At 61.1% G+C, this 115,343-nt stretch carries 105 protein-coding genes, 2 tRNA genes and 3 pseudogenes (2 of these 110 only partly in view); 53 read left to right on the forward strand and 57 right to left on the reverse strand.

Annotation, left to right across the window (positions count from 1 at the left end; translation table 11 throughout):
* From SJY36_RS09230 to SJY36_RS09240, 3 genes are all read right to left on the reverse strand, one after another.
* Positions 1-847 carry the 5' end (the start) of an ABC-F family ATP-binding cassette domain-containing protein gene (locus SJY36_RS09230; protein ID WP_074634825.1) on the reverse strand. The gene continues 965 nt to the left of window position 1, outside the view, so 847 of the gene's 1,812 nt are visible here — the first part of the coding sequence; the start codon lies at positions 845-847; its stop codon lies beyond the left edge, outside the window.
* Positions 848-931: 84 nt separating this feature from the next.
* Positions 932-1,681 carry a GNAT family N-acetyltransferase gene (locus SJY36_RS09235; RefSeq protein ID WP_386174501.1) on the reverse strand — a complete coding sequence of 250 codons (750 nt, stop codon included), beginning with the start codon at positions 1,679-1,681 and terminating at the stop codon, positions 932-934.
* 9 nt (positions 1,682-1,690) lie between these two features.
* Entirely contained in the window at positions 1,691-2,155 is a 465-nt protein-coding gene (locus tag SJY36_RS09240) for an outer membrane protein assembly factor BamE (RefSeq protein WP_005853789.1), read from the reverse strand.
* Between the two features lie 91 nt (positions 2,156-2,246).
* On the opposite strand from SJY36_RS09240, the gene SJY36_RS09245 reads away from it, so the two are divergent.
* The 8 genes from SJY36_RS09245 to SJY36_RS09280 all read left to right on the forward strand — a co-directional run bounded on the left by SJY36_RS09245 (position 2,247) and on the right by SJY36_RS09280 (position 7,995).
* Positions 2,247-2,801: a DUF177 domain-containing protein gene (locus SJY36_RS09245; RefSeq protein ID WP_039912052.1), complete on the forward strand. Its 555-nt coding sequence runs from the start codon at positions 2,247-2,249 to the stop codon at positions 2,799-2,801.
* Positions 2,802-2,996: 195 nt separating this feature from the next.
* Entirely contained in the window at positions 2,997-3,203 is a 207-nt protein-coding gene (gene rpmF / locus SJY36_RS09250; protein WP_005853791.1) for a 50S ribosomal protein L32, read from the forward strand.
* Between the two features lie 42 nt (positions 3,204-3,245).
* On the forward strand, positions 3,246-4,322 hold the full coding sequence (plsX, locus tag SJY36_RS09255) for a phosphate acyltransferase PlsX (RefSeq protein ID WP_037944394.1): 1,077 nt from the start codon (positions 3,246-3,248) through the stop codon (positions 4,320-4,322).
* Positions 4,319-5,290, forward strand: a complete 972-nt coding sequence (locus SJY36_RS09260) for a beta-ketoacyl-ACP synthase III (protein WP_386174506.1) — start codon at positions 4,319-4,321, stop codon at positions 5,288-5,290. Before plsX ends, SJY36_RS09260 begins: the two co-directional genes overlap by 4 nt.
* Before the next feature lie 97 nt (positions 5,291-5,387).
* On the forward strand, positions 5,388-5,690 hold the full coding sequence (ihfA, locus tag SJY36_RS09265; RefSeq protein WP_005853794.1) for an integration host factor subunit alpha: 303 nt from the start codon (positions 5,388-5,390) through the stop codon (positions 5,688-5,690).
* A 4-nt stretch (positions 5,691-5,694) separates the two neighbouring features.
* On the forward strand, positions 5,695-6,705 hold the full coding sequence (locus SJY36_RS09270) for a MerR family transcriptional regulator (RefSeq protein WP_386174509.1): 1,011 nt from the start codon (positions 5,695-5,697) through the stop codon (positions 6,703-6,705).
* A gap of 69 nt (positions 6,706-6,774) precedes the next feature.
* Positions 6,775-6,851, forward strand: a tRNA-Pro gene (locus SJY36_RS09275).
* 64 nt (positions 6,852-6,915) lie between these two features.
* The gene (locus tag SJY36_RS09280; RefSeq protein WP_386174512.1) at positions 6,916-7,995 is read left to right on the forward strand and encodes a 2'-deoxycytidine 5'-triphosphate deaminase; all 1,080 of its coding nucleotides are present in this window, start codon (positions 6,916-6,918) and stop codon (positions 7,993-7,995) included.
* Positions 7,996-8,020: 25 nt separating this feature from the next.
* Here the strand turns inward: SJY36_RS09280 and SJY36_RS09285 are convergent, their stop codons facing one another.
* From SJY36_RS09285 to SJY36_RS09315, 7 genes are all read right to left on the reverse strand, one after another.
* The gene (locus SJY36_RS09285; protein ID WP_386174514.1) at positions 8,021-8,263 is read right to left on the reverse strand and encodes a hypothetical protein; all 243 of its coding nucleotides are present in this window, start codon (positions 8,261-8,263) and stop codon (positions 8,021-8,023) included.
* Positions 8,264-8,346: 83 nt separating this feature from the next.
* On the reverse strand, positions 8,347-9,000 hold the full coding sequence (gene scpB, locus SJY36_RS09290; RefSeq protein ID WP_243250324.1) for an SMC-Scp complex subunit ScpB: 654 nt from the start codon (positions 8,998-9,000) through the stop codon (positions 8,347-8,349).
* A gap of 1 nt (position 9,001) precedes the next feature.
* Entirely contained in the window at positions 9,002-9,787 is a 786-nt protein-coding gene (locus SJY36_RS09295) for a ScpA family protein (RefSeq protein ID WP_005853799.1), read from the reverse strand.
* Entirely contained in the window at positions 9,780-10,784 is a 1,005-nt protein-coding gene (gene nagZ, locus SJY36_RS09300; protein WP_386174518.1) for a beta-N-acetylhexosaminidase, read from the reverse strand. Before nagZ ends, SJY36_RS09295 begins: the two co-directional genes overlap by 8 nt.
* Entirely contained in the window at positions 10,784-11,728 is a 945-nt protein-coding gene (locus SJY36_RS09305; protein ID WP_005853801.1) for an SPOR domain-containing protein, read from the reverse strand. The genes nagZ and SJY36_RS09305 overlap by 1 nt, the downstream gene beginning before the upstream one ends.
* A gap of 135 nt (positions 11,729-11,863) precedes the next feature.
* On the reverse strand, positions 11,864-13,606 hold the full coding sequence (gene argS, locus SJY36_RS09310; RefSeq protein ID WP_386174520.1) for an arginine--tRNA ligase: 1,743 nt from the start codon (positions 13,604-13,606) through the stop codon (positions 11,864-11,866).
* Positions 13,607-13,669: 63 nt separating this feature from the next.
* The gene (locus SJY36_RS09315; RefSeq protein WP_005853804.1) at positions 13,670-14,812 is read right to left on the reverse strand and encodes a deoxyguanosinetriphosphate triphosphohydrolase; all 1,143 of its coding nucleotides are present in this window, start codon (positions 14,810-14,812) and stop codon (positions 13,670-13,672) included.
* An 84-nt stretch (positions 14,813-14,896) separates the two neighbouring features.
* Between SJY36_RS09315 and SJY36_RS09320 the strand changes: the two genes are divergently transcribed.
* Positions 14,897-15,220, forward strand: a complete 324-nt coding sequence (locus SJY36_RS09320; RefSeq protein ID WP_009824761.1) for an iron-sulfur cluster assembly accessory protein — start codon at positions 14,897-14,899, stop codon at positions 15,218-15,220.
* 70 nt (positions 15,221-15,290) lie between these two features.
* Here the strand turns inward: SJY36_RS09320 and SJY36_RS09325 are convergent, their stop codons facing one another.
* Both SJY36_RS09325 and SJY36_RS09330 read right to left on the reverse strand, forming a co-directional pair.
* Positions 15,291-16,382, reverse strand: coding sequence for a DUF6902 family protein (locus tag SJY36_RS09325; RefSeq protein ID WP_386174523.1), 1,092 nt, complete (start codon positions 16,380-16,382; stop codon positions 15,291-15,293).
* 55 nt (positions 16,383-16,437) lie between these two features.
* Complete coding sequence (locus SJY36_RS09330) at positions 16,438-16,668, reverse strand: hypothetical protein (protein WP_386174526.1); 231 nt, start codon at positions 16,666-16,668, stop codon at positions 16,438-16,440.
* A gap of 349 nt (positions 16,669-17,017) precedes the next feature.
* On the opposite strand from SJY36_RS09330, the gene xth reads away from it, so the two are divergent.
* Complete coding sequence (xth, locus tag SJY36_RS09335; protein WP_037944404.1) at positions 17,018-17,800, forward strand: exodeoxyribonuclease III; 783 nt, start codon at positions 17,018-17,020, stop codon at positions 17,798-17,800.
* A 26-nt stretch (positions 17,801-17,826) separates the two neighbouring features.
* Here the strand turns inward: xth and SJY36_RS09340 are convergent, their stop codons facing one another.
* From SJY36_RS09340 to SJY36_RS09355, 4 genes are all read right to left on the reverse strand, one after another.
* Positions 17,827-18,411: an HNH endonuclease gene (locus tag SJY36_RS09340; protein WP_005853809.1), complete on the reverse strand. Its 585-nt coding sequence runs from the start codon at positions 18,409-18,411 to the stop codon at positions 17,827-17,829.
* A gap of 213 nt (positions 18,412-18,624) precedes the next feature.
* The gene (locus SJY36_RS09345; protein ID WP_005853810.1) at positions 18,625-19,290 is read right to left on the reverse strand and encodes an alpha/beta hydrolase; all 666 of its coding nucleotides are present in this window, start codon (positions 19,288-19,290) and stop codon (positions 18,625-18,627) included.
* Positions 19,287-19,919, reverse strand: coding sequence for a DNA-3-methyladenine glycosylase family protein (locus tag SJY36_RS09350; protein WP_386174529.1), 633 nt, complete (start codon positions 19,917-19,919; stop codon positions 19,287-19,289). The genes SJY36_RS09345 and SJY36_RS09350 overlap by 4 nt, the downstream gene beginning before the upstream one ends.
* Positions 19,916-20,674: a precorrin-6A/cobalt-precorrin-6A reductase gene (locus tag SJY36_RS09355; RefSeq protein ID WP_386174532.1), complete on the reverse strand. Its 759-nt coding sequence runs from the start codon at positions 20,672-20,674 to the stop codon at positions 19,916-19,918. The genes SJY36_RS09350 and SJY36_RS09355 overlap by 4 nt, the downstream gene beginning before the upstream one ends.
* Before the next feature lie 75 nt (positions 20,675-20,749).
* Between SJY36_RS09355 and SJY36_RS09360 the strand changes: the two genes are divergently transcribed.
* Positions 20,750-21,973 (forward strand): MFS transporter, encoded by a 1,224-nt coding sequence (locus SJY36_RS09360; RefSeq protein ID WP_386176480.1) that lies wholly within the window; start codon positions 20,750-20,752, stop codon positions 21,971-21,973.
* Positions 21,974-21,975: 2 nt separating this feature from the next.
* On the opposite strand, the gene SJY36_RS09365 is transcribed toward SJY36_RS09360, so the two are convergent.
* The 3 genes from SJY36_RS09365 to cysS form a co-directional block, all read right to left on the reverse strand.
* Positions 21,976-22,743: a squalene/phytoene synthase family protein gene (locus SJY36_RS09365; protein WP_386174535.1), complete on the reverse strand. Its 768-nt coding sequence runs from the start codon at positions 22,741-22,743 to the stop codon at positions 21,976-21,978.
* 5 nt (positions 22,744-22,748) lie between these two features.
* Positions 22,749-24,365, reverse strand: coding sequence for a citramalate synthase (gene cimA, locus SJY36_RS09370; protein WP_386174538.1), 1,617 nt, complete (start codon positions 24,363-24,365; stop codon positions 22,749-22,751).
* Positions 24,366-24,471: 106 nt separating this feature from the next.
* Entirely contained in the window at positions 24,472-25,935 is a 1,464-nt protein-coding gene (gene cysS / locus SJY36_RS09375) for a cysteine--tRNA ligase (protein ID WP_386174541.1), read from the reverse strand.
* A 225-nt stretch (positions 25,936-26,160) separates the two neighbouring features.
* Here cysS and SJY36_RS09380 point away from each other — a divergent pair, with 225 nt between their 5' ends.
* Entirely contained in the window at positions 26,161-27,339 is a 1,179-nt protein-coding gene (locus SJY36_RS09380; protein WP_180827800.1) for a pyridoxal phosphate-dependent aminotransferase, read from the forward strand.
* A gap of 151 nt (positions 27,340-27,490) precedes the next feature.
* Here the strand turns inward: SJY36_RS09380 and SJY36_RS09385 are convergent, their stop codons facing one another.
* Entirely contained in the window at positions 27,491-28,099 is a 609-nt protein-coding gene (locus SJY36_RS09385; protein WP_386174544.1) for an outer membrane protein, read from the reverse strand.
* Between the two features lie 47 nt (positions 28,100-28,146).
* Complete coding sequence (locus SJY36_RS09390) at positions 28,147-28,494, reverse strand: hypothetical protein (protein WP_386174547.1); 348 nt, start codon at positions 28,492-28,494, stop codon at positions 28,147-28,149.
* Here SJY36_RS09390 and SJY36_RS09395 point away from each other — a divergent pair.
* The gene (locus SJY36_RS09395; RefSeq protein ID WP_386174550.1) at positions 28,486-29,835 is read left to right on the forward strand and encodes a phosphatidylserine/phosphatidylglycerophosphate/cardiolipin synthase family protein; all 1,350 of its coding nucleotides are present in this window, start codon (positions 28,486-28,488) and stop codon (positions 29,833-29,835) included. The genes SJY36_RS09390 and SJY36_RS09395 overlap by 9 nt on opposite strands.
* Positions 29,832-30,539 (forward strand): endonuclease/exonuclease/phosphatase family protein, encoded by a 708-nt coding sequence (locus tag SJY36_RS09400; protein ID WP_386174553.1) that lies wholly within the window; start codon positions 29,832-29,834, stop codon positions 30,537-30,539. The genes SJY36_RS09395 and SJY36_RS09400 overlap by 4 nt, the downstream gene beginning before the upstream one ends.
* Positions 30,540-30,638: 99 nt before the next feature.
* On the opposite strand, the gene SJY36_RS09405 is transcribed toward SJY36_RS09400, so the two are convergent.
* Positions 30,639-34,055, reverse strand: a complete 3,417-nt coding sequence (locus SJY36_RS09405) for an indolepyruvate ferredoxin oxidoreductase family protein (protein ID WP_386174555.1) — start codon at positions 34,053-34,055, stop codon at positions 30,639-30,641.
* A gap of 118 nt (positions 34,056-34,173) precedes the next feature.
* Between SJY36_RS09405 and SJY36_RS09410 the strand changes: the two genes are divergently transcribed.
* The gene (locus tag SJY36_RS09410) at positions 34,174-34,644 is read left to right on the forward strand and encodes an Lrp/AsnC family transcriptional regulator (protein ID WP_005853822.1); all 471 of its coding nucleotides are present in this window, start codon (positions 34,174-34,176) and stop codon (positions 34,642-34,644) included.
* Positions 34,645-34,808: 164 nt separating this feature from the next.
* Here SJY36_RS09410 and SJY36_RS09415 read toward each other — a convergent pair whose 3' ends face one another.
* The 5 genes from SJY36_RS09415 to pdxH form a co-directional block, all read right to left on the reverse strand.
* Entirely contained in the window at positions 34,809-38,462 is a 3,654-nt protein-coding gene (locus SJY36_RS09415; RefSeq protein ID WP_386174558.1) for a vitamin B12-dependent ribonucleotide reductase, read from the reverse strand.
* Between the two features lie 640 nt (positions 38,463-39,102).
* Positions 39,103-39,179 (reverse strand) — tRNA-Pro (locus tag SJY36_RS09420).
* Between the two features lie 74 nt (positions 39,180-39,253).
* Positions 39,254-39,682: a DUF192 domain-containing protein gene (locus SJY36_RS09425; RefSeq protein WP_304950834.1), complete on the reverse strand. Its 429-nt coding sequence runs from the start codon at positions 39,680-39,682 to the stop codon at positions 39,254-39,256.
* A 35-nt stretch (positions 39,683-39,717) separates the two neighbouring features.
* A complete protein-coding gene (locus SJY36_RS09430; RefSeq protein WP_174226609.1) occupies positions 39,718-40,266 on the reverse strand; it encodes a cold-shock protein in 549 nt (182 codons plus the stop codon).
* Positions 40,267-40,338: 72 nt separating this feature from the next.
* Positions 40,339-40,944 (reverse strand): pyridoxamine 5'-phosphate oxidase, encoded by a 606-nt coding sequence (pdxH, locus tag SJY36_RS09435; RefSeq protein WP_386176482.1) that lies wholly within the window; start codon positions 40,942-40,944, stop codon positions 40,339-40,341.
* 219 nt (positions 40,945-41,163) lie between these two features.
* Here pdxH and fabI point away from each other — a divergent pair, with 219 nt between their 5' ends.
* The 6 genes from fabI (at position 41,164) to SJY36_RS09465 (ending at position 48,269) form a co-directional block, all read left to right on the forward strand.
* Entirely contained in the window at positions 41,164-41,970 is an 807-nt protein-coding gene (fabI, locus tag SJY36_RS09440) for an enoyl-ACP reductase FabI (protein ID WP_367581049.1), read from the forward strand.
* 4 nt (positions 41,971-41,974) lie between these two features.
* On the forward strand, positions 41,975-42,487 hold the full coding sequence (gene gpt, locus SJY36_RS09445; RefSeq protein WP_005853828.1) for a xanthine phosphoribosyltransferase: 513 nt from the start codon (positions 41,975-41,977) through the stop codon (positions 42,485-42,487).
* 136 nt (positions 42,488-42,623) lie between these two features.
* Positions 42,624-43,790, forward strand: a complete 1,167-nt coding sequence (locus SJY36_RS09450; protein ID WP_386174562.1) for an aminotransferase — start codon at positions 42,624-42,626, stop codon at positions 43,788-43,790.
* Positions 43,791-43,857: 67 nt separating this feature from the next.
* Positions 43,858-45,702 (forward strand): peptidyl-prolyl cis-trans isomerase, encoded by a 1,845-nt coding sequence (locus SJY36_RS09455; RefSeq protein WP_386174565.1) that lies wholly within the window; start codon positions 43,858-43,860, stop codon positions 45,700-45,702.
* Positions 45,703-45,714: 12 nt separating this feature from the next.
* Positions 45,715-47,226 carry an anthranilate synthase component I gene (gene trpE / locus SJY36_RS09460; protein ID WP_386174568.1) on the forward strand — a complete coding sequence of 504 codons (1,512 nt, stop codon included), beginning with the start codon at positions 45,715-45,717 and terminating at the stop codon, positions 47,224-47,226.
* Between the two features lie 2 nt (positions 47,227-47,228).
* Complete coding sequence (locus SJY36_RS09465; RefSeq protein WP_037944417.1) at positions 47,229-48,269, forward strand: succinylglutamate desuccinylase/aspartoacylase family protein; 1,041 nt, start codon at positions 47,229-47,231, stop codon at positions 48,267-48,269.
* A gap of 65 nt (positions 48,270-48,334) precedes the next feature.
* On the opposite strand, the gene SJY36_RS09470 is transcribed toward SJY36_RS09465, so the two are convergent.
* Positions 48,335-49,945 (reverse strand): divergent polysaccharide deacetylase family protein, encoded by a 1,611-nt coding sequence (locus SJY36_RS09470; protein ID WP_386174571.1) that lies wholly within the window; start codon positions 49,943-49,945, stop codon positions 48,335-48,337.
* A gap of 158 nt (positions 49,946-50,103) precedes the next feature.
* Between SJY36_RS09470 and SJY36_RS09475 the strand changes: the two genes are divergently transcribed.
* The 7 genes from SJY36_RS09475 to lexA all read left to right on the forward strand — a co-directional run bounded on the left by SJY36_RS09475 (position 50,104) and on the right by lexA (position 55,590).
* A complete protein-coding gene (locus SJY36_RS09475; protein ID WP_005853838.1) occupies positions 50,104-50,685 on the forward strand; it encodes an aminodeoxychorismate/anthranilate synthase component II in 582 nt (193 codons plus the stop codon).
* Positions 50,682-51,701: an anthranilate phosphoribosyltransferase gene (trpD, locus tag SJY36_RS09480; RefSeq protein WP_386174573.1), complete on the forward strand. Its 1,020-nt coding sequence runs from the start codon at positions 50,682-50,684 to the stop codon at positions 51,699-51,701. The genes SJY36_RS09475 and trpD overlap by 4 nt, the downstream gene beginning before the upstream one ends.
* A complete protein-coding gene (locus SJY36_RS09485; protein WP_386174575.1) occupies positions 51,698-52,366 on the forward strand; it encodes a uracil-DNA glycosylase in 669 nt (222 codons plus the stop codon). The genes trpD and SJY36_RS09485 overlap by 4 nt, the downstream gene beginning before the upstream one ends.
* Positions 52,363-53,187 (forward strand): indole-3-glycerol phosphate synthase TrpC, encoded by an 825-nt coding sequence (gene trpC, locus SJY36_RS09490; protein ID WP_386174578.1) that lies wholly within the window; start codon positions 52,363-52,365, stop codon positions 53,185-53,187. The genes SJY36_RS09485 and trpC overlap by 4 nt, the downstream gene beginning before the upstream one ends.
* Positions 53,187-53,660, forward strand: coding sequence for a cyclic pyranopterin monophosphate synthase MoaC (gene moaC, locus SJY36_RS09495; protein WP_037944424.1), 474 nt, complete (start codon positions 53,187-53,189; stop codon positions 53,658-53,660). Before trpC ends, moaC begins: the two co-directional genes overlap by 1 nt.
* Positions 53,657-54,829 carry a gephyrin-like molybdotransferase Glp gene (glp, locus tag SJY36_RS09500; RefSeq protein ID WP_386174581.1) on the forward strand — a complete coding sequence of 391 codons (1,173 nt, stop codon included), beginning with the start codon at positions 53,657-53,659 and terminating at the stop codon, positions 54,827-54,829. Before moaC ends, glp begins: the two co-directional genes overlap by 4 nt.
* Positions 54,830-54,891: 62 nt before the next feature.
* The gene (gene lexA / locus SJY36_RS09505; protein ID WP_005853849.1) at positions 54,892-55,590 is read left to right on the forward strand and encodes a transcriptional repressor LexA; all 699 of its coding nucleotides are present in this window, start codon (positions 54,892-54,894) and stop codon (positions 55,588-55,590) included.
* A gap of 6 nt (positions 55,591-55,596) precedes the next feature.
* Here lexA and SJY36_RS09510 read toward each other — a convergent pair.
* A pseudogene (locus tag SJY36_RS09510) lies at positions 55,597-57,645 on the reverse strand (ComEC/Rec2 family competence protein).
* A gap of 126 nt (positions 57,646-57,771) precedes the next feature.
* On the opposite strand from SJY36_RS09510, the gene gltX reads away from it, so the two are divergent.
* The 3 genes from gltX (at position 57,772) to SJY36_RS09525 (ending at position 61,238) form a co-directional block, all read left to right on the forward strand.
* Complete coding sequence (gene gltX / locus SJY36_RS09515) at positions 57,772-59,172, forward strand: glutamate--tRNA ligase (RefSeq protein WP_009824811.1); 1,401 nt, start codon at positions 57,772-57,774, stop codon at positions 59,170-59,172.
* A gap of 114 nt (positions 59,173-59,286) precedes the next feature.
* Positions 59,287-60,582, forward strand: a complete 1,296-nt coding sequence (locus tag SJY36_RS09520) for a citrate synthase (RefSeq protein ID WP_386174584.1) — start codon at positions 59,287-59,289, stop codon at positions 60,580-60,582.
* A gap of 362 nt (positions 60,583-60,944) precedes the next feature.
* Complete coding sequence (locus SJY36_RS09525) at positions 60,945-61,238, forward strand: hypothetical protein (protein WP_005853859.1); 294 nt, start codon at positions 60,945-60,947, stop codon at positions 61,236-61,238.
* A gap of 5 nt (positions 61,239-61,243) precedes the next feature.
* On the opposite strand, the gene SJY36_RS09530 is transcribed toward SJY36_RS09525, so the two are convergent.
* From SJY36_RS09530 to SJY36_RS09575, 10 genes are all read right to left on the reverse strand, one after another.
* Positions 61,244-62,020: an enoyl-CoA hydratase-related protein gene (locus tag SJY36_RS09530; RefSeq protein ID WP_386174587.1), complete on the reverse strand. Its 777-nt coding sequence runs from the start codon at positions 62,018-62,020 to the stop codon at positions 61,244-61,246.
* Positions 62,021-62,092: 72 nt separating this feature from the next.
* The gene (locus SJY36_RS09535; protein WP_243250358.1) at positions 62,093-62,563 is read right to left on the reverse strand and encodes a cytochrome c-type biogenesis protein; all 471 of its coding nucleotides are present in this window, start codon (positions 62,561-62,563) and stop codon (positions 62,093-62,095) included.
* Positions 62,560-64,521, reverse strand: a complete 1,962-nt coding sequence (locus tag SJY36_RS09540) for a heme lyase CcmF/NrfE family subunit (protein WP_286760109.1) — start codon at positions 64,519-64,521, stop codon at positions 62,560-62,562. The genes SJY36_RS09535 and SJY36_RS09540 overlap by 4 nt, the downstream gene beginning before the upstream one ends.
* A gap of 91 nt (positions 64,522-64,612) precedes the next feature.
* On the reverse strand, positions 64,613-65,188 hold the full coding sequence (locus SJY36_RS09545) for a holin family protein (RefSeq protein ID WP_386174592.1): 576 nt from the start codon (positions 65,186-65,188) through the stop codon (positions 64,613-64,615).
* A complete protein-coding gene (locus tag SJY36_RS09550; RefSeq protein WP_386174594.1) occupies positions 65,179-65,790 on the reverse strand; it encodes a holin-associated N-acetylmuramidase in 612 nt (203 codons plus the stop codon). Before SJY36_RS09550 ends, SJY36_RS09545 begins: the two co-directional genes overlap by 10 nt.
* A gap of 80 nt (positions 65,791-65,870) precedes the next feature.
* Entirely contained in the window at positions 65,871-66,314 is a 444-nt protein-coding gene (gene ccmE / locus SJY36_RS09555) for a cytochrome c maturation protein CcmE (RefSeq protein WP_005853870.1), read from the reverse strand.
* 6 nt (positions 66,315-66,320) lie between these two features.
* The gene (gene argC, locus SJY36_RS09560; protein ID WP_288960060.1) at positions 66,321-67,349 is read right to left on the reverse strand and encodes an N-acetyl-gamma-glutamyl-phosphate reductase; all 1,029 of its coding nucleotides are present in this window, start codon (positions 67,347-67,349) and stop codon (positions 66,321-66,323) included.
* 36 nt (positions 67,350-67,385) lie between these two features.
* Complete coding sequence (locus SJY36_RS09565; RefSeq protein WP_005853874.1) at positions 67,386-68,195, reverse strand: glutamate racemase; 810 nt, start codon at positions 68,193-68,195, stop codon at positions 67,386-67,388.
* 12 nt (positions 68,196-68,207) lie between these two features.
* Positions 68,208-69,107 carry a lysophospholipid acyltransferase family protein gene (locus SJY36_RS09570; protein WP_386174599.1) on the reverse strand — a complete coding sequence of 300 codons (900 nt, stop codon included), beginning with the start codon at positions 69,105-69,107 and terminating at the stop codon, positions 68,208-68,210.
* An 88-nt stretch (positions 69,108-69,195) separates the two neighbouring features.
* The gene (locus SJY36_RS09575) at positions 69,196-72,612 is read right to left on the reverse strand and encodes an indolepyruvate ferredoxin oxidoreductase family protein (protein WP_386174602.1); all 3,417 of its coding nucleotides are present in this window, start codon (positions 72,610-72,612) and stop codon (positions 69,196-69,198) included.
* Positions 72,613-72,873: 261 nt separating this feature from the next.
* Between SJY36_RS09575 and SJY36_RS09580 the strand changes: the two genes are divergently transcribed.
* Positions 72,874-73,779 (forward strand): LysR family transcriptional regulator, encoded by a 906-nt coding sequence (locus tag SJY36_RS09580; protein ID WP_367581058.1) that lies wholly within the window; start codon positions 72,874-72,876, stop codon positions 73,777-73,779.
* A gap of 252 nt (positions 73,780-74,031) precedes the next feature.
* Positions 74,032-76,191: a phosphoribosylformylglycinamidine synthase subunit PurL gene (purL, locus tag SJY36_RS09585; RefSeq protein WP_005853882.1), complete on the forward strand. Its 2,160-nt coding sequence runs from the start codon at positions 74,032-74,034 to the stop codon at positions 76,189-76,191.
* On the opposite strand, the gene SJY36_RS09590 is transcribed toward purL, so the two are convergent.
* Both SJY36_RS09590 and SJY36_RS09595 read right to left on the reverse strand, forming a co-directional pair.
* Positions 76,188-77,450 (reverse strand): VWA domain-containing protein, encoded by a 1,263-nt coding sequence (locus tag SJY36_RS09590; RefSeq protein ID WP_386174605.1) that lies wholly within the window; start codon positions 77,448-77,450, stop codon positions 76,188-76,190. The two genes, purL and SJY36_RS09590, sit on opposite strands and share 4 nt — an antisense overlap.
* Positions 77,451-77,526: 76 nt before the next feature.
* A complete protein-coding gene (locus tag SJY36_RS09595) occupies positions 77,527-78,438 on the reverse strand; it encodes a MoxR family ATPase (RefSeq protein WP_037944437.1) in 912 nt (303 codons plus the stop codon).
* Positions 78,439-78,652: 214 nt separating this feature from the next.
* Here SJY36_RS09595 and SJY36_RS09600 point away from each other — a divergent pair, with 214 nt between their 5' ends.
* The 4 genes from SJY36_RS09600 to SJY36_RS09615 all read left to right on the forward strand — a co-directional run bounded on the left by SJY36_RS09600 (position 78,653) and on the right by SJY36_RS09615 (position 83,194).
* On the forward strand, positions 78,653-79,654 hold the full coding sequence (locus SJY36_RS09600; protein ID WP_386174607.1) for a phosphoadenosine phosphosulfate reductase: 1,002 nt from the start codon (positions 78,653-78,655) through the stop codon (positions 79,652-79,654).
* 69 nt (positions 79,655-79,723) lie between these two features.
* A complete protein-coding gene (gene pyrC / locus SJY36_RS09605) occupies positions 79,724-80,761 on the forward strand; it encodes a dihydroorotase (protein WP_386174610.1) in 1,038 nt (345 codons plus the stop codon).
* Positions 80,762-80,853: 92 nt separating this feature from the next.
* Positions 80,854-81,534, forward strand: coding sequence for an orotate phosphoribosyltransferase (locus SJY36_RS09610; protein WP_005853893.1), 681 nt, complete (start codon positions 80,854-80,856; stop codon positions 81,532-81,534).
* A 157-nt stretch (positions 81,535-81,691) separates the two neighbouring features.
* Positions 81,692-83,194 carry a replicative DNA helicase gene (locus SJY36_RS09615; RefSeq protein WP_005853895.1) on the forward strand — a complete coding sequence of 501 codons (1,503 nt, stop codon included), beginning with the start codon at positions 81,692-81,694 and terminating at the stop codon, positions 83,192-83,194.
* 45 nt (positions 83,195-83,239) lie between these two features.
* On the opposite strand, the gene SJY36_RS09620 is transcribed toward SJY36_RS09615, so the two are convergent.
* Positions 83,240-83,965 (reverse strand): sterol desaturase family protein, encoded by a 726-nt coding sequence (locus tag SJY36_RS09620; RefSeq protein WP_037944440.1) that lies wholly within the window; start codon positions 83,963-83,965, stop codon positions 83,240-83,242.
* 12 nt (positions 83,966-83,977) lie between these two features.
* On the reverse strand, positions 83,978-85,294 hold the full coding sequence (locus SJY36_RS09625) for an alpha/beta hydrolase family protein (RefSeq protein WP_386176485.1): 1,317 nt from the start codon (positions 85,292-85,294) through the stop codon (positions 83,978-83,980).
* A 237-nt stretch (positions 85,295-85,531) separates the two neighbouring features.
* Here SJY36_RS09625 and alr point away from each other — a divergent pair, with 237 nt between their 5' ends.
* The 11 genes and pseudogenes from alr to SJY36_RS09680 all read left to right on the forward strand — a co-directional run bounded on the left by alr (position 85,532) and on the right by SJY36_RS09680 (position 95,700).
* Positions 85,532-86,566, forward strand: a complete 1,035-nt coding sequence (gene alr / locus SJY36_RS09630) for an alanine racemase (RefSeq protein WP_278374630.1) — start codon at positions 85,532-85,534, stop codon at positions 86,564-86,566.
* Positions 86,556-87,029 carry a paraquat-inducible protein A gene (locus tag SJY36_RS09635; RefSeq protein WP_386176487.1) on the forward strand — a complete coding sequence of 158 codons (474 nt, stop codon included), beginning with the start codon at positions 86,556-86,558 and terminating at the stop codon, positions 87,027-87,029. The genes alr and SJY36_RS09635 overlap by 11 nt, the downstream gene beginning before the upstream one ends.
* A gap of 165 nt (positions 87,030-87,194) precedes the next feature.
* Entirely contained in the window at positions 87,195-87,962 is a 768-nt protein-coding gene (locus tag SJY36_RS09640; protein ID WP_386174615.1) for a DNA repair protein, read from the forward strand.
* Between the two features lie 60 nt (positions 87,963-88,022).
* Positions 88,023-89,390, forward strand: coding sequence for a DNA repair protein RadA (gene radA, locus SJY36_RS09645; protein ID WP_386174618.1), 1,368 nt, complete (start codon positions 88,023-88,025; stop codon positions 89,388-89,390).
* 28 nt (positions 89,391-89,418) lie between these two features.
* Positions 89,419-89,973, forward strand: a complete 555-nt coding sequence (locus tag SJY36_RS09650; RefSeq protein ID WP_005853908.1) for a CvpA family protein — start codon at positions 89,419-89,421, stop codon at positions 89,971-89,973.
* A 186-nt stretch (positions 89,974-90,159) separates the two neighbouring features.
* Positions 90,160-91,645: pseudogene (gene purF, locus SJY36_RS09655) on the forward strand (amidophosphoribosyltransferase).
* A gap of 219 nt (positions 91,646-91,864) precedes the next feature.
* Positions 91,865-92,131 carry a hypothetical protein gene (locus SJY36_RS09660; protein ID WP_005853915.1) on the forward strand — a complete coding sequence of 89 codons (267 nt, stop codon included), beginning with the start codon at positions 91,865-91,867 and terminating at the stop codon, positions 92,129-92,131.
* A gap of 72 nt (positions 92,132-92,203) precedes the next feature.
* A complete protein-coding gene (locus SJY36_RS09665) occupies positions 92,204-92,854 on the forward strand; it encodes an SDR family oxidoreductase (protein ID WP_009824837.1) in 651 nt (216 codons plus the stop codon).
* Between the two features lie 72 nt (positions 92,855-92,926).
* Positions 92,927-93,712 (forward strand): 5'/3'-nucleotidase SurE, encoded by a 786-nt coding sequence (surE, locus tag SJY36_RS09670; RefSeq protein WP_037944447.1) that lies wholly within the window; start codon positions 92,927-92,929, stop codon positions 93,710-93,712.
* Complete coding sequence (locus SJY36_RS09675) at positions 93,709-94,368, forward strand: protein-L-isoaspartate(D-aspartate) O-methyltransferase (protein ID WP_005853921.1); 660 nt, start codon at positions 93,709-93,711, stop codon at positions 94,366-94,368. Before surE ends, SJY36_RS09675 begins: the two co-directional genes overlap by 4 nt.
* Positions 94,369-94,443: 75 nt before the next feature.
* A complete protein-coding gene (locus tag SJY36_RS09680) occupies positions 94,444-95,700 on the forward strand; it encodes a LysM peptidoglycan-binding domain-containing protein (RefSeq protein WP_005853923.1) in 1,257 nt (418 codons plus the stop codon).
* 77 nt (positions 95,701-95,777) lie between these two features.
* Here the strand turns inward: SJY36_RS09680 and SJY36_RS09685 are convergent, their stop codons facing one another.
* Genes SJY36_RS09685 through SJY36_RS09700 form a run of 4 tightly spaced genes read right to left on the reverse strand, consistent with a single transcriptional unit; the run spans position 95,778 to position 98,376 of the window.
* Positions 95,778-96,617, reverse strand: a complete 840-nt coding sequence (locus SJY36_RS09685) for an ATP-binding protein (RefSeq protein ID WP_386174623.1) — start codon at positions 96,615-96,617, stop codon at positions 95,778-95,780.
* Positions 96,614-97,498 (reverse strand): twin-arginine translocase subunit TatC, encoded by an 885-nt coding sequence (gene tatC / locus SJY36_RS09690; RefSeq protein WP_005853927.1) that lies wholly within the window; start codon positions 97,496-97,498, stop codon positions 96,614-96,616. Before tatC ends, SJY36_RS09685 begins: the two co-directional genes overlap by 4 nt.
* Positions 97,495-98,133 carry a Sec-independent protein translocase protein TatB gene (gene tatB / locus SJY36_RS09695; protein ID WP_386174626.1) on the reverse strand — a complete coding sequence of 213 codons (639 nt, stop codon included), beginning with the start codon at positions 98,131-98,133 and terminating at the stop codon, positions 97,495-97,497. Before tatB ends, tatC begins: the two co-directional genes overlap by 4 nt.
* 6 nt (positions 98,134-98,139) lie before the next feature.
* Complete coding sequence (locus SJY36_RS09700) at positions 98,140-98,376, reverse strand: twin-arginine translocase TatA/TatE family subunit (protein WP_005853930.1); 237 nt, start codon at positions 98,374-98,376, stop codon at positions 98,140-98,142.
* Positions 98,377-98,595: 219 nt separating this feature from the next.
* Between SJY36_RS09700 and SJY36_RS09705 the strand changes: the two genes are divergently transcribed.
* Positions 98,596-99,249 (forward strand): HTH domain-containing protein, encoded by a 654-nt coding sequence (locus SJY36_RS09705; protein ID WP_168591959.1) that lies wholly within the window; start codon positions 98,596-98,598, stop codon positions 99,247-99,249.
* A gap of 49 nt (positions 99,250-99,298) precedes the next feature.
* On the opposite strand, the pseudogene SJY36_RS09710 reads toward SJY36_RS09705, so the two are convergent.
* The 3 genes and pseudogenes from SJY36_RS09710 to SJY36_RS09720 form a co-directional block, all read right to left on the reverse strand.
* Positions 99,299-100,403 (reverse strand): annotated as a pseudogene (locus SJY36_RS09710) (ABC transporter ATP-binding protein).
* 43 nt (positions 100,404-100,446) lie between these two features.
* Complete coding sequence (locus SJY36_RS09715; RefSeq protein WP_037964191.1) at positions 100,447-101,805, reverse strand: sodium:proline symporter; 1,359 nt, start codon at positions 101,803-101,805, stop codon at positions 100,447-100,449.
* 157 nt (positions 101,806-101,962) lie between these two features.
* Positions 101,963-102,742: an SDR family oxidoreductase gene (locus SJY36_RS09720; RefSeq protein WP_386174630.1), complete on the reverse strand. Its 780-nt coding sequence runs from the start codon at positions 102,740-102,742 to the stop codon at positions 101,963-101,965.
* A gap of 183 nt (positions 102,743-102,925) precedes the next feature.
* Between SJY36_RS09720 and SJY36_RS09725 the strand changes: the two genes are divergently transcribed.
* Positions 102,926-103,939, forward strand: coding sequence for a Hint domain-containing protein (locus tag SJY36_RS09725; protein WP_005853939.1), 1,014 nt, complete (start codon positions 102,926-102,928; stop codon positions 103,937-103,939).
* On the opposite strand, the gene SJY36_RS09730 is transcribed toward SJY36_RS09725, so the two are convergent.
* A complete protein-coding gene (locus tag SJY36_RS09730; protein WP_386174633.1) occupies positions 103,940-104,299 on the reverse strand; it encodes a SnoaL-like domain-containing protein in 360 nt (119 codons plus the stop codon).
* Positions 104,300-104,429: 130 nt separating this feature from the next.
* Here SJY36_RS09730 and SJY36_RS09735 point away from each other — a divergent pair, with 130 nt between their 5' ends.
* The 3 genes from SJY36_RS09735 (at position 104,430) to SJY36_RS09745 (ending at position 108,793) form a co-directional block, all read left to right on the forward strand.
* Entirely contained in the window at positions 104,430-106,049 is a 1,620-nt protein-coding gene (locus SJY36_RS09735) for a peptide chain release factor 3 (protein WP_005853943.1), read from the forward strand.
* A 42-nt stretch (positions 106,050-106,091) separates the two neighbouring features.
* Entirely contained in the window at positions 106,092-107,036 is a 945-nt protein-coding gene (locus tag SJY36_RS09740) for a glycosyltransferase family 2 protein (RefSeq protein ID WP_386174636.1), read from the forward strand.
* Positions 107,037-107,173: 137 nt separating this feature from the next.
* Positions 107,174-108,793: a DEAD/DEAH box helicase gene (locus tag SJY36_RS09745; protein WP_288960914.1), complete on the forward strand. Its 1,620-nt coding sequence runs from the start codon at positions 107,174-107,176 to the stop codon at positions 108,791-108,793.
* A gap of 173 nt (positions 108,794-108,966) precedes the next feature.
* Here the strand turns inward: SJY36_RS09745 and SJY36_RS09750 are convergent, their stop codons facing one another.
* The 6 genes in view from SJY36_RS09750 to nuoL are tightly spaced (at most 21 nt apart) and all read right to left on the reverse strand, a layout consistent with a single transcriptional unit that may run on beyond the window.
* Positions 108,967-110,634, reverse strand: coding sequence for a ribonuclease J (locus tag SJY36_RS09750; protein ID WP_064215545.1), 1,668 nt, complete (start codon positions 110,632-110,634; stop codon positions 108,967-108,969).
* 4 nt (positions 110,635-110,638) lie between these two features.
* Positions 110,639-111,412, reverse strand: coding sequence for a type III pantothenate kinase (locus tag SJY36_RS09755; RefSeq protein ID WP_009824851.1), 774 nt, complete (start codon positions 111,410-111,412; stop codon positions 110,639-110,641).
* A 21-nt stretch (positions 111,413-111,433) separates the two neighbouring features.
* On the reverse strand, positions 111,434-112,225 hold the full coding sequence (locus SJY36_RS09760; RefSeq protein WP_386174641.1) for a biotin--[acetyl-CoA-carboxylase] ligase: 792 nt from the start codon (positions 112,223-112,225) through the stop codon (positions 111,434-111,436).
* Positions 112,226-112,232: 7 nt separating this feature from the next.
* Positions 112,233-113,678 (reverse strand): NADH-quinone oxidoreductase subunit NuoN, encoded by a 1,446-nt coding sequence (gene nuoN / locus SJY36_RS09765; protein WP_005853955.1) that lies wholly within the window; start codon positions 113,676-113,678, stop codon positions 112,233-112,235.
* 11 nt (positions 113,679-113,689) lie between these two features.
* On the reverse strand, positions 113,690-115,246 hold the full coding sequence (locus SJY36_RS09770; protein ID WP_009824853.1) for an NADH-quinone oxidoreductase subunit M: 1,557 nt from the start codon (positions 115,244-115,246) through the stop codon (positions 113,690-113,692).
* On the reverse strand, positions 115,246-115,343 hold the final stretch of the coding sequence (gene nuoL / locus SJY36_RS09775) for an NADH-quinone oxidoreductase subunit L (protein WP_386174646.1). The gene runs 2,014 nt beyond the window's last position; only the last 98 of its 2,112 coding nucleotides appear in the window; the start codon falls outside the window, past its right edge; the stop codon is at positions 115,246-115,248. Before nuoL ends, SJY36_RS09770 begins: the two co-directional genes overlap by 1 nt.

Below are 115,343 nucleotides of genomic sequence, written 5' to 3' on the forward strand. Positions count from 1 at the left end.
CCACCTTGCGGCCCGACTTCGGACCCGCTTCCAGCGCCATGGCGGCGGTGCCCTGACGTTTGATCTGGCTGGCGCGTTCGGCTCGCAGGTCTTGCAGGGCGCGCACACGGCCCTGGTTGCGCTTGCGCCGCGCCGAAATACCTTCGACAGCCCACCGTGCCTCCGCCTTGATCTTGCGGTTCAGCTTGTGGCGCTGCATATCCTCTTCTTCCCACATCTGGTCGCGCCAGGCTTCAAACCCGCCAAAGCCGATGTCCTGCCGGCGCACAACACCGCGGTCGACCCACAGCGTCGCCCGTGTCAATTCGCGCAGGAACGCCCTATCGTGAGAGATAATCACAAAAGCGGCCCGCGTCGCTTTCAGCTCGTCTTCAAGCCAGCGGATCGCTTCGATATCCAGGTGGTTCGTCGGCTCGTCCAGCAGCATCAACTCAGGCTCGGAGGCCATCAGACGCGCCAATGCCGCGCGGCGACGTTCCCCCCCGGATGCGGTGCTGACTGGGCGCGCGGGGTCGAATTTCAACCCTTCGCCGGCGCGTTCGACCTTGTACATCTCTGACGGGTCCAGGCCATGGGCCGCGAAGTCGCCCAAAGTCTCGAATCCGGTCAGATCCGGGTCTTGCTCCATATAGCCCACCGAAACGCCGGGCCCGACGATCACGTCGCCACTGTCGGCCTCGACCAATCCGGCCATGACCTTCATTAAAGTGGATTTACCTGACCCGTTCCGGCCCACCAGCGCCAGACGGTCGCCGGATTGAACCACAAGGGACATATCTTCGAATACGGGATCTCCGCCGAATGTCAGCGAGATCTCGTTAACTTGTAAAAGGGGTGCGCGTGCCATGACAGCCAGCTAGCGCCGCGCCGCGTCAGCGTCAATGACCCCTCTTCCAAATGGGCTAAAATCCTCGCCGAAGGCATGAAACTCTTAGGCGGCACCGCGCAGCAGGCGCTTACGCCCCTCGGGGATCGCCGCGATTTCAAGGCCGGTAAACACATGCAGCGTGTTCATCTGATGGTCGATCACCGCATGATCGCTCACCCAGCCCCCCATCATCAGATAGCTTCGCAGCAGCGGCGGCAGCATTTGTAGCGCGGCTTTCTCGGCCGGCTTATCCAACGTCCGTTCCACAAAGCCCACCGTATCGGGGGCCTTGACCAGCGGCTGCCAGTGCAGTGGCGCAAGGTGGCGGCTGTGCAAAAGCGCCATGACATGGCTATAGGGTGCCGGATCGGTACCCTTGAAGGAGGTGCACCCAAAGAGCAACGCGACCCTATGGGCGTCCACAAACTGCGCCAACGCGGCCCAGGCCATGCGCACGACATCCGGGTCTGTGACCCCCGGGGCCAAACAGAACCGCCCCAGTTCCATCATCGCGCCGGGGAAATATGCAAGCTTGGTCAGATCGTAGAATTGCGCGGCATAGCTTTGATCCAGCGACGCGCCCTCCATCAGCCCGATCCGGTAGCAGCACAGCAGGTCACCGCTGCCTTGATGCCGTACGAGGATATGATGTTTTTGCGCATCAAACCCGTCGATATCGCGCGGCTGAACCAGCCCGAAGGCCCGCGCGCGCAAGGCTTGCGCGGCGTCGACATCCTCAGGCGTGGTGGCACAATAGGCGCGGTACGGACCGCGTAAAAGCGGCTTGATCACAGCACCCTGTGGCACCGTCACGGGCCTGCCCTAGCCAGCCAGCGCCGCAGGGTTGAAGCGGCCAATGTTGCCCAGAAGCTGCCGAATAAAGGATTTATCCGAGATCGGCGAACTAGTGACGCGGCGGTCAAGGGTGACGACATTGCCACGCTCCAGCCCGAAACGTTCGACGTTCTGCACAACCCCGTTGCTGTCAAAGCTGACAGCGACAACTTCGCGCTCTGTCTCGCGCGGGGCCATGAACCACATCGCCTGACGGCGCGACCGGACATAGTAATACCCCGAATTGGTCAGCAACCCTGCCGACGCGGGCACGCCCACGGTTTCGGCCACGGTGTCACGTGTGTCCTGGCCCACGGTAATCTTCTCAAGATCCTCTTGCGGCGGGATATAGCCGTGGTTGGAGTATTGCGGGGAGCAGGCCCCAAGCGTCAGACCAGCAGCGAGAACTGTGGCGGTCAGCAGTGTCTTTTTGACATGGCGGTCGATACGCATTCTTGGTGCCCTCTTGCCCTTGGGGATCATGGCTTTTATCTCGCATACACTAAGCACGCCCCATGGTTCAAGAAACGAAAGTACCCCTAACATGTCTCGCACGCCCCCAAGCCCTACAGCATTGCGCGTCGCAGAGCTGTCGCAGAATGCGCAAACCCCTTTCTCCCTGCGTCCCGACGCCGACAGCTTGCGGATGATCGCAGAAGAACTTGATCTTTCAGCCTTACGTAAACTTTCATTCGAAGGGCACCTCAAAGCGCTTGGTCGCAGTGATTGGGAGCTCAAGGCGCGTCTGGGGGCCACTGTGGTACAGCCCTGCGTGGTGACGCTGGAGCCGGTCCAGACTCGGATCGACGTCGATGTCACACGGCTTTTCGTGCAGGATTACGAAGAACCCGAGGAAGCCGAGATCGAGATGCCCGAGGATGATCGCACCGAACCGCTTGGCGCGTGGATTGATCCCGCGGCCATCATGATCGAAGCGCTGGCGCTTGAGATTCCCGAATACCCCCGCGCCGACGGGGCCGAACTGGGGCAAGCGGTCTATACCAAACCCGGCGACACCCCGATGACCGACGAAGACGCCCGCCCCTTTGCGGGGCTGGCCGGCCTCAAGAACCAGCTTAAGGACGATACCACCGAATAACCCTGCCGGTTTGGGTGAAAAAAGGGTTGCTTCGGCGGGTTTTCGCAGTATTTTGCGCCCTTCACCCCAATTAAGGTTGGACATCGGATAGGCTTCGGCCTAAACGCACGTCACGCCCAAACCGGGAGTTGATCTGAAACACGGTCGTCTTTGGCAGGAAGCCGATGAACGACCCCGAAGGCAAAGGCACCAGACATGGCTGTCCAACAGAATAAAGTTTCCAAATCGCGTCGCAACAACCGCCGCGCACACGATTCGCTGACTGCAGCGAACCCGAACGAATGCTCCAACTGTGGTGAGCTGAAGCGCCCGCACCACGTTTGCGCAGCATGCGGTCACTATGACGACAACGAAGTTGTTTCTCTGAACGAAGAGATCGACCTCGACGAAGACGCGGCGTAAGCTCGTCACGTCAACCGCAGTTCATAAGAGGCATCGCACCAGATGACGGCCACGTCCGATCAGCCTAGCGCGAGAACTCAGCGCACCCTTATCTCAGTTGATGCGATGGGGGGCGATCAGGGCCCGGCAATCGTTGTTGCCGGGTGCTCTGCGTCCGCGCTAAAGAATCCCGATATCAGCTTTATCCTGCACGGCCCTGCCGAAACGCTGGAACCGCTGGTGGCAAAGCGGCCCGAACTGAAAGGGCGCTGCACCATTCGGGATGCCCAAGGGGTTGTCACAATGGATGACAAGCCCAGTAATGTCGTGCGCAATGGCAAGGACACATCGATGTGGTCCGCCATCGAATCCGTGCGCGACAACGAAGCCTCGGTCGCGGTCAGCTGCGGGAACACCGGCGCGCTGATGGCGCTGTCGATGATCCGCCTGAAAAAGCTGCCGGGTGTGAACCGCCCTGCCATCGCCGTGCTCTATCCCTCCACCAACCCTCAGGGCTTTAACGTTCTGCTGGATGTGGGTGCGGATGTGCGTGCGGATGCCGATGACCTGCTGCGCTATGCGCTGATGGGCAAATCCTACGCCCGCAACGGCATGGACATCGAACGCCCGCGCATCGGGTTGCTGAATGTCGGCACCGAAGAACACAAAGGCCGGACCGAGCTGAAAGAAGCCCACGAGTTGATTCGCGACGCCGCGGATGATGCGGGCTTTGAATTCGTCGGTTTCGTCGAAGGCGGCGATATCTCGGGTGATGTCGCAGATGTGATCGTCACCGATGGATTTACAGGTAATATTGCGATTAAGACCGGTGAAGGCACCGCGACGCTGATCGGCAATGGCCTGCGCCAAGCGTTCAAGAATTCGATCTGGTCCCGCGCGGCATCGCTGCTGGCCTATACCTCGCTGCGCCGCGTCAGCAAACGGTTTGACCCGCGCCGTGTGAACGGCGGTGTGTTTTTGGGGTTGAACGGCACGGTCGTTAAATCCCACGGTGCCGCTGACGCGACGGGGGTTTCCTCGGCGATCAAACTGGCCGCGCGATTAGCGGAAAGTGAATTTACAAATCGGTTGGCTGCGCGTGTTGCCGCAGCAAAGCCGACGAAAGAGACCGAAGAATGACAAAAAGAGCCGTCGTAATTGGTGCCGGACACTACCTTCCGGAACGCATTGTCGAAAACGCAGAGTTTGAAGGCAAGATCGACACCAGTGACGAATGGATCCGGTCACGCTCTGGCATTGAACGGCGTCACTTTGTTGGCGAAGGCGAAACCACGTCGACCATGGCCACAGCTGCCGCCAAGGCCGCACTGGCCGACGCGGGCAAGACAGCCGCCGATGTGGATGCCGTGATTGTCGCCACCTCTACCCCCGATCTGACTTTCCCCTTTGCCGCAACGATGGTGCAGGCGCAGCTTGAGATGGAGCGCGGCTTTGCCTTTGATGTACAGGCTGTGTGCGCGGGCTTTGTCTATGCGCTGGCCAATGCCAACGCGCTGATCGTCTCGGGCCAGGCTGACCGCGTGCTGGTTATCGGCTCCGAGACGTTCTCGAAAATCATGGACTGGACCGACCGCAGCACCAGCGTGTTGTTCGGTGACGGTGCGGGCGCGATCCTGCTTGAAGCGCAAGACGGCGACGGCACCGCAGCCGACCGCGGTATCCTCTCCACCGATCTGAATTCGGACGGGCGCTACAAAGACTTGCTCTATGTCGACGGTGGCATCAGCACGGGCACGACCGGCTATCTGCGCATGCAGGGGAATCAGGTCTTCCGCCACGCGGTTGAAAAGCTCGCCGCGTCGGCAAACACAGCGATGGACCGTGCCGGCGTCAGCGCAGAGGACGTCGACTGGATCGTCCCGCATCAGGCGAATATCCGTATTATTCAAGGCACTGCCAAAAAGCTGAACCTGTCGATGGATAACGTCGTCGTGACGGTTCAGGACCACGGCAACACCTCTGCAGCGTCGATTCCGCTGGCGCTTTCCGTCGGGCAAGAGCGCGGCCAGATCAAGAAAGGCGACCTGCTGGTCACCGAGGCGATCGGCGGCGGGCTGGCCTGGGGCGCGATCGTTCTGCGCTGGTAAGCGGCTTTTCTTCGCGCGAACAGCACGTTACGTCCCATAGTTGTTGACTTGCGGAAAAATCACAGCCTATGCTGCTTAAAACACATGGGGGGAAGATATGGCCGACAAAACGTTGACCCGGATGGATTTGAGCGAAGCAGTCTTTCGTGAAGTAGGTCTTTCCCGCAATGAAAGCGCACAGCTGGTCGAAGCGGTGCTTGAACATATGTCCGATGCGCTGGTCAAAGGCGAACAGGTCAAGATTTCATCTTTCGGCACTTTCTCGGTGCGCGACAAGTCGGCCCGCGTTGGCCGGAACCCCAAAACCGGCGAAGAGGTCCCGATTAACCCGCGCCGCGTGCTCACATTCCGCCCGTCCCATCTGATGAAGGACCGGGTTGCAGACGGGAACAAGCGATAACCTAATGCCCAAGTCTCCGGACGCATTCAGAACCATCTCCGAAGTTGCAGAATGGCTTGAAATTCAGGCGCATGTCCTGCGTTTCTGGGAAAGCAAGTTCACGCAAGTCAAACCGATCAAACGCGCGGGCGGGCGGCGATATTATCGCCCCAACGATATGCTGCTGCTTGGCGGTATCAAACGCTTGCTGCATGAAGACGGGCTGACGATCAAAGGCGTCCAGAAGGTATTGCGCGAAGAAGGCATGGGCCATGTCGCGGCCCTGTCTGCGCCTCTTGACGGGGTCACGCAGGATGATCCGGATGCCGGTGGCGACACGATCGACATGACCCCCGCGCCGATGCACGAGGACGCAGAACAGACCCACGAGGGTGTTGTTCTCCCGTTCGAGCAACGCGGGAGCAAAGCGGCTAAGCCAGCCCCTGTCGAAGCGCCCGAAACACACGCAGAAGCCACTTCGAAGCCCGAGGTGTCGGCCGAGGATACCACGCCCCTGCCTGCCGACGAACCGACCCTCGTCGCGACAGAGGCGGAGCCGGAGGAGACAACCGTCGCCCCCGCCGATACCTCTGCGGAGGACGGTGCCACCCTGCCCGGCTTCCTGCGCCACCCGATGACCGATGCACCGGTGCCGCCAAGCGATAACACACCGGACGACGCCCCTGCCGCAGCGCAAACACGCGCTCCGGATCAGGACGCGCCCGCGCCGACCATCGACAGCACGCCAGAGTCAGCGCCGGAAGACAGCATAGCCGAAACGCGGGACGTCGAAGCCCCAGAGATCAGCGAGGCACCGGAAGCCCCTATTGTTGCAGGTCCCAAGCCGCGTATCATCGATCTGCCGCCTCTGACGGCAGAAGAAGACTTCCCCGCCAAACCCTCTGTGCTTTCTGCTGCATTGCTGTGCCGCGATCTGCCCGAGGATTCGGCCCGCGATATCGCGCCTTTGCTGAGCCGTTTGGGCGAACTGCGCGATTCCATTCGGGCCGATGTGATCCGCGGCACAAAAGTCTAAGCCGCGCGTGCGATTTGCGACAATTCCCCCTTGCACGCACGGTTTTATCAGGTATGAAACGCCTCATGTCGGGCTATGGCGCAGCCTGGTAGCGCGTCCGTCTGGGGGACGGAAGGTCGCAGGTTCGAGTCCTGCTAGCCCGACCAACCGACATAAAACAAACGCCCGTACCCTAATGGGTGCGGGTGTTTGCATTTGAAAGGCCCGGATATGATCGGCGTAGTTCCCAACCAGCATATCACCGACATGATCGCTTCGGGTCAGATCATCGGCACACCACCTGTCGACAGCGCCCAGATCCAGCCTGCGAGCCTTGATCTTCGTCTAGGAACAGTGGCTTACCGCGTGCGCGCGTCTTTTCTAGCGGGGCATGGGGCCAAGGTCGCCGACCGTCTGGAAGAGTTCGAGATGCACCGCGTCGACCTGACGAATGGGGCGGTGCTGGAAAAGGGCTGCGTCTACGTTGTCCCGCTGATGGAGAGCCTCGCCCTGCCCCAAGGCACCTCTGCGGCGGCCAATGCCAAAAGCTCCACCGGGCGGCTGGACCTGCTCACGCGCACCATCACCGACGGCGGGACCGAGTTTGATCGCATCGCGTCGGGCTATACCGGCCCGCTTTACGCAGAGATTTGTCCGCGCTCTTTTTCGGTGCTCGTACGTCCGGGCATGCGGCTGAACCAGATCCGTTTTTCCACCGGTGCCGCCACGCTTGACGATGCCGCGCTGCGTGCATTGCACGCCGACAGCCCGCTGGTGGACGGCGAGGCCGTGATCGATGATGGTCTGGGATTCTCGGTTGATCTGCGCTTGCCTGACACCACGCTGGTCGGCTACCGCGCCAAACCGCATACGGGTGTTATCGATCTGGACAAGATCGGCCATTATGACCCCGCGCAATACTGGGAAGAGGTCCACAGCGACAACGGTCAGATCATCCTCGACCCCGGTGCGTTCTACATCCTGGTCAGCCGCGAAGCCGTGACCATCCCGCCCGAATACGCCGCAGAAATGGCCCCTTATCTGGCGATGGTGGGCGAATTCCGCGTGCATTACGCGGGCTTCTTTGACCCCGGTTTCGGCCATGCCTCCGCAGGGGGTGCGGGATCACGGGGCGTACTTGAAGTGCGCTGCCACGAGGCCCCTTTCGTGCTGGAGCATGGTCAGGTCGTCGGACGGTTGGTCTATGAGAAAATGACCGACGTACCGACCCAGCTTTACGGGTCGGGCATCGCGTCGAACTATCAGGGTCAGGGTCTCAAGCTCAGCAAGCATTTCAGCGCGCCGTGCTAAGCTTCGCAGCGCCTGATCACGCGGGTTAGAAACGCGTCAACTTGCGCATGTTCTTGACCATATTGCGCGCCTGTTTGCCCTGCTCGCGGCTGCTTTTGTCACGACGGGCCATTTCCTCGGCGCTTGGTTGGACAGGATTGCCGTCACGGTCCACCGACGCCCGACGCCCCTTGCCCAGCTTTGATGCCTGATCAAAGCCGATATCAACGCCTTTGTTGATCAAACGCCCCATCACGCGACGCATAATCATATTAACTATCTGGTTCATGTCCTGACCTCTTTACCGCGCGTTAAACTGTGTCTGAGGCCAATATAGCACCTATTGCGGCGATTTTCAGGCCACCTGCGGGATTAATCCTCGAACAGCTCGCTCTGGCCCTCGGTCGCTTCTGGCTCTTCTTCGCTGTCGACACCCGGCATCTCGCCAAAGGCGGGGCGGCTTTCCAGCAATCCGGCAGAGCGAAGCTCTTTCAACCCCGGCAGATCGCGGGGGCTTTCCAGACCGAAGTGGGCCAGAAATTCCTGTGTCACGACAAAGGTCACCGGACGACCGGGGGTCATCTTGCGGCGGCCAAAGCGAATCCAGTCCAGCTCAAGCAGCTGATCCAGCGTGCCGCGCGATACCGATACGCCGCGGATCTCTTCGATCTCGGCGCGGGTGGCGGGCTGGTGGTAGGCGATGATCGCCAAGGTCTCGATCGCGGCGCGCGACAGCTTGCGCGTCTCGACCGTTTCGTGCTGCATGAGATACCCCAGATCCGCCGCCGTGCGCATGGCGTAGGCATCCCCGATGCGACACAGCACGACACCGCGGCCGGTGTAGCGTTTGCGCAGATGCACCATCGCTTCGGCAGGGTCACAGCCGTGCGGCAGACGCGCCGCGATCTCGCGCAGGGTCATCGGCTCTGCGGTGGCGAAAAGGATCGCTTCGATCATGCGCTCCTGTTCGGCCAACGGCGGGGCCTCGAACAGGCTTTCTTCTGTTTGTTCAACGGGTTCGGCCACGTCAGATATCCTTCTTGCGCAACTGGATCGGCGCAAACACGCCCTCTTGGCGAATTTCCAGATGCCCTTCCTTTACCAATTCAAGCGATGCCGCAAACGTCGATGCCGTGGCCGAGCGGCGCATTGCCGGTTCTTCGCCCCATCCGTCGGGCATGTAGCTGGTCAGGTCAGACCAGTCGCCAGAAAAGCCAATCAAGCCGCGCATCCGTTCCAGCGCCTGCTCCATCGTAAAGACCTTGTCACGGTCCATCACAAAGGGGCGGAAATCGTCACGGGTGCGGATACGCGCGTAGCCCTGCATCAGGTCCAGCAAGGTCGCGGTATAGGTCACGCGGCGGGTCTGGCGCATTTCCTGGGTCTGGCCGCGGGCAAAGAAGTCGCGCCCCAACTGGTCACGGGCCATCAGCTGGGCCGCCACGTCGCGCATCGCTTGCAGACGTTCCAGCTGGAACGCCAGATGCGCGGCCAGTTCCTCGCCCGAGGGGCCATCGTCCTGCGGATCAGGCGGCAGCAGCAGGCGGGATTTCAAAAACGCGAGCCACGCAGCCATGACCAGATAATCCGCCGCAAGCTCAAGCCGCAGCGCCTTGGCCTTGTCCACGAACATCAGATATTGGCGTGCCAGTTGCAGCACCGAGATTTTGCGCAGGTCGACCTTCTGGGTGCGGCTGAGGGTCAACAACAGGTCCAACGGGCCCTCGAACCCGTCGACATCCACGATCAGCGCCTCGGCCGCGAGCCGTTCAGCAACTTTCGTTTGCCCGTCTTCCAACTGCGTTTCAGCCATATACCGTCCCGCCCAAAAGCCTGTCGAGCTTTGCAGTCAGGGCAGGAATGTCAACATCATCAGGGGTCCGGCGCATGGCAAGGGCGCGCACGGCCCGTGTTTGCGCAGCGTCGGACATCTCTCCGGCAGCATCGGCAACCCGGGTGCGATCCTCAAGTGTGGCGTTGCAGTACAACACCACATCACAGCCTGCGGCCAACGCTCCGGCGGCGATGACATCCACCTCGCCCGTCAATGCTTTCATCGAGATGTCATCCGTCATGATCAGGTTATCAAAGCCGATATCCTCGCGGATCAACCGCATCATCACGGGCGACAGCGTGGCAGGGCGCGGATCAATCGCGTCATAGACCAGATGCGCCGTCATCCCCATCGGCAGGTCGTTCAACACCTTGAACGGGGCGAAATCATGCGTGTCCAACGCGGCGCGCGGTGCATCAACCTGCGGCAGGTCAAAATGACTATCCATCGTGGCACGCCCATGTCCGGGCATATGTTTGACCACGGGCAAGACGCCCCCCGCCAGCATGCCGTCAGCCGCCGCACGGCCCAAAGCCGCCACCGCATCGGGCGTCGTGCCGTAACAGCGGTTGCGTAGAAATGCGTGGGTTTGCGCCCCGGCGACATCGACCATCGGCGCGCAATTGCTGTCGATGCCCACGCGGTGCAGCTCGTCCGCGATCAGTCGAAAGCGCAGATACATTGCCTCGGCCGCGTTGGGGCCTGCCGCCTGCACGAAGTCCAGCGGTGCCGTCCAGTCGCGCCAATGTGGTGCGCGCAAACGCTGCACCCGCCCGCCTTCTTGATCCACGGTGATAACAGCCTCGTGGCCCGCCGCCTCGCGCAGCTCGTCACACAGCGCGCGGACCTGATCCGGCGTGTCGATATTGCGCGCAAAGAGAATGAACCCAAAGGGCTTTACGGCGCGAAACAACGCCTTTTCCTGCGCCGTCAGCCGAAGCCCCGACGCGTCCAGTATCGTCGCCCCGTAACGCATCAGCGTGTAACGACGGGAATGCAGTCGGTGTTTTCAGCAACCAGCGCCGAACAGAAGCGTCGCGCATCCGCGATGTCCGAGAACCCATGCGCACGCAGACGGTAGAAGGTGCGCCCGCCGCTGCTGGCCTCTTGGATGATGCGGTCCTTGCCTTCCATATAGGCCCCGAAACGCGCGTTCAGACGGACCCATTGCGCCCGTGCGATCTGCGGTGAATCGAATGCGCCAAGCTGCACCAGACGCGTACCTGTGGGCAGGCTGTCGGGCGAAAGCTCTTTCACTTCGGCGGCGGCAACCGGTGCGGGTTCAAACGACGCTTTGGTTGCGACGGCACGGCCACCGGGGCGCGTTTGAGGACGCAAGGATGCGCGCACGCCCGGCTCTTCGCCCATGGCAACGGCCACCGCGTTCGACACCGCCATCTCAAGCGGATCGACATCCATCGTGGCACTTGCGTTCATCGGCTCTGGCAGGGCGGTGCCGTCTTCTTCGTCTTCCAGTGGTTCCACCCCATCGGTGAGAGAGGCGACAAGATCGTCCACATCGCCGTTTTTCAACGCCTCTGCCACGTCAGCCGCAGGCGATGATTGCGTTGGTGCCTGTTGCGCAGGTGCAACCATCGCGACGGGAATGGGCTGGTCTTCTTCTTCCAGATCCAGTGGCTTCGGGGCCAAAATCAGCTGTTCCGCGAATTGGTTCGCCGTCCCTTCAGAGGCCACAGCATTGACCGACAACCCTTGATTGTCCGCCAGTTGGCCGCCCGGATTTTCGGGCCGCACGCGCATATCGCCCTGGGCCGCACGCACCACCGGAATGCCGGTAACATCGCGCACCAGCAGCTTGTAGCCCCAGACCCCGATGCCGACGATCAAGGTGATGGAAAGCGCCGCGCCCGCGAAATTTGCAAACTTAGTCAAGGGCTTGGCCGCAACTTGCGGTGCCATCCCTGCGTCATGTTCAAAGGAGTACCCCCCACCCTGGGAGGAGGACGTGTAATCTGCCATTTCTGCCTCACTGCCCGCGTCAGATATCACCCGCGCGGGTCTGTTTTTTGAACCTGCCTGACCAGCAATGGTGCGTTATCGCATCTCTTCCGCTGGCTTGACCCCAAGAATACCAAGACCTGACGCAATTACAATCGCCGCGGCTTGGGCCAGCGCGATTTTTGACTGGGACAGGGCCGCATCATCCTGCAGGAAACGCAGTTCAGGCACGTCGTTGCCGCGGTTCCACAGCCCATGGAAATCGCCCGCCAGCTCGTAGAGATAAAAGGCGATCCGGTGCGGTTCGTTGCTGCGCGCAGCGGTCTCTACCATCCGGGGCCATTCGGCCAGCTTTTGCGCCAGTTTCAGCTCTGCTTCGTGGTCAAGCTGGCTCAGGTCGGCACGCTGCAAGGTTTCCATATCCGTGTCGACACCAGCCTCTGCCGCCTTGCGCAGGACAGAATGCACACGCGCATGGGCATATTGCACGTAGAACACCGGATTCTCGCGCGACTGTTCCAGCACCTTGGCAAAGTCAAAGTCCAGCATCGCGTCATTCTTGCGGGTCAACATGACAAAACGCGTCACATCAGGGCCCACCTGATCAACCACATCGCGCAGGGTGACGAATGTCCCTGCCCGTTTGGACATCTTGAATTCCTTGCCGTTCTTGAACAGCTTGACCAGCTGCGTCAGCTTGATGTCGAGCGTCACCGCCCCCTCGGACAGCGCCGAGACAGCGGCTTTCATCCGTTTGACATAGCCGCCGTGATCCGCGCCAAAGACATCGATCAGCATGTCAAAGCCACGCTGCACCTTGTCGTAATGATACGCGATATCGGGCGCGAAATAGGTCCAGCCGCCGTCGGACTTCATCACCGGACGGTCAACGTCATCGCCATGGGCGGTGGATTTGAACAGGGTCTGCTCGCGCGGCTCCCAGTCCTCGGGCTTCTTGCCTTTTGGCGGCTCAAGCACGCCCTCATAGATCAGCCCTTTGGCTTTCAGGTCATCAATCGCGGATTCGATCCGGCCCGTGCCATAAAGCGACTTTTCGGAATAAAACACATCCATCTCCACCCCGAGAGAGGCGAGATCATCGCGGATCAGCTTCATCATCTCGTCGGTGGCAAAGTTGCGCACCTCTTCAAGCCAGACGGATTCATCGGCGTCGATATAGGCGTCGCCCACCTTGTCTTTCAGCGCGGCCCCCACATCGATCAGATAGTCGCCGGGGTAGGTGCCTTCGGGAAAGGCGACCTCTTGGCCATGCGCCTCGAGATAGCGCAGATAGACAGAGCGCGCCAAAACATCGACCTGCGCGCCGCCGTCGTTAATGTAATATTCACGCGTGACATCGAAGCCGGCGAAATCCAGCAAGGACGCCAGCGCATCGCCAAAGACCGCACCGCGGGTGTGCCCCACATGCAGCGGCCCCGTCGGGTTGGCCGAGACATATTCGACGTTGACCCGTTTGCCCTGCCCCAGATCGCCGCGGCCATAGTCTGTGCCCTGCCCCAGAACGGCACCGACAACGCCCTGCCAGACCGCAGCACTCAGCCGCAGGTTCAAGAACCCCGGGCCCGCCACATCAGCCGCCGTGATCCGTGGATCCTCGGCCAGCTTTTCGGCCAGTTTCTCGGCGATATCGCGCGGTTTCATACGGGCCGGTTTCGCCAGCACCATCGCGGCATTGGTCGCCATATCCCCATGCGCCGCATCGCGCGGCGGCTCTACGGTGATGGCGTCAAAGCTCAGCCCCTCGGGCAGAAACCCGTCGGCAACCAGCGTATCAAGGGTGGACAGCACGAGGCTGCGGATATCGGCAAATAGGTTCATAACGGGGTTCCTTCGACTTGGCCCCGTGTATCACCTGAATATGCGCCCATAATCAAGGGCGGTTCAGCCTTTAACGATCAACCGCTCATGTTCCTGCAAAGCAAAGCGATCTGTCATCCCCGAGATATAGTCGCTGACGATCCGCGCAAGCGCCGTATCGCCGTCTGCATCCTCTACATCCTTGCGCCATTGCTTGGGCAATTGGTCCGTATGCGCGCAGAAATAGGGGAACAGATCCTCGACCACCTGCGTCACCTGCTTGCGCATGATCACCACGGATGGCGCGCGATACATGCGGTCGAACAGAAAGGCGCGGATGACCTTGAGATCCTGGAAAACCGGATCGGAGAACTGGATCAACGTGCGCCCGGCCATGCGAATATCGGTGGCGGTTTCTGGCTTCATCTCGGCCAGACGGTGCCGCGCGACGCTGATCACGTCCTCCACCAGCACGCCAAAGAAACGGCGCAGTGCCTCGTGACGGCGGCGATAGTAGTTCAGACCGGGATACAGCCTGTCAACTTCGGCGAAATTCTGCTTCAGGATCGGCAGTTCGGCCAGCTCGTCCGTCGAGAACAGCTCGGCCCGCAAACCGTCATGCAGGTCGTGGTGGTTATAGGCCACATCATCGGCAATCGCCGCTACCTGCGCCTCGGCACTGGCGAATGTCTCCAGCTCAAGGTCATGCTGACGCTCATAGGCCGCAAGTGCCCACGGCAGCTCTCCCGTCACCGGCCCGTTATGTTTGGCCAGCCCCTCCAGCGTGTCCCAAGTCAGGTTCAGCCCGTCGAAATCCGCGTAATGCCGCTCCAGATGGGTGACGATGCGGATGGCTTGGGCGTTGTGGTCAAACCCGCCATAGGGGGCCATCAAGGCTTCCAGCGCGTCCTCGCCCGTGTGACCAAAGGGCGGATGCCCCAGATCATGGGCCAGGGCGACCGCCTCTGTCAGCTCGGCATTCAGACCCAACGCACCGGCGATCGTACGCGCCACCTGCGCCACCTCGATCGAATGGGTCAGCCGCGTGCGATAGTAATCGCCCTCATGTTCGATAAAGACCTGCGTCTTGTGCTTGAGCCGCCGGAAGGCGCTGGCGTGGATGATCCGGTCGCGGTCCCGCTGAAAGCAGGAACGAAAGGTGCTTTCCTCTTCCGGTATCAACCGTCCCCGGGTCAACGCCGGATCAGAGGCAAAAGAAGCGCGCATAGTCGGTGGTCCTTGTGGCCTGTCCTGCGGGTTTCTATATTGTAAGACAACACAGATGGAAACCGATCACACCGGAGCCCGAAAATGAACCTGCCCCCCCAAGTTACCCCGCGCGCCTTTGACCGCCTTGCCGAAATCGGTGCCGCCGCAGAGGGCAAAGCCCTGCGCGTCGCCGTAGAGGGCGGCGGCTGCTCCGGCTTTCAGTACGACATCGCGCTGGATGATCCCAAAGACGATGACCTGATCCTTGAAGGGGCCGGCCAGAAAGTTGTGGTCGACAGCATCTCCCTGCCCTTTCTTGCCAATGCCGTCATCGACTTTTCCGAGGAATTGATCGGCGCGCGGTTCGTGATCGAAAACCCCAATGCCACCAGCGCCTGCGGCTGCGGCACGTCTTTCTCGATGTAACAGACACCCGCTTCATTTTGCCAAAGTAAACTCCCGCCGGAGGCTGGCCTCATGCCCGCATGAGGCCATTCTAGCGCCGCAGCTGCACCGCGGAGGGCATGGCCGGGATCGGTGCCCGCGCGAACCGCGCGAAAAACGCTTCAAATTGCGGGCAGGACGCCTCTGCCTCGGCCAGTACCTCTTGCGCCTCAGGGTCCAGCGCTCTCATGACCCGTCCACGCATAAGCGACCACTGCGCTTGCCGCGTCTCTCCCATGTCAAAAAGCGCCGCCGATAGCGCCTGCAGCGCACCGTTTGGCGGGGTATAGCGGATGGCCACAGCCCCTTGTGGCACCGGTTGGCAAAATGCCGCCCCTCCGGACATGTGCGCGGCCCAGCCGGTCACCAGATAGGCGTGATACCCGTCCACCGGTCCGCCCCCCTGCTGCGGTACGATCCGGCAGGCACGCGCAGCGGACTGAACCGCATCCTCCCACAGTGCAGGTGCCGCAGCGCCTGCAAACCGTAGCGCGGCACAAATCTCGGCCAGCAGATCCATATCCTGATCAAGATACGCCAGAATACCGGCAAAATTCAGGCTTCTGATCGCTGTCGCCGGCAGTTGGGGGTCGCTCTGGCCGTAGTCTGACAGATAGAAAACGATATGTGCCAGCTCATAGGATGCTTTCTTGTTAGGCAGCGCAAAGGTTTCGGATCGCGTGAAAAACCGGCGCAAGCGTGATTGCAGAGCGTCGTCGCGCGGCACGGACATCCGACGCGCCAGCAGGCGCTGCGCTTCGGCGCGTTGCAGGTCAGACAGTTCCCCATCCGCCAGCCGCATACGGGCGACCCGATGCACCAACCGCTCCCCCGCGTCGCCGGGCAAACCCAGATCCTCAAGGTCCAGCGCGAGAGACAGGAAAAATCGGTAGTACTGCGGAAAGAAGCGGATCGTCTCTTCGATGCGGTCATAGAAGGACGCATAGGGCACCAGAGCGTCTGGCGCGACAGGCATGTCCGCGCTTGCCAGAATTCCCAGCCATTCCGCGTTTTCCTTCAACCAGAACACATCCCCCGCACGGCGTCGCTGTACCGCAAACATACGGCTGATCGCGGCGCTATCGGCGTGTTTGCGACCGCTATTGCGCGCACGTACGGATGAAAGCGGTATAACATTCGACATAGGCCCCCCTTGGCAAGAAACCCCTGCGCCGGTTCCAGCGCAGGGTGTGTTTGGATTAGCAGCCGGTGGTAAACAAACCGGTAAGCATCCCAGTCGCCATGCCGCCTGCCTGCGGTCCCGACTGTAGCCCTGTGGTGAACAGCCCGGTGCCGTGGCCGCAATGGGGGTCTTGCCCTGCACGGATACAGCCGGTGGTATAAAGCCCTGTCCCCGCCCCCTGATGGAGCGATGCCGCCCCGGCGTGAACATTCGGGAAAGCAGTTTCGACGTAAGCAATAGCGGTCATGAGTTTTCCTTTTTGACGTGATTTTGAAATCGGCAACTAAACCTCAAGCTGCACTCCCTTCATCAATCACCACCTCAGGGCTTTGACCTAGGCGACAAAAAGATCGCATTTTAACGATGTAAATCATCCACATGCGCTGCGTCTTTGATCCGGTTGAAACCACGCGGCGATGCCGTGTTCTCCACAATAGCGACAATTGTAACGGAACGCTGGCAAAGCGCCCCGCGGCGGCGCACGCACTGTCGGCTCACCTTCGAATCGCGGGCGAAACATGCCCAAACCGGTGCAGCCCCCTTGCCCCATATTGCGGTATGCGCGATAGCTGCGGGGACCAATGCAGGGGGCCGCCATGAAAATCGCCACGTTCAACATTAACGGGATCAAAGCGCGGATCGACGCCCTGCCCCAATGGCTCGACGAAGCGCAGCCCGACGTCGCCATTCTGCAAGAGATCAAATCCGTCGACGAAGGCTTCCCGCGCGAGCTGTTCGAGGATCGCGGCTATAACGTGGAGACCCACGGGCAGAAATCCTTTAACGGCGTCGCGATCCTGTCAAAGCTCCCGCTTGAGGATGTGACCCGTGGCCTGCCCGGGGACGACAGCGACGAACAGGCGCGCTATATCGAGGCAACGGTCGTGGGTGATCATTCATCTGTGCGGCTTTGTGGGTTGTATCTGCCCAACGGCAACCCCGCGCCGGGCCCGAAGTACGATTACAAACTGGCGTGGATGCAGCGTCTTGAAGACCGTGCGCGCGCACTCTTGGCCGAGGAAACACCGTTTCTGCTGACGGGCGACTTCAACATCATCCCCCAGGCCGAAGACGCGGCAACGCCGGATGCCTGGCGGGAAGATGCGTTGTTTCGCCCGGAATCCCGCGCCGCCTGGCGACGCCTGCTGGCCCTTGGCCTGACAGAGGCGTTCCGCGCACGGACCCAAGGGCCGGGGCATTACAGCTTTTGGGATTATCAAGCAGGCGCGTGGAACCGCAACAACGGCATCCGTATCGACCATTTCCTGCTGAGCCCTGCCATCGCCGACAGCCTGCGCGACTGCCAGATCGACAAGGATGTACGCGGACGCGAGAAACCCTCCGATCACGTGCCCGTCTGGGTGGAGCTTGACCTCTAACGCGGACGCACAAGCGCGGCCCTAGATCACGCCTGAAGCTCGGCATCCCAATAAAGAAAATCCATCCAGCTATCATGCAGGTAGTTGGGCGGGAATTTCCGGCCCATATTGCGCAGGTCCTCGGCTTGCGGCTGGCGTGGTGGTTTGCGCAGCTGGAATCCGGTCTGGTGCAGCGCCTTGGACCCTTTTTTCAGATTGCACGGGCTACACGCCGCAACAACGTTCTGCCAGCTTGTGATACCGCCCGCCGCACGGGGCACCACGTGGTCAAAGGTCAGATCCCCCCGTGCACCGCAGTACTGGCAGCAGAATTCGTCCCTCAGAAATAAATTAAAGCGCGTGAAGGCCACGCGCTTTTGAGGTTTGACATAATCTTTGAGAACGACCACCGACGGGATGCGAATTTGCATCGACGGGCTGTGAACATAGTCGTCATATTCAGCGACGATATCCACCCGATCCAGCCATTTGGCCTTCACCGCTTCCTGCCAGGGCCACAGCGACAGCGGATAGTAGGACAAGGGCCTGTAATCCGCGTTCAGCACAAGGGCCGGTTTGTTTTTCAGCCCTGCCGGGCTTCGGGTGAATTCAGTTCTAAAGTCGCCGTCCATTGTTCGATAGCCCCTTGCCGTTCCGCGTCCGGTCCAGCGGGACAGCCCCGCTGATGCTTTCGACTATATCTCGTGGTTTGCGTCTGACAAGTCGCAAACGGGTACAAGATGTCGCAGAATGCGTAAGCTGATTACGTAACAGGCATGTGACGGAAACGGCCAATCCGGCCGGGGCCTTCCTGCGGGTCGCGCATGCGCCCGCAGGGGATGGGATCAAAGACCCAGTTTGTCGCGCATAAAGGCCAGCGCCACGCTCAGCCCGTCGGGGGCGATTCCGTGGCCTGTCCCCTTCATGATATGGGCGAAAACGTCCGTCCATCCGGCCTCTTGCAAGGTTTCGGCGGCCTGCGGCAGGGATTGCGGCGGGACAACATCATCGGCGTCGCCGTGCACCAGCAAGACCGGAGGGCGCACGACCGCTTCGTCTTTCAGGCTCTCGGGCGACAGCAAGCGCCCCGAAAACGCGACAACACCGGCCACAGCATCTTCGCGGCGCGGCGCGACATGCAGCGCCATCATCGTACCTTGGGAAAAGCCAAACAGCACGACCTGTTCGGGCAGCAGATCTTCGTCCACCATCAGCGCATCGAGAAAGGCGTTCAGGTCATCGACCGCCTGCATCATCCCGCGTTCGGCTTCTTCCTCAGAGGAATTATCGATCCAGGGGATCGGGAACCACTGGAACCCCATGGGCGCACCGGCACAGGCTTCGGGCGCATCGGGGGCCACGAACAGCGTGTCGGGCAGATGTTCCCCCAACGGGTCGGCAAGCCCCAGCAGATCGGCACCATTCGCGCCATAGCCATGCAGGAACACGACGGCAGACCGCGTTTCCCCCGAGACCGGTTCGCGGCGCTCTGCGTTTAGTACTCGTGTCATGAAATCCCTTCCCGTTGTTTTGCCACGCGGTAGTACGAAAACAGGATGCGGGCTGCAACCGATCGCCAGGGCGACCAGTCCTGCGCCATCTCCGCAAGCTGCTTTGGCTTTGGTCGCTGGGGCAGATCAAACAGGATTTTCGCGGCCTCTTGCAAGGCCAGATCGCCCTGCGGCAGGATATCGGCGCGGCCTAGCGAAAACATCGCATAGATCTGCGCCGTCCACAGCCCGACACCGGGCACCGCGGTCAGCGTCTCGATCACCACGGCATCAGGCGCGTCCCGCAACGCGGTATAGTCGATCCCGGCCTCGGCCAACGCCAACGCATAGCGGATTTTCTGGCGGCTCAGCCCCGCCGCGCGCAGACCTTCCTCGCCCGCGGCGAGTATCGCCGTCTCATGGGTCAGTCCCGCCGCATCCATCTTGGCACGCATGGCATTTGCCGACGCGACAGAGACTTGCTGGCTGATGATCGCCCCGATCAGCGCGTCAAACCCGTCCGCACGTAACCGCAGAGGCAAAGGGCCAGTAGCGGCCAAGGCGGTAGCAAACTGCGGCACATGCGCAGCGAGCCAATCCGCCCCTTCGGCGACATCCGCGTCGCCAGTGATAATCCGTCCGATGCTCATTCGGTGGTGCCCCCCGTTGTCAGCGTCTCGACCCAGTTGATCGCCGCATCCGGCGCGGCGACAACCTGCGCGCCGACGGGGGCCGCCGGCCGGTCAATGGCAATCACCCGCAGCCCCATCGCGCGCGCTGCGTCCAGTTTGGGGCGGCTTGGCACGCCACCGACGTTGCGCAGGACCAGCGTATCGATCTGCAAGGCGCGAAACAACGCCTCCTCCGCCGCCTGAGTGAAGGGGGGCTGGCCATAGACGGCTTCGGCAAAGGGGGGCAGCTTGGTTCGGGCCTGCGCGTTGGTCTGCCGCAGATAAAGCCGCGCGCCTGCGAAGGGGGCGTAATCCTCCACCGTCCCGCGCCCCGTCGCGGCAAAGACCCGTACTTTGGGTCGGATCATCCGTGCCGCTGCCGCGACCGACGCGGCCCGTTCAACCGGTGCCGAGATGTCCCACATGGGCCGCAGGACACGCAGATAAGGCAGCCCCAACCGCGCGGTGGCGTCAAAAGCGATCTGCGAAATATCCGCGTCAAACCCGTGTCCTGCGTCCAGCACCGCGGTAAACTCATGGGCGCGCAGGTAAGCTGCCATCTCATCCAGGTTGCCCGGCGACCAGATCTCGGACGGTACGGCCAGCGGGCCAAAGCTCCGCTCCGCCCGCCTTAACACCGCCCTTGCAGAGACGTCAGAGGCCGACATCGCAGCGGCGATCTCATGCGCTTCGGCGCTGCCAGCGATCAGCAGAATATGGGGGCCCTGGTTCATGGCGCGACCATCGTTGACCCCGCCGCCGGACGCAAGGCCCTTGCAGCCCCCCAAAGCCCGGTCTACGCATTCACCATGACAGTGATTGATGACACCCGCGCCAAGCGCAACGTCGCCGTGCTGGTGACCGCGCAGGCCTTTCTTGGCAGCCAGATGCCGATGTATTTTGTGGTCGGCGGATTGGCGGGGCAACAACTGTCGCCCAACGTCTGCCTCGCGACGCTACCGATCTCTATGATCGTCTTCGGGTCGATGACCACGGCCCCGTGGCTGTCGACGGTGATGCAACGCTTTGGCCGTCGCGCGGGCTTTGTGGCAGGCGCATTTGGCGGGATGATGGGGGCCGTGCTTTGTGCCTATGCCTTGACGATCCAGAGTTTCATGACCTTCCTGCTGGGCAGCTATCTGATCGGCATCTACATGTGCTCGCAAGGGTTTTTCCGCTTTGCAGCGACGGACACCGCATCTGACGCGTTCCGGCCAAAGGCGATTTCCTATGTCATGGCGGGCGGGCTGATCTCGGCCATCATCGGGCCGCAGCTGGTGGGGTTTCTGACCGGAGCAAACGGCGATGCGACGATGATGCGGTTTTTCCCGGTCTACCTCGCCGCGATTGCGCTGAACGCTGTGGGCATGGTGCTTTTCGCCTTCCTCAACATCCCCAAGCCGCCCGTGCCGGCAGTAGATGCCCCCAAGGGCCGCAGCCGGATGGAGCTTTTGAAGACCCCGCGCATCGCCGTCGCTGTGATCTGCGGCATGGTATCCTATGCGCTGATGAACCTTGTCATGACCTCGACCCCGCTGGCGGTTGTGGGCTGCGGCTATGACATCGTGGATGCGTCCCATGTGGTCACAGGCCATGTTCTGGCGATGTACGCGCCGTCGTTTTTCACCGGCCACCTGATCGCGAAATTCGGGGTCGAAAAGATCCTCGGCCTTGGCATCGCGATCCTTGCGGGGGCCGGTGTGGTCGCGCTGCAGGGGGTGGAGCTGAACAACTTCTACATCGCGCTGATCCTGCTGGGGATCGGCTGGAACTTCGGCTTTATCGGCGCGACATCCATGCTGGCCGGGGCCCATGAACCGCACGAGCGTGGCCGCATGCAAGGTCTGAACGATCTGCTGGTCTTTGGCGGGGTGACCTTTGCGTCGCTGTCAAGCGGCGGGCTGATGAACTGCTCGGGCGGCAACCCCGTCGAAGGCTGGGCCGCCGTCAATATCGCGATGATCCCGTTTCTGGTGCTGGCAGGCGGGTCGCTGATCTGGCTAATGCTGCGGCAACGTAGCGCGCGGGTCTAGCGCTACCAACGCCCCGACAAAGCCCGCCACGACAGGGCGAAATCATTCATCGGCGGCAGTTCTGCGGCGCTGACACGCCCGGGGGCGGCGATGGCCGCGCTCAGCACCTTGTCTGCCGCGCCGACGCTATACATCGCCGGTCGCGCGGCTTTCGAGATCTTGCCACGGTTGGCCCGCGCCTGTCGTAACCGCGCCCGTGCCTTTTGGGCCAGCGCCACAACGCCAGCGTCGGTGCCGTCCAACAACGGGACGCGCCCCTGCTCTACCAGCTGCGGGATCGCGTGCAGCCAAGCCGCCACCCCCGCCCCATAGGCCGCATCGCGCACCGTGGCCTCCTCCGCCGGTCCCAAAGACCGCGCGGCCACCCACATCAGATGGCCCGCGGTCTGGTCGATATAGGCGTCGAAATGGGCGGCATCTTCAAAGGCGTCGCGGTAGATATCCCACCGCCGCGCGGCGGCCAGCGTGTCCAGCAACACCGCGTCTTCGGGCGAGATAGCCAGTGCAAGGGGTGTCGCAACCTCGTGCCGCCGCACAACGCCACGGTTCGCGATCTCGACACAGACATCGCGCCACCACTGCAAACGCATCTCCGCGATCATGGTTTCCTGCGTCACCCAGGGCGCGCGCGCCACCTCGATATTAAAGGCATAAAGCGGGAACAACACACGGCGTGCGGGCACAAGGGCGGCCATGCTGGCGCGAAAGCGCAGCGGATCGGCACGCTCTATAATAGCCGCGCAGGCGCTTAGATCGGCATCAAATTCCATCGGTCCTATCCCTTGCGGTCGCGGATCAGCTTCCAGCGGATCGCGTCCAACAGCGCTTCGAAAGACGCATCGACGATGTTGGCCGACACACCCACAGTAGACCAGCGCCGCCCCTGCCCGTCTTCGCTGTCGATGATCACCCGCGTCACCGCCTCTGTGCCACCTTGCGTGATCCGCACCTTGAAATCCACCAGATGCATATCCTCCAGCAGCGCCGAGTACTGCCCCAGATCCTTGACCAGCGCCTTGCTGAGCGCGTTCACCGGCCCGCGGTCGCAGCCTTCGGCATCCATGCTCTCGCTCACCGACAGACGTTTCTCGCCATCAACTTTCACGACGACAACCGCTTCTGACAGGCTGACCATCTGGTCGTATTTGTTTTTGCGCCGCTCGACGGTCACACGATAGCGTTTTACCTCGAAGAGATCCGGCATCTGCCCCAGAGCCTTCCGCGCCAGCAGCTCAAAGCTGGCCTGAGCGGTGTCGTAGCTATAGCCTTCGGCCTCGCGCGCCTTCACCTCGTCAAGGATCTGCCCCAAGGCCGGATCCCCCTTGGCGATGGTCAAGCCCGCACTTTCCAGCCGCCGGCGCAAGTTTGACTGACCCGCCTGGTTCGACATGGGGATGATACGCGTGTTGCCGACCAGCGCGGGGTCGATGTGTTCATAGGTGGACGGGTCTTTCAGGATCGCGCTGGCATGCAGCCCCGCCTTATGCGCAAAGGCCGACGACCCGACAAAGGCCGCCTGTTTGGTCGGCACCCGGTTCAAGATCTCGTCCAGCGCACGGCTGATCTGGGTGAGGTTCGCCAGACCGTCTAGCGGGATTCCCGTGTCGAAACGGCCGGCGTAGGGTTCTTTCAGCAGCAGGATCGGGATCAGCGTGGTCAGGTTCGCATTGCCGCAACGTTCGCCCAAGCCGTTCAACGTGCCCTGTATCTGCCGCGCGCCCGCATCAATGGCGGCCAGCGAACAGGCGACCGCGTTTTCGGTGTCGTTATGGGTATGGATGCCCAGATGATCGCCGGGGATGCCTGCGGCGATAACCTCGGCTGTGATGCGCCCGATCTCGGCGGGCATGGTGCCGCCATTGGTATCACAAAGCACGATCCACCGCGCGCCAGCCTCATAGGCCGCCTTGATCGCGGTCAGCGCATAATCGGGATTGGCGCGGTAGCCGTCAAAGAAATGCTCTGCATCGAACAGCGCCTCGCGGCCCTGCGCCACCAGATGCGCGATGGATTTCGCGATATTATCCGTGTTCTCGTCCAGCGTAATCCCGAGCGCTGCCGAGACGTGAAAATCATGGGTCTTTCCCACCAAGCAGACCGTCCGCGTGCCCGCATTCATCACCGCCGCCAGCACATCATCGTTCTGCGCCGACATGCCGTTGCGCTTGGTCATGCCAAAGGCCGTCATCTTCGCCCGCGTGATCGGTGCCGCTTCGAAAAAGGCACTATCCGTCGGGTTCGCGCCGGGCCAGCCGCCCTCGATGTAATCCACCCCAAGCGTATCGAGCGCGGTCGCAATCGTGACCTTTTCCGCGGTCGAGAATTGCACCCCTTGGGTCTGCTGCCCGTCGCGCAAAGTCGTGTCATAGAGATAAAGGCGTTCGCGGGTCATCGCAGCGATCCCTCCTTCATTTTGCCAGATAAACTCCGGGGAGCGTGAGGGGCTGGCCCCTCACCCCCGCACGTCACACAAGCACCAGCGCTGGAGGCGACGCACATCACTTCAACACATCCAGCTTGGCAGGGTCGAAGTCTGGCCCCGGCATAATTTCTACGCCTTGTTTACTCATTCTCACTTCGGCTCCAGCATCTAGCAAAGCAGCCTTGAACGCATCGACCTGAGAAAAATCCTTGCTCTCCATGGCCTTCTGCCGCAGCTCGTCGAGTTGATTAGCCAAAGAGGCCAAAACCTCAGAGCCACCACTCCCGAAACTTGTCGTGTAGGCGGCACGTGCTTTCGCATCATCCTCCCGCGATTTGTCGCTAAGAAACCCTAGCCATCGCGCATGATCGAGCAGTTTTTGCGGCTGCGCGGTCAGAGCGTTCAAATAGGTCAGCGCGAGATGCGTATTCAGGTCGTCGGCAAGCGCGTCGATCAGTTTCTGATCGGGCTTAAAGGCGGCAGGGTCGCAAGGCTCTAAGTCTCGCGTCAGGTCCATCCACTTCCTCAACGTCTTCTCTGCCTCGTCCCGTTTCTTCTCGGTCCAGTCCATCGGCTTGCGGTAATGCGTGCTGAGCATGACGAAACGGATCACCTCTCCCGGAACGCCTTGATCCAGCAGATCGCGTACGGTGAAGAAGTTGCCAAGCGATTTGGACATCTTCTTGCCCTCGACCTGAAGCATCTCGTTATGCAGCCAGTAGCGCGCCATCTCGTCGGTGCCATTGGCGCAGCAGCTTTGGGCAATCTCGTCCTCGTGGTGCGGGAACTGCAGGTCCAGACCGCCGCCGTGGATGTCAAAGACGTGAGGTGCGCTCTTCGCCTCATCAGACAGACGGTCCTGACGCAGGGGCTCTTTCCACAGCAGCTCGTCCGCCATGGCGGAGCATTCGATGTGCCAGCCAGGGCGGCCTCGGCCCCAGGGGCTGTCCCACCCCGGCGTCGCGTCGTCCGACGGCTTCCAAAGCACGAAATCCATCGGGTTACGCTTGTAGGGCGCAACCTCGACCCGCGCGCCGGCGATCATATCGTCGATCGACCGGCCCGATAGCGCGCCATAGGCTTTGTAGCTTTCGACAGAGAACAGCACATGCCTCTCGGCGGCATAGGCGTGGCCCTTTGCAATCAGGTCTTCAATCATAGCCACCATCTGCGGAATATAAGCGGTGGCGCGTGGCATGTGGTCGGGCTCAAGCGCGCCGACTTCGGCCATATCGTCCAGAAACCACTGGGTTGTCTCGGCGGTAATCTCTCCGATAGACCGCCCGCTTTGCGCTGCGCGCGCGTTGATCTTGTCATCCACATCCGTGAAGTTGCGCACATAGGTCACATGGGCGTCGCCATAGACATGGCGCAGCAACCGGTTGAGCACGTCAAACACGATGACGGGGCGCGCATTGCCCAGATGGGCGCGGTCGTACACCGTCGGCCCACAGACATACATCCGCACGTTTTTATCATCAATCGGGGTGAAATCCTCGCGTTTGCGGGTTTTCGTGTTGTGCAGCTTGATCGTGGTCATGGCGCGTCCTTACGCAAGGATTGCGCGGGCATGGCACAGAAATCTCGGGAAGAAAACGATGTGAGCAAGCCCGCCGGAAGGTCTTAGCAGGTAATACAGCAAATAATGAGTGGCATCATCTTCATGCCGTCTGCGTAGCCCGACCCGCCACTGGCGGTCAAGCCTGATTGACAAATCAACCATGCTCTGCGCCCCTGCGTCTTCAAGTTACGAGGGAGAGACGGCATGCAACTATCATCGCGCATCACAGGGCTGCTTGGCGGCGGATCAGACGGCTGGGGCGTTTTCCTGCGCGCCCGCCAGATGATTGAACAGGGTACGCAGGTGACAGAGCTGACGATTGGCGAACATGACATCCGCACCGCCGCACCGATCCTGCAAGATATGCACCGCGCCGCTTTGGCCGGTCACACCGGATATGCGGCCATCCCCGGCACCACGGGTCTGCGCGATGCCGTGGCCGCGCGATTGCAAGAACGTACCGGCGTGCCGACAACGCGCGACAATGTGCTGATCACGCCGGGTGGTCAAAGCGCGCTGTTTGCAGCGCATATGGCGACCTGCAACCCCGGCGATACAGCGCTTTATATCGATCCCTATTACGCCACCTACCCCGGCACGATCCGCGGTGTCAGCGCCCTGCCCCATGCGATCGCCGCCCGTGCGGAGGATGCGTTCCAGCCCCGTGCGGACGTGATTGCCGCCGCTGCGAAACAGACCAACGCGGCGTCGCTGCTGGTGAATTCGCCCAACAACCCCACCGGCGTTGTCTATTCCCGCAAGACGCTTGAAGGCATCGCGCAGGTCTGCCGCGATCACGACATGTGGCTGATCTCAGACGAGGTTTATGACACGCAGGTCTGGGAGGGCGCGCACCTCTCGCCGCGCGCGCTGGACGGGATGGCAGAGCATACTCTGGTCGTAGGGTCGATGTCGAAAAGCCACGCGATGACCGGCTCGCGCTGCGGCTGGATCGTCGGGCCCGTGGATGCGATCGAGCATCTGACCAATCTGGCGACCCACACGACCTATGGCGTGCCCGGGTACATTCAGGACGCGGCGCTGTTCGCGCTGAACCAAGGCACCGGTTTCGAGACAGAGATCGCCGCGCCTTTCCAGCGCCGCCGTCTGCTGGCGCAAGACATTCTTGCGCGACAGAACGCCGTCAGCCTCGTACCCGCCCAAGGCGCGATGTATCTGATGCTGGATGTGCGCAGCACCGGCATGAGCGGCGAGGATTTCGCCTATGCGCTGCTGGAAAAACACCACATCGCGGTGATGCCCGGCGAAAGCTTCGGGACGGCAGCGGCAGGCCATATCCGCGTCGCGATGACCATCGAGGACACCCGCTTTGCCCAAGCGCTGGCGACAGTATGCGACTTCGCAGAAAGCCTCGCCGCCTGACGAAAGCGTCGCGCGACCGCGGCTACCAACATACGAAAAAGGCCGGAGGATGATCCTCCGGCCTTTTTGACTGGCACATTATTATTTCCTGCCGAGAGCACCGTTATGCGACGCCCTCGGCAGATACACCGCCAGTTGTCAGCGTGTCAGCTTAGAAGCGGTAGGAACCACGGATGTTGAATGTGGTTACGTCCGCGTCGTCACCGGAAACACCGTTTACGTCGTCAAACTTGTGCTCAAGCAGTTCTGCGCCAACGCTGTATTGCTCGGTGATTTTGTAATCCATGCCGATACCGTAGAAGGCACCGTCTTCGTCACCCAAGGATGTGTCGGCACGAGCGTAACCGCCGGTTGCGTAGATCAACGTGCTACCCAAGTCGTAGCCACCTTTGATTTTCGCACGAGCAACGGAGTCGATGGAACCCGCGTCTGCGCCCAGACCGTCTTCCAAGTCGATGTCGGTTTTGTCGTAGTCAAGCTCACCGCCCAATACGAAGCGACCGAAGTCGTAGTTGTAACCTGCGTGGAAACCGTAGGAACCGTTGTCGCCGTCGATATCACCATCGATTTCAGCGTCGGAATAGCCCAGTTGCAGACCGGTGTAGAAGCCGGTCCAGTCGCCACCCAGATCGGGTGCAGGAACGGGTGCGGTCATCACGGGCTCAACCACTGGCTCTGCCAGGCTGCCGGCGTATGTTGCGCCAGCGAATGCTGTGGATGCCAGAACGGCTGCGGATGCAAGTTTCATAGTGCGTTTCATAATCGTAACTCCTCGATCAGTTTGTACCGGAGCGGGCGCTTCCCGCTTCATCGACACAACACGGCAGCTAAGATCTGGTTTCGGGATTTCCCAATCACGGGTTGGTGATCGGAAAATTGTTGCTCAAATGCACGGCGTCTCGGCGGCCCGTCGCCGCTATTAACCCTTTTTACCAAGGCCAAAACGCGGTTCCGCGGAGATGCGCCAAAATCACCCGAAATTAAATTTTCAACAAGATGGAACAATCTGCCCGCAGGCTGCAGCAGGAATCCCGCGAAAATGCTGCAAAAAGTGGCGTTTACCCCCCTATGTGCTAGGTAGCGATGCGGCGCGGATGACAGCATGTCCGGCATAATCGAGGCGAAACGACCATGATCGAATTCTTCATGACCCATATAGAGGTCGTTGGCGTCATCCTTTTGACCCTCGGCGTGGCCTTCATCCTGCTTCAGCAGCGCCGCAGCCCACAATCAACTGCCGCCTGGATCCTGTTTCTGGTGGTGATGCCCTATGTCGCCGCGCCCTTGTTCTTGGCGCTTGGCTTTCGCAAACAGGGTAAACGCTACGAGCCAATCATCTTTACCCAGAAAGAAGACCCGCAAACGCCCGTGCATGCGCTGGACGAGATGTTCCAGAGCTTCAACCTGCCCCCCGCGCTGGAAGCACAGCGACTGAACCTGCATGATACACCGCAAACCGCCTATGCCGCCGCGATGGAGGTGATCGAGAGCGCGACACAGACGATTGATGTGCTGTTCTACATCATCTCGGACGATGACACCGGCAATCACGTGGTCGACGCCCTGACCGAAAAAGCCCGCAACGGCGTCAAGGTGCGCCTGCTGATGGACCGGCTTGGCACCTTGCGCGGCCCCTCCAAGGCGGTCAAGGCGCTGCGCAAGGCCGGCGGCGAGGTGCTGTTCTTTTCGCCGATCCTGCAACTGCCCAGCAGTGGCCACCTGAACCTGCGCAACCATCGCAAGATGATCATCGCCGATCATGCCCGTGTCTTTTCGGGCGGGATGAACATTGGCGAACACTATATGTCAGACCACCCGCAGAGCGATCATTGGGTCGATCTGGCCTTCACCCTTGAGGGGCAATCGGTACAGACCTTCTGCGATGTCTTCCGTTCGGACTGGGAAGTCGCCTGTGGTGAAGACGTGGACCATATCACAACGCCGGCCCCCACCACCGCGGGCAATGCGACGGTGCAGTTGATCCCCTCGGGCCCTGATATTGTCGAAGACCCGCTGCACGACGGGATCATTCGCGCGCTGCATCTGGCGAAAACCCGTATCTGGATCGCCACCCCCTATTTCGTCCCGACCGAGCCGCTGGCCAATGCGCTGCGCATCGCGGCGCTGCGCGGGGTGGATGTGCGTATTCTGGTGCCGCAGAAGTCGAACCAGCATATCGCCGACTTCGCCCGTGGCGGCTATCTGCGCGATGCGCATACCGCAGGGGCCAAGGTCAAATACTTTGAACCCGCGATGATCCACGCGAAGGCCGCGCTGATTGATGATGTGGGGCTTGTGGGCACGGCGAATTTCGACGTGCGCAGTATGCTTTTGAACTTTGAGGCGATGTTGTTCGTTTATGATGCACGCAGCGTGTCAACCCTGTCGGACTGGTTCACGGCCCGCGAGGCAGACTGCCACGAGGATATGCCAAGCCCGCATTTGCCCCGCCGTCTGGCCGAGGGCGTCTTTCGCATAGGAGCACCGATCTTGTGACCCAAGCCCCCCTTCGCATCGCCAGCTATAACATGCGCAAGGCCATGGGCACTGACCGCAAACGCGATCCCGCCCGCATCCTGCGCGTGATCCAGACGCTCGCGGCGGATATCGTCGTACTGCAAGAGGCCGACATGCGCCTTGGCCCCCGCCCCTCGGCGCTGCCCATGGATCAGGTGACGGCGCAGACCGGTTTGATCGCGGTGCCCGTCCCAAGTGAGGTCAGCATCGGCTGGCATGGCAACGCCGTCTTGCTGCGCCCCGAGGCAGAGCTGATCGAGGTCAAACACCTGAACCTGCCGGGGATGGAGCCGCGCGGCGCGATGGTGGTGGATTTCGACCTGCGCGATATCCCGCTGCGCATCATCGCCACCCATCTGGGGCTGATGCGCCGGTCGCGGCGCGCTCAGCTTTCCGCGCTCATCGCCCATCTGGATGCGCAGTCCAAACGTCCGACGTTGATCGCGGGCGATATGAATGAATGGTCGCTGAACGTCGGGCTTGGGCGTCTGGCGCATCACTTTGACATTTACGCACCGGGTAAAAGCTATCACGCGCGCCTGCCGTTGGCCGCATTGGATCGCATCGCGGTGGATGACGCGCTGCATGTGATTGACGGTGGCGTCTGCGAGACTGACGATGCGCGCCGCGCCTCGGACCACCTGCCCATCTGGCTGGATTTCGCGCGTTCTGCAGGTCAGTAGAGCACGCGGATTCAGCTAATTTATCGGGTGAGATTAACATCATAACCTACTGATAGTTAAAATATAAACGCCATACTTAAACCAATTTCTGAAGTGCCGTCAGAGCAATTTCCGCAGCCGCGCCTCCTCTGCGCGCGCCTGTTCGATAGCGGCGTGCTTCACCGGACCATAGCCCCGAATATCCATCGGCAGCGCCAGCAGCTTTTGCACCGTCTCGACCGTTGTCTCACAGGTCTTGGCGGGCAGCTCTGCCAGCAAGGCTTCATACCAGCGGATCAACGCCACTTCTTCGCGACGTTCCTGAGTGTAGGAAAACACATCCAGCGCCGTGCCCCGTAGCGGACGCAGCTTTGACAGCGTGGCCAGCACCGGCGTGAACCATGCACCGAACGCGCGCTTGACGGGCCGCCCCCGCGCGTCCTTGCGCAAAGACACGATCGGCGGAGCCATATGGTAGTTGATCTTGAACCCCGGCTCGAACTCCTGCGCCAACATCTCGGCAAAGGCAGGATCGCGGTGCAGCCGCGCGACCTCGTATTCATCCTTGAACGCCATCAGTTTGAACAGGGCCTTGGCCGCGACCTCTGTCAGCGCGTCGGCATGGGCGGCGGGCACGGCGGCGCAGAACTGCGCAAGCCTGTCGCGGTAGCGCTGCGCGTAGCTGTCGTTTTGATAGGCCCGCAACCGGTCGGCCCGATCCGCGATCAACGCGGCGCTGTCCAAGTCTGGCTGTTCGCTCGACGGCAAGGCCAGCGCGTCAGGCGTTTCCGCCATCACGCGGCCCAGATCAAAGGCGCGATGATTCTTGTCGATAGCCACGCCGTTCAGCACGACCGCCTGCCGCAGCGCGCCGTGGGACACGGGCACCAACCCTTTCTGCCATGCGAAGCCCAGCATGATCATATTGGCGAAAACCGTATCGCCCAGAAACCGTTCTGCCATCGCATTGGCATCGAAACCGGCAAGGTTTTCATCCCCCACGGTATCACGGATCACACTCTCGCGCTGGTCAGTGTGCAGCTGCGCGTCGCGGTGCAACACCAGATCGCCCGTGGGCATTTCCGCAAGGTTCAGCACCACCTTGGTCGCGGGCCCGTAGTAGACCGACGCCTGCGCGGCAGAGGAAACGACGATATCGCAGCCAATCACCGCATCCGCCGCCCCGTGATCAATGCGCACCTGATGGATCGCATCAGGGCGCGCCCCGATCCGGATAAAGCTAAGCACCGTGCCGAACTTCTGCGCGAAGCCGGTGAAATCCAGCACGCTGGCCCCCTTGCCCTCCAGATGCGCGGCCATGGTGATCAGCGCGCCGACCGTGATCACGCCGGTGCCGCCCACGCCTGTGACCAACAGATCAAAGGGCGCATCAAGGCTGGGTAGTTCGGGACGCGAGATACCCGCCAGCAGCGCGTCCACATCGACCTCTGCCCCGGTTTTCTTGCGCCGCACCGCCCCTTCAAGGGTGACGAAGCTGGGGCAGAACCCGTTCAGACACGAGAAATCCTTGTTGCAGCTCGACAGGTTGATCTTGCGCTTGCGGCCCAGATCCGTCTCTAGCGGCTCGATGCTCAGACAGTTGCTTTCAAGCGAGCAATCGCCGCAGCCCTCGCATACAGCGGGGTTGATGAAGGCAAATCGTTTGGGGTCCTCCATCTGCCCGCGCTTACGGCGGCGGCGTTTCTCGGTGGCGCAGGTCTGTTCGTAGATCAGCACCGACACGCCTTTGACCTCGCGCAGTTCGCGCTGCACGGTGTCCATCTCTTCACGCGGGTGAAAGCTGGTGCCTTGGGGGAAATCGCCGCGGTCGAATTTGTCGATCACATCCGACACCAAGGCGATGCGCTGGACCCCTTCGGCACGACAGGCCTGCGCGATTCCGGTTACGCTGATCGGCCCGTCCACCGGCTGCCCGCCGGTCATGGCCACCGCGTCGTTATAGAGGATTTTATAGGTGATATTCGTCCCCGCCGCGACAGCCTGCCGAATGGCGAGCGACCCTGAATGGTACCACGTGCCCTCGCCCAAATTCTGGAACAGGTGTTTGCCGCCGTTGAACTTGGAAGCCACCACATGCGGCACGCCCTCGCCGCCCATCTGCGCATAGCCACCGGTTTCGCGGTCCATCCACCCCGCCATGACGTGGCAACCGATGCCCGATGCGGCTTGCGACCCCTCGGGCAGCTTGGTCGAGGTGTTATGCGGGCAGCCCGAACAGAAATATGGCGTGCGTTTTGCCCCCGGCACATTCAGTAGCACAGGCGGCTTTTCAGTCAGCGCGCGCGCCTTTTGCGGCAGGTTTTCATCGGGGAAGAACGCGTCCAACCGCTCGGCCACCACGGGCACCAGCGCCAGCGGGCTTAACTCGCCGGTCCAGGGCAGCAGCGGATCACCTGCCGCGCGGTGTTTACCGACCATGCGACCGGGCTTGTGCCCCGGCCAGTCGTAGAAATATTCCTTCAGCTGGCTTTCGATGATGCCGCGCTTTTCCTCGATCACCAGCACTTCTTCCGTGTCGGCAACAAAGGCCAGCGCATCACGCCGCGCCAGGGGCCAGACCATGCCGACTTTGTAGATATCGATGCCAAGACGGCGGCAGGTGGCTTCGTCCAGCCCCAGCAGACGCAGCGCCTCCATCAGATCCAGATGGCCCTTGCCGGTGGTGACGATGCCAAAGGTGGCATTGTCCAGATTGTAGATACGCCTGTCGATCGGGTTGGCCTCGACAAAGGCTTCGACGGCGCTGAGCTTATGCTGCAACCGGGTCTCGATCTCGGGGCTTGGCATGTCAGAGCGGCGCACATGCAGCCCGCCGGGCGGTGGCGTGATCTGGGGCAGCGTAAACGCGCGGTCAGGCTGCAACGCTACCGATTGCCCGCTTTCCACCGTCTCGGAAATCGCTTTGAACCCAACCCATGTGCCGGAAAAACGGCTTAGCGCGAGCCCATAGGCCCCGAACTCCAGAAACTCTCCTACATTCGCGGGGTTCAGCGTCGGCATCATCCAGGTCATAAAGGCGACATCCGATTGATGCGGCATGGACGACGACACACAGCCGTGGTCATCCCCCGCCACAACCAGCACGCCCCCCTTGGGCGAAGAGCCATAGGCGTTACCGTGGCGTAGCGCGTCCCCCGACCGGTCCACCCCCGGCCCCTTGCCGTACCACATGGAGAACACACCCTCGACCTCGCAATGGGGATCGAGCACAGCCTGCTGCGCCCCCAGAACCGCCGTGGCCCCAAGGTCTTCGTTCACCGCGGGCATAAAGGTGATGTTGTTATCATTGGTCACATCCCGTGCGCGCCACAGCTCAAGATCGACCGCGCCCAAGGGCGACCCGCGATACCCCGAGATAAACCCAGCGGTGTTCAGCCCCTGCTGCTTATCGCGCCGCGCCTGATCCAACATGATCCGCACCAGCGCTTGGGTGCCGGTCAGAAACACCGTTCCTTCTGTGCGCGTGTAGCGGTCGGATAAGGCATAGGGGTAAAAATCGTGGGTTTCTTTGGTCATGATGGCAATCCTTGGCTGTCTTGACCATCAAACCACGTTTTCGTGAAATATCTGCCCCCTCTTGCACCCACATGCGGAATAAACGAATGTTTTATTCAGCAGATAGGGGATTGATGAAATGTCTGACCAAATGCGCTTTGACGACCGCGACCGCAAGATACTGGAGCTGCTGCAGCGCGACTGCCGCATCTCGAACGCCGATCTGGCAGAGCGGGCCGGCATGTCCGCCTCCGCCTGCTGGCGACGGGTGAAAGCGTTCGAGGACGCCGGCGTGATCGAACGCTACCGCGCGGATGTGTCCCCGACCAAGGCGGGCAACAGCTTTCAGGCGCTGGTGCAGGTGCAGCTTGCGCGTCACAATCAGGAAAAGCTGGCAGAGTTCATCAAAGCCATCGCGCACCGCGCCGAGGTGCTGGAATGCTATGCCACCACGGGACAAGCCGACTACCAAATGCGCGTCCTCTGCCGCGACATCGCCGCCTATAATCGCTTTCTCGAAGATTTCCTGTTCCGCCTCCCCGCCGTCGAAAGCGCCCAAACCAACGTGGTCCTGCGCGAGATCAAACGCAATACGAGCATTCCGATGTAGCCCCCCAAACGAAGAAAGGGTGCCCGATGGGGCACCCTGAGTTTCGCCTGACCTTGCTCATCGTTCACCGCTCGTTTGTTTTATGCCTGCGGCAAGGCCAGCGTCAGGGGCAAGCGCACCTGCCCCATGTAGAAAGCCCCGACCGCAAGGCCGGGGCGTTTGTCTTAGCTGCAGCCCGACGTTCCGCCGCAGGTGTTGCACTTCATGCAGGTGCCGTTGCGGACCAGCGTGTAGTTGCCGCATTCTCCGCAGGCTTCGCCCTCGTAGCCCTGCATCTTTGCTTTGGTACGGGCGTCCATGCTGACCGCGCCGCTGGACACCGCTGTGGTCGACCCCATGCTGGCCGCGACCGAGGCTTGGCCTGCCTGCGGCATCACGCGGTCAAGCGTCTGCGTGTCGCCCTGCCCCTGCCCGCCTTGCAGCAGCACCAGATCCTGCGGCAAACGGTTGCGCAGATACCCGGTTGAGCTGATCTGCTTGAGCACCTCGAGCGAGCGGTTGGCGGCGGTTTCGGAGATTTCCGCCACATTGGCAACGCTTTCCTGATCGCCACGGCCGAGGCTGTCAAAGCTGGCCCCTTCGGGTTGAACATGCGCCAGATCGGTACGGTCCAGATAGGACACGGCGAGCTCGCGGAACACATAGTCAAGGATCGAGGTCGCGTTCTTGATGCTGTCGTTGCCCTGTACCATGCCAGCGGGCTCGAACTTGGTGAAGGTGAAGGCGTCGACGAATTCCTCAAGCGGGACGCCGTATTGCAGACCCACGGACACGGCGATGGCAAAGTTGTTCATCATCGCACGGAAGCCCGCGCCTTCCTTGTGCATGTCGATAAAGATCTCGCCCAAGGAGCCGTCTTCGTATTCACCGGTGCGCAAATAGACCTTGTGCCCGCCCACATTGGCCTTTTGGGTATACCCCTTGCGGCGCTGAGGCATCTTTTCGCGGTGCGATTTGATGATCTCTTTGACGATGACCTTCTCGACAATCTTTTCGGCCAACACGGCAGCTTTCTCGTGGGTGGTGCCGCTTTCCAGCGTTTCGGCGGCCTCGTCATCATCCTCGACCAGCGCAGAAGCCAGAGGCTGCGACAGTTTTGATCCGTCGCGGTACAGCGCGTTGGCTTTGACGCCAAGCGACCACGACAGCTCGTATGCGTTCTGGCAATCCTCGATGGTGGCGCCATTCGGCATGTTGATCGTCTTCGAGATCGCGCCAGAGATGAAGCTTTGCGCCGCCGCCATCATGTAGATGTGGCTGTTGACGGACAGGTAGCGCTTGCCCTTCTTGCCGCAGGGGTTGGCGCAGTCGAAGATGCCGTAGTGTTCGGGCTTGAGGTGCGGCGCGCCTTCCAGCGTCATCGTACCGCAAACATGGTCGTTGGCCGCTTCGATGTCTTTCTTGGAAAAGCCTAGGGATTTCAGCAGGTCAAACGTCGGGTCGTTCAGCTTTTCGGCAGGGATGCCAAGGACTTGCGTGCAGAACTCCTCGCCCAATGTCCATTGATTGAAGACAAAGCGGATGTCGAAGGCCTGTGCCAGCGCCGCGTCGATCTTGGCCAGCTCGTTAGGGCCAAAACCGTGACCGACCAGCGTGGTGTGGTTGATCGCAGGCGCGTTCCCGATAGTGCCGTGACCGACGGCATAGCCGACGATCTCTTCGATCTGGGCCGAGCCGTAGCCAAGCTTTTCAAGCGCTGCGGGCACCGACTGGTTGATGATCTTGAAATAGCCACCGCCCGCGAGCTTCTTGAATTTCACAAGCGCAAAGTCAGGCTCGATCCCGGTGGTGTCGCAATCCATCACCAGACCGATGGTGCCCGTCGGCGCAATCACAGAGGTTTGCGCGTTGCGGTACCCGTGCTTTTCGCCAAGACGCAGGGCTTCGTCCCAGGTCGCGGTGGCGATGTCGATCAGGTTGGCTTGCGGGCAGTTTGCGTGATCCAGTGGCACGGGCTTGACCGATAGCGCCTCGTAGCCATCGGTCTTGCCGTGGGCCGCATTGCGGTGGTTGCGGATGACGCGCAGCATGTGGTCGGCGTTCTTGGCGTGGCCGGGGAAGGCCCCCAACTCGCCCGCCATCTCGGCGGAGGTGGCATAGGAAACGCCTGTCATGATCGCGGTCAGCGCCCCGCAAAGCGCACGGCCTTCGTCGCTGTCGTAGCTAAAGCCCATGTTCATCAGCAGACCGCCGATGTTAGCATAGCCCAGTCCCAGCGTGCGGAAATCATAGGACCGCTGCGCGATTTCCTTGGACGGGAACTGCGCCATCATCACCGAGATTTCGAGCGTAACGGTCCACAGACGGGAGGCGTGCATATAGTCTTCGACCATGAACTTCCCGTCTTGCAGGAAGGTCAGCAAGTTCATCGACGCAAGGTTACAGGCCGTGTCGTCGAGGAACATGTATTCGGAGCACGGGTTAGACCCGCGGATCGCGCCGTCTTCGGGGCATGTGTGCCAGTCGTTTACCGTATCGTGATACTGGATGCCGGGATCGGCGCAGGCCCAAGCCGCGTGGCCGACTTGCTCCCACAGGTCACGGGCGCGGATGGTTTTCGACACGCGCCCCGTGGTGCGGTCCAGCAGCTCCCAATCGGCGTCTTTTTCGACGGCGTGCAGGAAGGCGTTGGTCACCCGGATCGAGTTGTTGGAGTTCTGGCCCGAGACGGAGGAATAGGCTTCGGAATCCCAGTCGGTGTCATAGGTCGGGAATTCGATCGAGGTATGACCCTGCTTAGCATAATCCAGCACGCGCTTGACGTATGTCTCTGGGATCGCGCATTTTTTCGCGCTGCGGATCGCGGCCTTCAGCTGGTCGTTCTTGGCGGGGTCATAGGCGTCGGCCTCTGCGCCGTCCCATGCTTTGATCGCCGCAAACAGCTTGTTCAGCTCGCGTTCATGCATCTTCGAGCCAGCGACGATGCTCGCCACCTTTTGCTCTTCGATGACCTTCCAGTTGATGAAATCCTCGATATCGGGGTGGTCTGCATCAACGATCACCATCTTGGCCGCGCGCCGTGTGGTGCCACCCGATTTGATCGCGCCTGCCGCGCGGTCACCGATTTTCAAAAAGCCCATCAAGCCAGAGGATTTCCCCCCGCCCGACAGTTTCTCGCCCGCCGCCCGCAGGCTCGAGAAGTTGGTGCCGGTGCCGGAACCGTATTTGAACAGACGCGCCTCGCGGACCCATAGGTCCATAATGCCGCCGTCGCCTACCAGATCGTCAGCGACAGACTGGATGAAACAAGCGTGGGGCTGCGGATGCTCGTAAGACGATGTCGACCGCGTCAGCTTACCGGATTTATAATCGACATAGTAATGCCCCTGCGCGGGACCATCGATGCCGTAGGCCCAATGCAGACCGGTGTTGAACCATTGCGGGCTGTTGGGTGCGCCGCGCTGGCTGGCCAGGATGTGGCGCATCTCGTCATAATAGGCTTGGGCGTCTTCTTCGCTGGTGAAATAGCCACCTTTCCAACCCCAATAGGCCCAAGCGCCGGCCAAACGGTCGAACACTTGCTTCGACGACGTCTCGCCGCCCATGGTCGCGTCATCGGTCGGCACCGAGCGCCAGAGAAATTCTGGCACGCCCTTTTCCTTGACCTTCTTGGTCTCGGACGGGACGCCTGCCTTGCGGAAATATTTCTGGGCGATCACATCAGAGGCGACCTGGCTCCAGCTGGAGGGCACTTCGACGTTATCGAGGCGAAAGACCACCGACCCGTCAGGATTGCGGATTTCGGAGGCTGTGCTCACAAAGTCCAGTTCTGCGTAGGCATCCTGACCGGATCGCGTGAATTTTCTCTCGATTTTCATAAGTGCTGCCCCAAATTTTCAAACTCTCAACCAGCGGCATGATCGGGCCGCCAAACCTATCGCCGGTGTGCATCGTCCCCCGCACCCGCATCAGGTTGGTCTTGGATCAAGCCGTTTAACCGGCGCAAATGTGCGAAACCCAATTTCACCCGATCAGCACGCCACCCCGATCAATCACCAGATGTAGTGGCCCGCCCGTCGATTTACACAAACTGGCGTATGCAGCCCTATTGGGTCAACGGCTTTATTATCGAAATAAGGGAAGTTGCATCTTGACCGGATCGGCATTTTTTGAAGCTTCGGTCGGCGCGGTGATTCAGCGAAATGATATGCACAGACAGCGGATCACGAGGGTGATTTTCCACACCGCGGATAAAGTTAATAAACGCTAAGGTTTAGCGCGGCTGGCTCATGTATCGCTTGAGTTATCCACAAAATCCCCGACAGCGGGCTGGGGATAAACATGGCGGAACTGTGGATGATAAAAATTTATGCAGCCACCAGATATAGGTTCAAAAACCCGGCCATCTCACCAGATTTAGAGCGTGCATCTGTGGCAAAAAAGAACGACTGCACACAAATACAGCGTTCTGATCTGCATGAAGCAGATCAGGAACACTATATGTGGTGGTTCTTAAAGTGGTCGGGGCGAGAAGATTCGAACTTCCGACCCCCTGTACCCAAAACAGGTGCGCTACCAGGCTGCGCCACGCCCCGACTGCGGCCTACTTAGCCCCAAGCAATCGGATTGAAAAGCCCTAAGTTCACAGAAAATGATAGTTTCTGACGAACTAACAGGGCCATGCCGGATTGCGCCCTGCAAACGCGGGATGGCGCAGCTCTGTCCCCGGTGTGATGCCCATCCGCGCGCTTAATCCGCCGTTGATTTCCAGCACCGCCAGCAGCGCATCACTGCCCCCCTCAAGCGGAGATTCGTCGAGCGGAATCGCATTATGGTGGATGTGCTGCACCACACCGTGGGAATCGATGAACAATAGGTCGAGGGGAATCAACGTGTTGCGCATCCAAAAGCTAAGCGGCTGCGGTTCTTCATAGATAAAGAGCATACCCGCGCTGCCCGCCAGTGAGGTGCGATGCATCAGTCCTTGGGCACGTTCACCGGCATCATCGGCAATCTCGACGCTAAAGCGCGCCTGCCCCCAGTCGCCGCGCAACGTCACGCTGGTGTCGCTGCATTTGGCAGCGGCCGCCCCCGCCATCGCCAGAGAGGCAAAGGCTAATAGACCCGCGCGGATCAGCTTTGCGCGGTGCCAGATGAATCGAGTCGTACCGTTTCCCATGCATGTACCTCTGCCGCCATCTGGCCGCGTTCCCCGTTAATGACCCGCAGCGCCAATGCCTCGCCCGGTTGCAAATCCGACAGGCCCGACTGGCGCAACACTTCTATATGTAGAAAGATGTCATCGCTTTTGCCAAACACATTCGCGAAACCAAAGCCTTTGGATTTATCGAACCATTTGACCCGCGCGGGTTCCAGCGGTGCGGCGGCCACCAGTGCGGGATCAATGCCCACAATATCCGACAACGCCATCGCCTGAGCTGCAGCGGGCGGGTGTACCGCATGAACCTGGGTCGCCTGCACACCGCGTTCGGTCTTTTGCACCGTCAGATCAATGCGCGCACCGTCCGCGACAGAGCTTTGTCCGTAATTACGCAACACATTGACGTGCAACAGGATATCAGGCCCGCCAGCGTCTGAGACAACGAAACCGAACCCCTTCGCGGGGTCGAACCATTTCACCACGCCGGAAATGGCAGAGCTATTGCTGGATACTTCTGACACAAATGTCCTTTGGTCTTCTCTAGGTCAGGCAACAGCGTGCCCGCGTACAAAATATCAGCGGCAAAAGCCGCCTTATGGGTTCAATCTCGTTACGCTCCAATCACCGTTTTGTTCGGCATGTCGCCAGACAAAACGGTCATGCAATCTATACTCTCCGTCGGCCCAGAACTCGATTTCGACCGGGGTGATCCGGTAGCCCCCCCAAAAAGGTGGACGGTCTGGGTTTGGCCCCTTTTTGGCGGTGACTTTTGCCACTTCGGCGACCAATGACGCACGGCTGGCTAAAGGGGACGATTGGTCAGAGGCCCAGGCCCCCAACCGGCTTTTGAGCGAACGCGACTTGTAATATGCGTCCGCCTGCGGGCCTTCTTCTTTGGAAACCACGCCGCGCACCCGTATCTGGCGGCGCAGGGATTTCCAATGCATCACGAAAGCAGCCTTGCCCGCGTGATCCAGTTCTTGCGCCTTGGCGCTGGTGTAGTTTGTGTAAAAGACGAATGCCGCGTCTTCGATTTCTTTTAGCAACACCATGCGCGCATTGGGCAGACCGTCGGCATCCACGGTCGATAGCGCGATGGCATTTGGGTCGTTGACCTCTGTCTGCGTTGCCTCATCCAGCCAGCGGCGCGCAATCACAAAGGGATCGTCACCGGCAAAAATGCCTCTGCGCACTTCCATGATCATGATCCCCTTCCTTGCGCATCGACGCAAACTTGCGACAATGCCTTACATCAAATGACATACTAGAACAACTAAACACACTGTCGCGCCTAAAAACCGCCAGGGCGGTCTATCACGGCGTCCTCTCAAGTGCCGCGATCACCGTGCAGCCTTGATGCCAAACTATCAATAGCATAAACCGGATAAAAGTTCAGTGACATAGTCGAAGGAAGTACAATGGCAAATGACCTGATGGCAGGCAAACGTGGGCTTATCATGGGCCTCGCCAATGACAAGTCGATTGCCTGGGGCATCGCACGCACCCTCGCGGATGCCGGTGCAGAGCTGGCATTCTCGTATCAAGGCGACGCGCTGAAAAAGCGGGTCGATCCACTGGCGGCGCAACTGGGTAGCGATCTGGTCCTGCCCTGCGATGTCGGGTCGGAAGAGTTGATTGACGCGCTGTTTACCGCTTTGGGCGAACGTTGGGACGGGATCGACTTTATCGTCCACGCGATCGGGTTCTCTGACAAGAACGAATTGCGCGGGCGCTATGTCGACACCAGCCGCGCCAATTTCGCGATGTCGATGGATATCTCTGTCTACTCCTTCACCGCTGTGATGCAGCGCGCGGAAAAGATGATGAAGTCCGGCGGCAGCGCGGTCACGCTCACCTATTACGGTGCCGAAAAAGTGATGCCGCATTATAATGTGATGGGCGTCGCCAAGGCCGCTCTGGAAGCATCGGTCAAATATCTGGCCGAGGATCTGGGCAAGGACGGCATCCGCGTCAACGCGATCAGCGCCGGCCCGATCAAGACATTGGCCGCATCCGGCATCGGCGACTTCCGCTATATCATGAAGTGGAACGAGTATAACTCGCCCCTGCGTCGCAACGTGACCATCGACGATGTGGGTAAATCCGCGCTGTTCCTGCTGAGCGATCTTGGCTCGGGCACGACGGGCGAGAACCTGCATGTGGATGCGGGCTATCACGTGGTAGGCATGAAAGCCGTCGACGCTCCAGACATGGCAAAGGAATAACGACATGAGCAAGGATGCCTCGCGCCTGCCCCATGAAAAAGGGTTTCACATCAGCTGGGACCAGATCCACCGTGACAGCCGTGCGCTGGCGTGGCGTCTGGACGGCATGGGCCCCGATGACGGCGGCTGGCGTGCTGTGGTTGCGATCACCCGTGGCGGGATGGCCCCCGCGATGATCGCCGCCCGCGAGCTGGATATCCGCACCGTCGACACGATTTCGATCAAGTCCTATGACCATCAGGATCAATCGGACGCGGTCGTGCTCAAGGCCCCCGATGCAGAGCTGATGGGCGACGGCACCGGTATCCTGATCATCGACGATCTGGTAGATTCCGGTAAAACCCTTGAAGTCGTGCGCCAGCTTTACCCCAATGCGCATCTGGCCACCGTCTATGCCAAGCCCAAGGGCCGCCCGCAGGTGGATACCTTCATTACCGAAGTCAGCCAGGATACGTGGATTTTCTTCCCTTGGGATATGGCGCTGCAATATGTAGAGCCCTACCGCGGCAAAGACTAAGCGCCCCCCCCCGCAGATACCTGCCTTCGGCGAGGATTTAGGACCATTTGGAAGCAGCGGCCCCGCGCCGTGTCAGACTTTGCGCTGGTCCGCTCGCCGAAGCGCCCCCTCCCTCGCCCAGTCAGGAGCATTGACCATGACCCCGCGTACCGCCGCGACTTTCTCTCCTCCGGTGATGGAGGCGCGCCGCTGGTTGACGGGCGTCCACTTTGACGCCGACCGGCCCCTGATCAACGTGAGCCAAGCCGCCCCTGTCGATCCGCCACCGCAGGCCATGCGGCAGGCCATGGCTGATGTCGCGCTGAACAACGATGATGCGCATCTTTATGGGCCGGTGCTTGGTCTGCCTGAATTGCGCGACGAGCTGGCCGCGCAGGTCAGCGCCCATTACGCTGGCGCGGTAGAGCCCGCGCAAGCGGCGATTACATCGGGCTGCAATCAGGCCTTTGCTGCTGCGATTGCCACGCTCTGTGCCGAGGGGAACGAGGTGATCCTGCCGGTGCCGTGGTACTTCAACCACAAGATGTGGCTGGATATGTCGGGTGTCGCCGCCGTGCCGCTGCCGGTGGGGGATGCACTTTTGCCCGACCCGGAACAGGCTGCCGCCCTGATCACCGACCGCACCCGTGCCATCGCCTTGGTCACGCCCAACAACCCCGGCGGCGTTGAATACCCCGAAGAGCTGGTGCAGGCGTTTTTCGATCTGGCCCGTGCGCGCGGTATCGCCCTGATCCTTGACGAGACCTATCGCGACTTTGACAGTCGTTCCGGCCCGCCGCACCGCCTGTTTCAGGACCCCGACTGGCACGATACGTTGATCCATTTGTATTCGTTTTCAAAGGCCTACCGTCTGACAGGTCACCGAGTGGGCGCGATTGTCGCCTCCCAGACGCGTCTTGCCGAGGTTGAGAAGTTCCTGGATACCGTTGCCATTTGTCCCGGCCAGATCGGCCAACATGCCGCCCTTTGGGGGATGCAGAACCTTGACACATGGCTGGCCGGCGAGCGGCGCGAGATCCTGGCGCGGCGACAGGCGATTGCCGACAGTATGCACCGTTTGGACGCGAAAGGCTGGAAGCTTTTGGGGCTTGGCGGCTATTTCGCCTATCTCTCGCATCCCTTTGACGAAAGCTCTGCCACATTGGCCCCGCGGCTGGTGCGCGAGGCGGCCGTGCTGACCCTGCCCGGCACCATGTTCCATCCGGCAGAGGATATCACCGGCGGGCGACATCTGCGCATCGCTTTTGCCAATCTGGATGTCGCAGGCATCGAGGTGCTGTTTGACCGTCTGACACAGGTCTAACGCGGCTCTTGCCCCCCTGCCGCGCACCGCATAGACAGGGCAAAACGTGCGTTTAAGGGATGACACCATGAAAGCCAAAGGCAACAGCTTTACGAAAACCGCAGTATGGGGGCTGATGGGTCTTTTGATCCTGGGTCTGGGCGGTTTTGGCGCGGTCAATCTGAACGGCAGCGCACGCACCGTCGGCGAAGTGGGCGACAAGTCAATCTCGGTCGACGATTACGCCCGCGAGCTGCAGCAGCAGATCCGCGCCATCGAAAGCCAGTCCGGCGAACAGCTTAGCTTTCAGGAAGCCCAAGCCATCGGGCTGGACCGTGCCGTGCTGCAACGTCTGGTCCGTTTGCGCGCGCTCGACAATGAGGCCGACGAGATGGGCCTGTCCATCGGCGACGCAAACCTGCGCGAACGCGTTGTGGAAATCCCGTCGTTTCAAGGCGTTGACGGGAATTTTGACCGCGAGGGCTATCGCTTTGCGCTGCAGCAGGCCGGTCTGAACGAGAATGAATTCGAACAATCGCTGCGCGAGGAAGCGGGCCGCACCCTGTTGCAGGAAGCGATCACCGGCGGGGTTGCGATGCCCGACGCCTATGCCGACACGCTTGTATCCTATGTGGGCGAGCAGCGCAGCTTTACCTGGGCCAAACTGACGCAAGATGATCTGGATGCGCCCCTGCTCGACGCCACCGATGCGCAGCTGCAGGCCTATTACGACGAGAACGCCGACCAGTTCATTCTGCCCGCCAGCAAGACCATCAGCTATATCACCATGGGCCCGCAGGATCTGCTGGACGAAGTAGAGCTGACCGACGAAGAGCTGCAGGCCGCCTATGACGACCGCGCGGATGAATACATCCAGCCCGAACGCCGCTTGGTCGAACGTCTGGTCTTCCGCGATCAGGAGGCCGCCGATCAGGCTGCCGCCGCGCTCGAGGTTGATGGCAATACATTTGAGGGGCTGGTCGCGGACCGTGGGCTTTCCCTGTCGGATGTGGATCTTGGCGATCTGAGCCAGCAACAGCTGGGTGCCGCAGGGGACGCCGTGTTTGCTGCCGAAGTGGGTGATATTGTCGGCCCGCTGCCCAGCAACCTCGGGCCTGCATTGTTCCGTGTGAACGGTGTGCTGCCGTCGCTGAATACCACCTTCGAAGAAGCCCGCCCGACGCTCGTGCAAGACCTTGCCGCGGACCGCGCGGCCCGTCTGGTAGAGGTCCGCGCCCAGGATCTGGACGACCAATTGGCCGGTGGTGCCACGCTGGAACAGATCGCCGAGGAAAGCAAAATGACCCTCAGCACCATCGAATGGACGCAGGACAGCAGCGAAAGCATCGCCGCCTATGCCGGTTTCCGCGAGGCCGCGACACGTCTGACCGAAGGCGACTTCCCCCAGATCCAGCAGCTGGATGACGGCAGCGTTTTTGCCATGCGTCTTGATGGCACCAAAGAGGAACGCCCCAACCCGTTTGACGCCGCCCGTGCAGACGTGGCCGAGGCGTGGCAGAACGAACAATTGATCACCGCCCTGCGTGCCAAGGCCGAGACCCTGCAGGCCGAGCTTGCCGATGGCGCTGATTTTGCCGAGCTGGGGCTGGAGCCCAAGACCGGGACCGACCAGACCCGCGACGCCGTGGTCAGCGCCGCACCGCAGGGGTTCATCGCCGCTGTGTTTGACGCAGCCCCCGGCGAGGTGGAACTGCTGGAAGGTGCCGATGAGGTCGCGCTTGTCCGTCTTGATAGCATCAAGGACGCGGGCGAAAATGACCGGATGACGCAGGTCAAAACCCAGATCGCCACCCAGCTGGATGACCAGCTGTCGCAAGCGCTTTTCGCCGCTTTCTCTGACGACGTGATCCGCCGCACGGCACCGCGTGTCGATCAGCAGGCGATCAACGCCGTCCACGTGAACTTCCCCTAAGTTAGGTCTCCCATGTCGTTGACACCCGATTATGACAGCTTTGCCGCAGGCTATGCGGCGGGCAAGAACCAGATCGTTTACACCCGTCTGGCTGCCGATCTGGACACGCCCGTTTCGCTGATGCTCAAGCTCACCGGTGCGGCACAGAACGCCTTTGTGCTGGAATCTGTGACCGGCGGCGAGGTCCGCGGGCGCTATTCGATTATCGGGATGAAGCCCGATCTGATCTGGCGCTGTCAGGGCACCACATCGGCCATCAACCGTTCGGCACGCTATGACGCAGATGCCTTCGACGATGTCGCGGGGGATCCGCTGGATACATTGCGTGCGGTGATCGCGGAGTTGAAGATCGACCTGCCCGATGACCTGCCGCAAGCCGCCGCCGGGCTGTTCGGCTATCTGGGGTATGACATGATACGGCTGGTGGAGCATCTGCCGAATGTGAACCCCGATCCCATGGGGCTGCCCGATGCGATGATGGTGCGCCCCTCGGTGATTGCCGTGCTTGACGGGGTCAAGGGCGAGGTCACGATCGTATCGCCAGCTTGGGTGTCTGACGGGCAATCGGCCAAGGCCGCTTATGCCCAAGCCGCCGAACGCGTGATGGATGCGGTGCGTGATCTGGAACGGTCGATGCCCGGCACCAGCCGTGATCTGGGCGACGCCCACGAAGAATCCGCCCCCGTCAGCAATTTCACCCGCGAAGGCTATAAATCCGCCGTTGAAAAAGCGCGCGAATACATCGTGGCGGGCGACATCTTTCAGGTGGTGCCGTCGCAACGGTGGGCGCAGGGTTTCTCGCAGCCGCCCTTTGCGCTGTATCGCAGTTTGCGCCGGACCAACCCGTCGCCCTTCATGTTCTATTTCAACTTCGGTGATTTCCACGTCGTCGGGGCCTCGCCCGAGATCCTTGTGCGCGTCTTCGGCAACGAGATCACGATCCGCCCCGTTGCAGGTACCCGTCGTCGCGGGGCCACACCGGAAGAAGACCGCGCGCTGGAGGCTGATCTGCTGGCCGACCAGAAAGAGCTGGCTGAACATCTGATGCTGCTTGATCTGGGCCGCAATGACGTAGGCCGGGTTGCCAAGATCGGCACCGTGCGCCCGACCGAGGAATTCATCGTCGAACGCTACAGCCACGTGATGCATATCGTGTCCAATGTCGTGGGCGAGCTGCGCGAAGACCGCGATGCGCTGGATGCCTTCTTTGCGGGAATGCCTGCGGGCACCGTATCAGGCGCGCCCAAGGTCCGCGCGATGGAGATTATCGACGAGCTGGAGCCCGAGAAACGCGGGCTGTACGGCGGCGGTGTTGGCTACTTTAGCGCGGGCGGCGACATGGACATGTGCATCGCCCTGCGCACGGCAGTCATCAAGGATAAAACCCTGTATATTCAGGCCGGTGGCGGTGTCGTCTATGACAGCGACGCAGAGGCGGAGTATATGGAGACGGTGCATAAATCCGACGCGATCCGCCGTGCGGCGGCCGATGCAGCACGCTTCGCAGGTCAAGGGAACAGCTGAGGATGCCGACCCAAGCCCCGTTCGAGATTGCGGGTCAACACGTGGCACCCGGCTCTCGGGCACAGATCGACTTGCCGATCTCGATCCTGCCGGACCACACGCCTGTCGGGCTCTCGCTTGAAGTGATCCACGGCAAGCGCCCCGGGCCCACCATGTTTGTCAGCGCCGCTGTTCACGGGGACGAGCTGATCGGGGTCGAGATCGTGCGCCGTCTGCTGCGCGCACCGCAGTTAAAATCCCTGCGGGGAACGCTGCTGGTGATCCCGGTGGTGAACTCTTTCGGTTTCCTGAACCGGTCACGCTACCTGCCGGACCGGCGCGATCTGAACCGTTGTTTTCCGGGGCACCCGTCTGGGTCTTTGGGGTCACGGCTGGCGCATATCTTTTTGAACGACGTGGTGCTGCGCTGTGATTTCGGTATCGATCTGCATTCAGCCGCGATCCACCGGACCAACCTGCCGCAGGTGCGTATCTCTCCTTCAGATGCGGTGACGCGGCGCATGGCCGCCAGCTTTGCCGCACCGGTGGTGCTGACCTCGCCCCTGCGCGACGGATCGCTGCGCGCGGTCGCCGCCGCCAAGGGCACCCCGGTGCTGCTGTATGAGGCGGGCGAAGGGCTGCGCTTTGACGAAATGGCCGTGCGCGCAGGCGTTGCAGGTATCTTGCGGGTCATGCATGCCGAAGACATGCTGCCGGCCAAGGGCATCGCCCCCTCGCGCAGGCAGTCCCATGTCTGCTCAAGCTCGACCTGGCTGCGCGCGCCCGTGGGTGGGCTGCTGCGCACCTTCAGGGCCGAGGGGGAGACCGTGAAACAGGGCGACGCACTGGCGACAGTCTCTGACCCGTTCGGCAAGACCGAAGAGGATATTATCGCCCCCCACGACGGTATTCTGATCGGCCGCGCGATCCTGCCCGTGGTGAACGAGGGCGACGCGGTCTTCCACTTGGCAAAGCTGCTGCCCAAGGCGGTGGCAGACACGGTCGAGGATATGATCACGCAGCTCGAAAGCGACCCACTGTTCGACGAAGACGAGATTATCTAGGCAGATCACATCCAAGCACGCCGAAACCCGCGCAACGCGCAGGTTTCGATGGCTTTACCGGTAGATCATTCAGGCGTGGCGTTTTTCAGCACGGCGGAAACAGGAGCGAGTGCAACTTGGCTGGCACGGTCCTGCAACCCCCAGACCAACAGCGCCGAGATCGTCTCGGGCCGCATCCGCCCCATCATGATCACCGACCCTTCGATCCCCGCCTTGAACGCGGCCTGATCAAGGAACCGCCGGATCACGGTGGGCGTCTGCCCCTTGCTATCAAAGTCGCGGAACACGGGTGCAGCGGGCACGCCCTCTTTCACTGCAAGCTTGGGCATCGTGTTCAGCCCTTTGTCCTGGGTCACAAGGCCATAGCCCCCCTGCCCAAGGATCGCAGTCACCTGATCTGCTGTCGCGCGGTCGGGTTGCAGCCCGGCACCCTGCCCTTCAAGCACGCCGATCACTTCGGGCATGCGCGAGAAGGCGACCGCCAGCGTGGTCTCTGCATCGCTTGGCTGCGCACCCTGAGGCAGGTCGACCATCGCCAGCACCTCGAACCCTTCGTTGCGGTAGGTCTGCATGCGCTCTGCCGCGTCGGGCAGGCTGACGTCGACGGCAAAGCTCAGCGGATAGGGAAAGCTGCGCAGCGCGGCGATACCGACCTCGCCGCCTTGCAGGTCACTGCCCACGTCCATCAACAGGACGCTCATCAGCGGTTTGTCATCAGGATTCGCGAAAGGCTGGCCATACCGGGTGATGGCGGGGCTTTCTGCGGTGGCTTGCGCCTCGGGGGCGGTCTGTTCGCCCGATTGGGCGGTCGGCAGGCGGTTGATCGTCACGCCCGTATCCCGCTCAGAGGTGATCGCCGCAGGGGTACCGATTGTGGGACGCCCGTCTGTGCGTTGCTCGGGCGCGCCAAAGACAACATCGGCAGGGGCTTCTTCGGGTTGCGCGTCGGGCGCGCTTGGCGCGGTGGCGACATCGGTGTCCGGCGTGGGCGACACTGGCGTGTCGACGCTTTCATCGGCGGTGACGGGCGGTGCTGTCTGGGTCTCGATGCCAAGCGCATCCGGCTCGGTCGGTTCCATTGGCGCAAGCGCCATCGGATTGGGCAAGACAGGATCATCAAGCGTGATCTTCGGTGCAGCCGCATCGGGCACGGTCACGGAGGCTGTCGCGTCGATATCCTGCGCGATCTGCGGCGCGGGTTGCGGCGTTGGGGCGACCTCTGGCTCGGGCTTTGGTTCAAGCTGTGGTTCAGGCTCTACGATCTCAGGCGCTGCCGCGACGTCCGGCGCGTCCTCTGAAGGTGTGTCTGACACAGCCTCTTGCGTGACCGGTGCTTCTACTTCTGGTGCGACCTCGGCTCGCGGCACAGTCTCGGGCTCTTGTTCAACGGTGGGCTCCTCGACGACAGGCTCGTCGACAACTGGCTCCGGCTCTGGCGTGATCACATCCTCGTTAGTGTCCTCAGCCGCCGTCAGGGGCGTTTCATCAGCCGCTACCACCGGCGGTTCCACAATATCGGGCGCGTTGGTCGCGCGCTCTGCGTCAGGCGCGTCACTTGGCACAGGCGTGTCTTGCAAGGGCGCGGGCCCCATGGGCACCATGAAGGACGCGACACCGGCGACGCCGACACTGAATACCGCACCAATAAGGATGCCGCCAATAAACCCGCGTGACATAGATGATCGCTCCTGTTTTTGTTCCGGTTCGCGCGGCTCTCCGGCCTGCTGCCCTTGACGATAGGTCTTAACCCTGAACATGTATCAGCGGACATTATACCGTGGTTTTGCACGGTTCCTCTAGCCCTAAACCCTGCCCCAATACAAAGAATTGCCGCATGCTGCTCTTGATAGATAACTACGATAGCTTCACCTACAACCTCGTACACTATCTGGGTGACCTCGGGGCCGAAGTCGAAATCCGCCGCAACGACCAGATCGACGTGCAGGCCGCGATGGCGATGAACCCCGCGGGGATCATCCTGTCGCCCGGCCCCTGCGACCCGGATCAAGCGGGCATCTGCCTTGCGCTGACGGCAGCCGCCGCCGAAACAAGCACGCCGCTATTGGGTGTGTGCCTTGGCCATCAGACGCTGGGTCAGGCGTTCGGCGGCAAGGTCGTGCGCGCGGGCGAAATCGTGCACGGCAAGATGGGCATGATGCACCACAAGGGTCAGGGCGTCTTTGCGGGGCTGCCATCGCCCTTTGCCGCGACACGCTATCATTCGCTGATCGTTGACCGCGCCACCCTGCCCGACTGCCTTGAGATCACGGCAGAGCTTGAGGACGGCACGATCATGGGCCTGCAGCACCGCGACCTGCCGCTGCATGGCGTGCAGTTCCACCCGGAATCGATCCGTTCGGATCACGGTCACCAGATGCTGCAAAACTTCCTGAACAACGTAAAGGTGCCCGCATGAGCGATGCTCTGAAACCTCTGATCGATGCGGCCGCCAATGGCCCGCTGACCCGCGATCAGGCCGAGACCGCGTTCCAGATCCTGTTCGAGGGCGAAGCGACCCCCAGCCAGATCGGTGGCTTCCTGATGGCCCTGCGCACCCGTGGCGAGACGGTGGATGAATATGCTGCCGCCGCCCATGTCATGCGCGCCAAATGCAATCCCGTCACCGCCCCCGAGGGCGCGATGGACATCGTGGGCACCGGCGGCGATGGCAAGGGCACGCTGAATATTTCTACCGCGACGGCCTTTGTCGTTGCCGGCGCGGGCGTCGTGGTGGCGAAACATGGCAACCGCAACCTGTCGTCCAAATCCGGCGCGGCGGATGCGCTGACGCAGATGGGGCTCAAGGTGATGGTCGGGCCCAAGGTGGTCGAGGCCGCCCTGCGCGATGCGGGCATCGGCTTTATGATGGCCCCAATGCACCATCCCGCGATTGCCCATGTCATGCCCACACGGTCCGAACTGGGCACACGCACGATCTTCAACATCCTCGGCCCGCTGACCAACCCTGCGGGCGTCAAACGGCAGCTGACCGGGGCCTATCGCCGCGATCTGATCCGCCCGATGGCCGAAACACTTGGCGCGCTTGGCTCTGAAAAAGCGTGGCTTGTGCATGGCTCCGACGGGACGGACGAGCTGACGATCACCGGCACCAGCTGGATCGCCGCGCTGAACCCTGATGGCACCATTTCCGAATTCGAGATCACGCCCGAAGACGCGGGCCTTCCGGTCCATCCGTTCGAGGATATCGTCGGCGGCTCACCCGAAGAAAACGCACGTGATTTCAACGCACTGCTGGACGGAACCCCCTCGGCCTACCGCGATGCGGTCTTGCTCAATTCGGCTGCGGCGCTGGTCGTGGCCGATGCCGCGCCCGATCTGAAAGCGGGGGTAGAGATGGCACGCCACAGCATCGACAGCGGTGCGGCCCGTGACAGGATCACCCAAGTCGCGCGGATCACCCAGACCGCATGAGCCGTTTTGACTTGTCGCGCCTCGGAGCCTGGCGCGACCTTGCATTCTTTGACGATACCCTGCCCGGCATCGCCGCAGCGCTGGCCGCGGACCCGCGCGAGACGCTGCCGCACCGACCGCAGGTTTTCGCCGCGCTGGAACATACCCAGCCCGACGCGGTGCGCGTGGTGATCCTGGGGCAAGACCCCTATCCCACCCCCGGCCACGCCCACGGCTTTGCCTTTTCCGCCAGCGCCGATACCAAACCGCTGCCCCGTTCGCTGTCCAATATCTATAAGGAAATGGTGGATGACATCGGCGCGTGCCCACCGGATGCCGATCTGCGGTTCTGGGCGGATCAGGGCGTGCTGTTGTTGAATACCACATTGACCGTGCCTGCGCGGGACGCAGGCGGCCATGGGAAACTGGGCTGGCAGCAGCTGACCACGCAAATTCTTGGCCGCTTGGCCGACCGTCCCCGCGCCTATTTGCTGTGGGGTGCGCATGCCCAAAAAGCCGCGCGGGATGTGGACGGGGGACCGAACTTCAAACTTGAAACCCCGCACCCGTCGCCCCTGTCCGCGCGGCGTGGGTTTTTCGGGTCACGCCCCTTCTCGCGCTGCAATGACTGGTTGCACGCCCAAGGCCAAGCGGCCATAAACTGGGCAACACCGGAGACATCATGACCGATACCAACACTGGCACCATCCTAGACAAGATCAAAGCCTACAAGCTGGAAGAGATCGCCGCCGACAAGGCCGCCAAACCGCTTGAGGCCGTAGAGGCAGAGGCGCGCGCCGCCTCGCCCGTGCGCCCCTTTTCCGACGCGTTGTTCGACGCCTCGCGCGAGGGGTACGGGCTGATTGCCGAGGTCAAAAAGGCAAGCCCGTCAAAAGGGTTGATCCGCGCCGATTTTGACCCCGCCACACTGGCCGCTGCCTATGCCGCCGGTGGCGCGACCTGCCTGTCGGTGCTGACAGACACGCCCAGCTTTCAGGGGGCCAAGGAATATCTTGTCGCCGCCCGCGAGGCCTGCACCCTGCCCGTGCTGCGCAAGGATTTCATGTACGACCCCTATCAGGTCGCCGAAGCCCGCGCGCTTGGGGCTGACTGTATCCTGATCATCATGGCCTCTGTCAGCGATGCCCAAGCGATCGAGCTTGAGGACGCCGCCGCCCAATGGGGCATGGACGCGCTGATCGAGGTGCATGACAAGGAAGAGCTGGACCGCGCCGCCGTGCTGAAAAGCCGCATGATGGGGATCAACAACCGCAACCTCAAAACCTTCGAGACGACGCTTGATACCACGCGCCGCCTGTCGAAACATGTGGATGTGGAAAAGATGATCGTATCGGAAAGCGGGCTGAACACGCCCGAAGATCTGGCCGATATGGCGAAATACGGATCGCGGGTATTCCTGATCGGGGAAAGCCTGATGCGTCAGGACGATGTAGAGGTCGCAACCCGCAACTTGCTGGCCACACCGCTGCGGCCGGGGGGCATGTAATGGCGCTCACGCATTTTGACGGTAAGGGTGACGCGCATATGGTCGACGTGTCGGACAAACCCGTGACGTCGCGGGTGGCCGTTGCGGAAACCCACATCAAGATGTTGCGCGAAACCTTTGATATCATTACCGAAGGACGCGCCAAAAAGGGTGATGTCATGGGGGTAGCCCGTTTGGCGGGGATCATGGCTGCAAAACGCACCGCCGATCTGATTCCGCTGTGCCACCCTCTGCCGATCACCAAAGTGTCGGTTGAACTGACACCCGATGCCGACCTGCCCGGTCTGCGCATCGCCGCGACCGTCAAGACCACCGGACAGACCGGCGTCGAGATGGAGGCGCTGACCGCCGCCTCTGTCACCGCGCTGACTGTCTATGACATGGCCAAGGCCGTGGACAAAGGTATGGAAATCGGCGGCCTGCGGGTCGTGCTGAAAGACGGCGGCAAATCGGGCCGATACGAGGCAGAATGATCTCTGTCAGCGACGCCCTGTCGCATCTCTTTGATCTCGTCACCGCCACCGAAGTGGAAGCGGTCCCGCTGCGTCAGGCCGCGGGCCGTGTGCTGGCGCGCGATGTTGTTGCCATCCGCACCCAGCCACCTTTCGCGGCCTCCTCTATGGATGGCTATGCCCTGCGCCAGACAGAGGTCGAGCCCGACGCAATGTTCAAGGTCATCGGCGAAGCGGCGGCGGGCCATCGGTTTGACGGTGTGGTCAAGGCCGGTCAGGCCGTGCGCATCTTTACCGGTGCCCCTGTCCCCGAAGGCGCTGATTTCGTTGTGATCCAAGAGGATACGACCCGTCGTGGCGATCTGATCATGCTGGGCCATGACATCGGCCCCAAGACCAATATCCGCCCCGCCGGTGGGGATTTCCATGCAGGCGACACGATGGATGCGCCGCGTCTGCTGCGCCCTGCCGATATCGCGCTGCTGGCGTCGATGAATGTGGCGACGGTGCCGGTCTATGCCAAACCACGCGTCGCAATCATCGCCACGGGGGACGAGCTGGTGCAACCCGGCGAGGTGCCGAACCCCGACCAGATCATCGCCTCCAACACCTATGGACTGGCCGCCCTGCTCGAACAACATGGCGCGCAGTGCCGCATGATCCCGATTGCCCGCGACACGGTGCCCTCGCTGACCCAAGCCTTCACCATGGCGCAGGATGCCGATCTGATCATCACCATCGGCGGTGCCTCTGTCGGAGACCACGATCTGGTCGCCCCCGTCGCTGCCCAAATGGGGATGGACCAGTCTTTCTACAAAGTCGCGATGCGCCCCGGCAAACCTCTTATGGCGGGGCGGCTGCGTGATGTCCCAATGATCGGCCTGCCCGGCAATCCGGTGTCGGCCATGGTCTGCGGGACGGTCTTTGTCGTGCCGGTGCTGCGCAAGATGCTAGGCCTGCCCGCCGCGCCCGCCGCACGGATCGATCTGCCGCTTGGCGTCGATCTGCCCGCCAATGGGCCACGCGAACATTATATGCGTGCGATGCTCCGTGACGGTGCCGTCCTGCCCGAAGACAATCAGGACAGTTCGCTGCTGGGTATCCTGTCGCGCGCCGATGTCCTGATGGTCCGCCCGCCCCAAGATGGGGCCCGCACAGCCGGAGAGATCATAGGCTGTATTCCCCTCTGACGGTTGACACAAAACAGGAACATCCCTAGAACAAACCCCAAATAGAAACGGGGAATGTCCGGATGCTGACCAAGAAACAACTCGATCTGCTGGCCTTTATTCACAAACGTGTGCAGCGCGACGGCGTGCCGCCCAGCTTTGACGAGATGAAAGAAGCGCTTGATCTGCGGTCCAAATCCGGCATCCATCGTCTGATCACAGCGCTGGAGGAACGCGGATTCATCCGCCGCCTGGCGCATCGCGCCCGCGCGATAGAGGTGGTGAAACTGCCCGATAGCTTGGGCAGCCTTTCCGGTGCGGGCTTTACCCCGCGCGTGATTGACGGCGACCGCCCCGATGGTCCGCCCCCTTCTGCCGCGCAGCCGGTCAGCGCGTCGTCCTTTGATGTGCCGATGATGGGCCGGATCGCCGCCGGTGTCCCGATCGAGGCGATCAGCACCATGACCCAATCCGTCGCCGTCCCCGGCGGGATGATCAGCGGCAGCGGCGAACATTACGCTTTGGAGGTGCAGGGTGATTCCATGATCGACGCAGGGATCAACGATGGCGACGTGGTGATCATCCGCGAAACCTCTGTCGCGGATGATGGGGATATCGTGGTTGCGCTGGTCGAAGACCACGAGGCGACGCTCAAGAAATTCCGCCGTCACGGCAGCTCTGTCGCGTTGGAAGCCGCTAACCCCGCCTATGAAACGCGGGTTCTGCCATCGGATAAGGTCAAGGTGCAGGGACGTCTGGTCGGGTTGATCCGCACCTACTGATGCTTGCTACCGCGGCGGCCTGTCCTTGGGCCATGCCGTCCACAACCGCGTGCCCGCCTTTTGGCGGGCCGTTTGCATTGTGACCCGCCCGTTGTCGAGGGTGAGTGCGACTGCCCCCGAGGATCGCAACCGGTCGGGGTCAAACACATCGCAGCCGCCCATCAGCGGCGGATCGGGCACAACTGACAGCACGATGATCTGATCCGCACGGCACGCCCCGAACGCCGCCCGCGCGCGCTTGCCGGACAGGTGGACCACCTCCTGTCCCCCGATCTTTGACCTTGTGGGCCAACGCGCTGCGGCCTGGACCTGATCGGCGCCGTCGCCGTCATTCTCCAGCCAGTTGAGCGCGACAAAGCCTGCGCCTTTTGCCTTGCTCAGCGCACGGCCCGTGGGGGTCATCACCCCCACCAGACTGCCGGTGTCCGAGATCAGCACCGTCGGACGCTCTGCCCCGTGCCACAATACCCCCGCCGCAATCACGGCCCCCAGACCGGCAAACCGCAACCAGCCCTGCCACAGCAACAGCCACAAAAACCCGAGCGCCAGCAGCGGCAGCACCCAGGGGCCGGGGGCGGCCACATGCCCCTGCACACCGTCGATCTCTGCCACGCCCTGCGCGACCAGCAAGATCCAGCGCAACCCTGCGCCCATGATCTGCAGGGGGATCCACTCTAGCCCCAGCGGTGCCATGACCAAGGCCGCCACCGCAGCCGGCATCACCAAGACCCCCATCAGCGGGACCGAGAGCAGGTTCGCGACCAAGCCATATTGCGCGATCGTATTGAAATGGGCCGCCCCGATGGGCGCGGTAAAGCCCCCCGCCACAGCCGAGGAGATCACCGTCGCCACAGCCGGTGCCAGCCACTTCGGCCCAAGTGAGACCTCGGCGTTGCGCAACCAGCCAAAGATCGCAACCAACCCCGTGGTAGCGGCAAAGGACATCTGGAACCCCGGCCCCGTCAATGCCTCTGGCCGAAGGACCAATACGACCGTGGCTGCAATCGCCACGGCCCGCAGGGTCAGCGCCCGTCGCCCGATGATCAATGCGCCAAGGGCCACGGCGACCATGATGAACGCGCGTTCGGTTGCGATGTTACCCCCCGACAACAGCAGATAGCCACTGGCCGCCACCAGCGCCCCAGCGGCTGCGATACTGCGCGTGGGCCAGCGCAGCGCGATCCACGGCACCAACGTCAGCACGATCCGCAACGCGCCAAAGACCACCGCGCTCAGCAACCCCATGTGCAAACCCGAGATCGCCAGTAGATGCGCAAGGTTGCTGGCACGCAGATCCTCCAGCGCGTCCTGGCTGATGGCGCTGCGGTCGCCGGTGGTGATCGCCGTGGCAAACCCGCCGATATCACCCGGCAAGATCCGCTAAATCCGGGCCGAGGCCGCCATGCGCGCCCGAAAGACCGCCAGCCCGCTATGCCCCGCCTCAGCCGGTGTCGCCGCCAGTAAAGGGGTGCGACTGTACCCCACAGCGCCCAAGCCCGCGAACCATGCATGCCGTTGGAAATCAAAGCCCTCAGGCTCGACCGGACCGCTTGGCGGCGACAGATGCCCCGTGGTCATCACCCCCAACCCCGGCGTGATATCCGCGTCAAAGCGTCTGTCGCCGTGCAAGGACACGCGCACATGCAGCGGCGTCCGAGGCGCAGAGACCCGTTCCAGCACAACCCGATCCAGCGTCAGCCGCAAGGCGTCGGACTGGCTGCGATCCACCGCCACGACGCGCCCCGCGATCGGGCCGTAATAGCGCCACCCCAGCACCGGCCCGCCGACAGCATGGGCCCGCCACGCCGCCAGATCAAAACCGAGCAACACCAAGGCCGCGCCCAACAAAACAGGCCCCGCGACCTCGCCCGCCAGAAAGGCCGCAGCCCCCAGCAGCGCCGCCCCGCCCGCGACCCAAAGCAGAACGGTCAGCGAAGGCTCAACCCGCAGCGCAAAATAGCTGCCGATCCCCACGGCCAGACACACCGGCACCCAGCCGATCAGATGCCCCCGCTGTGCGCGCATGCTCTGCGCCATATAGGACAACAGCCCCATACTTGCCCCCGTTCTCTGCACTGGGTAGATAGTCGGGGACGCTATCTCCAAAGGAGTTAGCAAATGATAAACGGCACCCCGAACGGGCGTTTTCCGTGAACTTCTGCTGCAAAGGATCCTCCGCCCATGACAACGCCTGTCGTTACCCGTTTCGCCCCGTCTCCTACCGGTTATCTGCACATCGGCGGCGCGCGGACGGCGCTGTTCAGCTGGCTGTATGCACGCGGTCGGGGCGGTAAATTCCTGCTGCGTATCGAAGACACCGACCGCCAGCGCCACACCCCCGAGGCAACCGAAGCAATTCTGCAGGGCATGGCGTGGCTGGGTCTGGATCACGACGGTGACGTGGTCAGCCAGTTCGAAAACGCCCCCCGCCACGCCGAGGTGGCGCTACAACTTCTTGCCGAAGGAAAGGCCTATAAGTGCTTTGCCTCGCAAGAAGAAATCGCCGCGTTCCGGGATCAAGCCAAGGCCGAGGGGCGCAGCACCCTGTACCAATCACCCTGGCGTGACGCCGCGCCCGAAACGCACCCCGACGCCCCCTATGTCGTACGGATCAAGGCCCCGCTGACGGGCGAAACCGTCATCCGCGACGCGGTGCAGGGCGACGTGGTGATCGGGAACGACCAGCTTGATGACATGGTGCTGTTACGTTCCGATGGTACGCCCGTCTATATGCTGGCCGTTGTTGTTGATGACCATGACATGGGCGTGACCCATGTGATCCGCGGGGATGATCACCTCAACAATGCCGCGCGCCAGATGATGATTTACAACGCCATGGGCTGGGACGTACCGGTCTGGGCGCATATTCCGCTGATCCACGGCGCGGATGGCAAGAAACTGTCGAAACGTCACGGCGCTTTGGGCGCGCAGGAATATCAGGCCATGGGCTTTCCCGCGGCCGGTATGCGCAACTACCTCGCCCGTCTGGGGTGGAGCCATGGGGACGACGAATTCTTCACCGACGCCCAAGCGCAAGAATGGTTCGATCTGGACGGTATCCGCAAAAGCCCCGCGCAATTCGACCTCAAGAAGCTGGAAAACATCTGCGGGCAGCACATCGCCGCGGCGGATGATGCTGCATTGCGGCACGAGATCGAGGCCTATTTGACCGCAGCCGGTCTGCCCGCGCTCACAAATGCGCAAGCTGACGGGCTGGAGCGGGCGATGTATTGCTTAAAGGATCGCGCGAAGAAATTCCCTGATCTTCTTGAAAAAGCTGAGTTTATCCTCGCCGAACGCCCCATCCAACCGGACGAGAAGGCAGACAAGCACTTGGACAATGTATCCCGTGGTATGCTGACTGAATTGACGCCGCAGTTGCAGAATGTTACTTGGGACAGAGAAACGCTGGAGGAGGCGCTGAACGGCTTTGCCGCCGCTCGGGACACCAAATTCGGCAAACTGGCGGGGCCGCTGCGCGCAGCACTCGCCGGGCGGGCAGCAACCCCATCAGTTTTCGATATGATGCTGGTACTTGGGCGTGACGAAAGCCTTGCCCGTTTAAACGATGCGGCTATCTAAGATATGCAAAAGCATATTCCTGATATGCTCAACAATAACTGAGGGGCGGACCGTTTCGGTATCTCCCCAGTCGACGGCATAACGCACGTCGATAAAACGATAGGAAGGGACTTCATGGCCGAAAGTACAAAATCCGCAACGTTGACCATCGACGGGAACAGCTTTGAACTGCCGATCTATTCCCCGTCGGCGGGCCCGGATGTCATGGACATCCGCAAGCTGTTCTCTCAGGCGAATGTGTTCACATATGACCCTGGCTTCACCTCGACAGCGGCCTGTGACAGCACGATCACCTTCATTGACGGTGACGAAGGCGTGTTGCTGCACCGTGGGTATCCGATCGACCAACTGGCCAGCGAATTTCACTACCTCGAAGTGTGCTACCTGCTGCTGTATGGCGAACTGCCCTCTGCCGCGCAGCTGGAAGAGTTCGAAAATCTGGTGACCAACCACACCATGATCCACGAACAGATGATCAACTTCTTCCGTGGTTTCCGCCGTGATGCACACCCGATGGCGATCATGGTCGGCGTTGTGGGCGCGATGTCTGCCTTCTACCACGACAGCACCGACATCAACGACGCGCACCAGCGCGAAGTGGCAACGATCCGTCTGATCGCCAAGATGCCGACGATTGCCGCGATGGCCTATAAGTACACCATCGGTCAGCCGTTCATCTATCCGCGCAACGACGTAGACTATGCCGGTAACTTCCTGCGCATGTGTTTCGCCGTCCCTGCCGAGGATTATGTCGTCGACCCGATCCTTGCCCGCGCGATGGACCGCATCTTTACGCTGCACGCGGACCACGAACAGAACGCATCGACGTCGACCGTGCGTCTGGCGTCCTCTTCTGGGGCGAACCCCTTTGCCTGTATCGCTGCTGGCATCGCCTGCCTTTGGGGGCCGGCGCATGGTGGGGCGAACCAGGCATGTCTGGAAATGCTGAAAGAGATCGGCACACCGGACCGCATCCCTGAGTTCATCGCCCGCGCCAAGGACAAGAACGACCCGTTCCGCCTGATGGGCTTTGGTCACCGCGTCTACAAGAACCACGACCCACGCGCGACCGTGATGAAAGAAAGCGCGGACGAAGTGCTTGAGCTGCTGGGTGTCGAAAACAACCCGATCCTGCAGGTCGCGAAAGAGCTTGAAAAACAGGCGCTGGAAGATCCGTATTTCGCAGAGAAAAAGCTGTTCCCGAACGTCGATTTCTACTCGGGCATCATCCTCGAAGCGATGGGTTTCCCCACGTCGATGTTCACGCCGATCTTTGCGCTGGCACGGACCGTTGGCTGGATCTCGCAGTGGAAAGAGCAGATCAGCGATCCTCAGCTGAAAATCGGGCGTCCCCGTCAGCTGTATCTTGGCGAAACACCACGCGACTATGTGGATATCGAAAAGCGCTGAATGTCAGTACATTAGTCAAAACGCCCCGCCCTCACGGCGGGGCGTTTTGCGTTTCAGGGTGGGCTGCTGCTGCTTGGAACGCAGGACAAAGAGAATCACCTGAAACACCGCCCACAAGCGCCCCGTGATCAAAGCGCCTCTTTCCAGCTCACTGTTTCAACTCACTTTTCCCCATTTCGAAACCATAGGGTCCGAAATATGGCAGTTTTGTGTTGTTGTTTCCGAGCTGGGCATAATGGCCAAAATTGATTGACCAACCGCCCCGATCATCCCAAATTCATCGTCAATTCAGGGCAGGTTTACCCTGTGCAATGCACAGCAGCCCCAATACGCCCGCTGCCCCCCGCGGAAAGGATGACCGGATGAACGACCCTCGGCCTCGCCTGCAATGGGATAACGCGACCAGTCTAAGCTGCAAGACCGCACGGCATCACCCCGCGCCGCAGGGATCGTTCGTACATGATATCGAACAGAAATGTGACCAGATCGCGGTGGTCTATGACAAGGGCCAGACACCACCGCGGATCACGGTAAAGCAAGTGTCAGGCAGCGTTCACACGGTGCTCGCAGACGGGATAGCGGTGGCCGTGGTTGCCAGCGCCTCGCGTCCGACCCTCAACCCCGATGATGTGTTGCTGGTCGAACGCTCGGTCTAGCGGGATTAGCGGCCCTCGAAGCTCGCGGGGCGTTTCTGCATAAAGGCCATCACGCCCTCTTTGAAATCACGTGATTGCCCGCATTTCCCTTGTTCCTGCGCCTCTAGCGACAGCTGATCCTCCAGCGTGTTGTCCCAGCTTGCGCGAATGGCGTTCTTGGCAGCAGCATAGGCTGCGGTCGGACCTTGCGCCAGATGCGCCGCCTTGGCACGCCAATGGGCGTCAAACTCGGCATCGGCCACCGCTTCCCAGATCATCCCCCAGTCATCCGCCTGACGGGCAGAGATTTTATCCGCGAACACGGCCGCGCCCATAGCCTTGGCCGTGCCCATCTGGCGGGGCAACGTATAGGTGCCGCCCGCATCGGGCATCAGACCAATGCGCGTAAATGCTTGCAGAAAATAGGAAGATTCCGTCGCAAAGACCACATCCGTCGCCAGCGCAAGGTTCGCCCCTGCCCCCGCCGCAGGACCATTGACCGCGGCGATCGTTGGCACAGGGCAGTTGGTGATCGCCCGCAGCATGGGGCCATATTCCTCGCGCAGGGTGCGTTCCAGATCCAGCGAGCCCTTGCTGCTGCTGTCGCTAAGATCCTGACCGGTGCAAAACGCACGACCGGCACCGGTGATGACCACACAACGCGCGTCTTTGCCCGCTTGGGTAAACGCGTGCTCGATCTCTGCCCGCATCTGCGTGGTCAATGCGTTCATCTTGTCGGGGCGGTTCATGGTGACCACGGCCAGCCCGTCGGTCAGTTCATAGGTAAGGGTTTGATAGTCCATGGCGCGGGTTCCTCATCTAGATTTTCCCCGCACCTTACCCATACGACAGGCCACCGCCAGTGAAACCCCGCGTTATCGCTTCAGAATGTCGTCCAGCCGCGCCTGTTCTTGCGCGCTGAGCGGGGCCTGTTCCGCGGACGGTGCTTTCGCACGACCGCGCAGGTAGCCAAACCCGACCCCCGCCGCGATCAACAGCATGAGTGGCCCTGCCGCCCATAACACCCAGGTCGATCCCCGCGCAGGCGGGTTCAGCAGGACATATTCACCATAGCGGTCGACGATATAAGCGACCGCCTCTTCGTCGCTATCGCCAGCCACCAGACGTTCGCGCAGCAGGATACGCAGGTCGCGCGCAAGGCTGGCGTTGCTTTCGTCGATGCTTTCGTTGCGGCACACAAGGCAACGCAACCCTTTCGACAAGCTCCGCGCGCGTTGTTCAAGCGCAGGATCCGAGAGCACCTCGTCCGGCTGCACGGCCCAGGTCGGCGCAACCGATAGCACAGGTGCTACAAGCAACATCAGGGCGAGGATGAGCGCCCTCATTCTGCAGGCACCGGTTTTGATTTCGCCGCCCCTGCCGCAACGCGGTAGCGCCGGTCCGAAAGACTTAACACGCCACCAAGGGCCATCAGCGCACAGCCGATCCAAATCCAGTTGGTCAGCGGTTTGACATAGGTGCGCACCACCCAGCCACCATTTGCCTGTTCATCCCCGATCACGACATAGACATCGCGCAGCAGATTATAGTCGATCGCCGCTTCGGTCGTGGGCATCTGCGCCACGGGATAGAAGCGTTTCTCCGGTCGCAACTGCGCAATCTCTTCCCCGTCGTGGAACAATGTCACGCTGCCGGTCGTCGCCGTATAGTTCGGACCTTGGCCCTGGGTGACATCGTCCAGCTGCACGGTATAGCGCCCCACATCGTAGGATTCCCCCAGTGGAACGGCGCGGATGTCATCAATCGACCACGCTGTCAGGCCAGCCACCCCCGCCATGGTCACCCCAAGGCCGGCGTGGGCCACCATCTTGCCCCAATCCGCACGCGGCAACCGCCCAAGCCGGCGCAGCCGGTTGCTACCGCGCCCCGTGCGCCCCCACAGGTCAACCACGGTGCCCATCACGATCCACGCGCCCAAGAACAACCCGAGCGGACCCAGCAAGCTGCGCCCCGACTGCATCGCGTAGGCCAGCCCCCCAATCGCAATCGCCAATACAAAGGCGTAGCGTAGCGGCTTTAGCGCCCGCGAAATCACCGCACGCTTCCAAGGCATCGCGGACCCGATCGGTAGGATCAGCCCCAGCATAATCATGAAAGGCGTAAAGGCGGCGTTAAAAAACGGGGGGCCAACGCTCAATTTTCTGTCGAAGAACATTTCGGCCAGCAGCGGCCACATCGTGCCAATGAACACCACGAAACAGGCAACGGCGAGCAGTACGTTATTTACCAGCAAAGCCGACTCTCGGCTGACCATGCTGAACACGCCTTTCGCCTCTAGCGCGCTAGCGCGCGCCGCGAACAGAACCAGCGCACCGCCCATGAAAAACGCCATGATCATCAGGATAAACACGCCGCGTTCGGGGTCATTCGCAAAGGCGTGGACCGAGGTTAGCAACCCGGACCTGACGATAAACGTCCCGATCAGCGAGAAGCCAAAAGCCAGGATCGCAAGCAGGATCGTCCAGCTTTTCAGGCTTTCGCGTTTTTCCACAACGATGGCGGAATGAAGCAGCGCCGCCGCCAGAAGCCAGGGCATAAAGCTAGCATTTTCAACGGGATCCCAGAACCAGAACCCGCCCCAGCCAAGTTCGTAATAGGCCCACCAGGACCCGAGAGCGATGCCGATCGTCAAAAACACCCACGCCGCCAAGGTCCAAGGGCGCACCCACCGGCCCCAAGCAGCATCAATCCGCCCTTCGATCAAGGCGGCAACGGCAAAGCTAAAGGTCATCGAAAGGCCGACATACCCCAAATACAAAAACGGAGGGTGGAAGGCGAGCCCGGGGTCCTGCAGAAGCGGGTTCAGATCCTGCCCGTCAAAAGGTGGCGTCGCCAGCCGCAAGAACGGGTTGGATGTGAACAGGATGAAGGCAAAAAACGCCACACCGATTGCGGCTTGCACAGAAAGAACCCGCGCCCGCAAAGTCGGCGGCAGATTACCCCCGAACCACGCGGCCATCGCCCCGAATAGCGAGACAATGAGCACCCACAGCAGCATTGAGCCTTCGTGATTGCCCCAAGTACCGCTGATTTTATACAAAAGCGGCTTCATCGAGTGGCTGTTCAACACCACCAATCGCAGCGAGAAATCAGAGGTGACAAAGGCCCACATCAACGCCCCAAACGCCAGCAATGTCAGGGCGAATTGCGCCCCGGCGGCGGGCTCTGCCACGGCCATCCAACCCGGCCAGCGTTTATGGGCACCAATCAGGGGCACGACCATCTGAACGATGGCAACGCCGAAGGCGAGGATAAGGGCGAAATGTCCGAGCTCTGTAATCATACCCCGATCATAGAGCGGTGCTCCGCCCCATACCATGCCGATTCACCGCGAAATCACACGACTGTGCGCAGCAAAGCGTCGCAGGCCCCCCTTACCCTGCAACCCTGCGCCAGTCCGCAAGCGCCGCGTTGTCCGATCTGTCGCGCACTGCGCTAGATACGCCTTCCAGATCCCGCAGGGCCCCTTCTTCAACACCATCAACACGCAGCGTTTCCAGCTCTTTGATATGTCGCATCACCGTTGGTGTCTGCGCAATGGTGCGCGCGATAGAGCGTTGGAACTCTTGTGTTTTTAACTGATGCCGCGCGCCAAAGTAGAAGGACACGACAACCCCCAGAAGCCACCATAACGGCTCTGGCACCAGCGACACGCCCTGCATCCGGCTGGCAAACCAGACCGGGTCAACCATCGCCGTGATGAACAAGCCCAAGGTCCCAAGCGCCAGCGCTGGACGCGGAAGCCGGTTCAGCCCGTCCATGAAACGGTCAAACCGTCCCTTGCGGGGCACAGCGAATTCCGCCCCAAATTGCACCATAGCCTGTTCCCGCGCGGTCGCATCACGGCCGGCCGTCTTTTCCGCATTGGCGCGAAATACCTCGACCGTGTCGCGCACCACATTGCGGCCGTCACCAAAGACCAACGCAAGCGCGGTATCAATCATCCCCATGCCGCGACCCTTTCGTTAAAGTCACGGATGCTCAGATGGTACCGCGGCGACATAAATTCCTCTGCCCGTTTGATCCATCCTCCTTTCTTTCCGGCCCTCGTGCGGGCGTATTTGCGACTTGCGGGGCGCTGATCCGCCAGCCCAAAGTAATAGTTGCGCCGCGCCACGGCGTAGGCGTCCACCATCTGCGCAGGTGCAGCGGCATAGGCGCGCCCCGTAGCGCCAAGCGTTTGCGGTCCAAGGACCCCGTCCACAGCCACATCAAACCCCATATCTCTTAACAATCGCTGAAGAATCTTCACCGCATTCGCCCCCGCATTCACGTACATGTCGAAAACGGAGGGCTGGAGCGGACTGGGCAGCTGCGCGATCTTGGGTTTGTGGAAGTAGTGGGTGATGAATATCTCGGTCGCTTGATCTTGAGTAAGCTCTTGAACATCGGCGAGATTTACGGCGCCGTCACGGTTCACATCCAGCCCCAGCCGACGCAGCGTGTGGATGGTGACGCCGTGGTTCGTTGCCCCGCCCGGATCATCGGGGTCATTCACGAAGCCCCCCTCACGCGCGACGATGGACTTTGCAATTTCCTCAACAGTTTGCATCAAATTGGCCCTTCTTGCAGGTTGCACTGCTGCAAGAATGACGTCTCAGATGTTAACGAAACCCGGCAGGCCCGTACGCATCACCCCTCGGGGGCAACATAAACGCCTTGCTCTTTCAGGGCGTCGACGACCTCTTTCGGCATGTAGGTCTCGTCATGTTTGGCAAGGATTTCAGTCGCTTCGAAGGTGCCGTTTATGTAACGCCCTGTCCCAACCATGCCTTGATTTTCCTCGAACAGATCGGGCAATACACCGCTGTAGGTCACAGGCACAGCCGCGCCGCCATCGGTCACGGAAAAGCGGATCGTCAGACCATCCCCGCGCACAAGGCTGCCTTCTTCAACCAGGCCACCGATGCGGAAAACCTCTGTCGGGCCGGGGGGTTCGGCGATCACCTGACTGGGCGCGCGGAAAAAGTTGATCCCGTCGCGCATGGCATATCCAATCAGCGCCGTGGACAGCACAAGCGCCACGACCGCGACGCCGATGATCTGGATACGCCGTTGCTTTTTAAGACTTTTCATGCGCCCTCAGGGAAATAGCGGAGCCATCATCAGCCCCTCGACCTCGTCAATACCTAACATCAGGTTGGCGTTTTGCAACGCCTGCCCGCTGGAGCCTTTGGTCAAATTATCGAGCGCGGCAACCACAATGGCGCGGCCGTCGATCCGGTCTGCCACCACGCCGATATGACAGAAGTTCGACCCGCGAATATGGCGCGTGCTCGGGGCCTCCCCCATGGGCAGCACCTCGATAAAGGGCTCTGCATCATAGGCCGCGGCAAGGGTTTTGTGGATCACCTCGGCGTCGCCTTTGACATAGACGGTCGCCAAAATCCCGCGGTTGGCGGGCACCAGATGAGGGGTGAACTGCACCTTGACCGGACGGCCGGCAATGGCGGAAAACTCTTGGTCAAACTCACCCAGATGGCGGTGCGTTCCGCCAAGGGAATAGGCATGATACCCCTCGGACAGTTCTGCATGCAGCAGGTTTTCCTTCAACGACCGCCCCGCACCGGACACGGCGCATTTGAGGTCAAGGATGATGTCGTCCAGATCAATCACGCCTTTTTCGATCAAGGGGCGCAGGGCGAACTGGCCGGTGGCGGCGTTACAGCCCGTACCGGCCACAAGACGCGCGGATTTGATCTCTTCGCGGTAGAATTCGGTGAGGCCATAGACCGCCTCTTTCTGCTGCTCCAGCGCGGCATGGGGGTTGCCGTACCACTTGGCGTAGGCCTCGGGGTCGCGCAGCCGGAAATCTGCCGAAAGATCGACGATTTTCAGGTCTTTAGGCAGGTTCGCGATGACCTCTTGGCTGGTCTTATGGGGCAAGGCGCAAAAGCACAGGTCAATCTCCGAGAAATCGATCTCTTCAATGGTGACCAATGTGGGCAGGTCGAGATGGCGCAGATGTGGAAACACCTCTGCGATGGTTTGCCCCGCCTTGGAGTTTGCCCCCAAAGCTTTGATCTGCATAGAAGAATGGCCAGCGATCAGCCGGATCAGCTCGGCTCCGGTATAGCCGGAGGCACCAAGAATGGCGATATTATGGGTCATGTCGGGTTCCGTTCGGAAAGTGTTAGCAAATACGTGTTAGGCCGCTTGAAAGGTCAACGGTCGTCGCAAGAATTGCGTCGCACGGCTGCTGACCTTTTTAGGGTCGCCCGTGGTCAGGAAAGCCGCCTCGCCCGTGCCCAGCATATTGGGGTGACGCTTTAGATAGTCACTCAGACTATGGGCGACCAGATTGGCCTGGCTGAACACTTTGACATCGGGGCCAAGCGCGTCCTGAAAGGTTTCCTGCATCAGCGGGTAATGGGTGCAGCCCAGAATGGCCGCTTCGGGCGCGGGCATCTTGCGTTTCAGCGCGTCCACATGGCTGCGCACCAGCGCTTCGGCGAGGATGAAATCACCGTCCTCGATCGCATCGACGACACCCCCACAGGCCTGCGCTTCGACATCGACCCCGATCGCCCGAAAGGCCAGTTCACGCTGGAACGCACGGCTTGCCACCGTTGCGGGCGTCGCAAACAGCGCCACGTGCTTGAGATCCACCTCGCGCGGGGGGGAATTGTCGCCCCATTGGCGTTCTGTCATCGCCTCGATCAGCGGCACAAAGACGCCCAACACGCGCTTGTCCGACGGGATCCACCCTTCCTGCATCCGGCGAAGCGCCGCGGCAGAGGCCGTGTTGCACGCCAAGATCACCAGATCGCAGCCCGCATCGAACAGACGCTGGGTTGCAGCAGTGGTCAGGTTATAAATGTCATCCGCATTACGCACACCGTAGGGCGCATGGGCGCTATCGGCCAAATACACGAAATCCACATCCGGTAGCTGTGCCTGCACGGCATCCCAAACGGTCAGCCCGCCTAGCCCAGAATCGAAAATACCAACTGCCATAACACCTTGCCGTCACCTGTCGGCACGATGCCGATCTTCAAATTCAAACCCCAGATCAAAGGATTTTGCCGGGTCTGGTGACAACTCATACGTCGCTTTGCGCAGGAAATCCATCATAGCTTTTGCGTCTTTTGCCATGGGGTCCAGCACGTTTCTGCCGATGGGGTCGCCGATGACCACGCGCACGGGCGTGTCGACGCGTTTGCGGAATTCCTTGATCAGCAGCCCCATGCGCAGGGTGTGATGCAGATGGCTGGCAATCTGGAACAGACGGCTGGTGTGGCCGTCAAAGTAGATCGGCACGACGCTGGCATCCGATTTCGCGATCATGCGGGCGGTAAAGCTGCGCCAGCCCGGGTCCATGGGGCGCGAAAACGGCCGTGCGCTGGTGCTGACGGTGCCCCCCGGAAAGATACCAACCGCGCCACCCTGCCCCAGATACTCCAGCGCGGTCTTGCGCGTGCGCAGGTTCAGCGCCAGCGCGGCCTTGTCCTCGTCAAAACTGATCGGTAGCAGATGGCGGTTCAGGTCGGGTGCGCGGTTAAAGACCGAATGGGCCATGATCTTGAATCCGTCCCGGCGGCGCGCCAACATATGCCCCAGCATCAACCCGTCCAGAATACCGTAAGGATGGTTCGCCAGCGCGATGACAGGCCCTGTTTCGGGGATATTCGCCAGACTGCCGCCCACGACATCAAGCGTCAGCCCATAGCGCTGCACCATCACGTCAAAGAACCCCATCCCGCGCGCCATGTCGTCTTCATAGCCGGTTGCGCGTTTCATCAGCCCTAACCGCCCTGTGCTATTCTCCATCAGGCGGATGAAGGCACGCGCGGGCCGCGATTTGGCGGAATAGGCATAGCTGATGTCACGCGCTGTCAGGGGCCGAAGATCGGGCTGCAAGAGGGTCAAGGTCGGTTCCTTTTCACGGGCTTTGCCTTGCCCTCTAGCAGTGGATCATGACAGTCGCGTGACAGACAGCCTATTCAGCCTATTCTGCCTATTCAGCCGCGCGCGAGTTTTGCGTGCCGCCTGACCGGATGACGGCCAGCAGCTCTTCGCGCCGCTTTGCGGCCTTGGCTTCATTCGACTGTTTCACCGGACCAAAGCCGCGGATCTGCAAGGGAAGCTCTGCCAAGGCGACAATCGCGTCATGGGTTGCGTCGGTCAGCTTGGGCAGAACATCCTTCATGTCGGCCTCGTATTGCGTGATCAAGGACCGCTCCATCCGGCGTTCTTCGGTGCGGCCAAAGGGATCGAACGGCGTGCCGCGCAGGAACTTCATCCGCGCCAGCATGTTGAACGGCCCCTCCATCCACGCGCCAAAGGTCCGTTTCATCGGACGGCCATCCGCGCCGGTTTTCGACAGGATCGGTGGCGCAAGGTTGAAGGTGAGCTTGGGATCCCCCTCAAAGGCCTCTGCCACTTTGGCGCGGGTGGATTTCAACAGGCGCGCGACCTCGTATTCATCCTTATAGGACAAGAGCTTGTGGTAGCCCAAGGCCACGGCCTCTTTCAGGCGCGCGTCGGTAATGCCGTCCACCATGGTGCCATAACGCTTCGCCAGCCGCTTGCCCTGATAGGCGATCAGGTGGTCCTTGCGGAAGGCGATCCGTTCATCCAGCGTTTTCGGCAGGGCGACAACATTGGGTGTCATCACGCGCTTGGCATCTTCGGGGTGCAGCACGGCCCAACGGCCCAGTTCAAACGCACGCAGGTTCCGCTCGACCGCGGCACCGTTCAAGGTGATCGCCTGTTGCAAGCTGTCCAGCGACAGCGGGATCAACCCCTGCTGCCACGCCGCGCCGAAGATCATCATGTTCGAATAGATCGAATCCCCCAGCGTCGCCTTCGCCAGATCAGAGGCATCAAACAGCGCGACGTCATCCTTGAGCCGCGCCTCAAGCGCGAGGGTCAGCCGGTCGTAGGGCATCTGGAACTCGGTATCGCGGGTAAACTCGCCCGTGATGATCTGGTGCGAGTTCACAACCGCCCCCGTCCGCCCAGCGCGCGTCAGGCCAAGCGTCTTGGTCCCGGCAGAGACAACAAGATCGCCCCCGATCAACGCATCCGCTTCACCCGTTGCCACGCGAATGGCGCTGATATCTTCGGGACGGTTCGCAAGACGGCAATGGATATGTACGGCACCGCCCTTTTGGGCAAGGCCTGCCATCTCCATCATCCCAGCGCCCTTGCCGTCAATCTGCGCGGCTTGCGCCAGCACGGCACCGATGGTCACAACGCCGGTCCCACCAACACCGGTGATCACCACGTTATGCGTGCCATTGATCGCAGGCAGGGTCGGCATGGGCAGGTCGGGGATCTTGACCTCTGTCGTGGGATCCTTGCGGATCTTCGCCCCTTCCAGCGTCACGAAGGACGGGCAGAACCCTTTAACGCACGAGAAATCCTTGTTGCACGAGGATTGATCAATCGCCCGTTTGCGCCCCAGTTCTGTTTCTTCGGGCACGATCGAGACGCAGTTGGACTGCACACCACAATCCCCGCAGCCTTCGCAGACATCGGTATTGATGAACACGCGCTTGTCGGGATCAGGGAACAGCCCCCGTTTGCGACGGCGACGTTTCTCGGCGGCACAGGTCTGGATATAGACGATGACGCTGACGCCTTTGTGTTTGGCGAAATTCTCTTGCACGGTCTGCAGGTCTGCACGCTCGTACATCGGCACGTCGCCAAAGGCTTTTTCGTCTACATCTTCTTTCTCGTCATAGACCACGGCGATATTCTTGACGCCCATGGCCTTCACCTTTGCCACGATACGCGGCGCGTCCAGATCGCCTTCGTTGTGCTGGCCACCGGTCATGGCGACGGCATCGTTATAAAGGATCTTGTAGGTGATGTTCGTCTTGGCCGCGATGGCCGCACGGATCGCCAGATTGCCCGAATGGTTGTATGTCCCGTCCCCGAGGTTCTGGAACACATGGTCGCGTGTCGAGAATTTGGATTCACCGATCCAGTTCGCGCCTTCCCCTCCCATATGGGTAAAGCCGGTTGTCTCGCGATCCATCCATTGCACCATATAGTGGCACCCGATCCCGGCGTAGGCGCGGCTCCCCTCTGGTAGCTTGGTTGATGAGTTATGCGGACAGCCCGAACAGAAGTAGGGCACACGCGCGGCGATGTCTTCGGCGTTATCGGCACGTCGCGCGGTATCCAGCGCTTCCATACCCGCCTTGATGCCATCGGTGGTGCGGCCTTCCTCGATAAAGATACCGCCCAGCTTTTCGGCAATCCAGATCGGGTCCAGTGCGCCACGGGTGGGGAACAGCTCTTCGCCATGCTCCATCCCGGCACCACCGCCTTTGTGCCAGCCATAGACGCGGCGATGCGTATCCGAGAACAATGCCTCTTTGATCTGCACCTCGATCAGCTTGCGCTTCTCTTCCACGACGATCACCAGATCGAGCCCTTCGGCCCAGGAATGGAACCCCTTCATATCCAGCGGGAAGGTCTGCCCGATCTTATAGAGCGTGATCCCCAGACGTTCGGCTTCGTTCTCGTCGATGTTAAGCAAGCTCATGGCGTGGATCACATCCAGCCAGTTCTTGCCGGCTGCCGCGATGCCGATCTTGGCCCCGCGCTTGCCCCACATGCGTTTGTCCATCTTGTTGGCGTGGCTAAACGCCTCTGCGGCAAAGCGCTTATAATCGATCATCCGCGCTTCTTGCAGATGCGGCGTGTCTTGCAGACGAATGTTCAGCCCGCCGTCGGGCATATCGAACTGCGGGGTGACCAGCTTCATTCGATTCGGGTCACCATTCACGACCGATGTTGCCTCTACGGTGTCCTTCATCGTCTTGAGCCCGACCCACAGCCCGCTGAAACGGCTTAGCGCCCAGCCATAGATACCGTAGTCCAGGATCTCCTGCACACCGGCGGGGCTGACGACGGGCATATAGGCATCCACCATCGCCCATTCGGACTGGTGCAACACGGTAGAGGATTCACCCGTGTGGTCATCCCCCATGGCCATCAGAACACCACCGTTCACGGAAGATCCCGCCATATTCGCGTGGCGCATCACGTCACCAGAGCGGTCAACACCCGGGCCCTTGCCGTACCACAGGCCAAACACACCGTCGTACTTCCCCTCACCGCGCAATTCTGCCTGCTGGCTGCCCCATAGGGCCGTAGCGGCAAGATCTTCGTTCAGGCCCGGCTCGAACACGACGTTATGTGCGGCCAGCGTCTTGGCGGCGCGGTCCATCTGAAGGTCAACGGCCCCCAGTGGCGATCCACGATATCCGGTCACGTATCCGGCGGTATTCAACCCTGCCGCCTTGTCCCGTGCCGCCTGCATCATCGTCAGGCGCACCAACGCCTGTGTGCCGTTCAGCAACACGGGCGATTTCTCGAGGTCATACCGGTCAGTTAGTGAAATTTTTTGCGTACCCATAGCGCGTCCTCCCCTACGTGCAATCAATAGCTATGGCTTCACACTAGGTCACAAAAGCTGACCTGTCTAGCGTTGTGTCTGACCCTAGGTCATAAAGCGCCAAGGCGCGGGGCTTGATCTTTTGCACCCTCGCCCGATCTATCCGTGATAAGATAACCGCACCTATACCGATGCGCCGCGTCGGAGGGTTGTTTTTAAACTGAAAAACGCGCAAAGATGACCGTTCTTGCGAACACTGCGCTCATTATAAAGGTAGTCCTCATGGATTGGGACAAGCTCAGAATATTTCACGCCGTGGCGGATGCGGGCAGCTTGACCCATGCGGGCGACAAGCTGAATTTGTCCCAATCTGCCGTCAGCCGCCAGATCCGCGGACTGGAAGAGCAGCTGAACACCAACCTGTTCCACCGCCATGCACGCGGCTTGATCCTGACCGAACAAGGCGAGCTGCTGTTCGACGCCACCGTCGCCATGTCCAAACGGCTTGATACCGCCGCTGCGCGCATCCGCGACAGCGAGGAAGAAGTCTTTGGCGAATTGCGTGTCACCACGACCACGGGCTTTGGCACCCTATGGCTGGCCCCGCGTCTGCCGAAGCTCTACGAGAAATACCCCGACCTCAAGGTCGACCTGATGCTCGAAGAACGCGTCCTTGACCTGCCCATGCGCGAAGCCGATGTCGCCATCCGCATGAAAGAGCCGTCGCAAGCCGATCTGGTCCGCAAGAAGCTGATGATGATCAAGATGTGCATGTATGCCTCGCCCGCCTATCTTGCGGCGAACGGCACGCCCCAGCGGCTTGAGGATATGTCGGACCACCGTCTGATCTGCCAGAACACCGACAGCAACCAGGTGCATGCGGGTCTGAACCTGATCCAGCAGCTTATGATGCATGACGTGCGGTCGATGCTGACGGTGAACAACTACTTTGGCGTATTGCAAGCGGTGATCAACAACCTCGGGATCGGCGTGCTACCCGACTACCTCATCCAAGACTTCCCCGATCTGGTGCAAGTTCTGCCAGAGACCGAGTTGGCGGATGTGCCCGTATTCCTTGCCTACCCCGAAGAATTGCGCGCCTCCAAGCGGGTCGCGGCCTTTAAAGACTTCGTGCAGGACGAGATCATTACCCACCGCAAACTGCTGCGCGAGAAAGAGTCCCACTAGCTATGCGAAAACCGCATATCGGACATGTCATAGATTAACGATTCCATCCTTGAACCGTGCACGAACGCCACTTAATTGGGCGGTATGAAGACGGGCGGCTCCGCGCCGCTACTTCATACCTCCCTGTTGGACTCGGCCGAGCTTCGTGCTCGGCCTTTTTTTTGGCTATGGCCCTTCACGAGCCTTAGGTCTTTTCCCCGCGCTGCGCTTGATCTAAGAGGTGTGGCATATTGCTAGGGGAAAACGCGCACCATGACCGAACCAGCCATCACCCAAGACCTGATTTCCAGCCACGGCATCAATGCCGAAGAATATCAGCGTATTCTGGATATCATCGGGCGCGAACCCACCTTTACCGAACTGGGCATCTTTTCGGCCATGTGGAACGAACACTGTTCCTACAAATCGTCGAAGAAATGGCTGCGTACCCTACCGACCGAAGGCCCACAGGTGATCTGCGGACCGGGCGAGAATGCGGGCATCGTTGATATCGGCGATGGCCAAGCGCTGGTCTTCAAAATGGAAAGCCACAACCACCCGTCCTACATCGAACCCTATCAGGGTGCGGCGACCGGCGTGGGCGGCATCCTGCGGGACGTCTTCACGATGGGCGCGCGTCCGATCGCGGCGATGAACTCTCTTAGCTTCGGGTCGCCCGACCACCGCAAGACACGCCAGCTGGTGCATGGCGTGGTCGCGGGTGTGGGCGGCTACGGTAACTGCTTTGGCGTGCCCACGGTGGGCGGCGAAGTGCGCTTTGACACCGCCTATGACGGCAACTGCCTTGTGAATGCCTTTGCCGCGGGTTTGGCCGACACCGACAAGATCTTCTATTCCGCCGCTTCCGGCGTCGGCATGCCAGTCGTTTACCTTGGCGCGAAAACCGGCCGCGACGGCGTGGGCGGCGCGACGATGGCCTCGGCCGAGTTCGACGACACCATCGAAGACAAACGTCCCACCGTTCAGGTCGGCGACCCCTTCACCGAAAAACGCCTGATGGAAGCCACGCTCGAACTGATGGCGACCGGTGCCGTGATTTCGATCCAGGATATGGGCGCTGCAGGCCTGACCTGTTCGGCCGTGGAAATGGGCGACAAGGGCAACCTTGGTGTGCGTCTGGACCTCGAAAAGGTCCCGACCCGCGAACACGCCATGACCGCCTACGAGATGATGCTGTCGGAATCCCAGGAACGGATGCTGATGGTGCTGCGCCCCGAACTCGAAGCCGAGGCGAAAGCCGTCTTTGACAAATGGGACCTCGATTTCGCCATCGTAGGCGAAACAATCGCCGAGGACCGTTTCCTGATCGTGCACAATGGCGAGGTCAAAGCCGACCTGCCGCTTAAAGCGCTGTCAGGCAACGCGCCCGAATACGACCGCCCCTATGTCGAGACACCCGCAGCCGAACCGCTGTCGGATGTCCCCGGCATCGACCCCATCGACGGGTTGAGCGCGCTGATCTCCAGCCCGAACTACGCGTCCAAAGCATGGGTGTTTGAACAATACGACACGATGGTCATGGGCGACAGCGCCCGCACCCCCGGTCTGGGATCGGGCATCGTGCGCGTGCATGGCACCGACAAGGCGATCGCCTTTACCTCGGATGTGACGCCCCGCTACGTCAAGGCGAACCCTGTCGAAGGCGGCAAACAGGCCGTGGCCGAAGCCTACCGCAACCTCTGTGCCGTAGGGGCACTGCCGCTGGCGACCACGGACAACCTCAACTTCGGCAACCCCGAAAAGCCCGAGATCATGGGCCAGTTCGTTGGCGCGCTGAAAGGCATCGGCGAAGCGGTTGCCGCGCTGGACATGCCGATCGTATCGGGCAACGTGTCGCTGTATAACGAAACCGACGGCAAAGGCATTCTGCCCACCCCCACCATTGGCGCGGTCGGCCTGCTTAAACATACGGACGAGATCATCGGCAAAGAGGTCCGCGAGGGTCATGTCGCTTTGGTTCTTGGGGCCACCGAAGGGCACATCGGACAATCCGCCCTGCTGCTTGAAGTGTTCAACCGCCGCGATGGCGACGCCCCCCATGTCGATCTGGCGCTGGAGAAGGCCCACGGTGAATTCATCCGTGCCAACCGCGCGTTGATCAAAGCCTGCACCGACCTGTCGGACGGCGGTCTGGCGCTGGCAGCCTTTGAACTGGCGGACGAGGCCGGCGTCGGCGTGACCCTGGATTCTGCCGATACGCAGGTTCTGTTTGGCGAGGATCAAGCCCGCTATCTGATCGCCTGTAACTTCGATCAGGCCGAAGCCCTGATGATCGCCGCGCAAAACGCCGGCCTGCATCTGGAAAGCGTCGGCAAGTTCGGCGGGGATCAAGTCAACTTCGGCGGCGTCAAAGCGCCTTTGGCTGACCTGTCGGCGACCTATCGCGGGGCTTTTGCCGAAACTTTCGCCTAAGGGGTCGCCCCCATCATCTGCATCAATCGCGTTTTCTCGCCCCGGTCATCGGGGCGGGAGATCACCTCTGCCAGTTCTTGCAACGACGCAATCGAGTGACCGGCCCGAAAGCTGTCGGTAAAGGGCAACATCGCACGGATACCCGCCGCTTTGGGCGCGAACCCGTCCCACCGCAGCAGCGGATTTAGCCAGATCAGCCGACGTGCGGACAGATGCAACCGCTGCATCTGTCGCGCCAGATCATCGGGCGCATCGCGGTCCAGCCCGTCAGTGATCAACAGTACAACCGCACCCTGCCCCATGACCCGCCGCGACCAATCGCGGTTGAACGCCTCTATACAGGCCCCGATGCGCGTGCCGCCCTCCCAATCCTGCGCCTCTGCCCCCGCCGCCTTGAGCGCTGCATCCACGTCGCGTGTCGCCAGATGGCGGGTGATATTGGTCAGCCGCGTGCCAAAGGTAAACGCATGCACCTGCGCCCACCCCGCGCCCTTGGCATTGCTCACCGCGTGCAGGAAATGCAGCACCATGCGGGAATATTGGCTCATGGAACCGGAGATATCACAAAGCACCACCAGATTGGGATAGCGTGGGCGCGGGGTTTTCAGCACCAGCTTGTCCATCTCGCCGCCCCGGCGCAACGCAGCCCGCAGGCTGCGCCCCGCGTCGATCCGCCCCCTCGGGGACGTCATGGCACGGCGTGACGGCATGGGTTTGACCGGCAAGCGCAACCGCGCCAGCATCTTCTTGGCCTCCGCCACCTCCGCGAGGCTCATCAGTTCGAAATCAAGACTGCGCAGCCGTTCTTGCGAGGACATGGTCAGGCTGGCATCGACCTCGATCTCTGTCTCGCCTTCGTCTTGCGGTTCTTCGCGGTCGCGTTCCGGCGCTTCGGCACCGTCCAGCAGCGCCTCTGCCGCGCGTTTCTCGGCGGCTTGGGCGGGGCGGTCTTCTTGCACGCCACGGATCGCGGGCAGCATCGCGGCCATCATATGCTCCAGATACCGCGGGTCGCGCCAATAAAGCCGGAAGAGCTGCGCAAAGATGGTCCGGTGTTCAGGACGGTTCACAAAGCAGGCGTGCAGGGTCCAGTAGAAATCGGTTTTGTCGGTGAACCCCGCCACCTCTACCGCGCGGATCGCGTCGATCACGCGGCCGGGACCAATGGGCATGCCGGCGCGGCGCAGGGCACGGGCGAAATGGGTGATATTGCCGGCGAGTTTGGGGTTATCGGGCAGATCCAGGGGCAGATGTTCCATCAGGTCGCCTGCCGCCGGGGGCTGTCGGCCCCCGGACCCCCGAGGATTTTAGACCATTTGGAAGCGGCAGTATCAGTCAAGGGGTCGCGTCCAGCGTGGCTTTGGCTTGATCGAGGATGCGTTTCGCCTCTGATCCTTGCAGTTTAGCGATATCATCCTGGTATTTCAGGATCGCCCCAAGCGTATCCGCAATGGTTTCGGGGCTGAGGTTGATCACATCCAGCGCCAGCAGACATTTTGCCCAATCAATGGTTTCGGCCACGCCGGGCTTCTTGAACAGGTCCTCGGTCCGAAGGTGCTGGACAAAGGCCACGACCTCGCGGCTGAGCGCGGCTGAGGCTTCGGGGGCGCGGGCGGCCAGAATCTCCATCTCGCGGGGGAAATCGGGATAATCGACCCAGTGATAAAGACAGCGGCGTTTGAGCGCGTCATGCACCTCGCGCGTGCGGTTCGAGGTCAGGATCACGATGGGCGGCTCGGGGGCCTTTATCGTGCCAAGTTCGGGGATCGTGACCTGAAAATCGCTGAGCGCCTCAAGCAGGAAGGCTTCGAACGGGGCGTCCGTGCGGTCAAGCTCGTCGATCAACAGGATGGGGGCGCCGCGTCCGTCAGGGCGCATCGCTTCAAGCAAGGGGCGTTCGATTAGAAAGTCGTCGCTAAAGAGTTCTGTTGTGAGCTGCTGTCGCGAGCGATCGCCCGTGGCCTCGGCCGTGCGGATTGCCACCATCTGGGCAGGGAAGTTCCATTCGTAGACCGCCGTGGCGGCGTCCAGCCCTTCATAGCATTGCAACCGGATCAACTTGCGGTCCAAGGCCAGCGCCAATGCTTTGGCGATCTCTGTCTTGCCGACGCCTGCCTCTCCCTCGAGGAACAGCGGCCGGCCCAAGGTCAGGCTCAGGAACACCACCGTGGCCAAAGGCCGCCCGCAGACATATCCCTGCCCCGCAAGCAGCTCTTGCACGGCGTCGATCGAAGGGGGCAGTTGCATGGCATTCTCCGGTTGTGATTGGGACGAGTGGTGCATTCTGATCCCGCGCGGTCAAGGGGTCTGCACGGGGTTCAGCAAACTCTATGCCTTGGAGCGACCACAGAATGTGCTATAAATGTGCTTCAAATCTCCGCATTTTCGCCTTAATGCGCCGATACCTCAGACCAAAAGCCAGGGGGTTTCCTGTGCCCAGATACGATTGAGGAAGTTTACCATGATCGATACCGCCGTAACGCTCGACACGTCTTTTGAGGACTATTCCAAAACCGAGTGGATGGATGCTGTGAAGCAGGTCGCGCAGAATGGCGGGTTCTATGAAGCGCTCGGGTCAAGGCACCATGCGATGTTTCTGGAAAAATCCTCTACCCTGCTGGTCAGCTTTGAAACCATCAACGGGATGCGCGCCTTGTCATCGATGGCGCACCCCTTGGGCTGGGAAATGGTGCGCAGCGAAGGCTGGTCGCATCTTTGTCTGGCGTCAGAAGGGGATACATGGTTCCGGGACGCGCCCGTTTACGCGTTTTTCGACCGGCTGATCGACGATGGCTTTTTCGACGGCTTTGACCGCGTGGTCTTTTATGGCGCGGGTCCGGGCGGCTATGCGGCTGCGGCATTCTCTGTCGCGGCACCGGGGGCGAAGGTCGTTGCCATCCAGCCGCAAGCGACGCTGGACCCCAGCGTGACCGAATGGGACGATCGCTTTGTCGAGATGCGGCGCACGGATTTCACCTCCCGGTTCGGATATGCCCCCGATATGCTGGACGCGGCCGAGGCCGCTTTTGTGATCTATGACCCGACTGTGCCGCTGGACGCGATGCATGCCAGCCTCTTTACCCGCCCCAATGCGACCAAACTTCGGATGCGGCGCATGGGCACGGCGCTGCAATCGAAACTGCTGGAGCTTGACCAGTTCGAAAACCTGCTGACCCTTGCAGCCGATGGCGAGCTAACAATCGCGAGCTTTGCACGCATCGCCCGGGCGCGCCGCGATCACCGCCCCTATCTGAAAGGCCTGCTTGCCGCGCTGGAACGCGAGCAGCGCGATCCGTTGACGCTCACGCTTTGCAATTTCGTGACAGGGCATATGTCGGCCCCTCGGTTTGTCCGGCGCAAAAAGCAGTTAGAGGCCGAACTGGCCCTGCGTGTCGCACAGGAAAACGGGACTGCAGAGGAACCGGATACGCCATCTCAGGATGCAGCCAAAACCACCGGCTGACGGTTGCTGCGGTCCCTTTGACCAACCCGAGACTAGCGCGCCCGCACGCCCTGTGCTAGCGGGGAGCCCATGACACAGACCCTCACGCTTCGACGCCCCGATGATTGGCACCTGCACCTGCGCGACGGCGCGATGCTGGACGCCGTGTTGCCCCATACCGCCGCGCATTTTGCCCGCGCCATCATCATGCCCAATCTGGTGCCCCCGGTGGTGCGCGGTGCCGATGCAGCCGCCTACCGCGATCGTATCCTCGCGGCACTGCCCGAGGGCGCGAATTTCAGGCCGCTGATGACCCTGTATCTGACCGAGGATACCGATCCCGACGATGTGGCCGCCGCCCATGCCAGCGGGTTGATCACCGCGGTCAAGCTCTACCCCGCCGGTGCGACGACAAATTCGGCCAGCGGCGTGTCGAACTTTGACAATGTTGCGCCCGTGCTGGAACGCATGGCCGAGATCGGCCTGCCCCTGTGCACCCACGGCGAGGTCACCGACCCCGAGATCGACATTTTCGACCGCGAGGCCGTGTTCATCGACCGCGTGCTTGACCCGATCCGCACCCGTCATGCGGGGCTGAAAGTCGTGATGGAGCATATTACCACCGCCGACGCCGCCCAGTATGTCACGGAAAGCACCGGGAATCTGGGCGCGACCATCACCACGCACCATCTGGTGATCAACCGCAACCATATCCTCGCCGGTGGGATCAAACCGCATTACTACTGCCTGCCCGTCGCCAAACGCGAGAGCCACCGTCTGGCCCTGCGTGCTGCCGCGACTTCGGGCGACGCGCGTTTCTTTCTGGGCACGGATTCCGCGCCTCACACGGACGCGAACAAGCTGCTGCCCTGCGGCTGTGCCGGCTGCTTTACCGCGCCCAACACCATGTCGATCCTGGCCGAGGTCTTTGAACAGGAAGACGCGCTCGACCAATTGGAACGGTTTACCTCGCTGAACGGGCCGGATTTCTACGGGTTGGTCCCGAACGAGGCGACGATGACGCTGACCCGCACACCGGCGACCTACCCCGATCACATCGACACGCCCGACGGGCCGGTCACCGTGTTCGATCCGATGATGCCGCTGAACTGGTCCGTCACCGACTGACGCCCCCCCACCAAAGACAGTTTGCCGGTCGCAGCAGGATGAGACCGGCCACCACCGCCCTCAACGCCAAGGCCCCAAAAGGAACGCATGACATGATCCCCACCAGCTACCCCGACTCTACCGAAATGGCGCGCTTGACCGCGCGGATGTTGCTGGAGATCAAGGCCGTTCATTTCAACGCGGCAGAGCCCTTTACCCTCGCCTCTGGTCTGCCAAGCCCGACCTATATCGATTGCCGCAAGCTGATCAGCTATCCGCGCATCCGCGCCACCTTGATGGACTTCCTGACCGTCACAGTGATGCGCGAAGCGGGGTTCGAGGCGTTTGACAATATCGCGGGCGGTGAAACCGCGGGCATCCCCTTTGCCGCGATGGTGGCCGAGCGCATGGCGCTGCCCATGACCTATGTGCGCAAGAAGCCCAAAGGCTATGGCCGCAACGCCCGCATCGAAGGTGAAATGACCGAAGGCCAACGGGTTTTGCTGGTCGAGGATCTAACCACCGATGGCGGCTCAAAGATCAGCTTTGTCGACGCGATTCGCGATACTGGTGCAACCTGCGCGCATACGGCAGTGATCTTTTACTACGGTATTTTTCCGCAGACAGAAAAGACCTTGGGCGATCACGGGGTTACGTTGCACAGCCTGTGCACCTGGTGGGATGTGCTGGCCGAGGCCAAAGCGCAGAACGCGTTTGACACAGAAACCCTGACCGAAGTCGAAGCCTTCCTGAACGCACCCGAAGCGTGGCAGGATGCGCGGAAAAAAACCTAAGCAATCCACATGATATTGTGTCGCGTGGTGTAAAATCACGCGACATATGCTACGCTAGCGCAGAGATCAGGTTATCCACAGCTTATAAAGATTGCGGGATGACGGGCGGCTCGGGTAGATAAGCCTCGGGTCATTAATCAGTGGGGCAACACGTAGCATGAACGAGATTTCAAGCATCGACGGTAACCAGCTAACGGTTCAAGCGGCCGAGACAATGCCGCATTCCATCGAAGCGGAACAGCAGTTGTTGGGCGCGATCCTGACCAACAACGATATCTACGACCGCGTGGCGTCTGTCATCGGTCCCAAGCATTTCTACGACCCCGTTCACGCCCGTATTTTCGAGATCGCCGCCGCGCGGATCGCCAAGAACAACCTTGCCTCCCCCGTCACGCTCAAGGCGTTTATGGAGGATGACGAAGGGTTGAAAGAACTTGGCGGCCCCGCCTATCTGGTGCGCCTAGCCGGTGCCGCGATCAGCGCCTTTGCCGTGCGTGACTATGCGCAGATGATCTATGATCTGGCGGTGCGCCGCGACCTGATCCAGTTGGGCCGTGACATCGCGGCCAAAGCCGCACAGGTCGATGTCGCGTCAGAGCCGCGCGAACAGATCGTCGAGGCCGAACAGAAACTCTATAAGCTCGCCGAGCAGGGTCAGACCGAAAGCGGTTTCCAGAGTTTTCTGAAAGCCGTGACCGATGCGGTCAACGTGGCCAATGCGGCCTACCAGCGCGACGGTGGCCTATCCGGTGTCTCTACCGGTCTGATTGATATGGATAAAAAGCTGGGCGGCTTGCACCCCTCTGACCTTTTGATCCTTGCCGGTCGTCCGTCGATGGGGAAAACCTCGCTTGCGACGAACATCGCCTTCAACGTCGCCAAAGCCTACCGCCGTGGCACCTTGCATGACGGCACCGAAGGCGCGGTAGATGGTGGCGTTGTCGGGTTCTACAGCCTCGAGATGAGCGCGGAGCAGTTGGCTGCGCGTATCCTGTCCGAAGCGGCCGAAATCCCGTCCCACCAGATCCGGTCCGGTGATATGACAGAGACCGAATTCCGCCGTTTCGTCGATGCCGCCAAAGCGCTGGAAGCCTGCCCGCTTTATATCGACGACACACCCGCCCTGCCGATCAGCCAGCTGGCCGCCCGTGCGCGGCGGCTCAAGCGGACCCACGGGCTGGACGTGTTGATTATCGACTATCTCCAGCTGGTGCGCGGGACGGGCAAAGGCGAAAACCGGGTGAATGAAATCTCGGAAATCACCATGGGCCTCAAGGCCATCGCGAAAGAGCTCAACATCCCCGTGATCGCCCTGTCGCAGCTGTCGCGTCAGGTGGAAAACCGCGAAGATAAACGCCCGCAGCTGTCGGATTTGCGTGAATCCGGGTCGATCGAACAGGATGCCGACGTCGTGATGTTCGTGTTCCGCGAGGAGTACTATAAGGAACGCGAAAAGCCCGGCGATCACGAGCTGGATAAAATGGCGATCTGGCAAGAAGAGATGGAGCGTTTGCACGGTCGCGCCGAAGTGGTCATCGGCAAACAGCGTCACGGCCCGATTGGTACTGTCGATCTCAGCTTTGAAGGGCGCTACACCCGCTTTGGTAACCTTGTGAAACCGTGGCAGAGTGAGAATGGCGGCGGCGATCAGGAGTTCTGATCGCCACACCCCGTTAATTTGATGAATACACGCCCTGTGCGGAGGTCAGACAACCGCCGCGCGGGCGATCTCTGCCTCTGACAGGTTGTATTTCGCGGCAAAGCGCTCCCGCGCTGCGATCAGCCTTGGGTCATTGGGTCGCATCCCCAAAGTACGAATAAATTCAATCCGTTGCTGGTGCTTTAGCGCCTCGCGGTCAATCGCCGTCCCCATCGCGCGGTCAATCACGGCCCCGCCGGGGCTGACGTGGAACCACTTGCTGAAATCGCGGAAGTGATGCTGGTTGTGCAGCGTGGTCACATAACGCTCTACCCGCGTTTTTGGCACGTTCACATGGGCGGTCATGTGGAACCATTCATAGACCAGAAAGGTCAGCACCCCGCCCACTGGCACGATGGCCACGGCGATCCAGCCCGCCTGCGGCACACCAAACAGGGCAAGAACACCCCACAGCAGCCCTCCGTTCACCAGTAGCATCGGCAAAGCGACCCAGATCGGCACGAAAAACAGTTTGGTGTTGGTCGGGAAATCATGATGACCGTAGTGCGCCATATACAGCAGGTTGAATGCCCATTGCGCCCGCGGGGGCGACAGGTGGAACACATAGCGGTGCAGGTTGTATTCATTCAGCATTTGCGCGGCGACCCCCAAGGGGATCAGCGCCCAGACCCATAGCGGCGCGAACAGCGCCAATCCCACCAGCCCCGCCCCACAGGCGACCGCCATCACCACGACGGCCGCATGCGAGAACATGATACGCAAGCGCATCATCAGCGGTGCTCCTTACTCGGGCGACAGGGTTTCATAGCGCAACCCTTTGGCGGTGTCCTTGTCGAACCCCTTCCAATAGCTGTGATCTTCCTTCGGGGTGCCATCCTCGTTCATCGACCAGACCCCGTCATTGGAGTTTTCGACCAGATCAAGATAGGCCCCCATCTCGGCATCGCCCTTGAGATGCTGTGCCATCCAGACGGTGGCGAAATGCTGCGCGATGTTGTTCATGCGCACCGTGTCCCAGACCGGATCGGTATAGTGGCCCGACACGTTGAACCCCAGATCAGCGTCATCGCGAAAGGATTCCGCAGGCGCAGGCATCGGGGCCGCCGCATTGTGGCCGCCGTTTTCAAAGGTCAGCAAGGCGCGGTCGACGCTGCTGGCGTTTTCCCAAATGGCGCGCACGCCTTTTTCGTAAAGCGATACCATATCCTCGGACCCGGCCATGAAGAGCATGGGGATCTGCACGCCCTTCAAGCCTTCGGCATCCCAGAAGCCCGTGTTCATGCCCCAGGGGCCGATCGCGATGGCGGTTTTGATCCTTGGGTCGGGCAGGTTGTTATGCGTCTCGGACCCCGCCTGATGGATGCCCAACGTGCCATGCGGCCCGCCCCAGCCATAGCCGACCGACGCTTCGGTCACGCCACCACCTGCGGTGATCACCGCGCCGTAGCCGCCCATGGAATAGCCGATCAAACCGGTGTTATCCGCATCCACCAACCCATTGAGAAAAGAGCTTTCGTCTTGCGACAGACGCGCCATTTCATCCAGCACGAAAAGCTGGTCCAGCGACCGGTTCACCAGCGTAGAGCCAAAGGCCGCCTGCGTGCGATAGGTGGAATCGAGGTGATCGATGGACGCCACGACATAGCCCTTTGACGCGATATTCTCGGCCAGATGGGACATCAGGAAGCGGTTGCCGGGATACCCGTGGGAGACGATGACCAGCGGATAGGCCGCGTCGGGCTGTGCGGGGTCCGCGTCGCGCATGGCTTTGCCTTGCAAGGTGACCTCGGTCTTGCCATCGCGGATGAACGCCTTGATCGCGGTGTCGCCGGTGGCCCCGTCTGCGGCGGGGTACCAGACCTCTACGGTCAGCGAGCGATCATAGCGCGGCAGGGTTTCAGGTTTGTCCGCTGCGGGATCGATGGACAGAATATTGATCTGGTCCTTATGCACCAGATCAAGCTGGCGCACGCCGATCGCTTCGTCGCCATAGGCCGCCATATCAGGGGCTGTGGGCATCTGGGTATCGATCCGGTTCTCGGCCAGCGCCATAGGCGCGGCCATCGCCGTGACCACCGCCAGCACGGGCCCCGTTGTCATTGTTGAAACTCGCATTGAACTCTCTCCCGTTTTATATCCGGCTACTGCGCGCAGCCTGTCTTTTGTCAGGAACCAAGCTATCGCGTTCGCGCCACCATGCAAGCATCATGCGAAGGTTTCGTTACGTTAGGGAAATGGGCCAAACATTCCGTCCCGCTCCCCGCAAGGCGAGGGATTATTGGCCGGTGGCCTTGCTCGTGGCTTGACCTTGGCGGGCATACGGTCAAAACAAATCCCATGACAACAGCCACCCTCTCTATCGACCTCAATGCGATTGCCGCCAATTGGCAGGCGCTGAACAAAATGACCGGCTGCGACACCGGTGCCGTGATCAAGGCGAATGCCTATGGTCTGGGCATTGACCGCGTGGCGCCAGTTCTCGCCGCCCAAGGCGCGCGCAAGTTCTTTGTCGCTGTCGCGGAAGAGGGAGTGGCCCTGCGTCGCGTGTTGGGGCCCGGCCCTGCGATCAACGTCTTTGCGGGGCATATGCCCGGTGACGCCGATATGATCCGGAGCGCGGCCCTGACGCCGATGATCAATTCGGTCGACCAGATGATCGCCCATGTCGAAGCCCTGCCCGGCCATCGTTTCGGGGTGCAGCTGAACAGCGGCATGAACCGCCTTGGCATGGACCCCGCGGAATGGGCCGCGCTGCGCGACATCGCCCTGGCGCAGAACCCGACCTTGATCATGTCGCATCTGGCCTGCGCGGATGAACCGAACCACCCGATGAATGCCCGCCAGCTCAAGACCTTCCGCGAGATGACGGATGGGTTGAATGTGCCACGATCCTTGGCCGCGACGGGGGGGATCATGCTTGGCCGTGACTACCACTTTGACCTGACCCGCCCGGGCATCGGGGTCTACGGCGGATTGCCCTTCGCCGATGCGATGCCGGTGGTGACGCTGGATGTGCCTGTCATTCAGGTGCGCGAAGTCGCCACGGGCCAGACCGTTGGCTATGGCTGCGCCTGGACGGCCCCCCGCCCGACATTGGTCGCCACCGTTGCTGCGGGTTATGCCGACGGGTTGATCCGCGCCTTGGGCAACGGGGCCACTTTCACCCACGAAGGGCGCAAACTGCCCGTTGTTGGCCGTGTCTCTATGGATCTGATCACCGTCGATGTGACCAGCCTGACAGAGGTGCCAGAGCATTTGCAGCTGATCGGGAACTATCAGTCTGTTGATACGGTCGCCGGGTTTGCGGGCACCATCGGCTACGAGGTGCTGACCGCGCTTGGCGCGCGCTATGACCGGGTCTATGTGGAGTGATGGGGCACGCCTCCGCGCAGACCGCTTTGATATGCTGCTGCGCATTGCAAACCTGTCTCTGCTGATCCTCTACCCTGTTGCATGGGCCGCGCCCTTATTGCGGGCGGGCGTGTTGCCGCTGTTCGGGCTCACCGAAATCTCTGTCCTGAGCGGGCTGAAATCCCTATGGGACACCGACCTGTTTCTGGCGCTGATCGTCGCGATTTTTGCGCTTGTCGCGCCCTATGTTAAGACCGTGGGCCTGACGCTGGTTCAGTTCCGCCTGATCGGCCCGCGTGCCCTGCCCGTCTTGCAGGCAATCGGCAAACTGGCGATGGCGGATGTGTTTCTGATCGCGCTTTATGTGACCCTATCAAAGGGCATCGGCATCGGGCGGATCGAGACGGCTTGGGGGCTATACCTGTTCACAGGCTGCATCCTCGCGTCGCTGTTTATCGGGCACCGCGCGCAGAAAATCGCCTAAGCAGGCTGGCGTTTTCACGCGACCAATCCACCCGTCTGGGTAGAATTGCTCGGAATTTCTCAAGTAAAATCGATTCATTTACGGAAATTTCAAGATTTTCTTCGCCTTTTGCCAACATCGGCATATTCTTGCTTACAACAGCAACTCAAGCACAAGGTGAGACAGATGAACGCGTTGACGGCACTTATTCAGTATCTTTTTCAAAGACTCGCATTCGCGGTTTTCGCTGTTGCCGCCGTGGCGATCACCGTCTGTACCGTTATGGCCGCGCTTGGCCAATGGGCATGGATCGAACTACCGCTCAACTATGACGGGCAACCCGTTGAGAATGCAGGGATGTATGCGCAGATCGGCCTGACCATTCTGGCCGTGGGCATCTGCTTTTTCATCCCCACCAACCGCCGGATCATGCAGCTTGAGACATCGCACCGCAAATTTGCGCTGAACATGGATGACATCACCCGCGCCTACGGGGCGGTGCATGCGGCGGATCGCGGTGACGTTTTTCACATGTCCTCCGAATTCAACTCGGTCCGCGAACGGCTGGCCTATCTGCGCGATCACCCTGATCTTAGCACGCTTGAACCCGCCCTTCTGGAAGTCGCCGCGCAGATGAGCCACATCTCGAAAGAGCTGGCGACCGTCTATGCCGACGAGAAAATCGAACGCGCGCGCAATTTCCTCAAGCAACGTCAGGAAGAAGTGAACCTGTTCAACAGCCGTCTGGATCAGGCCAAAGGCATCACCTCGGAAATGAAGCACTGGCTGCATGAGGTCGAGCTGGAAGAGAGCGTGGCCGCAGCACAGCTGGACCGCCTGCGCGCTGAAATGCGCGAGATCATGCCCGAACTGGGAATCGAACGTACCGTATCGGCGGATGAAATGGCCCGCGATTCACGCGTGGTAGAGCTGCCCCCCAAAGCAGCAGAGTAACCCCGCGTGGGCACCAAGGTTTTGCTTTGACGTTTCCTGTTTGTTCGGCCAGAAAGACGCATGGCTAAATCTCCCGTTACATTTTCGTGCACGGCTTGCGGTGCGACCTATAACAAATGGTCCGGGCGCTGTGATGCCTGCGGCGAATGGAATACGATCCAGCAGGACAAGGGCATTTCATCCGGCCCGCCCAGCAAATCGCTTGGCACCCGTCGCGGCGCGGCGATGGTGCTGACCGACCTCACCACCAAGGACACGCCCCCGCCCCGCAGCCAATCCGGCATTGCCGAGCTGGACCGCGTTTTGGGCGGCGGGCTGGTGCCGTCCTCTGCCATTCTGGTGGGCGGTGATCCAGGCATCGGGAAATCCACCCTTTTGCTGCAAGCAGCGGCCCATTTTGCCCGCAGCGGTTTGAAAACAATCTACGTCAGCGGAGAGGAAGCCTCGGCGCAGGTCCGTATGCGGGCGCAGCGCCTTGGGCTGTCCGACGCCTCGGTGCAACTGGCCGCCGAAACCAATCTGCGCGATATCCTGACCACGCTTGAAGAGGTGAAGCCCGATCTGGTCATCATCGATTCGATTCAGACCATGTGGGCCGATAACGTCAATTCCGCCCCCGGGTCCGTCAGTCAGGTCCGCGCCGCCGCGCACGAGCTGACAAGTTTTGCCAAACGGCGCGGTGTTTCCGTGATTCTTGTGGGGCATGTCACCAAGGACGGGCAGATCGCAGGGCCGCGCGTGGTCGAGCATATGGTCGATACCGTGCTGTATTTCGAGGGCGAGCGCGGCCACCAGTTCCGCATCTTGCGCGCGGTCAAGAACCGCTTTGGCCCCGCAGACGAGATCGGCGTGTTCGAGATGACCGGCGAAGGGCTGGCAAAGGTCACCAACCCCTCTGCGCTGTTTCTGTCCGAACGCGGCACACCCGCCGCGGGCTCAGTGGTTTTCGCAGGTATCGAAGGCACCCGCCCTGTTTTATGCGAGCTTCAGGCGCTTGTGGCCCCGTCGCCTCATTCGCAGGCGCGGCGTACGGTCGTGGGCTGGGACGGGGGACGGCTTGCGATGATCCTCGCCGTGCTAGAGGCCCGTTGCGGCATCCCCTTTGCGGGGCTTGATGTTTACCTCAACGTGGCAGGCGGCATGAAAATCTCGGAGCCTGCGGCGGATTTGGCGGTCGCGGCCGCGTTGCTCAGCGCGCGCGAAGACGTGGCTTTGCCCGCGGAAACCGTTGTTTTCGGCGAAATCAGCCTGTCCGGTGCGCTACGCCCCGCCAGTCAGACCGAAAACAGGTTGAAAGAAGCGCAAAAACTTGGTTTTACCAGCGCCATCGCGCCCGCGGGCGGAAAACCGGTGGGCAAGAACGGCATAACGCTTAACACCATGAGCGATCTCACCGGATTTGTAGGCGAAATATTCGGGGCTGGCTAACCGCCCCTTCAAGGAAGGCAAGACGACCATGGAAGGTTTTACCATCATTGACGGGGTTGTGGCGCTTGTCATCGTTCTGTCGGCTTTGCTGGCTTATGGCCGCGGGCTTGTACGCGAATTTATGGCCATCGTGGGCTGGATTGCCGCCGCGATCCTTGCGTTTCTTTTTGCGCCGCAGGTTGAACCGCTGGTGTCAGAGATCCCTGTTGTGGGCGAATTCCTTGCCGACAGTTGTGAACTATCGATCATCGGGGCGTTTGCCATCGTCTTTGCCATCGCGCTGATTGTGGTCTCGCTGTTCACCCCGTTGTTTTCGTCGCTGGTGCAGCGCTCTGTTCTGGGTGGTCTGGATCAGGGGCTCGGGTTTCTTTTCGGCGTGGCGCGCGGCATCCTCTTGGTTGCCATCGCGTTCTTTGTCTATGACACCGTGATCACCGGCCAGACCTTCACCATGGTGGACGAAAGCCGGTCGGCACAGGTCTTCGGGCGCTTTACCGGCCAGATCGAAGAGCAGAACCCAGAAGCCGCATTGGGCTGGATCACCACCCGCTACGAAGCGTTGGTTGGGGCCTGCGGTGCCTAATCGCCACTGAGGCTGCCAAAAGTTAAACATGCGCCCCCGTTTTCGGGGGCGTTTGCATTTCTGCCATATGTTGCATCGCAGCATATGCGGGGGCAAAATGTAACGGCGGGGTGACAAGGCCCGCCCAAAGTCCTACATAGCCCCTATCCCTTCATCGGATTCGGAGTTGCCCCGTTGTCCAAGATCATGCCCCCCGCACACCCGTTTAATTCCTCCTATCTGCGTGATGCAGATGACGGGGATAAACTCAAAGAAGAATGCGGGGTGTTCGGCGTGATCGGCGTTGCAGACGCCTCGAACTTTGTGGCCCTCGGCCTGCACGCGTTGCAGCACCGTGGTCAGGAAGCCGGCGGGATCGTCAGCTATGACCCCGCTGCCGGTTTCCAGTCCGCCCGCCGCTTCGGCTATGTGCGCGACAACTTTACCTCGCAAAAGGTGATGGAGACACTGCCCGGCGAACTGTCTATCGGGCATGTCCGTTATTCGACCTCTGGTCACAAAGGCCCGACAGCGATCCGCGATGTGCAGCCCTTCTTTGGTGAATTCGCCATGGGCGGTGCCGCGATTGCCCATAATGGCAATATCACCAACGCCAACGCCCTGCGCCGCGAGCTGATTGAACGCGGGTCGATCTTCCAGTCCTCGTCTGACAGCGAATGTATCATCCACCTGATGGCGCGGTCCCTGCAACGCAACATTCCCGAACGCATGGAAGACGCGCTGCGCCGTGTCGAAGGCGCGTTTTCGGTCGTGGCGATGACCCGCACCAAGCTGATCGGCGTGCGCGATCCTTTGGGCGTGCGCCCGCTGGTTCTGGGCAAGCTTGGCGACGGTTGGGCGCTCAGCTCCGAGACCTGCGCGCTGGACATCATCGGCGCCGAATTCGTCCGCGAGATCGAGCCCGGCGAGATGGTCGTAATCACCCCTTCGGGCGTCGAAAGCCATTTCCCCTTCCGCCGTGTCGCATCGCGTTTCTGTATCTTTGAACACGTCTATTTCAGCCGCCCCGACAGCATCCTTGGCGGTCGTTCGGTCTATGAAACCCGCGAAGCCATCGGGCGCGAGCTGGCAAAGGAATCGCCGGTGGAGGCGGATCTTGTCTGCCCCGTCCCCGACAGCGGCACGCCTGCGGCCATCGGTTTCAGCCTCGAATCGGGTATTCCCTATGCGATGGGGATTATCCGCAACCAGTACATGGGCCGGACCTTCATCGAACCGACCGAGCAGATCCGCAACATGGGCGTGCGGCTAAAGCTCAACGTGAACCGCGCGCTGATCAAGGGCAAGCGGGTCATTCTGGTCGACGATTCGGTTGTGCGTGGCACCACCAGCCGCAAGATCAAAGAGATGATCCTTGATGCCGGCGCGAAAGAGGTCCACTTCCGCATTGCTTCGCCCCCCACCGCGTGGCCCTGTTTCTACGGTGTGGACACGCCGCAACGTGAAAAGCTGCTGGCGGCCACCATGTCGGAAGAGGAAATGCGCGAGCATTTGCAAGTGGATAGCCTCAAGTTCATTTCGCTCGACGGGCTTTACCGCGCCGTGGGCGAGGCAGAAGGGCCGCAACAACAAGTGCCCTCAGTACTGCGATGCCTGCTTCTCGGGCGATTACCCCGTCACCCCTGCCGACCAGATCAACCAAGGGTTCGAGATGAAGCCAGCCGCCGAATAAAGCCGCCGCTTCGCGACAAGTTCCGCAAGGGCGGGCGCAGGGTTCAACCCCTCGCCCGCCCTTTTGCTATTTCGCACCCCCGTGCCGCTGGCAAAGCTTTGCCGACGTGCAAGCCAGTCTTTGCCAGCTTCCCCCGCGCCCTCTTTCGGCTGTCAGGCAGCTTTGTTAGCCCCTCGGTCTAACCATTCTTTGCCCCCCTAAGCGCAGCAAGAGGCACCCATGTCGACTGACGAAAAAGGCACTCCGACCCCGCAGAAAACACTTAATCTGGCAACGCAGCAGGCGTCCCTGCCCAAGCTCGCCCTGATTGGGACCTTCGGCAGCCTGACCGACCCCGGCGCGTTGATCCGCGATGGCCGCGGACGCATCCACCGCGTGACATTGAACGACAAGATCAGCGACGGCATCGTCGCCGCCATTGGCGACGACAGCGTGGTTCTGGCGCAGCGCGGGCGCACGGTGACGCTCAAACTTCCCAAAGGGTGAAACGCCCCGCGACATGACCACGGGTGCCGCGCCCCTCTTGACGGGGCGCGGTGGCTCAGGCAAAGCCACCCCATGACAAAAACAGCTCTTATCACTGGCGCGTCCCGCGGTCTTGGTGCCGCCCTGGCCGAAGCACTTTGCGACACGCATCACATCATTGCAGTCGCCAAAACCACCGGTGCCCTGGAAGAGCTGGACGACCGCATCCAGTCCCGCGGCGGCAGCGCGACATTGGCCCCGATGGACATCACCAATGCCGATGCGATGGCGACCCTGTGCCGTGGCATCTATGACCGCTGGGGCAGCCTTGATCTTTGGCTGCACACCGCTGTCCATGCCGCCCCCTTGGCCCCAACCGATCACATCGACGCCAAAGACATGGCCAAATCTGTCGCCTGTAACGTCACCGCCACCTCGACCCTGATCACCTATGTGGCACCGCTGCTGGGGCAATCGGGTCAGGCCGTATTCTTTGACGATCCGGTCGTGGCGACCAAGTTCTTTGGCAGCTACGGGGCCACCAAGGCCGCACAGATCGCGCTGGCCAAAAGCTGGCAGTCCGAAGCCGTGGCAATCGGCCCGCGCGTCCACATCATGACCCCCGCCCCCATGCCAACCGCGACACGCGCGCGTTTCCACCCCGGTGAAGATCGTGAGGCGCTGAACACGCCACAGTCGCAAGCCGCTGAAATTCTGGCGCAACTGGCTGTTTCCCAGCCTTAAAACATGATGCGGTGAAGGCTCCTGCCTTGCCGCGCCGCGCCCCGTCGCCTATCAAGGCGCAAAGGGGAATTTATGCGCATTCTGATCACCAACGACGACGGTATTCACGCTCCGGGTCTGAAGACCCTGCAGGGCATTGCCACCGACCTGGCCGGACCCGATGGCGAGGTCTGGACCGTGGCCCCCGCCTATGAACAATCCGGCGTCGGGCATTGCATCAGCTACACCAAGCCGATGATGGTCGAAAAGGTCAGCGACCGGCGCTTTTCGGTCGAGGGCAGCCCGGCCGATTGTGTGATGGCGGCACTGCATGACTGTATGCTGGATGCCCGCCCTGATCTGGTGCTGTCGGGTGTGAACCGCGGCAACAACGCGGCGGAAAACACGCTCTATTCCGGCACGATCGGTGGCGCGATGGAGGCGGCGCTGCAAGGCATCCCCGCCGTGGCCCTGTCGCAATATTACGGCCCTGCCAACCGTGATCTGGATGATCCGTTCGAGGCCGCCGCCGGCCACGGGGCCGATGTGATCCGCCGTATTCTGGATGCGACACCGGCGCATGGGGATGGCTACCGTCTGTTCTATAACGTGAATTTTCCGCCCGTCGCAGCGGCAGAGGTTCAGGGCATCCGTTTGGCCCCCCAGGGGATGCGCCGCGATACCAGCTTTTCCACGATCCCGCAGCTGTCGCCCTCGGGGCGGCGGTTCTTGTGGATCAAGGGCGCGGACCAGCAGATCCCGACGGACGACGGCACCGACGCGGCGCTGAACCTTGACGGCTATATCTCGGTCACGCCCATGCGCGCCGACCTCACCGCTCATGATACATTTGACGCGCTAAAAGCCATCAATACATGAACGACGAAGAAGACATCACAGACGCGACACGCAAGATGCAGTTTCTTTACGCACTCCGTTCTAAGGGCGTCACCGATGCGCGTGTCCTGAACGCAATGGAGCAGATCGACCGTGGTCCCTTCATCCGCGGCCTCTTTGCGTCCCGCGCCTACGAGGACATGCCCCTGCCGATCGCCTGCGGTCAGACCATCAGCCAGCCTTCGGTTGTGGCGCTGATGACGCAGGCGCTGGATGTGTCGTCGCGTGACAAAGTGCTCGAGGTGGGGACCGGATCAGGCTATCAGGCCGCGATCCTCAGCAAACTAGCGCGGCGCGTCTATACCATCGACCGCCACCGCAGACTGGTGGTAGAGGCCCGCCAGATCTTCGAGGATCTGGCCCTGTCCAACATCACGGCGATCATAGGCGACGGCAGCTTTGGCCTGCCCGAACAGGCCCCCTTTGACCGGATCATCGTGACCGCCGCCGCCGAAGACCCCCCCGGCCCGCTTCTGGCCCAGCTCAAGGTGGGCGGCATCATGGTCGTGCCCGTGGGCCAGTCGGACACGGTTCAACACCTCATACGTGTACGCAAAACCGAGACCGGGCTGGAATATGACGAGCTGCGCAAGGTCCGCTTTGTTCCCTTGCTTGAAGGGCTGGGAAAAGACGGCTAAATGCAGTATAGCAAGGGGAACTCCGCCCGAACGGGGACCCAAGGCGCTGACGGCACCGAAGACGAGGACGAGCAGATGACCCAACCAAACGTGACCCGTACCCTCAGGCTGACGGTACTGGCGGGCAGCTCTGCGCTTTTGCTCGCCGCTTGTGAACAGCCCCTTGATATGGATTTGCGCGGCGGCTTTGGCGACGGTTTCACCACCGCCCACGCAGCCACCGGCCCGCTGGATGAACGCCCCGCACCGGACAACCGCGGCGTGATTTCCTACCCCAACTATCAGGTCGCCGTGGCGCGGCGTGGCGATACGCTGTCTGACGTGGCCACCCGCGTGGGTGCCGATGTGGGCAGCCTGTCGCGCTACAACGGCATCGACCCCACTGTCCCCCTCCGCAAGGGAGAGATCATCGCCCTACCGACCCGCGTGGCCGAACCCTCTCCCGCGACTGGCGCGTCGGGCACCGGTCCGATCACCACTGCAGCGGTCGATATCCAGACCATCGCAGGCGGCGCGATCAACCGGGCGCCCGCCACCCCCGGCGTGCAGACCACCACCCTGCCCTCGGCGCAGACCACCACCCGCGAGAACCCCGCGAAACAGACCGGGATCGAGCCTGTGCGCCACAAGGTGGAACGTGGGGAAACCGCCTATACCATCGCGCGTCTCTATGCCGTGCCGGTCGAAACGCTGGCCGAATGGAACGGGCTTGGCGCTGATTTCTCTGTCCGCGAAGGGCAGTTCCTGCTGATCCCCGTGGCGCAGCAGGCCGCCCCGAAACGCAGCGCTGCAGTGCCAGCCGCCGCGACGGCCACCGCGCCGACAACGACCAGCTTGCCCGGCACCGGATCGCCAACGCCGACCCCGCCAAGCGCCGCGAAACCGCTACCGCCCGTGGACGAAAAGCCCGCCGCGCCAAAGCCCGAACCCGCCGCAGCCAAGCCTGTCGCCGATGTGGGCAAGACGACGCAACCCGCCTCTTCCGGCCGCATGTCGCCCCCGGTACAGGGCAGCATCATCCGCGCCTACTCCAAGGGCAAGAACGAGGGCATCAACATCAAGGGCACACCGGGCGCTGCGGTCAAAGCCGCCGATAGCGGCACCGTCGCCGCGATCACCAAAAGCGCCGAGGGCGTGCCGATTGTCGTGATCCGCCACCCTGACAACCTGCTGACCGTATATGCCAATGTCGCCAATGTGTCGGTCGCCAAAGGGGATAGCGTCTCTAAAGGGGCGAGCATCGCCAAACTGCGCCCGGGCGATGATTCATTCGTTCACTTCGAGGTGCGCAAAGGCTTTGATAGCGTCGATCCGACGCCCTACCTGAACTAAGCCAACTGGAAAACGGAACAGCTTTAACATGCGGCCCCTATTCGGGGCCGCTTGCTTTTGCGAAGGTCGCTTATCGCTTAAAGCGCGACGCCGCGCCGCCCTGCCAGATCAACGAAATACTGCCACGCCACACGGCCCGACCGCGCGCCACGGGTCGCTTGCCATTCGATCGCCTCGGCGTGCAGGGTCTTGGCGTCAATCTCGACCCCGTAAGCATCGCAATAACCGCGGATCATATCCAGATACTGTTTCTGGTCGCAGGGATGGAAGCCCAGCCACAGCCCGAAGCGATCCGACAGCGATACTTTCTCTTCGACCGCCTCGGCCGGATTGATGGCAGAGCCACGTTCGTTCTCGATCATGTCACGGGGCATCAGATGACGCCGGTTCGACGTGGCATAAAGCACGACATTCTCTGGCCGCCCCTCGATCCCGCCATCCAGCACCGCCTTCAGCGATTTGTAATGCGCGTCATCATGACCAAAGCTCAGATCATCGCAATACAGGATAAACCGTTGCCGCGCACCGCGCAGCAGGCTCAGCAAACGGCCCACCGATGGCAGGTCTTCGCGTTGCAGTTCCACGATGCGCAGACGTTCGTGCGTCTCTCGGACATGGGCGTGCACGGCTTTCACAAGGCTCGACTTGCCCATCCCGCGCGCGCCCCACAGCAGGGCGTTGTTGGCGGGCAGACCGGCGGCGAATTGCATCGTGTTGGCCAGCAACGTGTCGCGCGCACGATCCACCCCGACCAGCAGCGATAGATCAACCTTGCTGACCGTTTCGACCGGTGCCAGATGGTCCGGCCCTGTCTGCCAGACAAAGGCCCCCGCTACATCAAAATCCGGGGTTTTCAGCGGCGGAGGAGACATCCTCTCCAACGCCGCTGCAATACGGTCCATCGGGTCACGGTTCACTTCAGGTCGTCCTCATCCTCTTCGAACTCTGCGAGGATCGGGTCATCATATTCGTCGTCATAATACCCGTCTGCGCGCAGCTGCTCTTCTCGTTTGCGTTCAACCCGCCCTACAAGAAAGATAGAGATTTCGTAAAGCCCGTAGACCACAACAAACAGGATCCCTTGGGTGATCACATCCGGCGGCGTGACAAGTGCGGCCAGCACCAGGATACCAACCACCGCATATTTGCGCACGTTGCCAAGCCCTTCGGCGCTGACCAGTCCGGCCTTACCCATCAGGGTCAGCAATACGGGCAGCTGAAAGCACAGGCCAAAGGCCACGATGAACTTGATCGTCAGGCTCAGATACTCCTGAGCCGACCCCTGGAACGCGATGGCCGCGATCCCGCCTGCGTTATCCGTCCCCTCGCCGACAAGCGTCCCCGCCTGCTGGAACCCAAGGAAGAAATCGAAAGCCAGCGGCGTCACGACATAAAAGGCAAAGGACGCGCCCAAAAAGAACATCAGCGGGCTCGAGATCAGGAAGGGCAGAAACGCGCCCTTCTCGTTCTTGTAAAGGCCCGGCGCCACAAAGCGCCACAGCTGGTAGCTGATATAGGGAAAGCCCAAAACCAGCCCGCCCAGCAAAGAGATAGAGATGGCGACGAAAAAGCCCTCTTGCAGCTTGATCAGGATCAACCCGCAGTCTTCCTGCCCGCGCTCGGCCATAGCCGAACACAAAGGATTTGTCAGGAAGTTAAAGATCGGATTCCAAACGGTAAAACAGATCACCATGCCGATGATAAAGGCGATCACCGAATGGATCAGCCGCGTGCGCAGCTCGGCCAGATGCTCGATCAGCGGGGCGGCGCTGTCGTCAATATCGTCTGATGCACTCATGTGTCACTCTTTTTGGCCGCTGGCGCTTTGGGCGCGGCTTTCTTGGCCACAGGTTTCGCTGCGGCAGGTTTCTTGGCGGCAGGCTTTTTCGCGGGCGTGGCTTTGGCTGGCGCTTTGGCGGCAGCTGCCTTCTTGGCTGGCGCTTTCTTGGCAGGAGCTTTCGTCGCCGGCTTCTCGATCTGCGGCGCGGCGGCGGGTGTCGCCAGTTTGGCCTCTGCGGCGTCGGCCTGTGCCAGCGCTTCGGTAGCTTCACGCTGCTTGCGCTCGGCACCGGCACGGGCGGTGGCGGCCTGGATCTTCTTGACATCCTCGGCCCGCTGCGAGGCCAGTTTGCCCGTCTCGCTTTCGGGGTCGAATTTGGACAGGGATTTGGTCGCTGATTTCACTTCGTCCATCGCCGATCCCAGCGGGTTCGTCGCGGTTTTCAACGTCTTGTTCAAACTGGACGACATCTCGCGCATGCCCGTGTCATCGGCGGCATCATTCATCGCATTGCTGAACTCGCGCGCCATCCCCTTGGCCTTGCCCACAAACTGGCCGACCTTGCGAAACAGCACGGGCAGGTCCTTGGGACCCACCACAATCAGCGCGACAACGCCAACGACCAACAGCTCTGACCACCCCATATCAAACATGAGAGCTTACACCCGGTCCTTGTCGGTCTTCGTGTCGGTGACAACAACGGTGTCATCGCTCAGCTCGGCAGTGTCCTTGTCGCCGTTTTTCACATCATCTTCGCCTTCGCTGATGCCTTTCTTAAAGCTGGTGATGCCCTTGCCGACTTCGCCCATCAGGCTGGAAATCTTGCCGCGCCCGAACAGGACCAGCACCACAACGGCAATCAGCAAAAGACCCGGAAGGCCGATATTGTTCAACATAGTCTCAACTCCATAATCCGAATGTGAGGCAGAGGGACTGCCCCCGCCGGTAAACTCTGTCTCTTTTTAGGCCCCTGCTCTGGCAGCTTGAAGGGCCAAAGCGTTTCCCCCGCCGCGTGGCCCCGCAAAATTTACGCCCTCCGACGACCGCCCCAACACTCCTGACAGTTTTTTGGCAGTTGTCTTGCGCCCTGCCCCCCTGCGTGGCAAACAGAAACCATGCGCCGCAGCGACCGATTGTTTTCCCTGCTCTCCCTCTTGGGCGACCACCAGCTTCACCGGGCCGAGGATATGGCGCAGGCGGCGGGCGTGTCATTGCGCACGCTCTACCGCGACATCGCGCGGCTGCAGGCGTCGGGCGTTGCGATCACCGGCACCCGTGGCGCAGGCTACCGGCTGACACCGGCGACGGTGCTGCCGCCGCTATCCCTCTCCCCCGAAGAGATTGAGGCGCTTCAACTCGCCCTCGCCGTTGTGCTTGAAACAACCGACCCCGACCTACAGGCCGCCGCGACCTCTCTGGCGCAAAAAATCGATGCGGCCTTGCCCGAGACCGCACAGCCCGCAACGCAGGACTGGCAGCGCATCGAACACCCTTTCGCCAATGCCGCGCGGGGGTTGGGGCATCTGCCCGTGCTGCGCGCCGCAATCCGCGCGCGCCAGAAACTCAGGATCGTCTATAACGCCGACGATGGCTCGCTCGATACGCTGGTGCTCCACCCCCACAGGCTCAGCCATGCCGCGCGCAGTTGGACCCTGTCAGGTTGGGATGAAACCAAAGGGCAAAATACCACCCTGCGGCTTGACCTGATCGAGGCGACACACCCGCTGCCCGCGCTATTCACCGCGCCGCCCGCCTTCCAAATGGATTAAATCCTCGCCGAAGGCATCCCGCGGTGCCACAGGGGCAGCCGCCAGCGGTCTACCCTGCCGCATGCACCGGAAAGACAAAACAACGATCGCGGCGGACAGTCAGCCACATGACGGCTCCGGGCTGCGGCAAGAAGACATTGGGCACGGTGGCGCGCAGGGTGCTGCCGTCATGGTCCATGACAAATTCCACGAGACTTCTCATTCCCCATGAAACGCGCACGCGCAACAACGGCGCGGGCTGCGGTGCCATCGGTCGAGGTTGGCAACGGCCCCTTGCCCGCTCGATCAAAGTCGATGCGCAAATGCTGGGGGCGGAACACGATATCCACCTGCGTCCCGTCCGGCACGCCGGGGGCCAGAAACCGGCCAAAGACCGTATGCGCAAGCGCCCCAGACACCTCGGCCCGCAACACATTCGCGTCCGAGAAAAACGCCACCGACGCGCGGTCGACGGGACGCGTATACACGTTATAGGGGGCCCCCTGCTGCACGATCCTGCCATCGCGCATCAAGGCGATCTCGTCTGCCATGCGCATGGCTTCCTCGGGCTCGTGGGTGACCAGCAAGACGGCGGTACCTTCCTCTTTCAGGATGCCCAAAGTCTCGTCCCGGATGTCATCGCGCAGCCGGTTATCAAGACCCGAGAAGGGCTCGTCCATCAGCATGATCTTGGGCCGCGGGGCCAAGGCACGCGCCAGCGCCACGCGCTGTTGTTCGCCCCCTGACAGTTGATGCGGATAGCCGTCGATGAATCGCAGCAGGTCCACACGTTCAAGCAGTTCCTCGATACGGGCGCGGCGTTCGGCCTTGGTGCCGGTTTTCAAGCCAAAGCCCACGTTGTCGGCCACGCTAAGATGCGGAAACAGCGCGAAATCCTGAAACATCAACCCGATCTCGCGCCGTTCGGGGGGCACGCGGAAAACCGTGTCACAGATCAGCTTGCCATCAACGTGGATCGTACCGCTGTCCTGCATCTCGACGCCGGCGATCATCCGCAGGGTGGTCGACTTGCCGCAGCCCGATGGCCCCAGCAGACAGGTCACCTGCCCCGGCATGATTTTCAGGCTGACATCATCCACGACGGCCCGCCCGCCATAGGCGCGCTGCAGGTTCTTGATTTCCAGTCTCGGGTGCACGTCAGTCACTTCAGTCATGGGCGCAGTCTAATCCGATCAATTCGCTCGGGATCGACCGCTATCAGCCCCGCCGCGCGCCCGCAAGCACCGCCGCGAAGCCTGCGACCAGAACGACCACACAAATCACCAAAAGCTGTTCGTATTTATGCCCCTCTGGCAGCACCGCGGCAAAGGCGGGCCACGCACGGGCAAAATAGGCAAAGGCCCCGATCATCGCCGCCCCGAAGGCTGCCAGATAGGCCCATAGGGCGATCTGCCGCTGCATCACCAGCCCGACCACCAGCACCGGCGTCAGGAACATCGACGCAGTACCCGACACGGCCACCGCATCGAACAGCGTCGCATTGCCCCAGAGCGTCAGCACCGTGCCCGCGGCCATAAAGCCCAACATCACAATCCGCCCGCCGTTCAGGCTACGCGGTGCGAGCTTCAGCTCTTCGACCACCAGACGCGCGGCAGAAGAGAGCGCGGAATCCAGCGTGCTCAGCGCCGAGACCAGCAGCGAAATCATCAGCGCCACAAACACCCACGCAGGAAACATTGTGGCCCAGGTGCCGATCAGCTCGCCCTCGTAGGCCGCACCGACAAGGCTCGCCTGAATGCCGAAGAACCCGAAGCCGATGATACACAGGGTCGAGATCCAGAAGGCATGCAGAAAGGACCGGCGCGTCACCTCCGGGTCGGCGATAAAGCCGCGGTCCATCATCACCGGATCATGCGCGGGGTAGGAAAACACCTGCAACAGCGCCACGGCCAGCAAGACCCAGCCGTTATAGGCCCCTGCTGTTCCCGGTGCCGTGACAACCGCCCCCAGATCAAAGCCGGGCGACACGACCAGCGCCACAAAGGCGACACCGAAAACCACGAGGAACACGACCATCTGCACCACATCGGTGCGCAGCGCAGCACTGAGCCCGCCCCAAGCGGAATAGCCCAGCCCCACGAGCGCCACGATCAGGATCGCAGGCGTGCCGCTACCCGCCAGCACGGCGTTAAAGATCAGCCCCACCACCAGCAGATTGGCAAACACCTCGGACAAGAGCCGCAGCGCGATGACCAGATTATAGCAGGCATTGCCCGCCCCGCCAAAGCGCGCGCCCAGCCAATCCTGCACCGACATGGCACCGTTCTGGCGCAGACGCCCGACGATAAAGCCCCCGGTCAGGAAAGACCCGTAATAGGCCGCATAGGCCAGCGTGCCCGCGATGCCGTAATAATATCCCAGGATCGCCGCGTTCATCAGGCTGCGCGCGAAAATCCATGTGGTGACCTGGCTGAGCACCAGCGTCCAAAGCCCCGGCGCGCCGCCTTGGGCCGTCATCCCGCCAAAGAACCCCTCGACCGAGGCGCGGCGCGGTGCGGCCAGCAGACTTGCGGCGATGATGGCACCGAAGAGGACAAACAGAACAATGGGGGACATCTGGGAATACCTTTGAAAGGGACAGTAACGTCCATGGGTAGCCTAGCAAAAACCGCCGCGCTATCTGTTGCGCGGCGGTCTGTCGTAAACGTGATGAAATGTGTCAGGTAGGCGCGCGTGCCGCGACGGCATCGCACGCAGCGCCCGCCCCTCGCCCTTACATCGTGATATTGGTCGCCCCGCCGTCCAGCAGCAAGTTCTGCCCGACGATGAATCCCGCGTGTTGCGAGCACAGGAAAGCACAGGCCGCGCCGAATTCATGCCGCGTGCCATAGCGCCCTGCTGGAATTGTCGATGCGCGCTCGGTGCGGGCCTCTTCCAGCGTGATGCCCTTTTGTTTGACGACACCGCCATCCAGCGCATCGGCGCGGTCGGTGGCGTGGATGCCGGGCAGCAGGTTGTTGATCGTGACACCCTTGCCCGCGACCTGACGCGAGGTGCCCGCGACATAGCCGGTCAGACCGGTACGGGCGGAGTTACTGAGCCCCAGAACGCCGATTGGCGCGCGCACAGATTGCGAGGTGATGTTGACGACGCGGCCCCAGCCACGGTCCATCATCGCGGGCACCAGCGCCTTGATCATCGCAATGGGGGCCAGCATGTTCGCATCGAGCGCCTTGATGAAATCCTCGCGGTCCCAATCGCTCCACATGCCGGGGGGGGGGCCGCCTGCGTTATTGACCAGAATGTCGATCTGGCCCGCGGCCTCCAGCACCAGCTTCTGGCCTTCGTCCGTGGCGATATCGGCGGCGATGGTGGTGACCTCGACGCCATAGTCCTGACGGATGCGTTCGGCGGCTGTTTCCAGATCAGCGGCACCGCGTGCGTTCATCACCAGATCCACACCCGCTTCGGCCAGCGCCTCTGCGCAGCCCAGGCCGAGGCCCTTTGACGATGCGCAAATCAATGCGCGTTTTCCCTTGATTCCCAGATCCATAGCGATCTCTCCCGGTTAGTGTTCGCGCAAGTCGTAGCACTGTCTTCGCGGACAATGCCAGCAAAAGGCCAAAGGCTTGACCCGAATGGGACACAATCCTATGGCAAGGACACAAGAACCACCCGCAGTTGTGTGACTGCCGACCCCGATATCATTCACCTTTCGCGCGCAAAGGCCCGCCCCATGACCTCGCCCCGCCCTTCCCCTCCGCAAAGCGTCCCTGTCTTTCGTGCGACGCAATTCACGGCGACGGATGGTGCGAATATGGGCGACACGCTGTCTTTTGCCTCGGAACTGTTGCTGGATGATGTGTACGAGCTGTCCTACGGGGCGGAACCAGTGCGCCTGTCGATCCAGACGGCACCGGATGGCAGCCTGTCGATCGCGCCCGATACGCAAACCGGCACCAGCGGGGCCGCCCTGCATCTGGATTGCGCACTGACCTTCATGTCGCCTGACGGGCAGATCAACGATGCGATCCTGCTGGTCGAAGTGGCCGATGACGGCCATGCCGAAGCGATCTATCTCATCCCGCTCAGCGCGCTGTCGTCGAAAGTGGAATACCGGCTGGTTGGCATCGACACCGAGACGATGCGCCAGAAGTTCGCGCAGGTGGCTTGCGTGTCCTTCACCCGCGGCACGCATATCACCATGGCCACCGGTGAACAGCGCCCGATCGAAGAGCTCTGCGTCGGGGACAAGGTCCTGACCCGCGATGACGGTGTGCAGGCGATCCGCTGGATCGGACAAAGCACCGTGCGCGCGGTTGGCGAATTCGCCCCGATCTGCATCAACGCGGGCACATTGAACAACGACAATGACCTGATCGTCAGCCCCGATCACCGCCTGTTCATCTACCAACGCGAAGACCGTCTGGGCGCCGGCCGGTCAGAGCTGCTGGTCAAGGTCCGCCATCTGGTCAACGGCGATACGGTACGGGTGCAGGACGGCGGCTTTGTCGACTATTTCCAACTGCTGTTTGACGGGCACCAGATCATCTATGCCGAAGGCATCGCGGCGGAATCCATGCTGATCGACAGCCGCACCAAAGGCGTGCTGCCGCAAGAGCTGTCGGACGCCATGGGCGATGTCATCCCCGGCCATTCCGACCTGCCCCATGCGGGGCTTGATGTGTCGGAACCGCTGCTGGACCGCCCCGACGCGGCAGAACTGCTGCGCCGCGCCAGCATGCGCTGATCAGCCAAAGAATTCCTCGCGCACGATCTTGCCATTGGCCACGTGGTAGATGGCGACCTCTTTCATCTCCATCTCGGTGCCGCTGTCTTTTTCGCGCGCCGCAACATCAAAGATGACGGCAAAACGGTCATCGCCGTGGAACATCGGGTCGCTGACATTCTGACGCGTCACCTCCATCGCGCTGTCCCACCACGCATGCTTGCCCTTGATGCCCTCAAGACCCTGCGTCTCGCGCCCGTTTCCGTGGTCCATCCCTTCAACCGACACGGCGTCCTGCGCGTAAAGCCGATCAAGGTTCGCCACCTCGTGGCCCTCGCGGCAGCCTTTTACCAACGCATCTGCGATCTCTTTCAATTCCATTGTCACACCCCCTCTGGTTTCATCTGCCCCCATCATACCGCAGTTTCGCGCCGACCCCCAAGAAAATGCCACCACCCGCCTGATCCAAGCAGACTTGCGCGTGTGTACGGGCGTGGATATATGCCAATCCATGTTGGATACCCCCTCAAACCGCCCCGCTTTGCCTGCCGAAATCGCTCGGCGTCGCACCTTTGCGATCATTTCCCACCCCGATGCGGGGAAAACCACGCTGACAGAGAAATTCCTGCTGTTCGGCGGGGCGATCCAGATGGCCGGTCAGGTCCGCGCCAAGGGCGAGGCGCGACGCACCCGCTCTGACTTTATGGCGATGGAAAAAGACCGCGGCATCTCTGTCTCGGCCTCGGCCATGTCCTTCGATTTCATGAACAAGGGCACGAATTTCCGCTTTAACCTTGTGGATACGCCCGGCCACTCTGACTTTTCCGAAGATACCTACCGCACGCTGACCGCCGTTGACGCGGCCGTGATGGTAATTGACGGCGCGAAAGGCGTGGAAAGCCAGACGCAAAAGCTGTTCGAGGTCTGCCGCATGCGCGACCTGCCGATCCTGACATTCTGTAACAAGATGGACCGCGAAAGCCGCGATGTCTTCGAGATCATCGACGAAATTCAGGAAAACCTTGCCATTGATGTGACCCCTGCAAGCTGGCCCATCGGCGTGGGTCGCGACTTTATCGGCTGCTACGACATCCTGCGCGACCGGCTTGAACTGATGGATCGTGCCGACCGGAACAAGGTCGCCGAAAGCATTGCGATCGAAGGGTTGGATGACCCGAAACTGGCCGAACACGTGCCCGCCGCCCTGCTAGAGAAGCTGCGCGAAGACCTTGAAATGGTACGCGAGCTGATGCCGCCGCTGGATGCGGCGCTGATGGCCGAAGGGTCGTTGACACCGATCTGGTTCGGCTCTGCGATCAACAGCTTTGGCGTCAAGGAACTGATGGACGGCATCGCCACCTACGGCCCCGAACCGCAAATTCAATCGGCAGAGCCAAGACAGATTTTACCTGAAGAACCAAAGGTTTCCGGATTTGTCTTCAAGGTTCAGGCGAACATGGACCCCAAGCACCGCGACCGCGTGGCCTTTGTCCGTCTGGCGTCGGGCCATTTTACCCGTGGCATGAAGCTGACCCATGTTCGCTCCAAGAAAACCATGTCTGTCACCAACCCCGTGATGTTCCTTGCCGCCGACCGCGAGCTGGCCGAGGAAGCATGGGCCGGTGACATCATCGGCATTCCCAACCACGGGCAGCTGCGCATCGGTGACACCCTGACCGAGGGCGAGGCGATCCGCGTCAGTGGCATCCCGTCCTTCGCGCCAGAGCTGTTGCAGGGCGTGCGCGCGGGCGATCCGATGAAATCGAAACACCTTGAAAAAGCGCTGATGCAATTCGCCGAAGAAGGTGCGGCGAAGGTCTTTAAACCCGCCATCGGCTCGGGCTTTGTTGTGGGCGTCGTCGGGCAGCTACAGTTCGAAGTGCTCGCCAGCCGGATCGAGCTGGAATACGGGCTGCCGGTGCGGTTCGAACAATCGCAGTTCACCTCGGCTCGCTGGGTGAACGGTGACCGACAAGCCGTTGATAAGTTTACAGAAGCCAACAAACAGCATATCGCCCATGACCACGATGGCGACATCGTTTACCTGACGCGGCTGCAATGGGATATCGACCGTGTGGACCGCGATTACCCCGATGTGCGCCTGACCGCGACCAAGGAAATGATGGTCTGACTTGGGCTTGCCAGCCCGACCGACGCACCGCAAACTGGCCCCATGACTGATGTAACATGGGGCATCGCCTCTACCATTCTGGCACCGACGCGCGACATATTGCAGTTCGCCGCCTATCATCTGGCGGCGGGCGCGCAGCGGCTTTACATCTATCTGGATGCGCCCAACGACGAGGCCTTTGCCCATCTGGACGCCCATCCCAAGATCCGTGTCATCACCTGCGACGCGCGCTATTGGAAGCAGCGCAAACGTGACCGGCCAGACGCCCACCAGCAACGCCAGACGGCAAATGCGACCCATGCCTACAACCGCCGCCGCGAGGTGGACTGGCTGATCCACATGGACGCTGACGAGTATCTGGTAGCAGGCCGCCCGATCGCTGACATTCTGGCCGATATCCCGCAAGCTGCGCCCGCCACCCGCATCCGCCCGATGGAGCAGCTTTCAGGCGATCCGACCGCGTTCAAGGGGTTCATCCCCGCCGGCCCCGACCGCGCGCGCATTGTGGCAGAGCTTTATCCGACCTATGGCGCTTATTTGAAGGGCGGGTTTCTCAGCCATCTTGCGGGCAAGGTATTTGTCCGCACGGGGCTGCCGAATATGCATCTGCGCATCCACAACGTCTTTCAAAAGGGCGAGATGCTGGACTGTCACGACGCCCCGCCCGACATCACGCTGGCCCATGCCCATGCGAAAACATGGGACGACTGGATCGCCGCTTACCGCTACCGCGTCACCAAGGGCAGCTACCGCCCCGAACTGCGACCCAACCGCCCCCATGACCAAGGCGGTCTGTCGCTCAACGACCTTTTCTCGATGATAGAGAGCGAAAGCGGAGAGGACGGGTTGCGCGCGTTTTTCGACGAAGTCTGCGCAGATACACCGGAATTGCGCAGCCGCCTGCGCGACCATGGGCTGCTACGCGAGGTTGATCTGGCGCTGCCCGACCAACTGGCAACACATTTCCCCCGTTTCACAGGGCTTTAGCGCATCCATTTGACGCGACGGGGAGTCTTTGTTAATGGGTGCAGAACATGTCGCGGAGAGCCTCCGCCCCTTGGGCCATGCGGGCCGACATGAATGCTGCCGCGGGCCAAGTGTATGTCCGCTATCATCGGACACACATGACAAAATTTTCTGATCTAAACCTTAATCCTAAAGTCCTGAAAGCCATTGATGAGGCCGGGTATGAAACCCCCACGCCAATTCAGGCCGGCGCGATCCCCCCTGCCCTTGAAGGCAAGGATGTCTTGGGAATCGCCCAAACAGGCACCGGCAAAACTGCCAGCTTTACCCTGCCCATGATCACCCTGCTTGCCCGTGGCCGCGCCCGCGCCCGGATGCCGCGCAGTCTGGTGCTGTGCCCCACGCGGGAACTGGCGGCACAGGTGGCCGAGAACTTCGACACCTATACCAAGCACCTGAAACTGACCAAAGCGCTGCTGATCGGCGGTGTGTCGTTCGGAGAGCAGGACAAGCTGATCGACAAGGGCGTTGACGTTTTGATCGCCACGCCCGGCCGTCTGATCGACCACTTTGAGCGCGGCAAGCTGATCTTGTCGGACGTCAAGATCATGGTCGTAGACGAGGCCGACCGGATGCTGGATATGGGGTTCATCCCCGATATCGAACGCATCTTCCAGATGACGCCTTTTACCCGTCAGACGCTGTTCTTCTCGGCCACGATGGCCCCCGAGATCGAGCGGATTACGAACACCTTCCTCTCTGCGCCAGAGCGTATCGAAGTGGCCCGTCAGGCCACCACGAGCGAGAATATCGAGCAAGGCGTGCTGATGTTCAAAGCCTCGCGCAAGGACCGCGAAGCGACGGAGAAACGCAAAGTGCTGCGCGCGTTGATCGACGCCGAAGGCGACAAATGCACCAACGCGATCATCTTCTGCAACCGCAAGATGGATGTGGATACGGTCGCTAAGTCGTTGAAAAAATACGGCTATGACGCGGCTCCGATCCATGGGGATCTTGATCAAAGCCAGCGGACCAAAACACTGGAAGGGTTCCGCAACGGCGATCTGCGCTTCCTTGTTGCCTCTGACGTGGCCGCGCGCGGCCTTGATGTGCCGTCGGTGAGCCACGTGTATAACTACGACGTGCCCTCTCATGCCGAGGATTACGTGCACCGGATCGGCCGCACGGGTCGCGCGGGACGTGATGGCAAGGCGATCATGATCTGCGTCCCGCGGGACGAAAAGAACCTCGAAGACGTTGAACGTCTGGTACAGCGCGAAATCCCGCGCCTCGACAACCCCTTGGGCGGTTCGGAGGCAAAAGCGGCCCCCGCGGCAGAGGCCAAGACAGCCGACGCCCCCGCTGCGAAATCCGATGAGGCGGCCAAATCTGAAAAGCCCAAACGTACCCGCACGCGCAGCCGCAAAAAGCCTGATGCGGCTAAGGTTGACGCTGAACAGACAGAGACGGCGCAGGCGGACAGCCCTAAGGCTGACAAACCCGATGCCAAAGCGGACGCCAAATCTGATGCAAAGCCGCAAGACAAAAAGTCGGACAAACCAGCCAAGGAGTCCGCAGATAAAGCCCCTGCCCAAAAGGCAGACGCCGCTCAGGACGACAAACCCAACAACCGTCGCGGTGGCCGTGGCGGGCGCGGTGATAACAACCGCAATGACAACAACCGTCAGCAGAACAACCGCAACGACAACCGCGTCGTCGGTCTGGGCGATCACACGCCCGAGTTCATCGGCCTAAGCTTTGCCGAGCGTCGCGAATAACCCCGCGCACCAACTGACAGAAACGATTAAAGGCGCAGAGCATCCTCTGCGCCTTTTTCTTTGTGGCTACCGCTTTGCCTTGCAGCAGCCCCGACGCGCCACACCCTTCCCCCACAAACGCAAAACGCCGCGCAGGGGGCTGCGCGGCGTTTTCTATTTAGCGTGAGAGCGTATTAGCTTAGGCGGCTGACCACGATGGTAACCTCGGGCTTTTTGCCGATCTCATCGTTGGCGGACTGACGCACAGTGCGCTTCAACCCATCGTGCAGCTTGTCGTCGTCGCGCAGGGTCTTGGCGTTTGCACGGCCAAGGAACTGGGCCAGATCGGCTTCCAGCACGTCAACCAGCGATGTCTTGGACCGACCTTGCTCTGGCAGACCCATGGCATCGACCCAAGGATCGCCCAAGGCTTCGTCATTCTCGTCCATGATGACGGTCACGGTGACGTGGCCGTTCAGCGCCATGCGGATACGGTCGCGCACAACGCCGTCCATCGCGCCAATCTGGGTAGAGCCATCAAGGTAGGTCCGCCCGCTGTCGACATATTCAACGACCTTGGGCTCGTTGCCCGACAGGTCGATCATCATGCCGTTGACGGCCAGAACACCCTTCATCCCCTTGGCGTTGGCGATTTTGGTGTGTTCACGCAGATGGCGGTGCTCACCATGCATCGGGATCAGAATCTGCGGCTTGACCACGTCATGCAGCGTTTCCAGATCGGGACGGTTGGCGTGGCCCGATACGTGATACAGACCCGAGCTGTCGTCGACGATATCAACGCCCATCTCGGAGAATGCGTTGATCACCTTGATCACGCCACGTTCGTTCCCGGGAATGGTTTTGGAGGAGAACAGGAACATGTCCCCTTCCTTCATTTCCAGCCCCATGTATTTGCCGCGTGCCAGCTGTGCCGACGCCGCACGGCGCTCCCCTTGCGAGCCTGTCACCAGCAGCATCAGGTTCTCGCGCGGGATGCCGCGGGCTTCTTCCGGGCTCACGACCGGGGGGAAGTCCTTCATCACGCCGGTTTCAAGCGAGGCTTCGACCATGCGTTTCATCGCACGTCCCAGCAGCACAACCGACCGCCCTGCCCGTTCGCCTGCATCCGCCAGCGTTTTCACACGCGCCACGTTAGAGGCAAAGGTCGTCGCGACGACCATACCCTGCGCGGTGCCGAGCAGCTTTTCAATCTCTGGCCCGACGGTCGCTTCGGACCGGCCTGCATGCTGCGAGAAGACGTTGGTACTGTCACAGATCAGCGCCTTGACGCCGTCTTTGGACACATCGGCCCAAAGTTCGGGGTCGTAGGGTTCACCAACACCGGGTGTCATGTCGATCTTGAAGTCGCCCGAGTGGATCAGGCGATCACCAGCGACATCAATCACCAGCGACGACGATTCAGGGATGGAGTGGGACATGGGCAGGAAACCCACTTTGAACGGCCCTACGGTCGTTTGTTGGGGCCAAGGGGCCACGGTGGTCACCGCATCGTCGGGGTGGCCGTATTCGTCCATCTTGCGCTTGGCGATATTGGCGGTGAACTTCCGCGTGTAAATCGGCGCGCGCAGGCGGTCATAGGTATGGGCCACGGCACCGATGTGGTCTTCGTGGGCGTGGGTGATGAAAATCGCCTCAATCTGGTCGCGGCGTTCTTCAAGCCAGGCGATATCGGGGATGATCAGATCCACGCCGGGGCTTGTGTCCATGTCGGGGAAGGCGACGCCAAGGTCGACAACAATCAGCCGCTCCTTACCGGGTTTCCCGTATCCATAAACATAGGCATTCATGCCAATTTCACCTGCCCCACCGAGGGGCAGATAGATCAATCTTTCGCTGCTCATATGACTAAGCGGTATCCTTGTTATAGTTATAAATCACGGTCAGGCCGTGCATCGTCAAATCATCTTGGTATGCATCAAACAGATCGACTGTCTGTTGAAAGAGCGGGGCCAGCCCGCCTGTGGCAATCACGCGCATTTCGCGGCCGCGCTCAGCCTTTATTCGGGCACATATCTCACGGACGAGGCCAACATAACCCCAAAAAATGCCCGATTGTATGCAAGAGACGGTATTTGTACCAATCACCGCCTGTGGTTTCGAGATGTCTACATGAGGTAAGGCCGCGGCGGCGTTATGCAATGCCTCAAGGCTCAGGTTCACACCGGGGGCAATCACCCCGCCGATATAGGCCCCGTCCGTATCGACCACGTCAAAGGTCGTCGCCGTGCCGAAATCGACAATGATCAGATCACCGCCATAAAGATCATGCCCCGCCACCGTGTTGACCAGACGGTCAGGCCCCACGGCGGTGCCTTCGTCAACGCGGACATCCACGGGCAGCAGGCAATCGGGTTTGCCCACCACAATGGGCCGCGTGTCAAAATAGCGGTCCGCCAGAACGCGCAGGTTGAACACCACCCGCGGCACGGTCGAGCTGATGATGACATCGGTGATATCTGCCTCGACGCCCTGAAACTTCATCAACGTGCTGAGCCAGACGTAATATTGGTCAGAGGTACGCTGCCATTCGGTAGAGGTCCGCCACGTCCCGAGGAACCGCGCCCCGTCCCAGATCGAAAAGACTGTATTGGTGTTTCCGCAGTCAATCGCCAACAGCATGGCACATACCTCCGCTCGCGCTTAGAAAAATACATCCGCCGCAGTGATGGGCACACGGCCTTTAGGGGTGCGCAGGATCAGGTTGCCTTGCGCATCCACGTCTTCGAACACACCACGGGTTTCGTCCTTCATGGTGCGCGCGACGATCTCTTCGCCCAAACGCGCGGCATGGGACAACCACGCGGTACGGATGGGGGCAAAACCATAGGTCTGGAACTGGGTTTCCAGCTGCGCATATTCCGCCGCCAGCGCATCCAAAAAGACCTCGGGCGGGACGACCTTGCCGGTCTCTGCCACGACGGAAACGGGGCGCAGGGCCCCTGCCTCGACCTGATCGGCACCGGGCGCATGGGCAAGGTTCACCCCGATTCCGATAGCCAGAAAATCACCGATGCTTTCCAGCAGGATGCCCGCAACCTTACCGCCGTTCAGCAGCACGTCGTTGGGCCACTTCAGGGTAAATGCCCCCTCGTCCCGCGTGGTGGCGACAAAGGCGCGGCGCAGGGCAAGCGAGGCGACAAAGCTGCGCAGCGCCGCGGTCGAGGGGCTTTCCGACCGGCGCATCATCAGCGTCGCGGCAAAATTGCCCCGTGGCGTGGCCCAGGACCGACCGCGCCGACCGCGTGCGGCGGTCTGCTCCTGCGCGAGGATCCATGTGGACCCCGTCAGCTCGCTCGCTTGGCGTGCCGCCTCGCTCAGGGTGGAATTGACGCTATCGAAAACCTGCCGCCCATAGCCATCGGGCCAAGACGCGTTTTGCGCCTTGGCCCCCGTTGCTCCCGCGGTGGAAGCGCCATTGTTCACCGATGTCACCGGCAGATCAGTTGATCAGCGTCGCCGCTGCAGAGATCGCAGCAGTTTCGACGCCAAACATGTTCAGGATACCCACGACCATGATCACGGCAGAGGCAACAACGAACCCCGACAGCAGGCTGCTTTTGCCTTCGTCCAGACGGTCATCGCCTTCGGCTCCGAAATACATCAGGAAAACGATACGCAGGTAATAATAGGCACCGATGGCCGAGGCGACCGCACTGGCAACAACCAGCCAGACCAGCCCCGCATCCACACCCGCCTGCCAGACACCCAGCTTGGCGAAGAAGCCCAGCATCGGCGGCACACCAGCAAGCGAGAACAGCAGCACCAGCATCGCCAGCGCCTTACCCGGCGCGCGTTTGGAATACATGTTCAACGCCGAGATATCGGTCACCGGCTGGCCGTCTTTCTCCATCCCGAGGATGAAGGCGAAGGTGCCGATGTTCATGGTCACGTAGATCGCCAGATAGACCAGCATGGATTTGACACCCAGTTCAGTCCCCGCAGCAAGGCCGATCAGCGCATAGCCCATGTGGGCGATCGAGGAATAGGCCATCAGGCGTTTGATGTTGGTCTGACCAATCGCGGCAACGGCACCAAGGAACATGGACAGAACCGACAGCAGCGCGACGATCTGGCTCCAGTCGGCGACGGCATTGCCGAAGGCGTCATGCAGCACACGGGCAAACAGCGCCATCGCGGCAACCTTGGGGGCTGTGGCGAAGAAAGCTGTAACCGGCGTCGGTGCGCCTTCGTAGACATCAGGCGTCCACATGTGGAACGGCACGGCCGAAACCTTGAACGCCAGACCGGAGACGACAAAGACGATCCCGAACAACAGGCCAATCGATGTCTGCCCTGCGCTTGCAAGGCTCATGACGCCCGCGAATTGCGTGGTGCCGGCGTAGCCATAGACCAGCGACACACCGTACAGCAGCAAACCAGAGGACAAAGCGCCCAGAACGAAATACTTCAGACCCGCTTCGGTCGATTTCACGCTGTCACGACGCAAAGACGCGACGACATAAAGCGCCAGCGATTGCAGCTCGAGGCCCATGTAAAGGGTCATCAGGTCGCCTGCGCTGACCATCATCATCATGCCGACAACGCTCAGCGCGATCAGCACAGGGTATTCAAACCGCAGTAGCCCGCGCTTTTTCATATAGGCTTCGGACATCGCCAGCACCGCCGCCGCGCTGAGCAGCATGGTGACTTTGGCAAACCGGGCAAAGCTGTCTTCGACGAACAGACCGTTGAAGGCGATGCGCGTGGTGCCACCGCTGGTCATACCGATCCAGATCGCCAGCAGCGTCATCACGATTGCCGTGGCCCAGACGATCACCCCCGCGGCGGCGTCCTTATTGGTGTAAACCGCCCCAAGCAGTGCCAGGATCGCGAAAAGCGCCAGCAGGATTTCGGGCAGGATGACATTCAGATCAGCGGAAATCATCGCGCGGTCCTTTATTCTGAGGCCGTCTGGACAGCGGCACCTGCCGCCTCCAGGGCCGTATCATAGCTATCAACAAGGGCGGCAACCGAAGGCCCGATCATGTCGAGCACCAGCGCCGGGTAGACGCCCAACAGCAACGTCATTGCCACCAGCGGGGCAAAGATCCAGCGTTCGCGGCGCGACATGTCCGTGATGGTGCGCAGGCTTTCCTTGATCAGATCGCCCATCACCACGCGGCGATAGAGCCACAGCGCATAGGCCGCCGAGAAGATCACCCCGGAGGTGGCTACCGCCGCGACCCAGGTGTTCACCTGGAACGTGCCCATCAGCGTCAGGAATTCCCCGACAAAGCCCGATGTCCCCGGCAGACCGACGTTGGCCATGGTGAAGAACATGAACACCAGCGCATAGGCAGGCATCCGGTTCACCAGACCGCCATAGGCGTCAATCTCGCGGGTGTGCATCCGGTCATAGATCACACCGACACAGAGGAACAACGCAGCCGAGATGAAGCCGTGGCTGATCATCTGGAAGATCGCGCCATCCAGCCCCTGCTGGTTGAAGGTAAAGATACCCATGGTCACGAAACCCATATGCGCGACCGAGGAATAGGCGATGAGCTTTTTCATGTCTTCCTGCACCAGCGCCACCAGCGAGGTATAGACAATCGCGATCGCCGACATCCACAGCACCAGCGGGGCCATCACATCTGCCCCCACAGGGAACATTGGCACCGAGAAGCGCAAGAATCCGTAGCCGCCCATTTTCAGCAGGATCGCCGCCAGCACCACGGAACCGGCTGTCGGGGCCTGAACGTGCGCGTCCGGCAACCATGTGTGCACCGGCCACATCGGCATTTTCACCGCGAAGCTGGCAAAGAACGCCAGGAACATCATGGTCTGCAAACCGCCGACCACGGTGATCCCCGCAATCGAGAAGCTGTCGGAGGCAAAGGTATGGGTCAGCAAGCTGACCTCGCATCCGCCAATACAGGTCGTGCCGGCATCCGCGTACATCATCACCATCGCCACCAGCATCAGGACGGATCCGAGGAAGGTGTAGAGGAAGAACTTGAACGAAGCGTAAATGCGGTTCGCCCCGCCCCAGATGCCGATGATCAGGAACATCGGGATCAGACCTGCTTCGAAGAAGAGGTAGAAGAGCACCAGATCCAGCGCCATGAACACGCCGAGCATCAGCGTTTCCAGCAGCAGGAAGGCGATCATATATTCCTTGACCCGCGTCTCTACGTTCCAGCTGGCAGCAATGACCAGTGGCATCATAAAGGTGGTCAGCATCACGAAAAGGATCGAAATCCCGTCAACGCCCAGGCGATATTTCAGGCCCATCAGCCACTGCGCCTCGTCGACGAACTGGAACCCGGTGTTGGACGGGTCGAAGTCGAACAGGATGAACAGCGAGATCAGGAAGGTGACCGTCGTCGTGATCAGTGCGAGCCACTTTGCATTGCGCCCCGCTGCGGCGTCATCGCCCCGCAGGAACACAGCCAGAATAAGCGCCGCAAAGCTGGGCATGAAGGTAATGATGGAAAGCAAGTGATGATCCATTAGTGTGCCCCCCCGCTCATCGTCATCCAGGTCACAAGGACCGCGATGCCGATCACCATGGCAAAGGCGTAGGTAAAGATATAGCCGGACTGCGCGC

It is taken from the genome of Sulfitobacter sp. R86518 (genome assembly GCF_042466275.1).
Lineage (GTDB): Bacteria > Pseudomonadota > Alphaproteobacteria > Rhodobacterales > Rhodobacteraceae > Sulfitobacter > Sulfitobacter pontiacus.

Bases quoted from the DNA above. Each gene is read 5' to 3' on its own strand.
- SJY36_RS09725 (WP_005853939.1), top strand. From the start codon at position 102,926: ATGACCTCGCCCCGCCCTTCCCCTCCGCAAAGCGTCCCTGTCTTTCGT.
- gpt (WP_005853828.1), top strand. From the start codon at position 41,975: ATGAGCAAGGATGCCTCGCGCCTGCCCCATGAAAAAGGGTTTCACATC.
- SJY36_RS09665 (WP_009824837.1), top strand. From the start codon at position 92,204: ATGACAAAAACAGCTCTTATCACTGGCGCGTCCCGCGGTCTTGGTGCC.
- purL (WP_005853882.1), top strand. From the start codon at position 74,032: ATGACCGAACCAGCCATCACCCAAGACCTGATTTCCAGCCACGGCATC.
- SJY36_RS09410 (WP_005853822.1), top strand. From the start codon at position 34,174: ATGTCTGACCAAATGCGCTTTGACGACCGCGACCGCAAGATACTGGAG.
- SJY36_RS09415 (WP_386174558.1), bottom strand. From the start codon at position 38,462: ATGAAAATCGAGAGAAAATTCACGCGATCCGGTCAGGATGCCTACGCA.
- SJY36_RS09565 (WP_005853874.1), bottom strand. From the start codon at position 68,195: ATGGCAGTTGGTATTTTCGATTCTGGGCTAGGCGGGCTGACCGTTTGG.
- SJY36_RS09390 (WP_386174547.1), bottom strand. From the start codon at position 28,494: ATGGGTCATGAAGAATTCGATCATGGTCGTTTCGCCTCGATTATGCCG.
- SJY36_RS09450 (WP_386174562.1), top strand. From the start codon at position 42,624: ATGACCCCGCGTACCGCCGCGACTTTCTCTCCTCCGGTGATGGAGGCG.
- SJY36_RS09650 (WP_005853908.1), top strand. From the start codon at position 89,419: ATGGAAGGTTTTACCATCATTGACGGGGTTGTGGCGCTTGTCATCGTT.
- SJY36_RS09680 (WP_005853923.1), top strand. From the start codon at position 94,444: ATGACCCAACCAAACGTGACCCGTACCCTCAGGCTGACGGTACTGGCG.
- SJY36_RS09380 (WP_180827800.1), top strand. From the start codon at position 26,161: ATGCAACTATCATCGCGCATCACAGGGCTGCTTGGCGGCGGATCAGAC.
- SJY36_RS09750 (WP_064215545.1), bottom strand. From the start codon at position 110,634: ATGAGCAGCGAAAGATTGATCTATCTGCCCCTCGGTGGGGCAGGTGAA.
- tatB (WP_386174626.1), bottom strand. From the start codon at position 98,133: ATGTTTGATATGGGGTGGTCAGAGCTGTTGGTCGTTGGCGTTGTCGCG.
- argS (WP_386174520.1), bottom strand. From the start codon at position 13,606: ATGAACCTATTTGCCGATATCCGCAGCCTCGTGCTGTCCACCCTTGAT.
- SJY36_RS09315 (WP_005853804.1), bottom strand. From the start codon at position 14,812: ATGCGCGCTTCTTTTGCCTCTGATCCGGCGTTGACCCGGGGACGGTTG.
- glp (WP_386174581.1), top strand. From the start codon at position 53,657: ATGATCTCTGTCAGCGACGCCCTGTCGCATCTCTTTGATCTCGTCACC.
- fabI (WP_367581049.1), top strand. From the start codon at position 41,164: ATGGCAAATGACCTGATGGCAGGCAAACGTGGGCTTATCATGGGCCTC.
- SJY36_RS09730 (WP_386174633.1), bottom strand. From the start codon at position 104,299: ATGGAATTGAAAGAGATCGCAGATGCGTTGGTAAAAGGCTGCCGCGAG.
- SJY36_RS09345 (WP_005853810.1), bottom strand. From the start codon at position 19,290: ATGACACGAGTACTAAACGCAGAGCGCCGCGAACCGGTCTCGGGGGAA.
- SJY36_RS09740 (WP_386174636.1), top strand. From the start codon at position 106,092: ATGACTGATGTAACATGGGGCATCGCCTCTACCATTCTGGCACCGACG.
- cimA (WP_386174538.1), bottom strand. From the start codon at position 24,365: ATGACCCGCGAACGCCTTTATCTCTATGACACGACTTTGCGCGACGGG.
- SJY36_RS09320 (WP_009824761.1), top strand. From the start codon at position 14,897: ATGAACCTGCCCCCCCAAGTTACCCCGCGCGCCTTTGACCGCCTTGCC.
- SJY36_RS09610 (WP_005853893.1), top strand. From the start codon at position 80,854: ATGATCCCCACCAGCTACCCCGACTCTACCGAAATGGCGCGCTTGACC.
- SJY36_RS09295 (WP_005853799.1), bottom strand. From the start codon at position 9,787: ATGGCTGAAACGCAGTTGGAAGACGGGCAAACGAAAGTTGCTGAACGG.
- SJY36_RS09485 (WP_386174575.1), top strand. From the start codon at position 51,698: ATGAGCCGTTTTGACTTGTCGCGCCTCGGAGCCTGGCGCGACCTTGCA.
- SJY36_RS09660 (WP_005853915.1), top strand. From the start codon at position 91,865: ATGTCGACTGACGAAAAAGGCACTCCGACCCCGCAGAAAACACTTAAT.
- SJY36_RS09675 (WP_005853921.1), top strand. From the start codon at position 93,709: ATGAACGACGAAGAAGACATCACAGACGCGACACGCAAGATGCAGTTT.
- pdxH (WP_386176482.1), bottom strand. From the start codon at position 40,944: ATGGAAGTGCGCAGAGGCATTTTTGCCGGTGACGATCCCTTTGTGATT.
- ihfA (WP_005853794.1), top strand. From the start codon at position 5,388: ATGGCCGACAAAACGTTGACCCGGATGGATTTGAGCGAAGCAGTCTTT.
- SJY36_RS09715 (WP_037964191.1), bottom strand. From the start codon at position 101,805: ATGTCCCCCATTGTTCTGTTTGTCCTCTTCGGTGCCATCATCGCCGCA.
- trpE (WP_386174568.1), top strand. From the start codon at position 45,715: ATGTCGTTGACACCCGATTATGACAGCTTTGCCGCAGGCTATGCGGCG.
- SJY36_RS09735 (WP_005853943.1), top strand. From the start codon at position 104,430: ATGTTGGATACCCCCTCAAACCGCCCCGCTTTGCCTGCCGAAATCGCT.
- SJY36_RS09340 (WP_005853809.1), bottom strand. From the start codon at position 18,411: ATGGACGGCGACTTTAGAACTGAATTCACCCGAAGCCCGGCAGGGCTG.
- SJY36_RS09525 (WP_005853859.1), top strand. From the start codon at position 60,945: ATGAACGACCCTCGGCCTCGCCTGCAATGGGATAACGCGACCAGTCTA.
- SJY36_RS09540 (WP_286760109.1), bottom strand. From the start codon at position 64,521: ATGATTACAGAGCTCGGACATTTCGCCCTTATCCTCGCCTTCGGCGTT.
- ccmE (WP_005853870.1), bottom strand. From the start codon at position 66,314: ATGAAAAGTCTTAAAAAGCAACGGCGTATCCAGATCATCGGCGTCGCG.
- SJY36_RS09470 (WP_386174571.1), bottom strand. From the start codon at position 49,945: ATGTCACGCGGGTTTATTGGCGGCATCCTTATTGGTGCGGTATTCAGT.
- moaC (WP_037944424.1), top strand. From the start codon at position 53,187: ATGGCGCTCACGCATTTTGACGGTAAGGGTGACGCGCATATGGTCGAC.
- cysS (WP_386174541.1), bottom strand. From the start codon at position 25,935: ATGACCACGATCAAGCTGCACAACACGAAAACCCGCAAACGCGAGGAT.
- SJY36_RS09625 (WP_386176485.1), bottom strand. From the start codon at position 85,294: ATGACAACGGGGCCCGTGCTGGCGGTGGTCACGGCGATGGCCGCGCCT.
- SJY36_RS09305 (WP_005853801.1), bottom strand. From the start codon at position 11,728: ATGGCACCGCAAGTTGCGGCCAAGCCCTTGACTAAGTTTGCAAATTTC.
- SJY36_RS09770 (WP_009824853.1), bottom strand. From the start codon at position 115,246: ATGGATCATCACTTGCTTTCCATCATTACCTTCATGCCCAGCTTTGCG.
- SJY36_RS09705 (WP_168591959.1), top strand. From the start codon at position 98,596: ATGCGCCGCAGCGACCGATTGTTTTCCCTGCTCTCCCTCTTGGGCGAC.
- SJY36_RS09350 (WP_386174529.1), bottom strand. From the start codon at position 19,919: ATGAGCATCGGACGGATTATCACTGGCGACGCGGATGTCGCCGAAGGG.
- SJY36_RS09700 (WP_005853930.1), bottom strand. From the start codon at position 98,376: ATGTTGAACAATATCGGCCTTCCGGGTCTTTTGCTGATTGCCGTTGTG.
- SJY36_RS09475 (WP_005853838.1), top strand. From the start codon at position 50,104: ATGCTGCTCTTGATAGATAACTACGATAGCTTCACCTACAACCTCGTA.
- SJY36_RS09550 (WP_386174594.1), bottom strand. From the start codon at position 65,790: ATGCAAACTGTTGAGGAAATTGCAAAGTCCATCGTCGCGCGTGAGGGG.
- xth (WP_037944404.1), top strand. From the start codon at position 17,018: ATGAAAATCGCCACGTTCAACATTAACGGGATCAAAGCGCGGATCGAC.
- SJY36_RS09405 (WP_386174555.1), bottom strand. From the start codon at position 34,055: ATGACCAAAGAAACCCACGATTTTTACCCCTATGCCTTATCCGACCGC.
- SJY36_RS09285 (WP_386174514.1), bottom strand. From the start codon at position 8,263: ATGAACCAGATAGTTAATATGATTATGCGTCGCGTGATGGGGCGTTTG.
- SJY36_RS09330 (WP_386174526.1), bottom strand. From the start codon at position 16,668: ATGACCGCTATTGCTTACGTCGAAACTGCTTTCCCGAATGTTCACGCC.
- SJY36_RS09325 (WP_386174523.1), bottom strand. From the start codon at position 16,382: ATGTCGAATGTTATACCGCTTTCATCCGTACGTGCGCGCAATAGCGGT.
- tatC (WP_005853927.1), bottom strand. From the start codon at position 97,498: ATGAGTGCATCAGACGATATTGACGACAGCGCCGCCCCGCTGATCGAG.
- SJY36_RS09595 (WP_037944437.1), bottom strand. From the start codon at position 78,438: ATGCAACTGCCCCCTTCGATCGACGCCGTGCAAGAGCTGCTTGCGGGG.
- SJY36_RS09360 (WP_386176480.1), top strand. From the start codon at position 20,750: ATGACAGTGATTGATGACACCCGCGCCAAGCGCAACGTCGCCGTGCTG.
- surE (WP_037944447.1), top strand. From the start codon at position 92,927: ATGCGCATTCTGATCACCAACGACGACGGTATTCACGCTCCGGGTCTG.
- SJY36_RS09620 (WP_037944440.1), bottom strand. From the start codon at position 83,965: ATGATGCGCTTGCGTATCATGTTCTCGCATGCGGCCGTCGTGGTGATG.
- alr (WP_278374630.1), top strand. From the start codon at position 85,532: ATGACAACAGCCACCCTCTCTATCGACCTCAATGCGATTGCCGCCAAT.
- gltX (WP_009824811.1), top strand. From the start codon at position 57,772: ATGACAACGCCTGTCGTTACCCGTTTCGCCCCGTCTCCTACCGGTTAT.
- nagZ (WP_386174518.1), bottom strand. From the start codon at position 10,784: ATGCGTTACGGGGCGACGATACTGGACGCGTCGGGGCTTCGGCTGACG.
- argC (WP_288960060.1), bottom strand. From the start codon at position 67,349: ATGACCCATAATATCGCCATTCTTGGTGCCTCCGGCTATACCGGAGCC.
- trpD (WP_386174573.1), top strand. From the start codon at position 50,682: ATGAGCGATGCTCTGAAACCTCTGATCGATGCGGCCGCCAATGGCCCG.
- radA (WP_386174618.1), top strand. From the start codon at position 88,023: ATGGCTAAATCTCCCGTTACATTTTCGTGCACGGCTTGCGGTGCGACC.
- SJY36_RS09530 (WP_386174587.1), bottom strand. From the start codon at position 62,020: ATGGACTATCAAACCCTTACCTATGAACTGACCGACGGGCTGGCCGTG.
- SJY36_RS09355 (WP_386174532.1), bottom strand. From the start codon at position 20,674: ATGAACCAGGGCCCCCATATTCTGCTGATCGCTGGCAGCGCCGAAGCG.
- rpmF (WP_005853791.1), top strand. From the start codon at position 2,997: ATGGCTGTCCAACAGAATAAAGTTTCCAAATCGCGTCGCAACAACCGC.
- SJY36_RS09455 (WP_386174565.1), top strand. From the start codon at position 43,858: ATGAAAGCCAAAGGCAACAGCTTTACGAAAACCGCAGTATGGGGGCTG.
- SJY36_RS09520 (WP_386174584.1), top strand. From the start codon at position 59,287: ATGGCCGAAAGTACAAAATCCGCAACGTTGACCATCGACGGGAACAGC.
- SJY36_RS09590 (WP_386174605.1), bottom strand. From the start codon at position 77,450: ATGGAACATCTGCCCCTGGATCTGCCCGATAACCCCAAACTCGCCGGC.
- SJY36_RS09260 (WP_386174506.1), top strand. From the start codon at position 4,319: ATGACAAAAAGAGCCGTCGTAATTGGTGCCGGACACTACCTTCCGGAA.
- SJY36_RS09575 (WP_386174602.1), bottom strand. From the start codon at position 72,612: ATGGGTACGCAAAAAATTTCACTAACTGACCGGTATGACCTCGAGAAA.
- SJY36_RS09720 (WP_386174630.1), bottom strand. From the start codon at position 102,742: ATGGATCTGGGAATCAAGGGAAAACGCGCATTGATTTGCGCATCGTCA.
- SJY36_RS09635 (WP_386176487.1), top strand. From the start codon at position 86,556: ATGTGGAGTGATGGGGCACGCCTCCGCGCAGACCGCTTTGATATGCTG.
- SJY36_RS09245 (WP_039912052.1), top strand. From the start codon at position 2,247: ATGTCTCGCACGCCCCCAAGCCCTACAGCATTGCGCGTCGCAGAGCTG.
- SJY36_RS09535 (WP_243250358.1), bottom strand. From the start codon at position 62,563: ATGAGGGCGCTCATCCTCGCCCTGATGTTGCTTGTAGCACCTGTGCTA.
- pyrC (WP_386174610.1), top strand. From the start codon at position 79,724: ATGACACAGACCCTCACGCTTCGACGCCCCGATGATTGGCACCTGCAC.
- plsX (WP_037944394.1), top strand. From the start codon at position 3,246: ATGACGGCCACGTCCGATCAGCCTAGCGCGAGAACTCAGCGCACCCTT.
- SJY36_RS09745 (WP_288960914.1), top strand. From the start codon at position 107,174: ATGACAAAATTTTCTGATCTAAACCTTAATCCTAAAGTCCTGAAAGCC.
- SJY36_RS09270 (WP_386174509.1), top strand. From the start codon at position 5,695: ATGCCCAAGTCTCCGGACGCATTCAGAACCATCTCCGAAGTTGCAGAA.
- nuoN (WP_005853955.1), bottom strand. From the start codon at position 113,678: ATGATTTCCGCTGATCTGAATGTCATCCTGCCCGAAATCCTGCTGGCG.
- SJY36_RS09240 (WP_005853789.1), bottom strand. From the start codon at position 2,155: ATGCGTATCGACCGCCATGTCAAAAAGACACTGCTGACCGCCACAGTT.
- SJY36_RS09425 (WP_304950834.1), bottom strand. From the start codon at position 39,682: ATGGCGGGGGCGGCCGCTGCCAAATGCAGCGACACCAGCGTGACGTTG.
- SJY36_RS09600 (WP_386174607.1), top strand. From the start codon at position 78,653: ATGATCGATACCGCCGTAACGCTCGACACGTCTTTTGAGGACTATTCC.
- SJY36_RS09465 (WP_037944417.1), top strand. From the start codon at position 47,229: ATGCCGACCCAAGCCCCGTTCGAGATTGCGGGTCAACACGTGGCACCC.
- SJY36_RS09755 (WP_009824851.1), bottom strand. From the start codon at position 111,412: ATGCTGTTGGCGATTGACTGCGGAAACACCAATACAGTCTTTTCGATC.
- SJY36_RS09545 (WP_386174592.1), bottom strand. From the start codon at position 65,188: ATGGGGATGATTGATACCGCGCTTGCGTTGGTCTTTGGTGACGGCCGC.
- SJY36_RS09385 (WP_386174544.1), bottom strand. From the start codon at position 28,099: ATGAAACGCACTATGAAACTTGCATCCGCAGCCGTTCTGGCATCCACA.
- lexA (WP_005853849.1), top strand. From the start codon at position 54,892: ATGCTGACCAAGAAACAACTCGATCTGCTGGCCTTTATTCACAAACGT.
- SJY36_RS09280 (WP_386174512.1), top strand. From the start codon at position 6,916: ATGATCGGCGTAGTTCCCAACCAGCATATCACCGACATGATCGCTTCG.
- SJY36_RS09580 (WP_367581058.1), top strand. From the start codon at position 72,874: ATGGATTGGGACAAGCTCAGAATATTTCACGCCGTGGCGGATGCGGGC.
- SJY36_RS09365 (WP_386174535.1), bottom strand. From the start codon at position 22,743: ATGGAATTTGATGCCGATCTAAGCGCCTGCGCGGCTATTATAGAGCGT.
- trpC (WP_386174578.1), top strand. From the start codon at position 52,363: ATGACCGATACCAACACTGGCACCATCCTAGACAAGATCAAAGCCTAC.
- SJY36_RS09395 (WP_386174550.1), top strand. From the start codon at position 28,486: ATGACCCATATAGAGGTCGTTGGCGTCATCCTTTTGACCCTCGGCGTG.
- SJY36_RS09640 (WP_386174615.1), top strand. From the start codon at position 87,195: ATGAACGCGTTGACGGCACTTATTCAGTATCTTTTTCAAAGACTCGCA.
- SJY36_RS09615 (WP_005853895.1), top strand. From the start codon at position 81,692: ATGAACGAGATTTCAAGCATCGACGGTAACCAGCTAACGGTTCAAGCG.